Annotated in this window: 92 protein-coding genes (2 of these 92 only partly in view); 46 read left to right on the forward strand and 46 right to left on the reverse strand. The window is 60.6% G+C overall.

Annotated elements, in window-relative coordinates; all coding sequences use genetic code 11:
* The 4 genes from DES53_RS00690 to DES53_RS00705 all read left to right on the forward strand — a co-directional run.
* Window positions 1-679: the 3' portion of a radical SAM protein gene (locus tag DES53_RS00690; RefSeq protein ID WP_113956286.1), read on the forward strand. The gene continues 527 nt to the left of window position 1, outside the view; 679 of the gene's 1,206 nt are visible here — the last part of the coding sequence; its start codon lies beyond the left edge, outside the window; it ends in the stop codon at window positions 677-679.
* A 70-nt stretch (window positions 680-749) separates the two neighbouring features.
* The gene (locus tag DES53_RS00695; RefSeq protein ID WP_113956287.1) at window positions 750-1,094 is read left to right on the forward strand and encodes a hypothetical protein; all 345 of its coding nucleotides are present in this window, start codon (window positions 750-752) and stop codon (window positions 1,092-1,094) included.
* A gap of 33 nt (window positions 1,095-1,127) precedes the next feature.
* A complete protein-coding gene (locus DES53_RS00700) occupies window positions 1,128-1,823 on the forward strand; it encodes a Uma2 family endonuclease (protein WP_113956288.1) in 696 nt (231 codons plus the stop codon).
* Window positions 1,820-2,674 (forward strand): 4Fe-4S dicluster domain-containing protein, encoded by an 855-nt coding sequence (locus DES53_RS00705; protein WP_113956289.1) that lies wholly within the window; start codon window positions 1,820-1,822, stop codon window positions 2,672-2,674. The genes DES53_RS00700 and DES53_RS00705 overlap by 4 nt, the downstream gene beginning before the upstream one ends.
* A 603-nt stretch (window positions 2,675-3,277) precedes the next feature.
* Here DES53_RS00705 and DES53_RS00715 read toward each other — a convergent pair.
* The 3 genes from DES53_RS00715 to DES53_RS00725 form a co-directional block, all read right to left on the reverse strand.
* Window positions 3,278-6,538 carry a WD40 repeat domain-containing serine/threonine protein kinase gene (locus tag DES53_RS00715; RefSeq protein ID WP_113956291.1) on the reverse strand — a complete coding sequence of 1,087 codons (3,261 nt, stop codon included), beginning with the start codon at window positions 6,536-6,538 and terminating at the stop codon, window positions 3,278-3,280.
* A 72-nt stretch (window positions 6,539-6,610) separates the two neighbouring features.
* Entirely contained in the window at window positions 6,611-6,976 is a 366-nt protein-coding gene (locus DES53_RS00720) for a hypothetical protein (RefSeq protein ID WP_113956292.1), read from the reverse strand.
* A 95-nt stretch (window positions 6,977-7,071) separates the two neighbouring features.
* Window positions 7,072-7,788 carry an RNA polymerase sigma factor gene (locus tag DES53_RS00725; protein WP_113956293.1) on the reverse strand — a complete coding sequence of 239 codons (717 nt, stop codon included), beginning with the start codon at window positions 7,786-7,788 and terminating at the stop codon, window positions 7,072-7,074.
* A 141-nt stretch (window positions 7,789-7,929) separates the two neighbouring features.
* On the opposite strand from DES53_RS00725, the gene DES53_RS00730 reads away from it, so the two are divergent.
* The 5 genes from DES53_RS00730 (at window position 7,930) to DES53_RS00750 (ending at window position 11,016) form a co-directional block, all read left to right on the forward strand.
* Complete coding sequence (locus tag DES53_RS00730; protein WP_113956294.1) at window positions 7,930-8,139, forward strand: TM2 domain-containing protein; 210 nt, start codon at window positions 7,930-7,932, stop codon at window positions 8,137-8,139.
* 75 nt (window positions 8,140-8,214) lie between these two features.
* Window positions 8,215-8,511, forward strand: a complete 297-nt coding sequence (locus tag DES53_RS00735) for a hypothetical protein (protein WP_113956295.1) — start codon at window positions 8,215-8,217, stop codon at window positions 8,509-8,511.
* A 55-nt stretch (window positions 8,512-8,566) separates the two neighbouring features.
* On the forward strand, window positions 8,567-8,875 hold the full coding sequence (locus DES53_RS00740) for a hypothetical protein (protein WP_113956296.1): 309 nt from the start codon (window positions 8,567-8,569) through the stop codon (window positions 8,873-8,875).
* A gap of 78 nt (window positions 8,876-8,953) precedes the next feature.
* A complete protein-coding gene (locus DES53_RS00745; protein WP_113956297.1) occupies window positions 8,954-9,334 on the forward strand; it encodes a Rid family detoxifying hydrolase in 381 nt (126 codons plus the stop codon).
* A gap of 92 nt (window positions 9,335-9,426) precedes the next feature.
* Window positions 9,427-11,016, forward strand: coding sequence for a PQQ-binding-like beta-propeller repeat protein (locus DES53_RS00750; protein ID WP_113956298.1), 1,590 nt, complete (start codon window positions 9,427-9,429; stop codon window positions 11,014-11,016).
* Window positions 11,017-11,100: 84 nt separating this feature from the next.
* Here the strand turns inward: DES53_RS00750 and DES53_RS00755 are convergent, their stop codons facing one another.
* From DES53_RS00755 to DES53_RS00780, 6 genes are all read right to left on the reverse strand, one after another.
* On the reverse strand, window positions 11,101-12,267 hold the full coding sequence (locus DES53_RS00755; protein ID WP_113956299.1) for a PepSY-associated TM helix domain-containing protein: 1,167 nt from the start codon (window positions 12,265-12,267) through the stop codon (window positions 11,101-11,103).
* A gap of 89 nt (window positions 12,268-12,356) precedes the next feature.
* On the reverse strand, window positions 12,357-14,966 hold the full coding sequence (locus DES53_RS00760; protein WP_113956300.1) for a glycoside hydrolase: 2,610 nt from the start codon (window positions 14,964-14,966) through the stop codon (window positions 12,357-12,359).
* Between the two features lie 61 nt (window positions 14,967-15,027).
* A complete protein-coding gene (locus tag DES53_RS00765; protein WP_113956301.1) occupies window positions 15,028-15,753 on the reverse strand; it encodes a hypothetical protein in 726 nt (241 codons plus the stop codon).
* Window positions 15,754-15,816: 63 nt separating this feature from the next.
* Window positions 15,817-17,268, reverse strand: a complete 1,452-nt coding sequence (locus tag DES53_RS00770) for a DUF1501 domain-containing protein (RefSeq protein ID WP_113956302.1) — start codon at window positions 17,266-17,268, stop codon at window positions 15,817-15,819.
* Window positions 17,269-17,272: 4 nt separating this feature from the next.
* Complete coding sequence (locus DES53_RS00775) at window positions 17,273-19,804, reverse strand: PSD1 and planctomycete cytochrome C domain-containing protein (protein ID WP_245958061.1); 2,532 nt, start codon at window positions 19,802-19,804, stop codon at window positions 17,273-17,275.
* 59 nt (window positions 19,805-19,863) lie between these two features.
* Window positions 19,864-20,394: a ferritin gene (locus tag DES53_RS00780; protein WP_113956304.1), complete on the reverse strand. Its 531-nt coding sequence runs from the start codon at window positions 20,392-20,394 to the stop codon at window positions 19,864-19,866.
* A gap of 53 nt (window positions 20,395-20,447) precedes the next feature.
* Between DES53_RS00780 and DES53_RS00785 the strand changes: the two genes are divergently transcribed.
* A complete protein-coding gene (locus DES53_RS00785; protein WP_113956305.1) occupies window positions 20,448-21,332 on the forward strand; it encodes a hypothetical protein in 885 nt (294 codons plus the stop codon).
* Between the two features lie 47 nt (window positions 21,333-21,379).
* Here DES53_RS00785 and DES53_RS00790 read toward each other — a convergent pair whose 3' ends face one another.
* From DES53_RS00790 to DES53_RS00840, 11 genes are all read right to left on the reverse strand, one after another.
* Window positions 21,380-22,735 carry a DUF2244 domain-containing protein gene (locus DES53_RS00790; RefSeq protein WP_113956306.1) on the reverse strand — a complete coding sequence of 452 codons (1,356 nt, stop codon included), beginning with the start codon at window positions 22,733-22,735 and terminating at the stop codon, window positions 21,380-21,382.
* A 76-nt stretch (window positions 22,736-22,811) separates the two neighbouring features.
* Window positions 22,812-24,173 carry a hypothetical protein gene (locus DES53_RS00795; protein WP_113956307.1) on the reverse strand — a complete coding sequence of 454 codons (1,362 nt, stop codon included), beginning with the start codon at window positions 24,171-24,173 and terminating at the stop codon, window positions 22,812-22,814.
* 75 nt (window positions 24,174-24,248) lie between these two features.
* A complete protein-coding gene (locus DES53_RS00800; RefSeq protein WP_113956308.1) occupies window positions 24,249-24,584 on the reverse strand; it encodes a tetratricopeptide repeat protein in 336 nt (111 codons plus the stop codon).
* Between the two features lie 74 nt (window positions 24,585-24,658).
* The gene (locus tag DES53_RS00805) at window positions 24,659-26,233 is read right to left on the reverse strand and encodes a peptidyl-prolyl cis-trans isomerase (RefSeq protein WP_113956309.1); all 1,575 of its coding nucleotides are present in this window, start codon (window positions 26,231-26,233) and stop codon (window positions 24,659-24,661) included.
* A gap of 88 nt (window positions 26,234-26,321) precedes the next feature.
* Window positions 26,322-28,418, reverse strand: coding sequence for a tetratricopeptide repeat protein (locus DES53_RS00810; RefSeq protein WP_113956310.1), 2,097 nt, complete (start codon window positions 28,416-28,418; stop codon window positions 26,322-26,324).
* 258 nt (window positions 28,419-28,676) lie between these two features.
* Entirely contained in the window at window positions 28,677-29,720 is a 1,044-nt protein-coding gene (locus tag DES53_RS00815) for a M23 family metallopeptidase (protein WP_147263116.1), read from the reverse strand.
* A gap of 115 nt (window positions 29,721-29,835) precedes the next feature.
* Complete coding sequence (locus DES53_RS00820) at window positions 29,836-31,539, reverse strand: FAD-dependent oxidoreductase (RefSeq protein ID WP_113956312.1); 1,704 nt, start codon at window positions 31,537-31,539, stop codon at window positions 29,836-29,838.
* A gap of 111 nt (window positions 31,540-31,650) precedes the next feature.
* Window positions 31,651-32,868, reverse strand: coding sequence for a PQQ-like beta-propeller repeat protein (locus DES53_RS00825; protein WP_170156760.1), 1,218 nt, complete (start codon window positions 32,866-32,868; stop codon window positions 31,651-31,653).
* Window positions 32,869-32,970: 102 nt separating this feature from the next.
* A complete protein-coding gene (locus tag DES53_RS00830; protein ID WP_281270101.1) occupies window positions 32,971-34,233 on the reverse strand; it encodes an MFS transporter in 1,263 nt (420 codons plus the stop codon).
* A gap of 92 nt (window positions 34,234-34,325) precedes the next feature.
* A complete protein-coding gene (locus DES53_RS00835) occupies window positions 34,326-34,979 on the reverse strand; it encodes an NAD(P)H-dependent oxidoreductase (RefSeq protein ID WP_113956315.1) in 654 nt (217 codons plus the stop codon).
* A gap of 86 nt (window positions 34,980-35,065) precedes the next feature.
* Window positions 35,066-36,190, reverse strand: coding sequence for a citrate synthase (locus DES53_RS00840; RefSeq protein ID WP_113956316.1), 1,125 nt, complete (start codon window positions 36,188-36,190; stop codon window positions 35,066-35,068).
* A gap of 193 nt (window positions 36,191-36,383) precedes the next feature.
* Between DES53_RS00840 and DES53_RS00845 the strand changes: the two genes are divergently transcribed.
* From DES53_RS00845 to DES53_RS00870, 6 genes are all read left to right on the forward strand, one after another.
* Window positions 36,384-38,045 carry a DUF1549 domain-containing protein gene (locus DES53_RS00845; RefSeq protein ID WP_113956317.1) on the forward strand — a complete coding sequence of 554 codons (1,662 nt, stop codon included), beginning with the start codon at window positions 36,384-36,386 and terminating at the stop codon, window positions 38,043-38,045.
* A 114-nt stretch (window positions 38,046-38,159) separates the two neighbouring features.
* Window positions 38,160-38,648, forward strand: coding sequence for a hypothetical protein (locus DES53_RS00850; RefSeq protein WP_147263118.1), 489 nt, complete (start codon window positions 38,160-38,162; stop codon window positions 38,646-38,648).
* A gap of 18 nt (window positions 38,649-38,666) precedes the next feature.
* On the forward strand, window positions 38,667-39,938 hold the full coding sequence (locus DES53_RS00855; RefSeq protein WP_113956319.1) for a DUF1501 domain-containing protein: 1,272 nt from the start codon (window positions 38,667-38,669) through the stop codon (window positions 39,936-39,938).
* The gene (locus tag DES53_RS00860; protein WP_113956320.1) at window positions 39,935-41,005 is read left to right on the forward strand and encodes a WD40 repeat domain-containing protein; all 1,071 of its coding nucleotides are present in this window, start codon (window positions 39,935-39,937) and stop codon (window positions 41,003-41,005) included. Before DES53_RS00855 ends, DES53_RS00860 begins: the two co-directional genes overlap by 4 nt.
* A gap of 41 nt (window positions 41,006-41,046) precedes the next feature.
* Window positions 41,047-41,523: a hypothetical protein gene (locus tag DES53_RS00865; protein WP_113956321.1), complete on the forward strand. Its 477-nt coding sequence runs from the start codon at window positions 41,047-41,049 to the stop codon at window positions 41,521-41,523.
* A gap of 18 nt (window positions 41,524-41,541) precedes the next feature.
* A complete protein-coding gene (locus tag DES53_RS00870) occupies window positions 41,542-42,039 on the forward strand; it encodes a hypothetical protein (protein WP_113956322.1) in 498 nt (165 codons plus the stop codon).
* 5 nt (window positions 42,040-42,044) lie between these two features.
* On the opposite strand, the gene DES53_RS00875 is transcribed toward DES53_RS00870, so the two are convergent.
* Entirely contained in the window at window positions 42,045-42,494 is a 450-nt protein-coding gene (locus DES53_RS00875; protein ID WP_211325402.1) for a hypothetical protein, read from the reverse strand.
* Window positions 42,495-42,544: 50 nt separating this feature from the next.
* Here DES53_RS00875 and DES53_RS00880 point away from each other — a divergent pair, with 50 nt between their 5' ends.
* The 4 genes from DES53_RS00880 (at window position 42,545) to DES53_RS00895 (ending at window position 45,779) form a co-directional block, all read left to right on the forward strand.
* A complete protein-coding gene (locus DES53_RS00880) occupies window positions 42,545-43,801 on the forward strand; it encodes a hypothetical protein (protein WP_113956324.1) in 1,257 nt (418 codons plus the stop codon).
* A gap of 92 nt (window positions 43,802-43,893) precedes the next feature.
* Window positions 43,894-44,331, forward strand: coding sequence for a VOC family protein (locus DES53_RS00885; RefSeq protein ID WP_113956325.1), 438 nt, complete (start codon window positions 43,894-43,896; stop codon window positions 44,329-44,331).
* A gap of 59 nt (window positions 44,332-44,390) precedes the next feature.
* Window positions 44,391-45,170, forward strand: coding sequence for a creatininase family protein (locus DES53_RS00890; protein WP_113956326.1), 780 nt, complete (start codon window positions 44,391-44,393; stop codon window positions 45,168-45,170).
* 69 nt (window positions 45,171-45,239) lie between these two features.
* Window positions 45,240-45,779, forward strand: a complete 540-nt coding sequence (locus tag DES53_RS00895; protein WP_113956327.1) for a hypothetical protein — start codon at window positions 45,240-45,242, stop codon at window positions 45,777-45,779.
* Window positions 45,780-45,886: 107 nt separating this feature from the next.
* Here the strand turns inward: DES53_RS00895 and DES53_RS00900 are convergent, their stop codons facing one another.
* The 4 genes from DES53_RS00900 to DES53_RS00915 all read right to left on the reverse strand — a co-directional run bounded on the left by DES53_RS00900 (window position 45,887) and on the right by DES53_RS00915 (window position 50,802).
* Window positions 45,887-46,519, reverse strand: a complete 633-nt coding sequence (locus DES53_RS00900; RefSeq protein WP_113956328.1) for a plastocyanin/azurin family copper-binding protein — start codon at window positions 46,517-46,519, stop codon at window positions 45,887-45,889.
* A gap of 105 nt (window positions 46,520-46,624) precedes the next feature.
* On the reverse strand, window positions 46,625-47,341 hold the full coding sequence (locus DES53_RS00905; protein WP_113956329.1) for a hypothetical protein: 717 nt from the start codon (window positions 47,339-47,341) through the stop codon (window positions 46,625-46,627).
* 12 nt (window positions 47,342-47,353) lie between these two features.
* Window positions 47,354-48,028, reverse strand: a complete 675-nt coding sequence (locus tag DES53_RS00910; protein WP_113956330.1) for a helix-turn-helix domain-containing protein — start codon at window positions 48,026-48,028, stop codon at window positions 47,354-47,356.
* A gap of 176 nt (window positions 48,029-48,204) precedes the next feature.
* Complete coding sequence (locus DES53_RS00915) at window positions 48,205-50,802, reverse strand: DNA translocase FtsK (RefSeq protein ID WP_113956331.1); 2,598 nt, start codon at window positions 50,800-50,802, stop codon at window positions 48,205-48,207.
* Between the two features lie 247 nt (window positions 50,803-51,049).
* Between DES53_RS00915 and DES53_RS00920 the strand changes: the two genes are divergently transcribed.
* The 5 genes from DES53_RS00920 to DES53_RS00940 all read left to right on the forward strand — a co-directional run bounded on the left by DES53_RS00920 (window position 51,050) and on the right by DES53_RS00940 (window position 56,947).
* A complete protein-coding gene (locus tag DES53_RS00920; RefSeq protein WP_113956332.1) occupies window positions 51,050-51,496 on the forward strand; it encodes a c-type cytochrome domain-containing protein in 447 nt (148 codons plus the stop codon).
* A 188-nt stretch (window positions 51,497-51,684) separates the two neighbouring features.
* Window positions 51,685-51,843, forward strand: coding sequence for a small basic protein (locus DES53_RS00925; RefSeq protein WP_113956333.1), 159 nt, complete (start codon window positions 51,685-51,687; stop codon window positions 51,841-51,843).
* 107 nt (window positions 51,844-51,950) lie between these two features.
* Complete coding sequence (locus DES53_RS00930; RefSeq protein ID WP_113956334.1) at window positions 51,951-52,841, forward strand: pseudouridine synthase; 891 nt, start codon at window positions 51,951-51,953, stop codon at window positions 52,839-52,841.
* 191 nt (window positions 52,842-53,032) lie between these two features.
* Window positions 53,033-54,403: a Gfo/Idh/MocA family protein gene (locus DES53_RS00935; protein WP_170156761.1), complete on the forward strand. Its 1,371-nt coding sequence runs from the start codon at window positions 53,033-53,035 to the stop codon at window positions 54,401-54,403.
* 228 nt (window positions 54,404-54,631) lie between these two features.
* On the forward strand, window positions 54,632-56,947 hold the full coding sequence (locus DES53_RS00940) for a hybrid sensor histidine kinase/response regulator (protein ID WP_113956336.1): 2,316 nt from the start codon (window positions 54,632-54,634) through the stop codon (window positions 56,945-56,947).
* A gap of 198 nt (window positions 56,948-57,145) precedes the next feature.
* Here the strand turns inward: DES53_RS00940 and DES53_RS00945 are convergent, their stop codons facing one another.
* The gene (locus DES53_RS00945) at window positions 57,146-58,579 is read right to left on the reverse strand and encodes an acetylxylan esterase (RefSeq protein WP_245958062.1); all 1,434 of its coding nucleotides are present in this window, start codon (window positions 58,577-58,579) and stop codon (window positions 57,146-57,148) included.
* Window positions 58,580-58,638: 59 nt separating this feature from the next.
* Between DES53_RS00945 and DES53_RS00950 the strand changes: the two genes are divergently transcribed.
* A complete protein-coding gene (locus DES53_RS00950) occupies window positions 58,639-59,643 on the forward strand; it encodes an enolase C-terminal domain-like protein (RefSeq protein ID WP_113956338.1) in 1,005 nt (334 codons plus the stop codon).
* A 24-nt stretch (window positions 59,644-59,667) separates the two neighbouring features.
* On the opposite strand, the gene DES53_RS00955 is transcribed toward DES53_RS00950, so the two are convergent.
* The 11 genes from DES53_RS00955 to DES53_RS01005 form a co-directional block, all read right to left on the reverse strand.
* On the reverse strand, window positions 59,668-60,435 hold the full coding sequence (locus tag DES53_RS00955; protein WP_113956339.1) for a potassium channel family protein: 768 nt from the start codon (window positions 60,433-60,435) through the stop codon (window positions 59,668-59,670).
* Window positions 60,436-60,612: 177 nt separating this feature from the next.
* Window positions 60,613-62,184 (reverse strand): class I tRNA ligase family protein, encoded by a 1,572-nt coding sequence (locus DES53_RS00960; RefSeq protein ID WP_113957144.1) that lies wholly within the window; start codon window positions 62,182-62,184, stop codon window positions 60,613-60,615.
* Window positions 62,185-62,261: 77 nt separating this feature from the next.
* Window positions 62,262-63,644, reverse strand: a complete 1,383-nt coding sequence (locus DES53_RS00965) for a sulfatase family protein (protein ID WP_113956340.1) — start codon at window positions 63,642-63,644, stop codon at window positions 62,262-62,264.
* Between the two features lie 2 nt (window positions 63,645-63,646).
* Complete coding sequence (locus tag DES53_RS00970; protein ID WP_113956341.1) at window positions 63,647-64,492, reverse strand: 3-keto-disaccharide hydrolase; 846 nt, start codon at window positions 64,490-64,492, stop codon at window positions 63,647-63,649.
* Between the two features lie 36 nt (window positions 64,493-64,528).
* Window positions 64,529-65,653: a WD40/YVTN/BNR-like repeat-containing protein gene (locus tag DES53_RS00975; RefSeq protein WP_113956342.1), complete on the reverse strand. Its 1,125-nt coding sequence runs from the start codon at window positions 65,651-65,653 to the stop codon at window positions 64,529-64,531.
* An 18-nt stretch (window positions 65,654-65,671) separates the two neighbouring features.
* Window positions 65,672-65,941 carry a MoaD/ThiS family protein gene (locus tag DES53_RS00980; protein ID WP_113956343.1) on the reverse strand — a complete coding sequence of 90 codons (270 nt, stop codon included), beginning with the start codon at window positions 65,939-65,941 and terminating at the stop codon, window positions 65,672-65,674.
* A 72-nt stretch (window positions 65,942-66,013) separates the two neighbouring features.
* Window positions 66,014-66,790 (reverse strand): 4'-phosphopantetheinyl transferase family protein, encoded by a 777-nt coding sequence (locus DES53_RS00985; RefSeq protein ID WP_113956344.1) that lies wholly within the window; start codon window positions 66,788-66,790, stop codon window positions 66,014-66,016.
* A complete protein-coding gene (locus DES53_RS00990) occupies window positions 66,787-67,497 on the reverse strand; it encodes a hypothetical protein (RefSeq protein WP_147263120.1) in 711 nt (236 codons plus the stop codon). Before DES53_RS00990 ends, DES53_RS00985 begins: the two co-directional genes overlap by 4 nt.
* 93 nt (window positions 67,498-67,590) lie before the next feature.
* A complete protein-coding gene (locus DES53_RS00995; protein WP_113956346.1) occupies window positions 67,591-68,328 on the reverse strand; it encodes an amino acid ABC transporter ATP-binding protein in 738 nt (245 codons plus the stop codon).
* Window positions 68,329-68,489: 161 nt separating this feature from the next.
* A complete protein-coding gene (locus DES53_RS01000) occupies window positions 68,490-69,254 on the reverse strand; it encodes an amino acid ABC transporter permease (protein WP_113956347.1) in 765 nt (254 codons plus the stop codon).
* Window positions 69,255-69,289: 35 nt separating this feature from the next.
* Entirely contained in the window at window positions 69,290-70,123 is an 834-nt protein-coding gene (locus tag DES53_RS01005; RefSeq protein WP_113956348.1) for an N-acetylmuramoyl-L-alanine amidase family protein, read from the reverse strand.
* Window positions 70,124-70,212: 89 nt separating this feature from the next.
* Between DES53_RS01005 and DES53_RS01010 the strand changes: the two genes are divergently transcribed.
* Complete coding sequence (locus tag DES53_RS01010) at window positions 70,213-71,439, forward strand: muramidase family protein (protein ID WP_113956349.1); 1,227 nt, start codon at window positions 70,213-70,215, stop codon at window positions 71,437-71,439.
* A 78-nt stretch (window positions 71,440-71,517) separates the two neighbouring features.
* On the opposite strand, the gene DES53_RS01015 is transcribed toward DES53_RS01010, so the two are convergent.
* Complete coding sequence (locus DES53_RS01015) at window positions 71,518-72,681, reverse strand: transglutaminase domain-containing protein (RefSeq protein WP_211325404.1); 1,164 nt, start codon at window positions 72,679-72,681, stop codon at window positions 71,518-71,520.
* 235 nt (window positions 72,682-72,916) lie between these two features.
* On the opposite strand from DES53_RS01015, the gene DES53_RS01020 reads away from it, so the two are divergent.
* The gene (locus tag DES53_RS01020) at window positions 72,917-73,207 is read left to right on the forward strand and encodes a hypothetical protein (RefSeq protein ID WP_113956350.1); all 291 of its coding nucleotides are present in this window, start codon (window positions 72,917-72,919) and stop codon (window positions 73,205-73,207) included.
* A gap of 21 nt (window positions 73,208-73,228) precedes the next feature.
* Here the strand turns inward: DES53_RS01020 and DES53_RS01025 are convergent, their stop codons facing one another.
* Window positions 73,229-74,773, reverse strand: a complete 1,545-nt coding sequence (locus tag DES53_RS01025) for a DUF4139 domain-containing protein (protein ID WP_113956351.1) — start codon at window positions 74,771-74,773, stop codon at window positions 73,229-73,231.
* A gap of 87 nt (window positions 74,774-74,860) precedes the next feature.
* Here DES53_RS01025 and DES53_RS01030 point away from each other — a divergent pair, with 87 nt between their 5' ends.
* Entirely contained in the window at window positions 74,861-75,298 is a 438-nt protein-coding gene (locus DES53_RS01030) for a GNAT family N-acetyltransferase (RefSeq protein ID WP_170156762.1), read from the forward strand.
* A gap of 11 nt (window positions 75,299-75,309) precedes the next feature.
* Here the strand turns inward: DES53_RS01030 and DES53_RS01035 are convergent, their stop codons facing one another.
* Window positions 75,310-76,053, reverse strand: coding sequence for a metallophosphoesterase (locus DES53_RS01035; protein ID WP_211325405.1), 744 nt, complete (start codon window positions 76,051-76,053; stop codon window positions 75,310-75,312).
* A 23-nt stretch (window positions 76,054-76,076) separates the two neighbouring features.
* On the opposite strand from DES53_RS01035, the gene lysS reads away from it, so the two are divergent.
* Window positions 76,077-77,540: a lysine--tRNA ligase gene (gene lysS, locus DES53_RS01040; protein ID WP_113956353.1), complete on the forward strand. Its 1,464-nt coding sequence runs from the start codon at window positions 76,077-76,079 to the stop codon at window positions 77,538-77,540.
* 397 nt (window positions 77,541-77,937) lie between these two features.
* On the opposite strand, the gene DES53_RS01045 is transcribed toward lysS, so the two are convergent.
* Window positions 77,938-78,246: a hypothetical protein gene (locus DES53_RS01045; RefSeq protein WP_113956354.1), complete on the reverse strand. Its 309-nt coding sequence runs from the start codon at window positions 78,244-78,246 to the stop codon at window positions 77,938-77,940.
* Between DES53_RS01045 and DES53_RS01050 the strand changes: the two genes are divergently transcribed.
* The 7 genes from DES53_RS01050 (at window position 78,215) to waaF (ending at window position 97,622) form a co-directional block, all read left to right on the forward strand.
* Entirely contained in the window at window positions 78,215-81,679 is a 3,465-nt protein-coding gene (locus DES53_RS01050) for a hypothetical protein (protein ID WP_113956355.1), read from the forward strand. The genes DES53_RS01045 and DES53_RS01050 overlap by 32 nt on opposite strands.
* Window positions 81,680-81,701: 22 nt before the next feature.
* On the forward strand, window positions 81,702-86,441 hold the full coding sequence (locus DES53_RS01055) for a hypothetical protein (RefSeq protein ID WP_113956356.1): 4,740 nt from the start codon (window positions 81,702-81,704) through the stop codon (window positions 86,439-86,441).
* On the forward strand, window positions 86,438-90,598 hold the full coding sequence (locus tag DES53_RS01060; protein WP_147263121.1) for a hypothetical protein: 4,161 nt from the start codon (window positions 86,438-86,440) through the stop codon (window positions 90,596-90,598). Before DES53_RS01055 ends, DES53_RS01060 begins: the two co-directional genes overlap by 4 nt.
* A gap of 155 nt (window positions 90,599-90,753) precedes the next feature.
* Window positions 90,754-92,073 carry a cytochrome P450 gene (locus DES53_RS01065; protein ID WP_113956358.1) on the forward strand — a complete coding sequence of 440 codons (1,320 nt, stop codon included), beginning with the start codon at window positions 90,754-90,756 and terminating at the stop codon, window positions 92,071-92,073.
* Window positions 92,067-93,896 (forward strand): fatty acyl-AMP ligase, encoded by a 1,830-nt coding sequence (locus DES53_RS01070; RefSeq protein WP_113957147.1) that lies wholly within the window; start codon window positions 92,067-92,069, stop codon window positions 93,894-93,896. Before DES53_RS01065 ends, DES53_RS01070 begins: the two co-directional genes overlap by 7 nt.
* A complete protein-coding gene (locus DES53_RS01075; protein ID WP_170156764.1) occupies window positions 93,878-95,527 on the forward strand; it encodes a condensation domain-containing protein in 1,650 nt (549 codons plus the stop codon). Before DES53_RS01070 ends, DES53_RS01075 begins: the two co-directional genes overlap by 19 nt.
* Window positions 95,528-95,615: 88 nt before the next feature.
* Window positions 95,616-97,622 carry a lipopolysaccharide heptosyltransferase II gene (gene waaF / locus DES53_RS01080; RefSeq protein WP_113956360.1) on the forward strand — a complete coding sequence of 669 codons (2,007 nt, stop codon included), beginning with the start codon at window positions 95,616-95,618 and terminating at the stop codon, window positions 97,620-97,622.
* Here waaF and DES53_RS01085 read toward each other — a convergent pair.
* Window positions 97,615-98,109 (reverse strand): hypothetical protein, encoded by a 495-nt coding sequence (locus DES53_RS01085; protein WP_113956361.1) that lies wholly within the window; start codon window positions 98,107-98,109, stop codon window positions 97,615-97,617. The two genes, waaF and DES53_RS01085, sit on opposite strands and share 8 nt — an antisense overlap.
* Before the next feature lie 35 nt (window positions 98,110-98,144).
* On the reverse strand, window positions 98,145-99,176 hold the full coding sequence (ruvB, locus tag DES53_RS01090; protein ID WP_113957148.1) for a Holliday junction branch migration DNA helicase RuvB: 1,032 nt from the start codon (window positions 99,174-99,176) through the stop codon (window positions 98,145-98,147).
* Window positions 99,177-99,433: 257 nt separating this feature from the next.
* Here ruvB and bamA point away from each other — a divergent pair, with 257 nt between their 5' ends.
* The 3 genes from bamA to lpxD all read left to right on the forward strand — a co-directional run bounded on the left by bamA (window position 99,434) and on the right by lpxD (window position 103,594).
* On the forward strand, window positions 99,434-101,728 hold the full coding sequence (gene bamA / locus DES53_RS01095; RefSeq protein WP_170156765.1) for an outer membrane protein assembly factor BamA: 2,295 nt from the start codon (window positions 99,434-99,436) through the stop codon (window positions 101,726-101,728).
* Window positions 101,729-101,781: 53 nt separating this feature from the next.
* The gene (locus DES53_RS01100; protein WP_113956363.1) at window positions 101,782-102,417 is read left to right on the forward strand and encodes an OmpH/Skp family outer membrane protein; all 636 of its coding nucleotides are present in this window, start codon (window positions 101,782-101,784) and stop codon (window positions 102,415-102,417) included.
* 91 nt (window positions 102,418-102,508) lie between these two features.
* Window positions 102,509-103,594: a UDP-3-O-(3-hydroxymyristoyl)glucosamine N-acyltransferase gene (gene lpxD / locus DES53_RS01105; RefSeq protein WP_113956364.1), complete on the forward strand. Its 1,086-nt coding sequence runs from the start codon at window positions 102,509-102,511 to the stop codon at window positions 103,592-103,594.
* A gap of 29 nt (window positions 103,595-103,623) precedes the next feature.
* On the opposite strand, the gene DES53_RS01110 is transcribed toward lpxD, so the two are convergent.
* Together DES53_RS01110 and DES53_RS01115 are read right to left on the reverse strand one after the other, a co-directional pair.
* A complete protein-coding gene (locus DES53_RS01110) occupies window positions 103,624-104,415 on the reverse strand; it encodes a cysteine peptidase family C39 domain-containing protein (protein ID WP_113956365.1) in 792 nt (263 codons plus the stop codon).
* Between the two features lie 19 nt (window positions 104,416-104,434).
* Entirely contained in the window at window positions 104,435-105,685 is a 1,251-nt protein-coding gene (locus DES53_RS01115; RefSeq protein ID WP_113956366.1) for an acyltransferase family protein, read from the reverse strand.
* A gap of 181 nt (window positions 105,686-105,866) precedes the next feature.
* On the opposite strand from DES53_RS01115, the gene DES53_RS01120 reads away from it, so the two are divergent.
* From DES53_RS01120 to DES53_RS01135, 4 genes are read left to right on the forward strand one after another with little or no spacing between them, the layout of a single operon-like run.
* Window positions 105,867-106,460, forward strand: coding sequence for a sigma-70 family RNA polymerase sigma factor (locus DES53_RS01120; RefSeq protein ID WP_113956367.1), 594 nt, complete (start codon window positions 105,867-105,869; stop codon window positions 106,458-106,460).
* A complete protein-coding gene (locus DES53_RS01125) occupies window positions 106,457-107,302 on the forward strand; it encodes an anti-sigma factor domain-containing protein (protein WP_113956368.1) in 846 nt (281 codons plus the stop codon). Before DES53_RS01120 ends, DES53_RS01125 begins: the two co-directional genes overlap by 4 nt.
* Before the next feature lie 42 nt (window positions 107,303-107,344).
* Window positions 107,345-108,499: an alpha/beta hydrolase gene (locus DES53_RS01130; protein ID WP_113956369.1), complete on the forward strand. Its 1,155-nt coding sequence runs from the start codon at window positions 107,345-107,347 to the stop codon at window positions 108,497-108,499.
* A 36-nt stretch (window positions 108,500-108,535) separates the two neighbouring features.
* The gene (locus tag DES53_RS01135; RefSeq protein ID WP_147263123.1) at window positions 108,536-109,960 is read left to right on the forward strand and encodes a hypothetical protein; all 1,425 of its coding nucleotides are present in this window, start codon (window positions 108,536-108,538) and stop codon (window positions 109,958-109,960) included.
* 7 nt (window positions 109,961-109,967) lie between these two features.
* Here DES53_RS01135 and DES53_RS01140 read toward each other — a convergent pair whose 3' ends face one another.
* On the reverse strand, window positions 109,968-110,342 hold the full coding sequence (locus DES53_RS01140) for a VOC family protein (RefSeq protein WP_113956371.1): 375 nt from the start codon (window positions 110,340-110,342) through the stop codon (window positions 109,968-109,970).
* Window positions 110,343-110,472: 130 nt separating this feature from the next.
* On the opposite strand from DES53_RS01140, the gene DES53_RS01145 reads away from it, so the two are divergent.
* Both DES53_RS01145 and DES53_RS01150 read left to right on the forward strand, forming a co-directional pair.
* Window positions 110,473-111,312 (forward strand): carbon-nitrogen hydrolase family protein, encoded by an 840-nt coding sequence (locus tag DES53_RS01145; RefSeq protein WP_113956372.1) that lies wholly within the window; start codon window positions 110,473-110,475, stop codon window positions 111,310-111,312.
* 236 nt (window positions 111,313-111,548) lie between these two features.
* Window positions 111,549-115,343, forward strand: the 5' portion of a protein-coding gene (locus DES53_RS01150) for a PVC-type heme-binding CxxCH protein (RefSeq protein WP_113956373.1). The gene runs 891 nt beyond the window's last position; the window shows 3,795 of its 4,686 coding nt (coding positions 1-3,795); its start codon is at window positions 111,549-111,551; the stop codon falls past the right edge of the window.

Genomic DNA, 115,343 nt, shown 5'->3' on the forward strand with positions numbered 1-115,343 from the left:
CTGCCTGGAGCAGAAACTCCTCACCGGCGTGGCCACCAGCCTCTGCCAGACGAATCTCGATGACCTCCTGAGCGAGGCCTGGCTGGACAAGCTCATCGACATGGGCGTGCACTACACCTGGTACCACACCTACCGTCCCGTGGGTCCGAAGATCAATGAACAGCTCGCGCTGAATCCTGAGCAGATCAATCGCGCGCGCCGCTTCATTGTGAACATGCGTGCGCGCAAGCCCATCGCCATCGTGGATGCCTACTACGATCACGCTGGCCAGGCCTTGTGCCCGATGGCCACGGGTATCAGCCACCATGTGAGTCCGAAGGGCAGCATCGAGCCGTGCCCCATCATTCAATTCGCCACAGAGGACATCACCGACAAGCGCGGCCTTTTCGAGACCTTCACGAACAGCGCCTTCCTCGCTGACTTCCGCAAGACTTCTGCCGAGCATACCCGCGGTTGCGTCGTCCTGGAGCGTCCCGACGTGGTGAAGCAACTCGTGCTCAAGCACGGCGCCAAAGACACCACCGTGCGCCAGACCGCCATTGCGGAATTGGACCGCATGAGCCCGCGCCCGAGCCAGTGGGTGAAGGAGGAGAACATCCCCGAGAAACACTGGATGTACTGGGTGGCGAAGCGGTTCTTCTACACGGACTTTGGCGTGTACAAGGATCTGAAGGCGTAACCTCCTGGCGTCCTGCCTGTGAATGTTCCTTGTACGGGGCTGGCAGGCATAGCAATATTTGATTGTGACCATGTCCGAGCCCTCTTCCCAAGCCCCCAAACTCCTCTACTGCCGCTGCGCCTATGCCCAGGTGGTGCCCCAGGGCGTGAAGAATGGCGTGCTGGAGAAGCTGTGCGAATCCGGCGCGAGCTTTGAATCCGTGTCCGATCTCTGCGAAATGGCCGCCCATCGTGACCCCCGGCTCAAGGCCTTCGCGGAAAGCACCCCTCTTCGCATCGCCGCCTGCTATCCTCGCGTGGTGCGCGGCCTTTTCCGTCAGTGTGGCTCCCCGCTGCCCGAAGAGGGTGCCGAAGTGCTGAACATGCGCGCCCAGAGCGCGGATGAAGTGGCGGCGGGCATGCTGAAAGGGGAGTGATCTTTTTTGTTTTTCCCGCGTATACTCTGGGTCATGTCCACTCCCGCCAGACAGCCTGCGCCCCAGGCTCCGAAACAGGTGACGCGCATCGGTCCGATGACCATGCAGGAGTACCTGCGCCGGGAGCGCGAGTCTGAGTTCAAGCACGAGTACCGGGATGGATACATGATCCCGGTGGGGGAAATGCTGGCGATGTCCGGCGGGACGATTCCGCACAGCAAGATCAAGGTCAACCTTGTTACCCTCCTCTCGACCAAGCTTCGTGGGAAAAAGTGCCAGCCATACGACTCTGATCTGATGGTGTTGCTGGCACACGCGAACAAGGGGACTTATCCAGACGCCAGCGTATTCTGCGAACCGTTGGAAGTCACCGAAGAGGAGAAAAACGCTCCCACCAATCCCTCAGCCATCTTCGAAGTCCTCTCCAGTACCACCGAGGCCTATGATCGTGGCGAGAAGTTTGAGGCTTATCAGCAGGTGTCCTCAATGAGGCTCTATGTGTTGATCTCGCAAAGCCACCCCCTTGTTGAAGTCTACGAACGTCCAGAAGGCGGCGGCCCTCAATGGCTCTACACCGCGTATGCCCGTGTGGAGGCCATCGCAAAGCTCCCCGCTCTGGGCATTGAAATCCCTCTCGCCGATCTCTACGAAAACGTCGAGTTTCCTCCCGAAGACCCTCTTTACACAGCCATGCTGCGCGAGCAGGAGGCTGCCTACGCCATCCCATGATCACCCACACCGCCCGTCCCCTCCGCGTTGTCCTTTACGAAGGCAATGGCGCCATCCCGCTGTCCGCTGAGGCCCGGACCCAGGTGATGATCGCATTGCTGGACAAGGGCTATGTGGTCACGCGTGCCACGGCTCAAGGCGGTGGGGCCATGCCGCATGACGATCGCAGCCTGCTGGTGCTCGGTTTGTTCCCAGAAAAGCAGGCGCCGAATCTCGAAGACGTCACGGGTCAGGTCAGCATCCAATCGCGCGATATCACGGGGCTCGATGCCGAGTCCGTGCTCGAGCTCGTGGAAAAGGTCCGCGGCGCTGAGCCGATGAACCAACCTGGCACGTGGAAGCCCTGGTTCCCGGTGATTGATTACAGCCGCTGCACAAACTGCATGCAGTGCCTGAGCTTCTGCCTCTTCGATGTGTATAGCGTCAGCAACGCCGGGAAGATCCAGGTGGAGAACAATGACAATTGCAAGACGAACTGCCCTGCTTGCTCCCGCGTCTGTCCAGAGGTGGCCATCATGTTCCCGAAGTACTCCGCGGGCCCCATCAATGGTGATGTGGTGAACGATGATGACCTTCGCCGTGAAAAGATGAAGGTGGACATCACCAGTCTCCTCGGCGGCGATATTTACTCGCGCCTGCGCGACCGCAGCGAGGCTGCCAAGAGCCGCTTCAGCAAGGAGCGCAGTGCGGACAAGGCACTGGATGAACGCAAGAAGTGCCTCACGAAAATGGCGCAGGATGGATTCATTCCCGCTGAGGTGCTTGCTGCGCTGCCGTCTCCAGATGAGATCATGCGCAAGGCCACGGAGGCGCAGGCCAAGGCCGCAGCGGCGCTGGCGCCCAATGCATGAGAGCCCGAGGAGTGATCAGGGGCGGGGATCCTTGAAAAGCTCCTCGAGGAAATGGTTCGGAATGTAGGGTGGTGTTCCATGCGTGACGAGCATCACATTTATCAGGGTCAGCACTGGAATTGTTCCCGCTGCCATCACCACATTGGCTCCGGTCTGAGCACCGAAGACTACAGGCTCCAGAGCGGTTGTGGCGAAATCTTGTTTGAAAGGATCTTTCTTTGGAGCGTGCGTTTGCTTTGGCAAAGCGCCTTTATCTGTCGCGGAGCAGGAAGCCAGGAGAGTCGCAGCAGTCATCACATGAATGAAGCGCCAAGGATGGAACCTTCCGGTTGTTTGTTTCATAAGGTGGCGGTGTGGGAATGACGCGGAGGGTCCGGGATCGATCGTGCTTCAAGCGCTGCCACGGCGGTTTTTTGCCGATGAATTCGCGTTGCGCGAGGTTGAACTTTTCACGGCCAGTAGCGCTTCGAAAAATCGATATTTCTGCAGCGCCTATCGATTTCATCAATGACCCGCCCTGGAGCGAGATGGTGGTCGCTCTGCCCTCGCCGGATGAAATCATCCACAAGGCTCGGGAAGTGCCGTGAGGATTACCTTACCCGGTCATCTCGGGATGGAGGATTCTGGCAGGATGACTTCGTCAACCAACGGCGGGGGATGATGCACGAGAGGAGGGAACTTCCAGTCCAGCTTAAGTCGTGCAACCTCCTGGCGTATCCATGCCATGTCCCACTGGAAGAGGAACCCCTGTGGATTCGCAGAGAGGAATTGCGAGCCATCCGGGCCAAAGCAGAGTGGCGCATGCGGCCCACAATCTGGTTCGCCCACGTCTTCCAGCGTTTCGGCATTCACCATCTTCACCTTGTTCCTCGCGTAGGGAATGGCAGCTACCGTGCCGCGCGGACTCATCGCAATCAGGTCACCAATCTGGTCATGCTTGGGATGAACGGCCCCCGGTTTCCATGTGGTGGTGTCCCAGCATCGGAATTCCTCTGAGCTGCCGGTGATGAGCCATTTCCCATTCACGGCGAAGGCAACTGCCGCACTTCCCGGGATGGGCAGCTTTCGCACGACTTCTCCGGTTTGCGCATTCCACACCCAGACATCATTGCCCAAAGCGTAGGTTCCTGTGGCCAGGAGATTCCCATCCGGGCTCATGGAAATGGTGTGAGCGCGAGCATGGCCGGCCAGCACGAGAGGTGTAGAACCGGCGTCGACCAGGTTGAATACGCGCACCCCATCGTCAAACACGACGGCCAGTCTCTGCTCGTCCGCTGAGAGTGCTGCATAAGCGTGGGAGGGCTCACGCGTGAGTGCCACCGGCTCGCCCAGCACCACTTGCAGTTTCTTCCCAGCGGATTCGGTTCGCATGGGCCAGCGCCATACGCCACCACCTCCGGTGACGATGAGGGACTCTTTGCAGAAGAACAGACTGCGCGGCGACTGGAATTGCAAGGAGCCGAGTTCATAACCCTCCGCATTCCAGAAACGTACTTTCTCAGTCGTCGCGCCGATCAGGGAGCCGTCATGATTCCATGATGCACGATAGACCGTGCCGTCCGAAGGACTACGCAGTCGCCTGCATGCACCCAGTGACGTCACTTCAAAGAGCCGCACCCGAGTACCGTCCTGACCCACGCCCAGGCGTGACCCATCTGCGGAGAATTGCAGATGCTCTGTGGTCGACTCCTGGGAGACATACATTTCCCCCGTGGTCGCATCCCAAAGCTTCAGGCTGCCGTCCCTCGAACCTGTGGCGATAAGTTCTCCACCAGGGTTCCAGACCGACTCATACACATTGTCCAGTGGGCCAGCGATCGTCTGGCGAACTGCGGCAGTGTCAGCATCCCAGATGCGAATGGTGCGTTCCCGGGGTGATGGCACGGCGAGCCAGTTCTTTCGCGGATGCCAGGAGAATCGCCCCACGGATGCGGCGTTGTCCAGCCACGTGATTTTGGCTTCGGCAGGACGCAGATCGAGGAGCATCATGCGGCCTTCTGGCATCGATGACTTTCCTGACGTTGGGTCCGTGCCACGGGCGAAGCTGGTCGCCATGTATTCGCCACTGGGCGACACTGCGACCATCGTGGGCTCTGCGGGGATGGCGATCGGTGCGCGATCCAGGACTCCATCCTTGAGGCGGTAGATGTGAAGTTCCCTTTCCTTGCAGACGCAGGCACGAGAACCATCCGACCAGAATCCCAAGACGCCCTCGTGAACACCATGCCACTGATGAGCGATGGTAGAGCTCTGCCAGTCCCATACTTTCACATCCATCTTCCGATCTGCCGGCCTCAGGTATCCCACGGCCAGCCAGCGGGCATCTGGGCTGAAACGGATAAGATGTGATGCCGCCAGTCCTTCTCCAGGCAGCGTGGCGAGTTGTCTGGACGAAGCACGCTCGGTGATCACCACCGTGCCATCCTTCAAAGCGTGAGCGGCGAGCGTGAAGTCAGGGTTCAGCGCTACAACGGGCTGACGATCAGGATTGCCTTCCCACACCTCAGCGGGACGCAGGTCTGAGATCGCAAGCGCCGCCACCGCTTCATTTTGCAATTCCATCGAGGGGCGGATCGCGGCGGCCCGTTGCAGGGATTCGATGGCGAGATACCGCGCACCTGGTTGGTGGCTCCAGCGCCGTGCCCTCGCTTCCGAGAGAAGCGAGGTCCACAGGGTCTTGCTCTGCTCTTTCTTGGCATGGACGGCCTCGCTCCAGCCGATGAACACGCCCACGAGTCCGATGAGCGCCGTGAAGAACAGTGCCACGCTCAGGCTTGCCACACCGGGCCGGCGTCGGGCCCACTTGATGGCGCGCGAGGTGACAGTGCTCGCTCTCGCACGGATGGGCATGTCCTTCAGCCAGCGCTCCAGATCTTCCGCCAGGGCCAGCGCGGACTCATAACGACGCTCGCTCTTTTTCTCCAGGCATTTGAGGCAGATGATTTCCAAATCACGATCCATGGAGCCGCAGGCAACCCGCAGCGGTTGTGGTTCCCTTTCCACCACCTGGCGTATGGTCTCTGCCACCGTCCTGCCACGGAAAAGCGGTCTGCCACTCAGGGCTTCATAGAGCACGGCACCGAGGCTGTACACATCCGAGGCGGTCGTGAGGTCTTCGCCCGCAGCCTGCTCGGGAGACATGTATGCGGGTGTGCCGAAGACCAGATCTGAACGCGTCAGGGAAAAGGCAGCGTCATCGAGCCTGGCCAGCCCGAAGTCCACCAGCAGTGGATTCCCGCTATCATCGAGCAGGATGTTGCTCGGCTTGATGTCGCGATGGAGGATGCCATGCTGGTGAGAGAAATGCACCGCACGTGCCACGGTGGCCAGCAATTGAGCGGAGCGACGCAACGGGATGGCTCCCCTGGCGATTTCGTCCGCAAGACTTCGCGCATTCTCCACCAGTTGCATGGCCATGAAGGGGCAGCTCTCATGATGGCCCCACTCATGCACAGTGACGATGTTCGGATGCTGGAGTCGTGCCGCGGCCTCCGCTTCCCGTCGGAACCTCTCCAACTGCTCCGGTGATGCAAAGTCCGCCCATGGCAGGATTTTGATTGCCACCTTCCGGTTGAGTCCCGTGTGCCGGGCTTCGTAGACCTTGCCCATGCCGCCGCGTCCGATCTCGCGGAGGATTTCATACGCTCCCACGCGAGACCCTGCCGTGAATGACGTGGAGGTCATGCGCTGTGGCTCCTCTGCCGGAGGCCCCACGCCTGCGAATGGGCCGTCACCGTCTTGGCCGCTCTGTGTTGCCAGCTTCAGCAGGCACGCGGGGCAGAGTGCCTCCGGAGCCTGCTCGGGTACGGGACTCCCGCACACCGGGCAGACAGTGGTGGCATTGGCGGGTGCGGGAGTGGCCATGTCTGAGGGACAGGTGTCAGATGTGAAGAGTCGGCAACTCCCAGTGATGTAGCTGGAGCCGCGAGGAGTCTCTCACGGAAGCGGCTCCGTGAGCACTGCCTCGATCATCGCCAGCGACGCATCGGGTCTGCCTGCAATGAATCCGCCCCCGATGGCAAAGGGAACGAGTGCCGTCCTTCCTGTGATGGCCAGTCCCCTCGCCACAGGATGCAGCGCTGTTTCGGCGAAGGTCGGAGGAGGCTCGGGAATCAGCGGGGTATGAGGTCCCGGTGGATCGACGTGCTTCACATTGGGTGTTGCCTGATAGAGCACTGCTGCCGTGGGAGGCGGCGTGGAGTAGCGGGGCTTGTCCGTCGCGCAAGCTACCAGCGAGGTTGCCGCGAGTGTGATGCAGATGGGACGCAGGATGGCGCCGGTCGCAATGTTGACCTGATTCATGGCACAGTGGTCCGGTGGTTGGATCCGGACCTCCTTTCACAGGGTGCATCTTGAATCAGGGGCGAAGGGTTACACGGAATGCGCGGATTGTTTCACTAAGCGGTGGAAATCACTCTGAGAAGGTGCCGCAGCTCATCATCAATCTGGTCCTCGGCGTCCACGGTTTGCGCCACCTCTTCGCGAAGGAAGGTGCCAAAACGATGCCTCAGCCGGTGGAGGGCCACTTTCACCGTGCCCTCCTCCATGCCCTGTTGTACGGCCGTGGCGTGCACGGCGCCGGGAGGTGTGTTCAGCAGCAGGGGCAGCAGGGCTTCCAAGGTGCGCTGTCGCACGGGATTTTGCTGTTCCTCACGCAGACGCGAAAACACACGTTCGATCAAGGTGAACGCCCATTGACGATCGAAGAGTGCATTGTCATCAGGCCCATCTTGGGGCGGTGCTTGCGGAGCATCATGATCCTCCAGGCTCACACGTGTGAGATGGCCGCCCCGCTTCTTCGCCCGGGCGTGCGTCCACGCGTCGCACAGGAAGCGCTTGAGCAGCATCAGCACCCACGCACGCAGTTTTCCGCGCACGGCATCCGCATCATCCAGCAATTTTTCGCGGATGAGCATGCAAAAAAACTCCTGCGCCAGATCATCCGCATCGTTCCTGCCATCCAGGTGCCTTCTGATGTAGGCGTGGACGGGTTTCCAGTAGGCGCGGCATACATCGTCCCACGCGCGGAGTGATTCTTCCGTGTGCGGCTCCCGCAGTCGTGCGATCAGGGTCCATCGCGTGCCTGGGAAAATGCTTTCGGTCTCACTCTTCATGGACCTGTAAAGGAAATCTTAGCAAGGCCGGGCTATTTCACAAGAGCGGCTTTTTGCCATACGCACAAAAAACGTGACAGTTCTCGGGACTTTGGCAGACTCCGTGCGTCAGTCTGTTCGGCAATCAACACACCTAAATCCATGAGCGACAAGAAATTCCTTCCCACGCTGCTGCTGGCCATCTTCCTTGGCGGACTTGGAGTACACCGCTTCTATGTGGGCAAAGTGGGTACCGGCGTGCTGCAGCTTCTTACCTGCGGCGGCATTGGCGTCTGGGCGCTGATCGACATCATCATGATCGCCATGGGGAATTTCCGGGACAAGAACGGCCTGCCGCTGGCGAAGGACTAACTGGCACGGTCGGGGTGCCTGTGTCCGGAAAGGGAATGCCTTGCGGCAGTCCTTTGGCCCTGCCATGAGTCCCTCATGACCGCTGCCGAACTCGCCCAATCTGCCAAGTCCGACGCCGCACCCCCTGCCGGGTTGTCACCGGAAGCGGAAGCCCTGTGGCACGCGAAGAAGGGGAACTGGGAAGAGGCGCATGACATTGCCCAGGACATCCACACCGCTATGGGATCGTGGATCCATGCCCTGCTGCATCTGATTGAGGGGGACATCGGCAATGCCGGCTACTGGTACGCCAAGGCCCGCAAGCCCGCGCGAGGCAGGGGAGAGATTGATGCCGAGTGGCAGTCGATTGCCACGGAAGTGATGGGTTCGTGATATGACTCTCGAGGCCTTGCCTGCTACGCCGCCCCCGATACCAGCGCCCGTGTCCATGGCGCCGCGCTGGCTCTTCTGGGTATTTTCCACGGTGGCTCTGCCGGTGGTTCCGTGGCTGACACCCATCGTGGAAAAGGATGACGCGACGCTCTTCATGGTCACGACCGGGTTGGCCGTTGTGTGTCAGCTTGTGGCTTCGATCATCCTCGGGATTGGCATCGCGCGGAAGCGGGCCTTTCGTTTGGGCGGCACCATCGGGATGTCTGTGCTGTTTACAGTCATTAGTTGGGCAGTAGCGACCGGGGTCTATCTGCTGGGCATGATGATTTTCATCATGATGCTGTATGAGAAGAAGGGGGTGTGAAGTTCGCGGAGCTTTGGGGGCTGGAAATTGTCCGTTCCCCGTTGACTCCCGCCCCGCGCCCGCTCAGTTGCGCTCCCCATGCAAATCATCTCCGCACCCAACGCCCCCGCCGCTGTCGGTCCGTATTCCCAGGCCGTGCGCACGGGGAATCTCCTCTTCTGCTCCGGTCAGATCCCGATTGATCCGACCACCGGCAAAATCGAAGCCACCGATGTGGAAGGCCAGGCCAAGCAGGTCATCGCGAACATCAAGGCCGTGCTCGCCGGCGCCGGTCTCACCATCCAGAACGTGGTGAAGTCCACGATGTTCCTCCAGGACATGGCCGACTTCCCCAAGGTGAACCCCATCTATGAAGCGGGCTACGAAGGCCACAAGCCAGCTCGTTCCACCATCCAGGTGGCGAAGCTTCCCCTCGGCTCGCTGGTCGAGATCGAAGTGATCGCTGAGTTCGCCAGCTAGGCCGGCTCGCTCGCTCTTTTTGCAATTTGGGAGAATGCATCATTCTGCGGTGCATTCTCCCGTGCAAGACGGGACAATGGCGATCCGTTGGCATGGAACTACCCGGTCCCACCATGCTGCGTCGTCTTGCCCCCATTGCTTTGCTTTCGTGTTTTTCTGCTGCCACACTCCACGCGGAGTGGAATCAATGGCGCGGCTCGCAGCGCAACGGCATCAGCGATGACTCCACGCCGATTGCCGGTTCGCTGCCTCAGGGAAGCCTGACCCCCATCTGGGAAAGCGGCACCATTCCCAGCGACCATGACGGTGGACACAGCAGTCCCGTGGTCAGTGGCGGACGCGTGTATTTGAGTGTCGTGTGGCACACGCGTGTGCCCTCGGAGACGCGTCTCATTGATGAAGAAGTGATCAGCGCCGTGGGGCATCGCGGTACCAACGTGCTCGGCGCGGAACTCACGAAGAAGATGGAGGACGCGCGCAAGAGCCGCCCTGGCAGCATGCGTGGCACGGCCCTTGATGAGGCCGCGAAGAAGTGGGTGGAGGAGAACTTCAGCGAAGAGCAGAAGCTTGTGCTGGGTACTTGGGCCGAGCAGCGCTTCAAGCAGGGGAAGAACGCCATCGATGTCGAGCTGCTGGATAAAGTGGCAAAACGACAGAACAAACCATTCGCCACTGCGGCGGAGTTGCTCACGTGGGCAGAGACTGAATTCCCAGACACGACTGTGCGCGAGCGTATCCTCAAGGCGATCCCCGACACCTTGAAGGTCGGCCGCGACACCATCGTGTGCCTCGACGGGCAGACCGGAAAGGAACTGTGGAAGTTTGAGCACGAGGGCCAGCCCACGGGGCGCCGCACCTCCGGAACCCCCGCCGTCGTGGATGGCAAGGTGTATGCCGTGGGCAGCACCAACCTCTACGCAGTGGATGCGGAAAAAGGCACACTTGTCTGGAAGACTGAGCTCAAGCCCGCCGGTGCTGGCAGCTCGCCACTCGTGAACGATGACAAGGTCTACGTCATGGCGGGCGGCCTCATGTGCGTGGAGACCGCCACTGGCAAGACCCTCTGGACCAGCAAGGAAGTGAAGGGAGACACCGCCAGCCCTGTCCTCTGGAAGACAAGCGACGGCAAGACCACCCTGGTGTGTAATGCCAACAAAGGACTCATCGGCCTCGATCCCGCCACAGGTGAGAAACGTTGGGAGGTGGAAGGCGGTGGCCAGTCATCGCCGGTGATTGAAGGCGATCACCTTGTCATCTTCAGCGGTGCCCAGGATGTGGGCCTGCGCTGCTACCTCGCGCAGAAAGATGCCGCACCCAAGACCCTGTGGTCCCACTGGTGGATGTCCCGTCGCTACACCGGCTCCCCCATCATCCATGAAGGTCACGTCTATCTCATGTGCGGCGGCAAGCACCAGTGCGTGAGCCTCGCCGATGGCAAAGTGAAGTGGCAGGAGGAAGTGGAGAGCACCATCACTTCACCCCTGCTGGTGGATGGCAAGATTCTCAGCATCGAGCAGAACGGCATCTTCCTGCGCCTCATCAAAGCCGACCCCGCCAGCTACCAACTCCTTGGTCGCGCCAAGGTGGAGGCCATGTGGTGTCCTACACCCGCTCCCTACGACGGCCGTCTCATTGTCCGTCGCAAGGACAAGGTGGTGTGCTTTGACTTGCGGCAGAAATAAGTGGCTAAGGAGCGCGGACCTTCCGGGCCACAAGTCCGGCGAAGTGTCGCACCTCACAAAGGAGCGAACGTCGCCGCCAGTGACTCACATGCCCTGCACCCGGCGCGCTGCCAGCTCCGCGACTTCCTCCTCAAGGGTGGCTGACTTCTCCGGGGCATTGCCGGAAGCCTTCTTCTTCCGCGGGGGATTGCGGCGTTTCCACCACATGAAGAAGCCGGTCACTGCGAGGGTGCCTGGCGTGAGGCCACCGATGCACCACAGGATTTTCACCGGGATGCCGCCGAAGTTGCCGAAGTGCAGCGGGCGGAAGGTGTCTTCAATCTTTGCCCAAGCACCAGCTTGACGCAGGTCTTTGACTTCCTTCACTTCTCCAGTCTGCTGGTCGAACATCACCGTGCTGCCATACGGACTGGTCAGCAGTCCTTCACCCGCCTGGCCATAGAGCGTGATGCCGAGCCCGGGGGCGGAGGGGAGTGAGATGAAGCCGGTGCTGAAGCCGGGAATTTTCTCCTGCGCCTTCTTCACCAGGGCGTCCATGGTGATCGTGCTCGAGTAGTAAGTCTGGGTGATCTTTTGGGCTTCCTCCTCCCCGGCATGTTCTTCCTCCAGAAGGTGACCGATGAGGTGACCAAGGTTCCACCAGGCTCCGGTGAAGCCCAGGATGAGATTGAAGGCCACGGAAGTGATGCCCACCATCTTGTGAAAGTCGGAGAAGAAGATGCGTGCACTCCGACCCCAGCGCAGGGTGAAAAGTGTCTTCCAGAACCCACGGTAGAGCCATACACCGGTGATGCCGAGGAGGCACAACAATGCCGCGCAGAGCCCGGCGATCAGCTCCCCAGTGTGGTCTGCGAGGAAGCTGTAGTGAAACGAAAGCAGCCACCCCGTGATGGTGTCTTCACGATCCATTGGCTTGGCCAGCACCTCCCCCGTGTAGGGGTTGACCGTGATTCCCTGCCACGTGTCCGTACCGTGCTTCACGACGTAGGCCAGATCGGCACGGTCGGGCGCGCTTGCCTTGTCCCAGCCCATGACCTCGTAGCCTGGCACGGCCTTTCTCGCGGAGGACAGCAGGGCGTCGAAGGACTGTCGCTCACGTCCTGCCGGGTCCACCTTCAGCATCTGGGGGAAGAGCACACCATCCAGCTCGTCCTTGAATACCAGCACGCTGCCGGTTAGGCCAATAATGATCAAGCCGAAACCGGCAACCAGACCGAGCCAGGAGTGGAGGAAGAAAAGACGGCGCTTCATGCAGGGGGGCGTCCTTCATAACCTCTCTGCAATTCAGTCTCAATAGCAAGTTCGGGCTAGTGGTACTGGTTCCTGCTGGTTTTGACGGACTACCTGCCAATCACCATCCGATGCGTCTGCATCTCGTACCCGTGCGCGGTCGCCGTCATCCTGCCCTCCTTGAGGATGGGAGCGGTGAGCGTGGCGTCGTCCGTTTCGATGTGGGTGATGCGACGTGCTTCGCCCATGGGACGCAGGGTGGAGAGGGTATAGCTCTGTGGACGTGTGGCCAGATTCCACGCGCGTGCCACGAGCCCCTTGCCAATGCCATCGTCATGGACCTTGAGAGCCCAGAGGAGTACGTTGGGATTGTCCACTTGGAGAAGTGAAGCGCGATCCTCAGGATACACCTTGCCTCCGGTTACGGCCCCCACGACAAGGGGATTCTGGTGTTCCTGGGCGAACTTCATCGCACTCACGGGGGAGTAGGCGGTGTGCGCACGGAGGGCGTAGCGCTGCAGGAAACGCGTCTCATGCCCCTGGCTATCGAGCCCGGTAAACTTGCCCCCCAGGAGTGGGTGGAAGGAAGGCGTCACCGTATCGAGGCTGTGCGACGTGCTGTTCCCCAGGCGGAAGAAAAGACCGTCTGCGTTGGAAAGCGTCAGCCCAGCGGCTGTGCTGCCGATCTTTCCCGTCATCGTGACGAAGGAATTCATGGTCAGCAGATCGTATCTCGCGGCTACAGGTGAGTAATGGCCCGCATCCGAGGTGAGCTTTGCGAGGAGGATGGCGCCCACTTCTTCGTGATGCGTATCCGGGCTCTCGGCAAAGGCGGTGTGGTATGCCCAGTAGTGCGGCGTGTTGCCGAAGTTCTCCGTGACCGTGTTCTCGATCTCCACTCTGGGAATGCCGCGATACAGCGTGACCTTCACGGTATGCGCAGGAATCTCACGACGCACCGCCCGCAGCGTGACGGATACTGGCCCCACACCGCCCTCCAAACTCACGGTGCCACCATCGGGTGCCGTTTTACTGTCCGGATTCGTGGTGAGATCGTTGAACTTTAGAGGGCTTGCCGCCTTCACAAACTCAAGACCACCGCCCGAGGCCGGCTGCATGCTGGTGATGGCGCCACGCCCTGAAAGCGCGATGCGGTAGAACTCATTCGCAATCGTGGTGTCCTCGTGCGTGAGCGTGGTTGTGGGGTCCTTCCCCTTTCCTGGGCGAACCTCGTACACCTTGTAGCCTGCACTGGGTACGTCGCCTGCCAGGATGCGCAGCGCGGTGGGCTTCACCGAAGTTGGTACGAATTGCGAAGGTATTTCTTCACCCGTGGTGAGATCCACCACATGCACCGGCTCGTTGTCCGTCCATGGAATGTTCGCCACATCCGTGCGTTCCCAGCCCAGCGGATTGAAGATGAAGAAGCGTGTGCCGTTGCCGGACTTTTTGATGAGCGAGCCGAGCGCTGAAGTCGCATCCACATAGAGCGCCTGCACATAGCGGTCGATTTCTTCCACCAGCCGCTTCTGCCAGTCGAGTCGTTCCTGCGCGAAACCGGTGACTGTGAGGTCGTGCTCGAAGTACAGCCCCAGGTTTAGAAAGGCGAGCTCACGCGCGCGCTTCGTGGTTGCATCCTCTTTGAATTTCGGATTCTCCAGCGCCACGAACGCTGCCATGGCTTCGGCGGCACGAAGTTTGATCAGGGAGCGCTTCACCCGGGCGGAGACCTCTGCAAGCGACGCCGGTTGGATGTCCCAATCATTGCCGAATGCCGCGCTGAAATCCTGAAGCAGCGGCGCCTGTTGTGTTTCAAATTGCTCAAAGAAATCGATCGTGTTGGACACGCGCACCTCGTGCTCATCCGGCTCGCGCCTCCACACATAGTCACGGATGTCGCTATTCAGTGTCAGCTTGTCATCCCATCCCTGGCCAAAGGCGCCCAGCACCTGATAGCCCTGGTAGCGAGGTTCGTTGAGAAGCAGTTCGGTGGCCTTGTCCGGCTTGCGCGCTTCGGCATAACCACCAATGCTTTCATTCGTGAAGTAGGTGTACCACTTCATGAGCATGGAGCTGCCATCCTGCCCGCGCCAGCGGTAGACCTCGCGTTCGCGATTCCGCAGCTCATCTTCCTTCACCACCGTCGCGCAGGCACACACACCGTGCCACGCGTACTTCGCGCCGGATCCGCTCCACAAGGATCCCAGGCCGAAGGGGATGGTCTGATTTTCCAATGCCTGCGCAAAACGGAAGCGCATGTCGTACTGCCTCTCCAGTCTCCCGGGGAAATACATGGAACGCAGTACCGCTTCCGCTGGCGCTCCGCCCCAGGAGCAGACCAACGGGGTGAGTGGTGTGGTGAGGTTGCCCTCCTTGTGCCGCTGCATGAGTTCAGCAAAGCGGTCGCCCTTCCCTGCGAGGTCGAAGTCGGGCTTCAGGCTGCCATCACGAAACACCTTGAGCCATAGCGAGCCGTCCGTGGTGAACTTGCTCTGGCGTCCCGCCGGTTCCTTCGCGGTGATTTTGATTTGGTCCAGATGATAGCTGAGCATCTTCTGGAAATAGCCGTAGTAGTCCGCTTCGGAGGCGCTCCAGATGAAGTCGGTGTGGTCATCCGGTGCGAGGTAGATCTTTTTTCCAGTCTGCGCCTGAGAAGCGAGGTCTCCTGCCAGCCAGCAGACCGTAGCGAGCAGGAGTGAGAACGTGCAGTGACGACGCATGAGGGGACCTGGCTCGGAGCTTACCGTGGCGCCTCACAGGCGGCGAGCACGATTTGCGTGCTCAGGACGTGCGGCGCCTCTGGCGCAGCGCCATCACCACGGAAGCGACCGCTGCGGCCACTGCCAGGGCCAGAAGGATGCCGGGAGGCAGGGCCTTGCCTTTCTCCATCGCGATGGAATCAGCAACGACTTGCCCGGATGGCGCGGTGTCATCCCCTGCACTGCCATCGCTCAATTTTGTCCCGAAGCCGGTTTCGATTTTCAGGTCCTGGGAGGGGGACAGCGACACATGCTGGACCTTCCCATTCGCCTGCGTGACGCCGAAAAGATAAGTGACGTGCCATGGATGACCTCCGGTGACGGAGAACTCCCGCAGCATGTTCTGCCGCAGAGTCACCTCTGCAGGTTTCAGGTCACCATACACGTAGCGGAGCTGGAAGCGGTATTTGGTCTGGCTGGGGGTGCTGAAGGCGGCGGGAGGTGTGTGCTGCAGGACGCGGCCGGTGAGCCGCTCCCCGCCTGCCATGACCTCAAGGTGCCTGGTGACGTAGTCCCCATGACGTTCCACTGCTGCGGTGATCGCGTCGGCATCGAGCCCGCCCTGGGCCTCGTCTCGCAGCCCATGCACCAGCAGAATCTCCCGCAGAGCCACCTCGGTATTCACCAGCATGGCGTCTTCTGTGAAGGTAATCCTCGCCGTGTTCAGGATGCCCGAGTGCGCGGACAACACCGGTGCCATGAGGATGCAGGCGGCGGTCACTACGGCAATGGAGAGATGTCTCAGCACGACAAAGAAACGCTCACCGCAGTGGGCAGTGGATGCAACGCTCTTTTGTGCGATTCAGCTCCGTCAGGCCAGCACCTGCTTCACCACATGCCCGTGCACATCCGTGAGCCGGAACTGCCGCCCTTGGAAGCGGAAGGTGAAGCGCTCGTGGTCGATGCCCAGCAGATGCATCACCGTCGCCTGGAAATCGTGCACGTGAACCTTGTCCGTGACGGCATTGAAGCCGAATTCGTCCGTGGCGCCATGGCTCATCCCGGGCTTCACACCGCCGCCCGCCATCCAGAGCGTGAAACCATAGGGGTGGTGGTCGCGACCCCATTGAGCCGTCTCGGAAATCTTGCCCTGCAGGAAGGGCGTACGCCCAAATTCTCCACCCCAGATCACCAGCGTATCATCCAGCAGTCCCCGCTGCTTCAGGTCTTTCACCAGAGCCGCACTCGGGGCATCGGTATCCTGGCACTGGATTTTGAGCTGGGTGTTTAGATTGCGATGTTGGTCCCAACCCGCATGCATGAGCTGGGTGAAGCGCACTCCACGTTCCGCAAGACGCCGCGCCATGAGGCAGTTGTACGCATAGCTGCCCTGCTTCATCACATCAGGCCCATACATGTCCAGGATGTGCTTTGGCTCCTTGGAGAAGTCTGTGAGCTCCGGCACGCTCGCCTGCATGCGGTAGGCCATCTCATATTGCGAAATGCGAGTGGCGATTTCCGGATCGCCGGATTGCGCAAGCTTCATCTCATTGAGTTGCGCCAGGTCATCCAGCAGCCCCCGCCGCATCGAGCGGCTCATCCCTTCGGGGTTGCTCAGGTACAGTACCGGATCCCCGCTGCCTCGGAACTTCACCCCTTGGTACTTGGAAGGCAGGAAGCCGCTGCCCCAGTAGAAGTCATAGAAAATCTGCCCGCAAGACGCCTCCTTGTCGCGTGAAGTCATCACCACGAAGGAAGGCAGGTCACTGGAGTCACTGCCGAGTCCGTAGCTCAACCACGAGCCCATGCTGGGGCGTCCTGCCTGCTCGCCCCCGGTGAGGAAGAAGGTGATGGCGGGTGCGTGGTTTACCGCCTCCGTGTGCATCGACTTGATGAAGCACAGGTCATCCGCAATCGCCGCCGTGTGGGGCATGAAGTCGCTCACCCACGCGCCGCTTTGCCCGTGCTGCGCGAAGTTCGTGATGTTGCCCAGTACCGGACGCTCCGTCTGGCTTCCGGTCATGGTGCTGAACCGTCTCCCACCCACCACTTCATCCGGGATTTGCCTGCCGTGCCATTCCTTGAGCTTCGGCTTGTAGTCGAAGAGCTCCACATGAGCTGGCGCGCCATTCTGCAGGAGGTAGATCACCCGTTTCGCCTTTGGTGCGAAATGGGGCAGCACTGGCGCGAGCTTGTCTGGCAGAGTCGCAAACCCATCCCGAGTGAGCAGCGCACCCAAGGCTGCTGCCCCGAGTCCCTGCGCCGCCCTGCCGAAGAGCGCACGGCGGGTCAGGATCTGTCGATGTGAAGCAAAAGGGTCCATGGCTCTATTCTTTCGTCAGCGCCTCATCCAAGTTCAGCACCAACAGGCACACCGAAGTCCACGCCGCGTGTGTGCTTGCCTCCAGTGAGACGTCACGAGGAGACTCACCCACCTTCAAAAGCTTGTCCGCCTCGGCTTTGTTCTCGCCGAACTGTGTCTTCAGATAGTTCACACGCTGGAGGAGAATGCCCCGCTCATCCGGGCTCGCAGCACGCGAGAGCACCAAACGGAAGGCGAGATCCAGACGCTGGGTATCCTCCTTTTCTGCAAGCAACACCCGCTGGGCCAGGGTACGCGCCGCTTCCACATACGTGATGTCATTCATCGTGATGAGTGCATGCAGCGGTGTGTTCGTGCGGCTCACATTCACGGAGCAGTACTGTCGTGCGGGATTGTCGAACAACATCGTGGGCCCCACGATGCGACGCCAGAAGGTGTAGAGCGTGCGGCGATGCAGGGCGTCGCCGGTATCCGGCTTGTAGGTGATCTTTCCAAAGGTGGCTTCCTCCCAGATGCCTTCGGGTTGATAGGTCTTCACTGGCGGGCCGCCGAGAGTTTCCTTGAGCAGGCCGGAGGAGAAGAGTGCGGCATCGCGAATCATCCACGAGGGAAGGCGATAGCGTGGAGCGCGTGCGAGCAGGCGGTTCTCGGGATCCTTCTCGAGCAGGGCAGGGGAGACGTTTGAAGCCTGGCGGTAGGTGGTGCTCATCACCATGAGCTTGTGCAGTGCTTTCACGTCCCAACCGCTTTCCATGAAAGTTACCGAGAGCCAGTCCAGCAGCGGCTGGTGCACCGGCTTCTCACCCTGCACTCCGAAGTCTTCTGCGGTCTTCACCAGGCCAATGCCGAAGAGCGCCTGCCAGAAGCGGTTCACGGTCACACGAGCGGTGAGCGGATTATTCCGGTCCACCAGCCATTGCGCGAGACCGAGGCGGTTGCGTGGCGCGTCTGCTGGCAGTGGCGGTAGGGTTGCAGGAGTGTTCGCGGTGACTTTCTCTGGAGTGGGCTTGTCGTAGAGTCCTTTGGAGAGAATGAAGGTCTCGCGTGGCTTCGCGATGGTATCCATCACCATCACACGCACGATCTTGTTGTTGATTTCATCACGCCGCTTCACCGCGCCACGCAGTGGCTTCAAGACCGCCACGTATTCCGTTTCATCCTTCAGTTCCGTCGTGATGCGATCGATGAGGCCGATGGCCCTCCGTGCCGGGGCTTCCGCGATCGAACTCGTCACATTGCTGGAGAGCGACTTTGCCGCCGGCGATTCTGAGGCCGGTCTGCCCTTGGCGCGAGGAAAGCGAGTCTCCTCATACTTCTCCACGGCAGCGGCTGCTTCCTTCACCAGCTTCTCCCGTTTCGCGAGTTCATCCAGCTCGTCGGCCCCGGCCACATCGAGCACCGGCGGCACACCGCCCGTGCGGCCACCTCCTCCACGACCTTCTTCCGTGGTCTGGTTGAAGATGTCGTAGAGGCCGTAGTAGTCTTTCTGAGTCAGCTGGTCGAACTTGTGATCATGGCACTTGGTGCATGCCATGGTAAGACCCAGCCACACCGTGCCGGTCGTCTCCACGCGGTCGAAGACATTCTCCACCCGTGTCTCTTCTGCGATGCGCCCTCCCTCGCCGTTGAACATGTGGTTGCGATTGAAACCCGTTGCCAGGCGTTGCTCCATCGTGGCATTGGGCAGCAAGTCACCTGCAATCTGCCAGACCGTGAACTGGTCATAAGGCATGTTGTTGTTGATGACCTTCACCACCCAATCGCGCCACGGCCACATGGTCCGCGTAGGGTCGCCTTGGTAGCCGTTCGTGTCGGCATACCGGGCTGCATCCAGCCAGTCCCAGCTCCAGCGCTCGCCGTAGCGTGGTGACTGCAGCAGGCGATCCACCACCTTTTCATAAGCCTGCGGTGAGCCGTCCTTGAGAAAGGCATCCACTTCCTCCGGAGTGGGCGGCACGCCGGTGAGATCCAGCGTTACTCGTCGAATGAGTGTCTGCTTCGAGGCCTCTACGCCCGGCTGCAGCTTCTCCTGCGCCAGCTTCGCATGGATGAAGGCATCGATCGGATTCACGGATTTGAGATTTGAAATCTCAAATCTCAAATCCTGTGACGAAGGCACAGCGGGCTTCTCCACCCGCTCAAAGGCCCAGTGCCTGCCCCACACGGCACCTTCATCAATCCAGCGCTGGAGCGTTTCCTTCTGCGCGGCGGTGAGCTTGCGATTGCTCTTCGGAGTCGGCATGACCTCATCCGGATCATGGCTGAGGATGCGCTTGATGATTTCGCTGTCCGCGCTCTTTCCGGCGAGGATGGCGGTCACGCCGTCCTTGGTTTCCTTGGCGGCCTTTTCCTCGTCCAGCCGCAGTCCCCCTTTGCGCTCCGCCTTGTCAGGCCCGTGGCAGTGGTAGCAGTTCTCGCTGAGGATGGGCTGGATGTCGCGGTTGAAGTCCAGCTTCCCTGCCGCAGGCGCAACACAAACCAAGCCCACGAGGGTGAACCCCGTGAGCGTGAGGCGCTTTGCCAGCATCGAATGCATTCCCCATCATACGCAGCCGCGAAGGGCTTCTACATGGGGAATGCTCTCAAGCGGATGGATCATTTGCCGCCACCTGAAGCAGGAGCAGGAGCCTCAGCCACACGGCGACCGGCTTCATCGTCGAGGCGCAGGAGTCCGGCGGGGTCATTGCCCACCAGTTCCAGGCGCTCGATCATGAGCAGCACCGTGCTTTCTTCCTCCACCTGCTCCTGAAGGAACCAGGCGAGGAACTGTAGTGTGGCGAAGTCCTTTTCCTTCTGGGCCAGCTCATAAAGGTCATTGATTTGGGCCGTGACGAGCTGCTCGTTGGCGAAGGAGGTCCTGAAGGCATCCAGCGGGTGCGCGTCGTAGGTGGTCTTGGGCGCGTCGAGTGTGGTGAGTTCCACCCGGCCATTGCGGTCGGAGAGGAAGTCGTACAGTTTCATCGCGTGGCCGTATTCCTCGGTGGCCTGGAGGCGCATCCACTTGGCAAAGCCTCGGTACGGCGTGGAGTCAAAGTGGACAGCCATGCCGAGGTAGTTGTAGTGTGCCTGCAGCTCATTCTTGATCTGGGCATTGATGGCAGTTTGGACGGAATTGGGAATGGGCATAGTAGTTTGGAATTAGAGTTAGAATGATTCTAAACTAGAACGTCTCATGCAGAATGCCAGCGGAAATCACAGAAACTCTAGCCTCGCTTTGCATTTCGTGGCCTGCCGCGGAGTGGCAGCGATGTGAGGCTGCCCACCGCGCTCGCGTGGCGGAGCAGGCGGAGGGGTTCGTACGCCGCCGTGCTTCGGGTGAAAAGCACCCGGTCTGGGACTTCCTCTTCACGTACTACAGCTTCTCCCCGGGCAAGCTGATGACGTGGTGTCCCGCCATGGAGGAGAGTCAACACAGCGTACAGCGAGATGCGGATCCGTCCTTTGAGACGACCACCTGGGAGTGGCCCGCACTTTCCGAACGCATCCGTCGCGAAGCAGCATGGATTGCCCAGCTCTGTGGAAACATCGTGGGCCGGCCCCCGCGCTTCGCCTGCCATGGCCTCCATGAGTGGGCCATGGTGTACAAGCAATCCGCCGAACAGGTGCGTCATGGCGGCTATGAGCTGCGCATGTCCCCGGACGAACTCGCCACCTTCGTGGAGAGCCAGAACATCTGCTGTACGCACTATGATGCCTTCCGCTTCTACACACCTGAGGCGCGGCCGATGAATACCTTCAACCCGCGTTTCGAGACCCGTCTGGACATGGAACAAGGCGGCTGCCTCCATGCGAACATGGATCTCTACAAATGGGCCTACAAACTCTGGCCTTGGATCGGCAGCGATCTGGTGGCAGATGCCTTTGAGGTCGCTCTCTTCGGCCGTGCCATGGACATGCGTGCGAGCCCCTATGATTTGGAAGCGCTTGGATTCCCTCCCATTCGCATTGAGGCGGAGGAGGGAAGGGCGGAGTACCGGAGCTGTCAGCAAGAACTGGCAGCCAAAGCGGAACCTGTGCGGCGCAAGTTGCAGACGGCAGCAGCTTGGCTCGCTGCGTGCAAATGAACGAGCGAGGGCGCGCATGCCATGCGCTTGTCCGCCAGTGACGGCGTTTACTGCCGGACTGCCTCCTGCCGGCCCATGGTTTCAGCCAGCAGACGGATTGCCTGTCGCAGCATCGGGTGGTCTGAGCCAGCACCAAAGGTGACCGCACGCTCCCTCAGGACAATCACTCCATGATACACCGGCACGCCATTCACCTTGGCCCCGGCTTCCACGGCCATCCGGGCCACGTCTGCCACGTTCCAGACATGCTTGATGACGCGGCGGTCGCAGGTGGAAATCAATGTCAGGGAGGTGCGGTCTGCGTGCAGCATCTTGGTCGTGCGCCTGAGACGCCAGCCAAAGGTCAGCGTCGCCAGCCCGATCAGGAGGAACGTCGATACCCCGGTACACCAGAAGAGGATAAAGCCATTGAAGAGCAAAAAGAAAACCAGGGCACCCTCTTCCCATGGCATCCACATGCTGCCTCCTCCCCACAGCATGATGCTGGAGATACAGACGAACGCAGTACCAACGCCCAGCAATGTGTTGCTCAGGGCACGGGACTGCGCCTGCACCACGGCGTGCCCCGGACCGTGCTCCATCACCAGCTTGCCTCCGCCAGTTTCATCCGCGTCACGGGAAGGAACTGCCAGGGTATCTGCCAGTGGCTGCTTCAGTCCTAACACACGTCGCAGATCCTGGCAGAGCCAGGCCTTCTCCTTCGGGGTGAGCAGGCTGCCGAACCGTATTTTCCGGCGGCCCGCCACGATTTCGATGCCATGAATCGGTTTGTAGTTCTGCTCGTAGAAGACCACGAGCTTCACCGTCTGGATGGAGTCACGGACCAGGGACTTGCGCTTCGCGTGCCCCAGGAAGTGCCGCGTGTGGACCAGCTCCGATGGGGTCACCTCAATCACGTGATAAGCCCTGGACGCCATCAATCCGAAGTACAGCATGCCAAGTCCCGCTGCACCAAACGCACAGCCAAAAAAGATCGCGTTTCCCGGTTCAGATTGCGACACGAAGCCGAAGCACATGAAAACCAGGAAGGCCAGCCACACGAGTGAGAATCCGATGAGGACATTCCACCCACCCTTGGCCGGAATTTGCCAGCGCCTTCCGGACCCGGTGTCCTCCGCGCGGATCTGAGTGCCGGGCGGTTGCGGCACCACTTCTTCCAGCTCCGCGAACTGCTCCTCCTCGCTCTTGGGCAGCGGGCTGAGGAACGACGGGAGCGACGCGACGTGACCACACTGCGGGCACTCCACCACCGCTTCCCACAGCAGATCCGGATGCAACTGGATGGTCGGCGCTGCCGCACGGCATACGGGGCAGTGGGTCCGCGCTGAGGCCCTGCGGACCTGCCTATTGATGAACCAGGCGAATAACCGGCGTTGCCAGCGCGGTATCAGTTCTACGGACATGCGGGGAAAACTTCCGCCATGGAAGCGAGTTTCCCATCCGTTGGCAACTTCCACCTCACACGTCCTGCCGATTGTGCTAGCCCGCCCTGTGGTCGTTGGGCAAGGCGGCGTGCTCCTGACCCATCGCTGCACTCAACAGAGAAACTGCGCGCTGCAACTCTGCCCTCGGTGCGCCAAGTCCAAACGTGACCACACGGTCAGGCAGCGTCACCACGGCTTGATACACCTGGGTGCCATTCATCCGCATGAAGATGACCACGGACATGCGTCCCACATCCTCCACATTCCAGGTGTGCTGGACCATCCGGCCGCCGCTGGTGGCGATCATGGAGAGTGAGCGTTCATCCGCCTGCAACATCTTGATGGTACGCCGTGATATCCAGCCAAACGTCAGCAGCCAGAAGCCCACCAGAATGGCGGCTACCATGCCAAACCACTTCAAGACAAGGAGGCCATTGAAGAGGAAGTAAAAAAAGAAATCCAAATCCCAAGGCGCCCACTCGAGTTTTGCACCGAGCAACAGGTAGAGACCCACGCTCACAAAGAAAAGTCCACCAGCCAGCACGAACGTCCCCGCCGAGCGCGAGTGCGAGCGCACGAGTCCGTGATCCGGGCCCCGTTCCATTTCCAGACTGCCACCGCGCCAATTGCTGAGTGACTTCGATGAAGGCGGAGCCTCAGAACCGAGAGCAAATCCCAACGCCTCGCGCACTTGCTGGCACAGCCAGGCCTTTTCCTGGGGGGCCAGCGTACTGCCAAACCGGATCCTACCAGCCGGAGATTTCACCTCAAGGCCGTACACTGGCTCGCCATCCTGGGCGTAGATACAGGCCAACTGGACGCTCTCGATGGACTCGCGCCTCACGGTCCTCCGTTTGGTCATGCCCAGGAAGCGGCGGGTGTACACCAGATGCACGGGATCCACCTCCAGAGTGTGGCGTGCGAGCGACATCCGCAGGCCTATGTACAGGAATCCCAACCCCAGCACAGGGAACACCAGAGGAGCGAGAGTCGAGAGCCAGTTGTTGGCCTTCAGGAACGTGCCGCCAAACACCACCGTAGTGAAGACGAGCCACACCAGGGCAAAGGTCAGCATGAAGTTCCATCCGCCCTTCGCAGGCACCTCCCAGCGGCGGCCACTCCCTGTGTTCTCCTCAACGATCCGTGTGCTGTCTGGCCTTTCGACAAACTCCTCGGTGTCCGCAAACTTCATCTCCTCCGTCTCCTCGGTCCGCATGAAGCGGGAGGTGAGGGGCGCGCGGTCTCCGCACGCTGGGCATGGCACGGCTTCCTCCCAGAGCAGGTCCGCACCCACGCGGGAGGGAAGGGTGGCCTGGCATGCCGGACAGTGGAACTCCGTTTTGAATTTGCGCAGTTGCCGGTTGGCGAACCAGGCAAAAACGCGTCGCCACCACTGTGGGATGAGTTCTACGGACATGCGGAAGAAACTTCCTCCCATGGAAGCGGCATTTCCGCCACATGGCAACAAACGCGATTGTCGCCCAGCTCTGAGCTACCCCACCCGGCCGCCCAGGGAGAGAATGCGGGCCTTGCCCTTGGCATCTTCCGCTTCTGCGATCTGGCCGTTCTTCACGTACATCTGCGAGAGCGCGGTCCACGCCAGCAGGTCATTGGGATTGATGGTTGTGGCCATCAGTCCGGCGCCGATGGCCTCCTTGATGCTGCCGGACTTCATCAGCGCCATGCCGAGCGCATGCCAGCCATCGAAAAAGCCCGGGTCGATTTCCACAGTCTGGCGGTAGAGCTTCACCGCCTCCTCGAGTTCGCCGATGGCCACCAGACCACTGGCTTCATCGTAGAGAGCATCGCGCTGTACCGAGTCACTCATACGGCAAGGTGGAGAGAACTGGAGCAGCCGTTGCGAGACGGAGAGGTTTCGCAACGGCCAGGTGGCAACGTGTGTTACCGTTCGTTGCTCAGGGCCACGTTCAGCAGTATGCTGGCGTTCACCTTGGCATTCTTGTACTGTTCTTCAAACCAGGCGCGGAAGATGTCCTGCTGCGCCATGCGGTCGAGCGAAGTGGAGATCATGTTCTTCGAGGCGGCGCTTTCGGGGCTCTTGCGCAGTTCCTTGGAAAGGACAAAGAGCAGCAGCACGCCGTTTTCGGAGTTCAGGATTTCCTTCGCAAAGCTGCCTGGCGCGGTGGATTGCGCTTCCTGGGCGATGCGATAGCCGATGCTCAGATTCATGGGCGGATTGGCAGTGGAGAATTCAGCCAGCACTTGCGGCGTGAGTCCGGCTTCTTTCGCTGCATCGGCAAAGGACTTGCCACCCTTGATGGCGGCTTCCAGCTTGGTGCGCGCTTCGTTGGCCGCCTTGGTCATCGCCTCAGTGGCCTTCTGGCTCACCAGTGCCTCACGAATCTTTTCCTTCACATCCTTTAGCTCCTGGGTTTTGGGTGCTTCCACCGCAGTCACCTGGAAGAAGGCATAACCCTTCGCTACCTTCACCGGGTCGCTGATGGGAGCGAGCTTCTGATCGTTCGTGAAGATGGCATTCACCAGCGCGAGTTCATTCTTGAGTTCCTCGGGCGGGGCAGTGTCAGCGAAGGCGGCGATCTGGCGCACCTCAGCCTTGGCTTCGGTGGCTTCGGCAGCCAGGTTGATCTTCGAATCGAGCACCTTCTCGGCGAACTTCTGCACCTTCTCCTCGTACTCGCGCTGTGCCTTCACCGTGTTCTCGGCGTTCAGGGTGGCGGTATCAGGCTTCGGCAGCACCACCAGGGTCACCGCGCGTTTCTCTTCCGTCTTGTAGCCTTCCTTGTTCTCCTCGAAGTACTTGCTGATCTCCTCGTCCTTCACCTCGACCTTCTTTTTGAAGTCGTCCAGGGGGAAGGGGATGGTGGCTGCCTTGATGGTGCTGAAGCTGGCGGCGTAGAAACGATCCGTGATGCCAGGTGCGGAGACCATATTGCCAGCCACGATCTGCTGCAGGCGCTGGAGGCCGAGGGAGTCGCGAATCGTGTCGTACATCTGCTCTTGCGAGACACCTCTCTCCCGGATCCACTGCTCAAAACCACGGGCGAGTTCAGGATTGTACTGGCCGTTCGTGAAGAAGGTCGGAAGCTTGCGATACGCATCCTGCACTTCCTTGTCCGAGGCGCGAATGCCGAAGCGCTTCAGCGCGTCTCTCAGCACCAGCACGTTGATGCCGTAGTCGAAGGGAGCGCTTTCATAGACGAGGGGGCGGCCGGTCTTCTGGCTGGCGTGCTGGAAGTGGATGCCCACCATGTCCGAGGCATACGAGGGGCCCACGCCGGGGAGGCCAGCCTGCTGGGCGAAGACGAAGGCATGCTGGAGGCGGCCTACTTCAAGGAAGGAATAATCCCGGCCATTCACGGAGAGGGAGGTGGCTTCAGCGCTGTACCCGCCCCTCCCCGGCTGCGTCATTCCGCTCCAGAAGGTGAAGGCGATGATGATGATCGCGGCGACCGCGATCATGATGGGCTTGGACTGGCGGCGGAGAAATTCGAGCATGGTCGTGGAAAGGAGGAAACGAGGGCGGCGAAGAAATGCCGCCCGACGCCGGGGGTCAATCGTTTTTTGCAGGTTCCTCGGGGCCGGACTATTGGGCCGAGGCTGTGGCGCTCTTGGTCTGGACGTTGGGGCTGCCGGGAGCGTTCAGGAGGCGCTCCAGGGCCGTATCCGGCTTGATGCCGCGATCCAGCGCATTTTGGTAGTGCTGGCGGGCCTTTTCATAGTTGGGGGGATTGCTGGTCACATAGAGCACCGCGAGATTGAAGTGGGCGTCCCCGTAGTTCGGGTCGATGGCCAGGGCGCTCTTGAACTCGGCTTCCGCACGGCTGCGGTTGCTCATGTTGCTGGCGATGATGCCCAGGTAGTGGTGCGCCTTCGAATTGTTCCGGTCATTGGTCACGGCCTTTTCGAAGGAGTTGAGCGCATCGCTGAGCTTGTTCTGGCGGAAGTAGCAGACGCCCAGGCTGTAGTGGGCCACGCCGTTCTCAGGGGAGTACACCAGACACTTCTGGAAGAGTACCTCTGCCTCTTCATACTTCTTTTGACGCAGCTTGATTCCGGCGAGGCTGGTCAGGGCGAAGGAGTTCTTCGGATTGATGCGCAGCGCGTCCTGAAGACTCTGCTCAGCGGCCACATAGTCACTGCGCAAAATCGCGGAGTCGGCGGCGGCCATCAGGGTTTCTTCGGAGGAGCCATTGTCATTGGTGCTGGCGCTGGCGCTGGCCGGAGCGGGTGGCGACATGGGCTTGGCGCTTTCGCTGCTTGCCTCAGGTGTCGGGGCTCCGGGAGGAGTGGCCATGCCAGAGCGGGCTTCGAGGGTCGCGGTCACGCCGCTGGCGGCGAGGATTTCCTTGAGCTCAGGCTCAGTGAAGAGCGACTCTTCAGCCACGGAGATGTAGATCTTGCCCGAAGTGAGGTCCTCCAGATTCTCCATGAGTGTCTGGGAGGTGTTTTCCAGCTTCTTCATGTCGGCGATCACCAGTTCCTTGGCCTGGCGGGCGCGCTCCTGCTGGCGGAGTTGACGCATGATGATGGCTCGCAGGGCCTTGTTTTCTTCCGCAGCCTTGGTGTCTTCCGGGGTGGCGTTCTTCCCGGGCTTGCTGGCACTGGCGAGCTCCTTGCTCATCTCCTTGTACTTCATCGTCAGCTCAGCCACCTGGGTCTGGTAGGCGGTGTTTTCCTGACGGAGCTTGGCCAGCTCGGACTGGATGCCGGTGATCTGGGTCTTGAGGGCCCCAATTTCCTGATCTTTCTTCTCACCCTCGGACCTCAGCTTTTCCACCTGGGCCTTGGCGGTCTCCAGCTCCTTCTTGATCCGGGTATTCTCCGCAATGAGCTTGGTCATCTCCTCGGGCTTGGCATTGTCCTTCTTCGCCTTTTCGATTTCCTCGGTGAGCTTCTTCTGGTTTTCGACCAGGGTATCCTTCTCCTTCTTGAGGGATTCGAACTCCTGATTCTTCGTCGAAAGCAGGTCATTCACGATCTTCGCCTCGCTGCGCAGGCGCTGAAGTTCCTGCTGGGTGGCCACGTCGTTGTTGGTGGCGGCCTTGTTCATGCCTTCCATGCGCTTTTCCAGGTCAGCCAGCCGGATCTTGAGTTGGTCGCGTTCGCCGGAAGCGCCCATGTAACCGCGCGAATAGGCGTCCAGATCCTGCAGGAGTTTGGCATTGCCTCGCTCCAGTTCCTGAATGCGCAGTTGTTGTTGCTGGAATTGCGTATTCAGCACGTCCACCGGGGTGGCGCCGGGACCGTACGCGGTGGCGGGCGCAGGAACCTGCGGCGCAACTGCATAGGCTCCGGGCTGGACCGCGGGAGGCACGGGAAGGGGGGGCGCGGTAGCCTGCATGGGAGGCATTTGCTGCACCGGAGCCGGAGCTGTCGCCGTCAGGCCAGCGACGTTGTATCCCAGGCGCTGCAGGCCGGCGACCACAATGCGGAGGCGGTATCCCACCACGTCCGGCTGCCATTCGGGATAGTTCTGCGAGACCGAGCTGATGATGCGATAGGCATCCAGGTAGGCGCGGATCGCCGAATCCTTCTTGCCTTCCTGCTCGAGCTTTTCGCCCTGCTTCCAGAGCTGGTAGCCATCAAAGAAGACATCACCGCCGACACTGCCGGACTGGGCCGGAGCCAGTGCGAGGCTGCAAAGGAGCCAGCCGAGGACGAGAAGAGGGAGTCTGGGCATAGAGTTCAGGTAAATAAAAGCACATAAAGTAACCTCTGCGGAGGCACTTGTCCATGCCCACGAGTGGCCCCGGGACCCTTGGAACGCAGAGGGCCAGGAGCGTGGGTCGGAGCAAAAGGTACCACTGCACCCTGTAAAAGGCGCGTAGAGAGTCAATTAGGGGTGAAAAACCGCGAGGAGTGCGGCAGTACACCAGAGCTGGCCCCTTGCGAAATGCCCTGCTCCACATTCCGCAACACGCCCCCTTCGAAAAAGACATCACCCCCTCTTGAGGTCGTAGGCCACCATGAAATAGGTCACCGGACTCGCGCTGCTGCGAAGCACAATGCCCAAGGCGTGATGCGGTGTCGCGAAGCGATAGGTGATCACATCGTTGGAATATTCTTGAATCGTTGGCTCGCCATAACGCGCCACGAAATCCTCGAACCGGCTTCCCACTCCGAGACCTTCCGTGGTCCGGACGGTTCCCGAGCTCACTTCCAGCTGCGCAAATGCGCCGGTGTACGGATTGAAACGGATGACGGCGCCCGGTACCCCAGGGACGGGGACGGCCAGACTCTCCTTCTTGCGCGGCGGTTTCATGAACTCACCAAAGGTGCGCAGTGCAGTATTCCTCAGGTTTGCATCAGGAAAGGAAAGGGCCTCAATGACCTTTGCTCCGTCTTCCTTGAATTTGATGCCAGCAAACGTTGCTGCGCGTGTGTCGAGTACCGGACCGGCGGATGAATGCAACTGCTGAAGGAGCACCAGGCTGGGATCGAAATTCGCACCTGTGACATCGGGCCTCTCGAAGGCAAAGGCGGCCAGCTCTTCTCCTTTGCGGGCTTGGACTTGAAGATGAGTGGCATCAGCGCCCCCGGTCCTGCCCAAAATGGTCCCTACGTCGACCCGATTTCCCTGCTGGAGTGAGCATCCGAGGAGATGGCGAACAATGAAAAACTCATCGGTGGCGCCTTCAATCTTGATGGTCAGTCGACCCACTTGATTGCCGGAGCGGTCCATGGATGCCACGGTTCCCGCGACGGGAGAATAAACGGGCGTCTCTGCAGAAACCTTGTAGGCGATACCGGGGTGATAACCCGGTCGGCTGTCACCTTCGCGAGAATTGGCCTGTCCATCAGTCCCCTGGGTCTGTGCCGGAGGATGGTAAGAAGCCCGGTATCCGAGATGGATGCCCAAGTATTTGTCCTTGAGCAGGGCCCGGCCCAGATCTTCATCCGACGCTCCTTGAATATTGGCCGACAGAAGGAAGGCGGCTGCAGTCGCGAGTACAGGTGACAGGATATGGATGGACTTCTTCATGACCGAAAAGCGGCGGGTGGCGGGAAACAGTCCTTTGTTTTTCCATGTGAGTGTAGTGAAACGCGCCTGCAAAGCAAGCCGCACTTTGGGCTATACTGTTTTCTTCCCAGCCGTTTCAGGCATACGTCCGGAGCACGTCGTGCACTCCTTCCACTGCCATGCCGCCTTCTCCCACGGCGGCAGCGCAACGCTTTACGGAACCGGAACGCACATCTCCTGCGGCGAAGATGCCGGGGATGCTCGTCTCGAGAGCACCGGGTGAGCGCCCGGCATCCTTCCATGCAGGCGCATTGGCCACCGCAGGACCGGTCTTGATGAAGCCGCGCTCGTCGCGCTCGATTTCGGGAGGCAGCCAGTCCGTGCAGGGTTTGGCGCCAATCATGGAGAAGACCGCGCGTGCCGGGATGGTACGGCGCTCGCTGCTGGTGGTATTCTCCACCTCCACGGCTTCGAGCACCTTGCCTCCTGTCATCTTCCGAATCACGGTATGGCGCAGCATTTCGATGTTCTCCTTGGCCTCCACACGTCGGGAGAGGTAGCTCGACATGCTGCTGGAGAGTCCTGCTCCGCGAATCACGAGCACCACCTTTTCCACACAGCCGGAGAGAAACATGGCGGCCTGCCCGGCGGAATTCCCGGCACCAGCAACCACGACGGTGGCTCCCTGGCAGAGGCGAGCCTCGCGAGCAGTGGCGGCGTAGAAGACACCATTGCCTTCGAAATCCTCCCGCCCCTCGGCATCGAGCCGATGGTAGTCCGCGCCGGTGGCGATGATGACGCACTTGGCTCGAAGGATGGCGTGGCAGCCATCCGATTGCAGGCTGGCGCGATATTCTCCTTCATGAAACGCCATAGTCAGCGCGCGGGATGGCATGGAAAAACTGGCGCCAAACCGGTGGGCCTGGAGCTGCGCACTGTAGGTCAGCTCACCGCCGCCGATACCCGTGGGAAAGCCGAAGAAATTCTCAATCAAGGAGGAGGACCCTGCCTGTCCACCAGGCGCGTAGCTCTCCAGCACCACCGTCTTCAGTCCCTCAGAGGCGGCATACACGGCCGCGCCCAAGCCCGCAGGTCCAGCACCCACGATGACCAGGTCGCAGAAGACTTCCGTTTCATCTTCGCCTACCGGAGCGCGGAGCAATCCGGCCACACGAGCGACTTCTCGCAACGAGGGGCGGCGCAGCGGCATGCCTGCGGCCGTGATGAGTGCGGGCAGGTCGTGGGTCGCCAGGTGAAGCTTGGCGCACAGTTGTTTCCCCTGCTCGGACTCAAACGTGATCATCCGGTGGGGGATGTGGTTCTTGTCCAGGAAGTCATCCAGCTGCCGCCCTTCCCGAGAGCTTTCGTGCGAGAGAATGCGCAGCCCGGCGAATTCCTTGTCCCGCTCAAGCCGCCGCCGGCGCATGATGAACGCGCGCACGATCATCTCACTCACGCCGGGCAGTTCGGCCAGCGCCTGCCGCAGGGCGGTGGCGGGGACTTGCAGCACCTCGGCTTCTTCAGACTTGCCGCGAATGCTGGCAAGCGAGGCCGTGCCGGTGAGCATGCCTACCTCGCCCATGAATTCGCGGGCCTCTGCCACACCGAGGACGAGTTCTTCGCCATCGCGTGGTTCAAACGCTTCTACTTCGCCTTTGAGCACGATGGTCAGGGGCACGTCCCTTTGACCCGCTTTCACCAGCATCTCACCGCGCTTCACTTTCCGGCGTGTGCCCAGCGGTTCCAGCATCGCGAGGTGATGATCCTGCAGCATCGGGTGGGCCACGCTTTCCGTGTCCCGGTAGAACTGCTCATCACTTTCGTCGTCGCTACTACTCATAGGGTGCAGAACTGGATCCTGCATCTCTTCTCCGACTCACCATGCACCGTGTCAAGGCTGCTCACGGCAAGTGATACCAAAGGAGGATGGAGAGCACCCAGTTCGTCTGCCTTACTTGTTCCCGATGCAGTAGAGGAATTTGTTCGACCGCACGAGGAGACGGTTGTTGTGGATGGCGGGACTCGCGTTGAAAACACCGCGGCCGCCTTCCAGCTTTGCGCTGCCGAGCACTTCGAACTTCGGCCCCGCTGCGATGATCACGGCCTGACCGCCTCGCCCAAGGTAGTACACCTTTCCTCCCGCCAGCACAGGAGACGCGTAGATCTGACCGGGGTTGGGCGTGAGCGGTTCGGAGTACACGAACTCGCCCGTCTTCATGTCCACACAGCAGGCTGTGCCGTTGTTCTCATGCGCAAAGTGCAGATGCCCCTGGTGCATGACGGGGGAGGGGACATTGGTGCCCTTGTCCAGAGTCCAGATCTTGTGCGTATCCGTCACATTGCCACTGCCTCCGGTGCGCACGGCCACGCCGCCGACACCACTGCGGCCCCCGACGGCATAGAGCACTGCTTCGTGAAGAAGGGGCTGGGGGCACATGTACCAGAGGATGCCGGTGCTACATTGCCAGAGTGGCTTGCCGGAGTCTGCGTCAAAGGAATGGATCTCACGTGCCTGCGCGGTAACCACCTCGGTGCTTCCGCCTGAGCTTGCGGGTGCGAGGACCGGAGCATGCCAGCATTCCTTGATGCCTCGCGCTTCCCATACCTTCGCTCCGGTGGCTTGATCCAGGGCGACCAGCGATTCGCTTTCCACACTCGCATTCACCAGCACGAGATTCTTGTAGAGCGTCGGGGACGCGGCCGAACCCCAGTTGTTCAGGCGGGATCCTACCTTCGTATTCCACATCTGCTTTCCGGCGTGGTCGAAGCAGAACACTCCGGACTTCCCAAAGAAGACGAACACATGTGTGCCATTCGCCACCGGGGTGGCGGAGGTGTAGCCATGATTCTCGCGGATGGTCGGCTGCTCCGGCAGTTCGGACTCCACCGTCTTGTCCCACAAGACTTTCCCAGTGGTCGCGTCCAGGCACATCACGTGCCGCACCAAATCCGACGCCGTCCCAACGCCGGCGGTGAGGAAGATCTTGTTCCCCACCACAATGGGACTGGAGGCGCCTTCGCCGGGCAGCGGTGTCTTCCACACGATGTTTTCCGTGTCACTCCAACTCAGGGGTAGGTCAGCCTCTGCGGCACCTTTTCCCTCAGGTCCATGAAACTGGGGCCAGTCCGCCGCAGGGGCGGGGAAGCTCCAGCCAAGTACAGCAAGCACCACCAACGAGCAGGCATGCGAATGCATAATGGCGATACCATAACAAAACCTGCGGCTTGCTGGCAAGGCTTTGCAGAGGACCCGAGCCAGCCCTTGTGTTTGCTAGGCTTCGCTACCCACCGCAACGGCCACCGGCTGCTTCATGCACAGCCTGCGGTGGCTGTAGAGGAGCAAGCCGGCGCTGAGCCCAAATAGAAGGCTGCCCCCGGCCATGGCTACGCGCAGACCGACAAGGTCGGCAATCTCCGATACCGCCAGCCCGGAAAAGGGCAGCACACCAAAGAAGCTGAGTCCCAGGATGGCGGACACCCTCCCCCGGATGGCATCCGGGGCGCGCTCTTGCACAATCGTATTGGCCAGGCCGAACATGGTGGAAGTGCCGAGCGTCAGGATGCTCATCGCGGTGATTGCCTGCCACAGGTGTTGTGCAAGGGCGAGGCTCAGCATGCACACGCAGACGACGGCTGCTCCCAAGCGCAGGTACATGGCACGGCGGTCCGATTTGATCGTCATCAGCCAGAGCGAACCGAGGAAGGCGCCGATGCCAGAAGAGGCCATGAGGAAGCCGTGCGACTGCGCATCAATCTGCAGCACGTGCCGCGAGTAAAGCGGCATGGTGATCATGAAGAAGGGGGAGATGCACGTGGTGAGCGTGGCCAGCAGCCAGATCATGGCCAGCGTGGGCTTGTCCCTCCGCACATAGTGGAAGCCCTCCTTCATTCCCGTCTTGCGCATGGCTTCCTCTTCATCCGTCCCGCGCGGGCGCGGGTGCAGCGAAATCATGGCCACGATGAGTGCCACGAAGCTCAGTGCATTTGCATAAAACGCGGAGGCTGTGCCCAGCTGTGCAATCAGCCAGCCGCCAAGGGCTGGTCCCGCGAGACGCGTGGCGTGGAAAGTGGAGCGATCCACCGCGATGGCCGCCTTGAGCTGGGAACGCTCCACGAGTTCCGGCACGAGCGCCGCCGCTGCGGGCATCTCAAAAGCAGTGCTGATGCCGAGCAGCACACCGGCGACCACCACATGCCAGACGGCGATCTGACCGCTGCCGACCAACCAGCCAATCGAAATGGCCAGCACGATCTGGACGACCTGCGTGATGATGAGGATGCGACGCTTGTCATACCGGTCCGCTGCAAGGCCACCGTGCATGGTCAGCAGCAGCATGGGGATGCCGGAGCAGAAATGTATCAAGCCCAGCGTGAACGCGCTCGACGTCAGCCCAGCCACTACCCACCCTTGGGCCGTCTGCTGCATCCATGTGCCCAGCATGGAGATCGTCTCGCCGGTCATGTACCGGCGGAAGGGGGCATGGCGCAGGACGTGCCAAGCCGGACCGGATGGGGAAGGGGAGTGCTCGCTCACAGAAGGGGTCGGCAATCTTGCGCAGAGTTCGCCGGATCAGGGATACGGCGTCCGAGCTGGGGCAGGCTGGACGAAGTCCAGGTTCACCACGTCTATTCGTGACGATGAATCATGTGCTCTGCGGCGAAGCGCACCTTGGGCAGGGTGGCGTAGCGGTCGCTTTCAGAGCGGTAGCCCGCGGGACACAGCACGGCGGCGGTGTATCCCTCCGCGGCGAGCCCGAGTTCTTCGTCATACTTGTGAGGCATGAAGCCCTCCATGGGGCAGGAGTCCACTCCCAGCACCGCACACGAGGCGATGAACTGGCCAAGCGCGATGTAGGCCTGGCGGATGGCCCACTCCGTCACCATTTGGCTCCGTGATCCCGTCACAATGTCCCCGAGAATCCCTTTGCGCATTTTCGCCAGGGAATCCGCCGTGCCACCGCGAAGCTGGATGATGCGCTCAAGAAATCGATCCACATGGGCCTCATCCATGGTCTTCTTCACACACATCACGACCAGATGGGAGGCGTCCGCCACCTGACGTTGCCGGTAGGTGAAGGGGACCAATCTCTCCCGCAGTTCCGGGTCCGTCACGACTACAAATTTCCACGGCTGCAACCCATACGACGAAGGCGTGAGGATCAGGGATGCCTCCAACGCCGCCCAGGTTTCCGCAGGGATCTTCTTCGTAGGATCAAAGACCTGCGTGGCATAGCGCCACTCAAGCGCCTCGACGAGCTGGTTGGGCGGGATGGGAGTCATGGAAAAGCAGAAGCCGGTTTGCCTTGTGCTGGTTTGCAATGCCTGAGCACGGGATTGACCATGCTCACGCACCCGGCCATCCGCTGTTAGCGCTCATCCACCGGCACCACCTTCTGGCCATACGCCTTTCCGACGTATTCGGAAAGCGGGCGGAAGAGGCGGTTGTCGCTCCACTGCTCCAGCACGTGGGCGGTCCAGCCGCTCATGCGGGAGATGGCGAAGATCGGGGTGAAGAGATCCGTCGGGATGTTGAGGCTGTGGTAAACCGTGGCGCTGTAGAAGTCCACGTTCGCGTTCAGGCCCTTCTGCTCGCGCATGATGGTGGCAATGCGCTCGGACATCTGGATCCACTTGGGCTCGCCCAGCTGCTCGGTGAGCTTGATGGCCATCTTTTGGAGGTGCGGCGCGCGGGGGTCGAGCACCTTGTACACGCGGTGGCCGATGCCCATGATCTTCTTCTTCTGCGCGAGCGCGTCCGCGACCCAGGAGTCCACCTTGTCGGGGCTGCCGATTTCCTCAAGCATGTGGATGACGCCTTCGTTGGCGCCACCGTGCAGCGGTCCTTTGAGTGCGCCGATGGCGGCGCTGATGGAGGAATACATGTCGCTCAGGGTGCTGGCGACCACGCGGGCGGTGAAGGTGCTCGCATTGAAGCCGTGCTCGGCATGCAGCACGTAGGCCACGTCCAGTGTCTGTTCAGCCTCTTTGCTCGGGACCTCTCCGCTCATGAGGTAGAGGAAGTGGGCGGCTTCGCTCAGGTCCTTGCGGATGGGCGGCAGGCTGAGACCCTGGCGGGCGCGATGGAAATAAGCGGCAATGATACCGATCTGCGAGACGAGCTTGATGGCCGTGGCCCGGTGCTCACCCATGTTCAGGTCATGACGCAGGGTGTCGTAACAGCCGAGCATCGACACCGCCGTACGCATGACGTCGATGGGTTTGGCGCTCTTTGGGGCGCTGGTGAGGAAGTCAATCACACCCTGCGGCAGTTCGCGCTCGGCACGCAAGGCGGTGGTCAGGGCGTCCAGTTCGGCGCGATTCGGCAGATGCTGGTGGAAAAGCAGGTAGACCACTTCCTCATAGCTCACATGGCCAGCCAGTTCGTTGATGTCATAGCCGCAGTAGAACAGGATGCCCTCCGCGCCTTTCACTTCACCGAGGCGCGTTTCCGCTGCCACCACGCCTTCGAGACCTTTGCTGACCAGTGCCATGTCGAGATTAGGTAATTAATTGAAAAAAGAAGTACACGACGTCGCGCCCGAGCCGCTCGCGCAGTCCCATCTGCCGCCGCTTGCTGGGCTTGTTAACGTCTAGGTCTGACGGGCTCAAGCGAAATTGCAGACTTCGCGCCAAGTGGAGTTGCTGAAATGAAACTACGATTTTTGCGTAATCGGAAAATAGGTCATGCCTGCCCGCCCGGCTTCCTCGACCCGCCGCCTCTGGACGGTGCTGGCAGGATTCGCCCTTGCCACAGGCGTTGGAGCGGAGGAACTCCCGCTGCACCAGCGCATTGACGCCTTGGTCGCGGCGACATGGGGCGAGGCGAGGCCCTCTCCACAGGCGGACGATGCCGAACTCCTCCGCCGCCTCTGGCTGGATTTCGATGGTGGCATTCCTTCGGCAGAGCAGACCCGGGCATTCCTGGCAGATACTTCCCCCGGCAAGCGCGCCGCCTTGGTGGAGAAGCTCCTGTCATCTCCACGCTTTGCCACGCGCATGGCAGATGCCTTTGACGTGATGCTCATGGAGCGGCGCGGGGAGAATGCCGCCTGGCGTGAGTGGTTGACCGCCAGCTTCCAGGCGAACAAGCCGTGGGACGCGATGGTCCGCGAGATCCTGGCCCCGGACTTCCAAGACGAGAAACTTCGCGGGGCAGGGTGGTTCATCACCCGCCGCTTGGAGAAGGTGGGCCAGCAGGACACGGACTACCCCGGACTCACGCGGGATGTGGGGCGCATGTTCATGGGTGTGGATCTCCAGTGCTGCCAGTGCCACCGCCATCTGACCGTGGATGATTACAAGCAGGCGGACTTCAATGGCCTCTTCACCGTCTACCAGAACCTGAAGCTCCAGCCTGCGGATGCGAAAATCAAAGTGCCTTGGGTGAGCGAGGGTGTCGTGGCCGCGCGCTATGAGTTCGCCTCGGTGCTGACCGGTGCCAAAGGGCAGACCGGACCCCGCGTGCCCTTTACCACGGAGGTTGCCATCCCGGCTTACACGGGGGACGAGGCCTGGCTGGTGAAACCGGACCGGAAGACCAAGGAGCTGGGGAAGCCAAAGTTCAGTCCGCTGCAGGAAATCGCCCAGCGTCTGCCCGCTCCGGAGAATGCCTTCTTTGCCCGCAATGCCGTGAACCGGGTGTGGTTTCTCATGATGGGAAGCGGACTGGTGGAGCCGCTCGACTTCATCCACAGCGAGAATCCCGCCAGCCATCCGGAGTTGCTTGACCTGCTCGCGAAAGAGTTTGCCGCCCACCGTTTTGACCTTCGCTGGCTCATCCGGGAGCTGGCCCTCACGGAGGTGTATGCCCGCTCCAGTGCCCTCCCGAGGGAGGCTGCGCCCAAGGCCGGTGCCGAGCGCACTTACACCACGGCACGAGAGCGGCATCTCACAGCTGCACAGATGACGCGCACCTTTTTGCTGGCTACAGGGGAGCTGGAGCGTGTCAGCACCGTTACCAAAGCCGAGCCGGAGAAGGATGAGAAGAAGTACACGCTGGCAGATTTTGAGAAAGCCTTTGTAGCCGCCCTCGCCAATGCTCCCAAGGAACCCGAGCTGCAGGTGAATCCCACCCTGCGCTCCTCGCTTTTCCTGCGGAATGGCGATCACGTGCTGTGGGCGGTGAAGCCGCGTGCAGGCAACCTCGTGGACCGCGTGCTGAAGCTGCCCACGCCCGAGGCCATGGCAGAGGAGCTTTACCTCAGCATCCTCACACGCATGCCGGATACGGACGAGAAGGCCCTCTTCGCCGAATGGATGGAGAGGCCTGGCGTGGAAAAGTCACTCGCAGTGGGAGACTTCGTCTGGGCTTTGTTGAGTTCCACCGAATGGTTTGTAAACCACTGAGCGATGAATGCTTCCCTCACACTTCTGGTTCTGTGGTTGATGATAAGTCCACTCGCGCGGGGCAGTGAGGCTTTGGTGGTCGGTGGGCTGTCACCTGACCAAACAATGAAGGTGATGATCCGTGCCACCGGCGATTTGCCGGCTGGCGAAATTCGGGCAGCGGACAAAAAGGAGCCTCTCTTCGAATTCGATGCCGGTGGGTACGCTTCTTTTGAGGCTGCCAAGGACAAAGCGTCCACGGCCGCACTGTGGCGTCCTGACAGCCGCGCCGTCGCCGTGATGACCAGGACGACGAAGCGCTCGACGGACGTGAAATTGTTCACCATCGCCGGATCGAAAGTCACCAAAGTTCAGATGCCGGATTTCTTTGCGGGCATCCTCAAGGACTTCGGTGTTACCGAGGTGTGGCGCTGTGCTTTTGAGCGCCCGCTGCGCTGGCTGGAGAATGGCGATCTGGTACTGCATGTTTCCGGTGACTGTGTCATCAACTCAGGACCGCAGGAGGAGAGGACAAAGTGGTTCGAATACGAAATCACCGTCTCCCCGGCTTCCGGAAAGATTGTCGATTCGAAGCAAACATTGGTTCGCTTGAAAAACGGATAAGAAGCCCGCTCCACCATCATGTCCTCACACCCACTTTGCACACCTCGTGACCACGCGTTCTCGCGGCGCGCCTTCCTGGGCACGGCGATGGGAGCGCTGGGTGGCCTGGCTTCACCCATCTTTGCTGCGGCCATGCGGCAGAAGGAGAAGCAGGTGCTTTTTGTGTGGCTGGATGGCGGCATCAGTCAGTTGGAGAGCTGGGACCCGAAGCCCTGTACAGAGTTCGGCGGTCCCTTCCGCACGATTCCCACTTCCGTGCCGGGCATTCACTTCAGCGAGCTCATGCCCCGCACCGCGAAACAGATGCACCGCCTGTGTGTGGTGCGCAGCATGTGCACGAAGGACAATGCCCACTCCTCCGGCGTGGAGCGCATCCAACGCGGCGACCCGGCGAATCGCGGCGTGGCCTATCCCTACTTTGGCAGTGGTGTGGCGAAGCTCATGGGACCCACGTCTACGAAGCTGCCTCCCTACGTGTGGATCAAGCCGGGGAGTGGTGGCTTCAAGCCAGAAGACGCCGGCTTCCTCGGCCCGAAGTATGGGGCGCTCGCCTTCGGCGATGGCAAGCCTCCCGAGAATCTCCTGCGTCATGCGGCCATCTCGGAAGATCAGGACATCGCTCGCAACGAACTGCGTAACCAGCTGGATCGGAAATACGCCGCGCGACGTGCGCCCCGCAGTGTGGAGGCGAATGCCAGCGTCTTTGACATGGCGACGGAGCTCATGAAGCGCGCGGATATCTTCGATACCTCCAAGCTGCCTGCGCGTGATGTGGAGCGGTATGGCAGGCACGACTTTGGCCAGCACATGCTCGTTGCTCGCCGCATGTTGGAGTCGGGTGTTCGCTTTGTGAAGGTCACCAGCTACGGTTGGGATACGCACGGAGACAACTTCAATGCCCATGCTGGCATGGTGCCGAAGTTTGACCAGGCCTTCGGTGCCATGCTGGAGGACCTCGCTGCCACAGGCTTGTTGGATCACGTGCTGGTGATTTGCCTGAGCGAGTTTGGCCGCACTCCGCGCATCAATGGGCATGTGGGGCGCGATCACTGGCCTGAGGCGTGGAGCCTCGCCATGAGTGGCTGTGGCATCCAGAAAGGAGCTGTGATTGGCGAAACCAATGACAAAGGCACCTTCGTGAAGTCGCAGGGACAGGACATCGGCGCGCTTGTGCACACCTGGTATCGTGCGCTGGGCATCGACTCGCAACGGGTGGAGTTCGACAACGCCGGCCAGCCTCTGCCCATCGCGCATGGCGAAATGGTCGCCATCAAGGAGGCTCTGCTATGAGTGACGCGACGGACAAACCCAAAGCTGCGGGCATCGAGCCGAAGCAGATCGCCGAGGTGAGAACCACGCGCCAGATCACCGCGTCGCGCTTCAGCGCGGATGGCACCGTGCTCGCTGCGGTGGGCTTTGACTCCGCCGTCTGGCGCTGGCGGATGAACGGCAGCGAACTGGCTCCCATGCCCTCACTCACCGGCCATCAAGGCTGGGCCACCGCGCTGGCATTTCATCCCACGCAGCCACAACTCTTCACCGTGGATTCATGGGGCAGCCTGCAGGCGCATGACTCGCACGAAGATACGCCCAAGCTCCTGTGGAAGAATGACAAGGGGCATGATGGATGGGTCCGGCAGATCGCCATTTCACCGGATGGCACCCGCCTCGCGACTTGTGGACGCGATTGCTTTGCTCGTGTGTGGGAGGCGGCGACTGGCAAGCTCGTCGCGGAGTACAAGGCACCCGGGGACCTCTTCGCCGTGGCATTCCAGCCGGATGGCACGGCGATTGTGTTCGGTGACATGCGCGGGCGATTTGAAATGTGGGACTTTGCCGCAAAGAAGACCGTGCGCACCTTCGAGGCTCCGGTGCTTTATCGGCTTGATCGCATCCAGGACATTCCCGGCCTGCGCAATCTGATGTTCCTCGATGGTGGCAAGACCCTCGTTGCCAGTGGCACCAAACCGCAAAATGGTGCGACGCCCCAGAGTTTCCCTCTCGTGCTCTTCTTCGATTACGAAAGCGGAGAGCTGAAGCAGACCTTCATCCATGGCACGAACAAGGAAGGCTATGTCCATGACCTCGTGCCTCATCCGCAAGGATATCTCATGGCGGTCACCTCCGGTTCACCCGGCAGCGGCATGCTTTTTCTCTTCCGCGCCGGGGAGAAGGAACCCTTCCATGTGAACACCAAGATGCCCAACTGCCATTCCCTGGCCCTGCATCCGGACGGCAAACGCTTCATTGTGACGTCGACGAATCGCGACAGCAATGGCAACGGTCGCAAGCTTGGCAAAGATGGCGAATACGCCACAAACACCTCGCCCCTGCATTTGTTCGAACTGCCGGGCTGATCTTTGCTTGCAAGGAGAAAAACTTGCCTGCATGAGTGAGCATGCTCGCATGGAATAAATTCGCCATTGGCATGGTCTGCTTTCTGGCTGCCTTTTCACTGCTGACCACCTCCGCAGGAGCGCAGCAACAGGTGACGGTGACCCTCCAGGCATACGAAGTCGCGCGGGACGATGCGGCGGCATTGCTAATCGCGCAGCCCGAGAAGCTCGATCCGGCGACCATGGTGCAAACCCTCTCCGCCATGAGTGCGAAGCAGGCCTCCAAGATTCTCAAACTGGGCTCTGTCTCTGGCCCATCTGGAGGTCGCTCGAAAGGCTCGGGGCCGGATGGCAGCTTCGAGGCATCCGCCACGTTGTCAGCAGACGGTCAGATCTTGGAACTTATCGTATCAGCTACCGCTGTTGATTTGAAGCTTGCGGCCGCCCTGATGATGCCCGGCAAGGGGTTTGCTTTTATGGGAGCCCTTGATCAGGGTGATTCTGGAAAAGTAGTCATGTTCTTTGTCCGCTCCTCATAGATTTCCGTTTTTCATCTCATGAAATCATGTCCTTTGCTCTTGTGGACTGGGCTCACCCTGGTTGCCCTTCTGCCCACGGTCTCGCTGAGTCAGCAGCCGGCCGTGCGGCCTCGCGCCTCGCTAACCCTCACGCTGCTGATGTACAAAATGGACAAGCAGACGGCAGACCAAGTGCTGGGCGGCCAGCAATCAGGCAGTGACGTATCCGAGTCGCATGGCAAGATGAGGGCTCTTGTTTCCTCAAAGAAGGCGACCCTCACTTCCATGACGTCTGTGTCAACGCGCAGCGGTAACCGCGCGTCGGGCAGGTCAGCCCAGGTCACCTTGTCGGTGGATCCCGTGATAGGCCCGGATGGCGTGCGGGTGAGCATGGCTGGCACCGTCACGGCTGGCACTCAAAAGCTGACCTTGCCGCTCACCATTCTCTCCATGGGCGACACGGCGATGGTAGGTCGCCTGGATGACCCTGCCACCGGAGTTTCGGAGGTCGCGTTTCTTCGCCTGCAATCCCAGTAGCGGCATCACCCCGCCCAAGGCTGCGGCTCCCAATCTTTCTTGCCAGCGCCGGCACCCACCAGTTCACCAGCCTCTTCCTCCTCCTCGATTTCCTCGAGCGGAGCAAAACGTTCCGAGCGGAAGCCCAGCTCCTGCTTCACGCTGGAGTGGGGATCGTCGGGATTGATGAGTTCCTTGAGCAGGAGCATCAAATCAAACTCGGCGCCGGTCAGCTTGATTTCCGCATCCTCATTCACCTCAAACTTCGGGTTGGAACGTCCCACGCCCACGGCGCGCACGGTATAGATCTTGCCCTTCTTCGGGAGTGCCCGGTACAGGTCATAGACCCACGGAGCGAAGTCGTCGTTGATGCACACCACCTTCTGGCCGGTCTGGAACATGGGAGATTCGTAGAGAAAAGGAAATTGGGGCGGTCCCTTTAGCACATCCGGGGCAAACGGGAAGTCTTGTTTCATTTTACATGCTCTTTACGACGCGCGCGCGTGCATTCCGGTAGACTGGCCCTATGAAAGCGAAGCTCTGGTCGATGATTCTAGGCGCTCTTGCCGCTTCCGCGGGTGCCCTGTGCGCGGAGGACCCCAAGCTCGAAGTGCACGAGTGGGGCACCTTCACCGTGTTGAGCGGCTCTGACGGCACCGCCCTGCAATGGTACCAGCCAGGCCAGGACCTGGATGTGCTTCCGGAGTTTGTCGGTGGCGGAATTGGTCCGTTTTCGAAAGGTGCGCACATCACATCCTTCGTGCGCATGGAGACTCCGGTTCTCTATTTCTATCCGGAAAAGAAGATGTCGGTCACCGCGGAAGTCTCCTTCGCCGGCGGCAGGATCACGGATTGGTTCCCTGCTCCCAATGTGCCCACAGGAGCCTCACACGTGTGGAAGGGCGAGCTCTTTCCGCCCGACGATGCGAACGCTCTCAAGCGCATCCCGGAAGTAAAAAGCCGTGGAGAACACTACCGCCATGCGCGCGAAGTGCCCGCTGCCTGGATCTTCAAGGGGCGTGCCTCTATGTACGAGAATCTCCCGGACGTGGATATGGACAAGGATTCCGACAAGTTCATCTTCTATCGCGGTACAGGCGATGCCCTGCCGCCCTACTCGGTGCGTGTGGATGACAAGGGCGTGTTTGAAATGAGACACACGACGGATGGAGATGCCATCGAGGTCGCCTTTGCGTTGTCCGTGGAGGGCAACCAGGCACGCTGGGCCCGCCTTCCCAAGCTGCCAGCCACGAACCGCGAAGACATGACCTCCTTTTCCGCGTTAAGTTACGTAGCTTTGGAAAAACCTGCGGTGGCACTGGACAAAGCCGAGGCCGAACTCCGCACCGCCATGGTGGAGGAAATGGATCGTGCCGGACTTACCCCTGAGGAGGCAAAGGCCATGGTGGCCACCTGGCAGGGGCATTGGTTCCAGGAACCGGGCGCGCGCGTGCTGGCCATCCTTCCGCGGAAGTATGTGGACGGGGTGCTGCCCCTGAAGATCACCCCCAAACCTCAAAAATTGGAGAGAGTCTTCGTGGCACGTTTTGAAACCCTGGCTCCCGCGAAAGAGGAAGCACTGCTGACGTTACTGAACCGGGATCTCACCGTGAAGCCTGATGCCAAGGAAGTCTCGACCTTCGCCAAACTGCAATTGGGCCGCTTCGGCAATGGTGCTCTCACACGAGTGCAAACTTTGGAGAGTTCCCGCCTCATGAGCCGGTACTGGGAGTTGAAGCGTTCCGCACTCGCCACCGAAGGCAGTGCCACGGCATCGCGATAGTCATGCGTGGGTGCGTGCCGCCACGCGGATGATGGCTCGCGTATTGGATGTTGCTGGAGTACATCGCTCCAGCACCTCCAACCGCACGAACCATGAGCACCGACTCCGCCAGACATCCCGCGCCGCCCAGCGCCATCCTGGAAACCTGTCTCAGTGTCTCGGATCTCACGCAATCCCGTGCGTTCTTCGAGGATGTCTTTGGCTATGCTGCCATGGTGGCCGATGAGCGCCTTTGTGCCTTCAATGTCGGTGGCGCCCAGGTGCTGATTCTTTTCAGCAGGGAAGAGGTGACCCAGCCGGTGCATCTCCCCTTTGGCACCATCCCTTCCCATGGGTCCCAAGGTGAATCGCACATCGGCTTCCGCATTCCCGCTGAAAGCCTTGATGAGTGGCGCGCGAGGCTGGAAGAAAGGGGCATCCCCATCGAAAGCACCGTTACCTGGCCCCTCGGTGGCACCAGCATCTACTTCCGCGATCCGGATGGTCATCTGCTGGAACTGCTGACACCGGGCGTGTGGCCAATCTATTGAGTGAGAACTTGGATGCGATTGCATTGAGATCCGGTCCGGCTGCATCGTACACTCCGGTCATGTCCTCCTCGCCACGTCCCTGGGTCATCGCTGAAACGAACTGGAAGCAGGTGAAAGCCACCCGGTATGAGGTGGCGGTGCTGCCCATGGGTGCAACGGAGGCGCATAACTGGCACCTTCCGTATGGCACGGATAGTTATCAAAATGATGCCATGTGCGCGGAGGCCGGGCGTATCGCGTGGGAGCAGGGAGCGAAGGTGGGCATCCTGCCAAACATCCCTTTCGGCGTGCAGACGGGTCAGCTCGACATCCCGTTTTGCATCAACATGAATCCCAGCACGCAACTGATGGTCATCAATGACGTCATTGCGTCACTGGTGGGCGTGGGCATTCCGAAGCTGGTGGTGCTCAACGGCCATGGAGGCAATGACTTCAAGCAGATGCTCCGCGAGTTGCAGGCGAAGTGGCCGCAGATTTTCCTGAGCACCGTCTTCTGGCCGAATGTGCATGATGGCACGGGCATCATCGACATCCTTGGCGATCATGCGGATGAGCGGGAGACGGCACTCATGATGCACCTGCATCCCGACCTGGTGTTGCCGAAGTCGGAGTGGGGGAGTGGCGAAGCCAACCCATGGAAACTGAAGGCCATGCGTGAGAAGTGGGCCTGGGCACAGCGTGCGTGGACGCAGGCTACGAATGACACCGGCAGTGGCGATCCCCAGCATGCTACGGCGGAGAAGGGGAAGGCGTATTTCGAAGCCATCACCACCAAGCTCGCCACCTACTTCGTGGAACTCGCTGCGGCGGATGTCAGCGCCCTCTATCAACGGGGGTAGTTGCCGTTGTTGTCCCGGCTATATTTTCACTTGTGGCGGGACGTTTGCTGACGGACACCCGTCTTCCCCATGGTGGATTCCTTCCAGTGCCGCCCTTGTCGAAAAACGTACTCTGCCTCTGAAGTGCAGGGGCGACGCTCATGTCCTGTATGCAAGGGACCCCTCATCAGCCAGCAGCAACTCGAGAACTATCGTGCCGCCACCCAGGCCAGTCTCGATCGTTTGAAGAACCAGTCCGCGCTGACGCTCGCTGGCGGCGCCCTTCTGGCCATGGCAGTTCAGATCGGGATCGATTTGTATGAGCACGATTCGGACTTCCGGGCGCTGACTTGGCTGGTCTTCGCTGGAAGCATTGCCAGCCTGGTGGCGGCAGGTCTGTGGTGGAAGACGGGAAAGCGGCCGATGATGCTCGCAGCGTCCGCAGTTTTCCAGGCTTCTGCCATGGTCTACGCCTTTTCCGTGTTCGCGTCCATGGGCCCCTTGCTTGAGCAATTGGGTGACTCTCGAAGGATCACCACGGGATTTCTCATACTGGCGTTTTCTCCTCTCGGATTGTCGCTGCTGGCCTGGCATCAGTACCGCAGCTACCTCAAGGTTTTGAAGGCTTGATGGTCGCTGCCGCTGCCGCTGCCGGATTCCTTTCTCCAAGCAACAAAAAAAGCCGCCACATGCCGTGGCGGCTTCCTTGAAAAAGCTGGATTTGAAATTGGAGAGCCTTACTCCGCCTTCAGCGTGCCCTGCATGATGAGGGCATGGCCGGGGAAGGTACAGATGTAAGGATACTCACCTGCTTCCGCGGGAAGAGTGAACTCGATGGTCTCAGACTGGCCGGGGTTCAGCAGCTTGGTATGCGCAAGCACATCAGTCGACTCGGGGATGAATCCAGCCGCCATCCACTTTGCCATGTCGCTCATCATGCCGTTGGAAGCGTCGATGAGGCGCTGCTTGGAGCCGATCTTGCCGAGGATGAAATTGTGCTGCAGCGGGGCGGTGGCATGTTGATTTTCGAAGGTCAGCTTCACTTTCTGCCCGGCCTTGGCGGTGATCGTAGTGGTTTCCCAGCTCATGGGATTGAGCGAGCCGGGGCGCAGGGTGACCACGAGAACGTCACCGGATGTGGCAACTGCGGGAGCGGCAGACGCAGGCGCTGCTGCCGGTGCGGGCGCAGCTGAGGATGCCGCAGCGGCCTCAGGATCCGCCTTGCCCTTCCAGCCTTGACCCAGTCCGCCGAAGAAAAGCGCACCGCCTGCGAGCAAGGCGCAAAAGGCAAAACCGCCGCCGATGAAGATGTTCGCGCAGCCCCAGAAGCCGCTGCTTTCGTGCTGGTGTTTGTCGTGTGGAGTAGCCATGAGATGATGAGGGCGCGCAAAGAAGCACACCCCACCCGCAGGTCAATCAGGAATGCCCCCTGGTGGTCCGCACACTCCGTGAGCGGTCAGTCGACAGCACACAGGTCAGCCGGGCTGCACTTTTGCCGCCAGGGCTTCTGCCTCTGCGTGCCACAGCCGGGCCAGATCCTCGTGGGCGGGAAGGTGTTTACGAAGCCAGTCCGCCTGTTCGCGGGCTGTGGCTGAAAGAAGGGCTGTCTGATTGGCAAACCGCGCGGCGGTTGCCGCCAGCAGCTCACGTGCTTGCACGGTGTCCAGATTGGAGGCCAGCACACGCACCCGTAGAGCGGAGGTGGCCACGTCGTCCGGCAAGTCTTGCTGGGCCTGAAACTCCCGGCGAGCCTCCACGGCCATGCCGAGTTCCAGATATCCCTCCACCATGGAGCGTTCAGCCAGGGCCTCATCCAGCGGCTCGGGCTTATCCTTGAGCACTGTGCCCTGGAGGCGTTGGGTGATGGCTTTGGGCAAGGGCGTGCCGCCTTTTTCCTCTGGATCCGGCACCATCATGTAGACCCAGCCATCGCCTTCCTTGTCCAGACGGTGCTTGTTGATGGCCAGAACGATGAACAAAGCCAGTAGCGCTACCGTGGACTCCAGCAGGAAGGGCGTGGTGACGATGCCAAACAAGCTCCGCATCGTGGTGAAGGCGACCTCACGGGCGGCTTCGCTGAAAACGAGGACCGCTGCCAGCGCACCGACTCCTATGCCAGCCGCAATCACCCAGAGATGCTGGTGGGAAGCCTTGGGCGCGGATGGTTCGGAGAGAGCTGTCTCGGGGGGCATATCAAACACAGCTTACTCTACAAGCTGTGCTTTGGGTACCTCGGAAACTTTGCGGCGTGAGGAAGTGACTTCGTCCGTGACGGGCAGGGCCTTCGGGGGAGTCACACTGGAGGGGCTGGCGGCGCGAACTTCTTCTGCGGCTTCCACTTCCAGATTCGCTCCGTACAGGGAGAACTCAGGCTCTTCCTTGCCAGTCGGTTCTTCGATTACGGTGGGATTGGTCACGATGGCTCCGGCAGCCGGGGTCGGCTGGGGCTCCTGCTGTGCGAGGAAGGCGTTTCCCAGCAGGACTCCGCCCACGAGCAGCACACAAAAGGCGCTGACGGTGGCGGTGATCATGGGGGATTTGTTGGACGCTACCGTAGTGCGGTCCTGCACCGGGTGCTCAGACTGACTCACGGCCTTCAGAGAGCCATAACTCTCCACCAGATAGCGGTAGTTCCTCACGCCACCGAGAGGGGGTGTCTTCAATTGCTCCAGCACCTCATCCGCCTCTACGCCAAGCAGATCCGCATAAGCCTTGAGGTGGCCTTTTGCGTAGGTGACGCTGCCGAGGGCGTTGTAGTTGTCCTCCTCCAGTTCGCGCAGCCGCTGCACCGGGATGCGTGTCCGGTGGGCTACGTCCGGAAGGGAGAGACCTCGCTGTTCACGCATCTGCTGGAGGCGTTGGCCGAGGGAGGGAGACATGGTGGGTTGAGGGGTTGGCGTTGACGATAACTTTCTGGAAGGAGCGTCGCAAGTTGGTATCGAATGCGGGGACCCTTAAGGCGGTAGGGGGTATACGATTAAGCTTCCGAACGGGACTCGAAATCCCGCCTTGGGCGCACCCTACACCCAAGTCCAAGTGTTCAAAAGCTCAAATATTACAACTCAACCAAAATTTCCCGCGGTTTGGCTCCGTCCGCCGGGCCGATGATGCCGCGCTGCTCAAGGATATCCATCATGCGGGCCGCGCGGGTGTACCCCAAACGCAGTCGTCGCTGGATATGACTGGTACTGGCCTTCTTCTCCGAGCGCAGCACCTCGAGCACCTTCTCCAAAATTGCTTCATCTTCGGGCGTGATGGCTTCGCTTTCGCCTTCATCACCCATTTCATCCGGGTCAGCCAGAACCGCTTCGAAGGACGGTGTGCCTTGATTGCAGGCATGGTCCACGAGGTTCTGCAGTTCGTCGTCCGTCACCATGGTGCCCTGGGCTCGCATGAGCTGGCTGGTACCCGGTGGGAGATAGAGCATGTCACCCTTGCCCACGAGCTTATCCGCGCCCTTGCGGTCGAGGATCACGCGGCTGTCGAGGGCACTGTTCACCTGGAAGGCGATGCGGCAGGGCACGTTCGCCTTGATGATACCGGTCACGACTTCGGCGCGTGGCGTCTGCGTGGCCAGAATGAGGTGGATGCCAGCGGCACGGGCCTTCTGGGCGATGCGGGCGATGGCGGATTCGATATCCGCCGGGGCTGTCTGCATGAGGTCCGCCAGCTCGTCTACGATCACAACGATGTAGGGGAGAGAATCCGGGATCTCCAGCTCGGGTTCCTTGTGGGGAGGCGGCTCGCTGTTGCCATCCCAGAGCGAACCCTTCGGCACGTAGTAGCCGTCTTCCTCGTCGAGCGCGTCCAGGCCATCCTTGTCCTCGATGGAATCCGGGTGAGGGTCACGCAGACTCTTCTTGGGCGAAGGTGCAGAGCGCGGGGCAGAGGGGGCACTGGCCTGCAGGGCCTCTTCCATGGTGGCGCCACCACCCACGCGCGAGGTGACCTTGCCAAAGCTCTTGCCGGGTCCGCGGCCGTTGAAACCGTCGAAGTTACGCACGCCCACCTTGGCGAAGATCTGGTAGCGCTTCTCCATCTCATTCACCACCCAGCGGAGGGCCAGGATGGATTGTTTGGGATCCGTCACGACCGGCAGGGCGAGGTGGGGCAGGTCCTTGTAGCCCTGCATTTCCACCACCTTCGGGTCGATCATGATGAAGCGCAGCTCGTCCGGCGCGAAGCGGCAGAGCAGGCTGGTGATGATGCTGTTGATGCAGACAGATTTCCCTGAGCCCGTGGTGCCGGCCACCAGCAGGTGCGGCATGGTGGCCAGGTCAGCGATGACCGCCTTCCCATACACGTCCTTGCCGAGGGCGAGGGGCAGCTTGGCCTTGCCGTTCTGGAAAGTGTCGTCCTCCAGCAGCTCGCGAATGGGCACCACGATCTTGTCGCGGTTCGGCAGCTCGATGCCTACGGTATCGCGGCCGGGGATGGGAGCGAGAATGTTGATGCGCTCTGCCTTGGTCGCGCGGGCAATGTCAGGCTCCAGGTTGGCAATGCGATTCACACGCAGACCTTTGCTGGGATATACCTCGTAGCGCGTGATGGCAGGTCCCTTCGTGATGTCTCCGGCAGTCACCTGGATGTCGAAGGTGGCCAGTGTCTCGATGATGATCTCCTGCATGTCGCGCAGGGGGGCTTCATCCGTGGGCATGCGGCTGGCTGCATCCGGGTAGTGGAGCAGGTCCATGGGGGGCACGGTGTAGTCCTTGTACCGCGCGGTGAGGCTTGTGGGCTTGGCAAAGGCAATGCGCTCTTCCTTCTGCTCCTGACGCTTCTTCCACACTTCGGCCAGTTGTGGCTTGGGTTTGGGGGGCTTCGGCGCGGAGGCATCGATGATCTTTGGCAGATTCTGAACGGAAGGCAGCTCAAGCTGGGTGTTCGCGTTGATCTCATCCGAGACCTCAGGCAGGGGCGACTTCTTTTTCCTGGAGGGCTTGCCAGCATCCGGTGGCGGTACAGTGAAGGGCAGCGTGGCCCGCTCTTCGGCAAGGCGGCGGCGCTCGGCGCGGCCTTCCCACCAATTGACCGCGGACTGCACCATCATGTCCTTGCCCTGGATGATGACCTGGATGGGATGCATCCCCGTGGCGAAGATCATGCCCACGAGGTAGGTGGTGCCCAGCAGCAGCAGCGAGCCGACCTCGCCAAAGATGTCCAGCATCAGCATGCCGCCCACCACATAGCCCAGGCCGCCGCCCGCTCCGTAGGGGGTCACATTCTTGTCATCCCACTGCCAGAAGGCCTGCAGATAGAAGATGGCCGAGGCGCTGATGACCATCAGGGCAAAGCCAATCCACGAGCGCAGGGTGATGGCTGCTGGTGAGGCAAACTTGCACACGCCGAACCAGGTGAGGCACACCGGGATGACATAGTTCGCTGCGCCGAACATCCAGAAGGTATAGCCCGCGAGCACCGCACCGAGCTGGCCGATGAGGTTATGCGTGGTGGCGGGAGCCGTGTCCGAAATGGCGAGGTGGGTCCAGGCAGGAAGATCCGCCGGCTCATGGGAAATCAGTGCCAGCAGGTAGAAGAGTGCGCCTCCCAAGAAGGCCAATCCCAAGGCGGCGTGCATGGCACGATTGTCCGCCACCGGCTCCGTGGTCCGGGGGTGCTGCTTGCGCGTGAGCGCGGCTGAGCGGGAGGACATGGGAGTCTTTCGGCTGCTCTTTTCCGGGGTTGAGGGAATAGTTGAGACTGGCAAACGTTCGACTTTACCTGATTTTTTTGAAAAACTCAACAATCTGTCGATTCGACGCCTTCATCGGGTGCGGCAATGCGCTTGGATGTGAGGAGGTCGCGGTGCGAGATTCACTAGCCTCACATTGCTTTCGCTTGACCCCGGTTGCGATTTTCGCCACGTTCTGATCCTCACTGAAAATTCAACCCGAACGCCCATGAAAAAGCCATTCATGCTCACGATGGCCGCCGCTTCGCTCGGCGGGTTCGCCCTTTTTTCCCCGACCTCTGCGTCCGCTGACGACAAGGTGGACTTTGCCAAGCAGATCCTGCCCATTTTCGAGGCCAAATGCATGAAGTGCCACGAAACGGAACACACCGACGATACGGGCCGCATCAAGAAGCCCAAGAGCGGGCTGGTGATGGACACCGCCGAAGGCCTCAAGAAGGGTGGCAAGGAGCACAAGGAAAAGACCCTTGTGGCTGGCAAGGCGGCAGACAGCGCCCTCTACACCATGACCACTCTGCCTATCACGGACGAAATGGTGATGCCTCCCGAAGGCAAAGCCGACCCGCTTACCGACGCGGAAAAGGAACTGCTGAAGAAGTGGATCGATCAGGGTGCTGACTTTGGCACCTGGACGAAATGGGAAAAGAAGAAGTAGTCCCGAATTCAGCAGACAGCTTTTCACCCACCCGGAACGCCCTTCCCACCGACATGGAAGGAGGGGCTTCCGGGTTTCTTTTTGCCTTCAGCCGAAACATGAGGACACCACGGTGAAAAAGACCTTGCGAATTATTCCCGCTCCGCTACTCTCTGCGCCCCTATCTCCAACCCTCCGAAGGTCATACCATGTCCCAGCATCGCAGTCTCAAGTCCAAAGGCGGTTCCGTCGGAACCAAGCGCAGCGTCCTCAAGCGTGGTGAGCGCGTGAAGCTTATGAAGGCTCGCGGTCAGTGGAAGGAAGGTCGCAGCCCCTACAACCTGCCCAAGACCAAGCCTGAGGCCTGATGGTGCCGGGCCTTGCCGCCCAACCTCATCACCACTTCTGATTTCAGCAGCCGCGGTGTTTCCCATCGCGGCTTTTTCTTCACCATCACCCTGACCTGACCACGCTCATGCGCCTGAACAAATTCCTCAGCAGTTGCGGCTTGGGATCGCGGCGAGGTGTGGAGGCCCTCATCCTCGAAGGCCGCGTCCGCATCAACGGCCAGGTCTGCACCGAACTCGGCACCCAGGTGGAATCCACCGATGAGGTGGTGGTGGACACCAAGAAGGTGCGACCGAACAAACCGGTCGTCATCGCCCTGCACAAGCCCAAGGGCTACGTGTGCACTCGCGATGACGAGCACGCACGTCACACGATCTATGACCTGCTTCCCGGCAAGCTGCGTTCCCTGGCGCACGTGGGTCGCCTGGACATGGATAGTGAGGGGCTCCTCCTCCTGACAAACCAGGGTGATCTGTCCCACCAACTTGCGCATCCTACGCACGGCCTCGAAAAGGAATACGAGGTGCAGTTGGAGAAGCCCTTCGATCCGGCGCTGCTGGAGAAGCTGACCCACGGGTTGCATATCGAAGAAGGTTTCGCCAAGGCAGAGCGCGCATGGATCATCGGTCACTACAAGCTGGGCCTCGTGCTGAAGCAGGGCCTCAAGCGCCAGATCCGCCACATGCTCTACCGTGTGGGCTATGAAGTGAAACGTCTCGTGCGCGTGCGTATCGGCAATCTTCCCCTTACCGGCATTCCAGAAGGCGGCTTTCGCGAGCTCAAGCCGGACGAGGTGGATCGCCTGCTGGTGCATCCCAAGGCCAAGGAACGTCCCACGCTCAGCAAGTCGCGCACGGCCTCTGCACGCAAGGCGATGACCGAGCGTGTGGAAAAAGAAAAGGAGATCGAGCGCAAAACCAAGGCGGCCGAAGCTGCCGGAAAGGCTGCTCCAGCCCGCGGCCGTAACCGCCCCGCCCGCAAGACCTCGCGTCGCGGGGGTGCACGTGGTGGGTATTGAGCCTGTGCATGGCGGGTAGGAAAACCCGCCGGGCGCTGTCCGGTCTGGAGACCCAACTTCCTCCCTGAGGCAAACCCCTTGTGCCTTTTGCGTCTTTTTGCGGCGAACTCTTCCTCCTTTGAGCGCTCCATCCAAGGCAGCGCCACTTTCCAGAAAGCCCCTCCACCCCTTTGGCGTTCATGCACTCCATCATGAACCGCCGTCGCTTTCTCCAGCAGTCCGCAGCTGCCACTGCCTCTGCATCCGCTCTCGGATTTCCTGCCATCCTGCGCAGTGCCTCACCGAACTCGATGCTGCAGGTGGCCTGCATCGGGGTGGCCCGCATGGGTGGAAACACCATGCGCAGTGTGGCCACGCATCCGAAGGTGAAGATTGTTTCCATCTGCGACGTCGATGCGAACCATCTTAAGGAAGCTGCCACGGGCAAAGGCTCGGCACGCGCCGGCGGGGTGGGTTTCCCCGATGCCTCGCAGCACACGGACTGGCGGCAGATGCTGCGTGATCACAGCGATAAGTTTGATGCCGTCACGGTGGGTACTCCAGACCACATGCATGCTCCCATGGCGGTGCAGTCCATGCGCCTGAAGAAGCATGTGTATCTTCAGAAGCCCATGGCGCCGACCATTCACGAGTGCCGCGTCATCCAGCAGGAGGCGGTGAAAGCGGGCGTGGTCACCCAGCTCGGCAATCAGGGCCGTAGTGGCATCGAGGCGCGCATGACGGTGGACCTGCTTCGCAATGGTGCCATCGGCAAGATTAAGGAGGCATGGTTCTGGGAAGGCAAGCCGCTGAGCTGGTGGCCGAAGAATGAAGAACTCCGCACGCAAGGCGACAACGTTCCCGCGGAACTCGATTGGGATGCGTGGATCGGCGTGCGCGAGCCGCGGCCCTATCTTCTGGACACCTACCATCCACAAACCTGGCGCGCATGGCGTGACTTCGGCGTGGGTGAACTGGGCGATATGGGGGTGCACTTCTTCGACGGTGTCTTTGATGCGCTGAAGCTGCGCGCGCCCAAGCGTGTGAAGCAGACTGAGACGGGCGCGATTGGCACCGGGTTGTGGGCGAAGAGCCGTACGGTGGAGTTTGAGTTTCCTGGAAACGAACTCATCGCGGGAGACACCTTCAAACTCACGTGGTGCGACGGAGACTCCGCCCGTCCCAGCCGCGAAATCCCGATGCCTGCCGCGCTCAAGAACTTCCCCAAGAGCGGTCATCTCTGGGTGGGTGAGACCGGCATGATCTTCAAACCCTACGGCCAGCGTCCTTGGGTGCTGCCGGAAGATTCGTTCCCGGCAGAGAAGTATCCTCGCGACTATGGCAAGCAGGACCACTACCACGATTGGGTGGATGCCATCCTGAACGGCAAGAAGAGCTGCGCGGATTTTTCACATGGCGGACCTCTCACGGAAACCGTTTTGATGGGCACACTGGCGGAGAACTATCCGAACCAGTGGCTCGAGTGGGATCGTGATGCCATGCGCATCACCAATATCGCCGAGGCCAACAAGCTGCTGAAGCGCGAGTATCGCGACGGCTGGAAGGTCGAGGGATTGGGCTGAGTGGTCCCTCCATTCAAAGAAGCCACCGGAACCGCGATCACCGCTGTTCCGGTGGGGATGATATCGCGTCGATCCTGCTGATCACAGCCGAGATTCTGGCTGCTGAAGTGGAGCCCAGGCGTGCATTTGGGTACCTAAGCACACTCATTATTATAGTTTAGCTGTGCATTTACTTTCTGCTTGCCAACCGCCTCAATTTCCAGCGATAGTCAGAAGTACTGGAATTTCATGGCTGACCTCGACCGCATACGAGTGCTAATCGTTGAGAATGAAGGTCTCGTTGGGTGCGATCTAGCCGCCACTCTCGAGAGGCTCGGCTACATGGTCGCTGGTCTCTGCCGCACGGGTGAAGAGGTTCTGAACACCGTGGAAGACCTTCGCCCTGATGTGGTGCTCATGGATGTGCAGCTCGGCGGGAAGATTGACGGCATCGAAACAGCCCGGGTTCTGAACAAGCGTTTCCCTGTTGCGGTGATTTATTTAACCGCGTGTGCCGATGCTGAGACGGTGGCGCGTGCGAGGGAGACGCATCCCTCCGGGTATCTGCTCAAGCCCTACAACGAGACCGAGCTCAGTGCCTCGTTGGAAATGGCAGCGGCTCGCAATCGCGAGGAGCAGCGGCGCAAGCGCTACGAGGAAAGCTTTTTCCATGCGTTCCAAAGTCTCGCCGATGGTGTCATTGGCGCCGATGTGGCGGGACGCATCCTCTTTGTGAATCCTGCCGCGGAACGCGTGCTCGGGTGGAAGGCCACAGAGGCCTCCGGTCGCATGCTGGCGGAGGTATATGCCATTCACAATGTCGAAGGCGAGATGATGCTCGTCCTTCCCGCCGACGACAAGGAGGACACTACGCCGCGCCAGCTTCTGCTCACCACGAAGGCAGGCGAGCGCGTACTCATCGAGGATCGGGTGACGTCCGTGCATGATGAACACGGCAGCGTGGTTGGGCTCGTGATTCTTTTCCGTCCGCTCTCTCCCGTGGAGAAGCAGCCTGCTGCCACACCACCTCCACCGCCGCAGGCGAATGGCTCCAACACGGCGCCCCTGGTGGATATCGTGGAGAGCATCTCCGATCCGCTCGTGGCGCTCGATGGTCAGTGGCGATTCACGTATGCGAATGCGAGCGCGACCAAACTGTTCCGGCGCGACAAGCGTGCGCTTCTTGGCCAGTCCCTGTGGGATGTGCTGCCGCCGAGCGTTCGTTTGAGCCACTATGAAGCGCTCGCCCGCGCCCTGCTGCATCGCGAACCGGTGACACGCGAGATCTATCTGGAGGAAGCGGCCGCGTGGCACGAGGCCCGCACCTATCCCTTCGCGAATGGGTTGCTCCTTCTCATCAAGGACATCACCACGCGGAAGCTGGAGGCGGAGCGCAACAATCGTCTGGATCGTCTGGAGTCACTCGGTCTGCTCGCACGTGGATTCGCCCACGATTTCAACAACCTGCTCACCGTGCTGCTGGGCAATCTCGCTCTCGCCGAGATGCGCTATGCCAATGCTGCCGACAAGCCGCCCGAACTCACCACGGCCAAGCAGGCCACGCTGCAGGCGCAGAATCTCGTGCAGCAGCTCCTGACATTTGCGCGCGGTGGTGCTCCCATCAAACGGCAGATTTCGCTCTCGGAACTGGTGAAGACCTTCTTCGAGCATCACGCCCGTGTGCCGCATGTGCACTACTTTGTGGAGGTGCAGGAAGATCTCCCTGAAGTGGCGGTGGACCCGAATCAGATCCGCCGCCTGCTGGGCAACCTGATCCGCAATGCGGAACAGGCCACCGTGCGCGGGGGCGACATCCATGTGCGCTGCGAAGTGGCGACGGAGGAGGAGATGTTCCCCCATGAGACACTTTCCGAGTCACCTGGCGAGTTTGCCGGAGTGACCTTGGAAGTGCGCGACGGCGGCGAAGGCATCGTTCCGGAGCATCTCTCCCGGATCTTCGAACCCTACTTCTCCACGCGTAAAGCGGAGAACGCGACCGGCCTCGGCCTCACGGTGTGTGAGTCGATTGCGAAGTCGCACGGAGGTACCATTTCGGTCAATTCCCACAAGGGCCAGGGCACCCGGGTGCGCTTCTTCATCCCCGTGGATGGAGATGCGGAGGAGGCGGATGCACTGGCACTGGGCGCCACCTTCACCTCACCCTCCATGAACTCCCGCATCCTCGTGCTGGAAGATGATCATCTCGTGCGCGCGCTCATCGTGCGCGGTCTGCAGACGCAGAGCTACGAGGTGGTGGAGACGGTGGATGGCAATGACACGGTGCGCCTCTACCAGCAGGCCATGCAGGATGGACGTCCCTTTGACCTCGTGGTGCTGGACCTCAGCATTCCGAATGGCATGGGCGGTCTGCGGACCATGGAAAAACTTCGTGCACTGGATCCGAACGTCCTCGCGATCGTGAGCAGCGGCTACTCCGATGATCCGGTGATGGCCCAGCCCGCCGCGTATGGCTTCACTGCGGTGCTGCCCAAGCCGTATGAGCCGGTGGAATTGATCCGCCTGGTGAAGAGCGTGCTGGTCTCGCGGATGCGGCCGGAGGTGTGAGTTGGAGAATGAATGTAGAAGGCTTCTCCAGAAGCCTTTCATTCAGACGCGCAACTCCTGCTTTCCCACCTTGGTGATTCTTGGATGTTCCTACTGCCGCGCCGTCTGTTGCTCTGTGGATGAAAAATGGATTGTGGGCACCGGCGGGCGTGAAAGGCTTCTGGAGAAGCCTTCTACATTCAGAGCTGCCGCTCTGTTCTACTTATTCTCCTTCACATGCTTTCTTACCGCCTCCACCATGGCAGCTGAGGCTTGCGGTGAGTTGGCATGCCCGCTGGGGATGTCGTCGTAGATCGCCTTCGAGATGGGCAAGGCATTGTAGGCGGCGTACACGCCCGTGGGAGGGCAGGTGGTATCGATGAATCCCACGGTGAGGTAGGCGCCTTTCGCCTTGGTCTTCGCGGCGAAGTTCACGTTGTCGAAGTAGCGCGAGGCTTCGAGCACCTTGGGATCGGGTTTGCCGTCGGGAAGATTCGGCACGATCTTGGGCCAGCCGTTCACGCGATTCACGATCACGCCGGTGTGGTCGCAGCCTGCGGGCACGCCGGCGGCGAGGAAGGTCACGCGCGGATCGATTGCCGAGATGGCAAAGCCCTGGAAGCCACCCTGGCTGCTGCCATACACCACGACGGTCTTGCCATCCCATTCGGGTTGTGAGCAGAGGAAGTCGAGGGCACGCACTTCGCGCAGGAACATGCCGAGGAAGTAGCAGGTCTCACGCGAGTCGCGGCCCACATTGCGGTAGTCCTTCAGTTCTGACTGCGCGAGTCCCGTGTAGTACTCCGGAGCTTTGCCATTGGGAATGCCGTGTGCATTCATGTTGAAGGCGAGCATGCCGTTCTCCGCCCATGATGCTGCGGCGGCGAGGCTGGAGGAAGAAACGCCCGCGCCATGCACCATGAGCACGATGGGCAGGCTCTTCGGCTTTGCATTGAGCGGACGGGCGAGATAACCGGACACGGGAGCGCCGAGAGCATCCACCTTCACATCGAAGGTCTCTGCTTTCTTGATGGTGGCGGGGGGCGGCACCGGCGTCATGGTGGCCTTCACCGGAACTGCGGCGAGTTTCTTCTTCTGGGCGTCCCAGAAGGCATCGAAGTCATCCGGCACGGGCAGGCTGGGTTTGATGAGTAGTGGATCCACGGCCGCGCCACCGAGTGAGCTGTGAACCTTGCCATCCTGATTCCAACTAACGCGGCAGAGCAAGAAGCCGGGTTCGTTCAGAGATGCCGTCGCCACGGCCTTGCCATCCACGAGCTTCCCCTTGCCATTGATGATTGGGGGCACGCCATCTTTGGAAATGCTCCAGGTGATCTCGGCCTCGCGCGGAGCGGGGGAGTCCTTCGCGAGCGCGATGGTGAAGTTCACTGGTTCGCCCGTCTTGTAGGTGGCGTTCTCCTTGTCTGCGCGCACTACGAAGGGGTTGAGAGGTTTCGCGGGCGCTACCGCAGCAGGGGTGACGGCTGCCGGCTTCGGCGCGGGTGTGGCTGGTGCTGCCGATGGCGCTGCTGCGTGAGCTGCAAGGGAGGTCAGGGCCAGGCTGGCTGCGAGGAGGGGAAGTCGATGGGACATGGTGCTGATGCCGGAGAAGTGGGAGTCGAAGGGAACGCATGCATGGCGTGTCTTCTTCACGAAGCCAAAGAAAATGATGCTGGGCTTTGGGGATGACGCAGGTGCGATTACCTTGATGCATGACGAGTGACCAGCCCCTGCGCGTGGAATTGAAGACTCTGCACCTTACGGAGCCCTTCCGCATCGCACACGGAGTCTCCACGGAGCGGCAGGTGTTGCGTTTGCATTGGGGGGATGCGGTGGGCGAGGCCCCTTTTGTTCCCTACTATGGGGAGAATCCGCAGGAGACGCTACGCTGGGTGCAAGGACTGGCATGGAGTGGAAGTCCCGTGCCGGAAGCGGGGCCGCGTGCCGGGCGACTTGCGCTGGATGTGCTGTGGCATGATGCGGTAGGGAAGCAACGGGGGCTTCCCCTCTGGAAGCTGTGGGAGTTGGATGCGACGAAGCTGCCGCCCGCGTGTCGCTCCTTCAGTATTCCCACGGACTTGGAAGCGTTTGCCGAGAAGGTGCGGGAGACACATCGTCAATTTCGTGTTCTCAAGCTGAAGCTTGGCAGTGGGAATGCGGAGTTCGATGAAGCCATTGCTGCCAAGGCGCGCGAAGCGGCGCCACAGGCGACCATCTTTGCGGATGCGAATGGAGGCTGGAGTGTGGAGGTGGCGGCTGCGATCATTCCGAAGCTGGCGCGGTATGGGCTTGCCTTTGTGGAGCAGCCGTTGCATCACTCCGGCGGTGTGGCGGCGTGGCGTGAGCTGCGACAGGTGATGCCACACTCACCATTGCCTATCTATGCGGATGAGAGCGCGCAGAGCTCGAATGACGCGCACGCGCTCTCCGGTTTGGTCGATGGCGTGAATGTGAAACTGCTGAAGAGCGGCAGCCTCAAAGAAGCGAGAGAGATGATCCACACGGCACGCGTGCTGAAGATGCGTGTGCTGCTGGGCTGCATGATCGAGAGCAGCATCGGTGTCACTGCCGCGGCGCATCTCGCTCCTTTGGCGGACCTGGTGGATCTCGATGGCCATCTCTATGTGGCCGATGATGACTACTGCGGTGTGAAATTCGGCAGTGCCGGAGAGGTGGTCCTGCCGGAAGGGCCGGGGCTTGGAGTTGCGGAGTCTTGAAGGCTCTTTTTGATGCGACAGGGATCACTGCTTCCTCTGATCCTGCAGCAGCTTCTCAAGGCGCTCCACGGACTTTTGCAGGGCTTCGAGCCTGTTTTCCACGGAGTGCAGTTTGTAGGCTTCGTACCTGGTGGATGGTCCCGTGAACATGCTGGCGACGTAGCCTGCCATCGTGCCAAACATTCCCACACCAAGCGTCATGAGCGCCACGGCAGTGACTCGCCCTTCGGTGGTGACGGGGTAGTAGTCTCCATAGCCCACCGTGGTGACAGTGCAGAACGCCCACCAGATGGCATCGGAAGGGTGACTGATTCTGGAAGAGGAATCCCGCTCAAACTCCATCACAATGATGGCGGCGAGAACGGTGCCGACGAACGTGGTGGTCGCGACGACCGCAAAGGCATTCTGTGCCCGGCGGCGATACAGTATCCGGGCGATGTTGCGCGATGATCGGACGACACGCAGAAGGCGCAGCACACGAATGAGGCGGTAGAGGCGGCCTGCACGGAAGGCTTCGATGACGGGAATGCAGGCCAGCAGATCCAGCCAGCCCCACTTCATGAACTCCAGCTTCGAGGATGCACGGATGAAGCGGCGGCTGAAGTCGAGGAAGAACACGCCGCACACGATCCAGTCTGCGTAGGCGAGGATGGTACGGGTGTCCTCAGAGAGTTTCAGGAGGTACTCCGCCAGCAGGGCGATCATCACATACACCGACAGCCAGAAGGTGACGATGTCCAGAAAGGTGAGTGCCTCCTGAGGTGTGTCAGATTTGGCTGTGGGCGGGGACATGGAGCGGCGGGGCAGCCCGTCGTCCTTTTAGTGGAACGCGTGGAAGAACACAAGGGAGAAGGAAGGAGAGCGCGGTGGCAAATGAAAGGCGGGTTGGGAAACCCGCCATCCACGGTCCGACCGGGAGGTCCGACTTCCTTGTTGGCCGCTTGGGGCTCGAAGCTGGGGAGGGAGGAGCTACTTCTTTTCAGCACCCAGTTCCACGCGAGGGAACACGGGTACTGGAGGATTGAGCTGGTGACCCACCGGCAGCAGGCCCCATTTCAAGTCACCCACGGTGAAGCCCTCAGGCAGGTGCCATCCGAGTTGCTCGCGAATCTTGGCGCACGCTTCAGGCATCACCGGGCTGAGAAGCACACTCACATGAACGAGCGACTCGGCCAGATGATGGAGCACGCTGTCTCGACGTTCCGCCAGCGCAGGGTCCTTCATCTTGAAGGGCTGCGTATGGTCGATGAAGAAGTTGGCGTGGTCGACGATCTTCCACGCCTCAGCAATGCCTTCGTGGATCGCCCAAGCGTTCATCTTTTCAGCGTAGCGGGCAGGAGCATCAGCCACCACCCTGCGGAAGGTCTGGTTCACCTCATCGTCATACGAGCTGGCGGTGATCACTCCTTTGGAGGCGTTCTGAAGCATCTTGAGCGTGCGATTGAGCAGATTGCCCAGGCCGCCTGCGAGCTCCTTGTTGTACGCGATCTCCATGCGCTCCTCGCTCAGGTCGGCATCATAGCCAGTAGCCATGTCCTTCATGAGGTAGTAGCGCAACCCATCCACGGAGAAGATGCCGGCCAGCGCGGCGGGATCCACCACATTGCCGAGGCTCTTGCTCATCTTCTCGCCCTTGATGTTCCACCAGCCGTGCACAATCAGGCGGGGGATCTGTTCATCGCTGAAGCCGAGGGCGTGAAGCATGATGGGCCAGTAGATGGCATGAGCGGGCACCAGGATGTCCTTGCCGATCACATGCGCGTCGGCGGGCCAGAGCTTGGCGAAGTCGGGCATGCCTTCGTTGCCCACCTCATCCGCGAGGTAGCCGGCGAAGCTGATGTAGTTCGTGAGGGCGTCGAACCAGACGTAGTTCACGAAACGCTCATCGAAGGGCAGGGGGATGCCCCAACTCAGACGCTCAATGGGGCGCGAGATGCAGAGGTCCTGGCCGCTTTCAAGGGCGTTCAGCACATCATTGGCGCGGAACGCAGGAAAGATGAAATCGGGATGACTCTTGATGTAGCTGCTAAGCCACTCGACGTGCTCGCTGAGTCGGAAGTACCAGTTCTCCTCCTCGGTTTCCACCACTTCACCCCACCACTCAGTGCCAAAATTGCCATCGGGACCGCGGTCCTTGTCCGTAAGGAACTGTTCTTGGCGCACGCTGTAGAAGCCCTTGTAACTCTGCTTGTAGAGCTGGCCGCAGTCATGCAGCTTCTGAAGCATCGCTTGCACGACCTTCTTGTGCTTCGGATCGATCGTCTGGGCGTAGTGGTCGTAGCGAACGTTCAACTTGTCCCACAACGCGATGAATTTCGCCGTGATGTCATCCACGAACTGAGCCGGGCTCACGCCGGCCTTTTCCGCGCTCTTCTGCACCTTCTGACCGTGCTGGTCGGCACCGGTGAGGAAGTAGGCCTCACGTCCCGCCAGGCGCTGGAAGCGCACCATCACATCCGCCAGGATCTTCTCGTAGGCATGGCCGATATGCGGGGGCGCATTCGTGTAATCAATGGCGGTGGTGAGGTAGTACGGTTTCACGGGGGGAGCAGGGTTGCCGGAGACCGCGCTGCGGTCAACTGGCAATCGCTCCTCAGTCGCGCCCGTGGGGCAAGGATTTACGGCTTCTCCTTCGGCTTCCGCGCTTCCTCCGTATCCCCGCCCTTGTCACCCTGTTCTTCCATCCACTGGTCCAGCTCGGCGCGGAGTTCGAGGAGGGCATCTTTGGCCTTGGGATCCTTGGCGAGATTGTTCAGCTCATCTGGATCTTCCACCAGATCGTAGAGCTCCTCCATGGGGCGGGTGTGGTAACGTTTCACCGTGGCGGCTGCCTTGGGTTCCTGTTTGGCGGCGGCTGCCCATGAGTCCCAGTAGCTGCGGCCGTCGCCTCCCTGGGCCTTGTCCACATGCGAGTGAAACTCGGCGTTCGGATTGAGATTGCGAATGTACTTCCAGAAACGCGTGCGCACGGAGCGCATGGGGTACTCATTCATCTTCCCATCGCCACTGTGGGTGGTGAAAATGTGCTCGCGCAGCCGGACATGATTTCCCTGGAGGATGGGCACGATGGACTGCCCGCTGAAGGTGCCGTCGGGGGGCAAGGTGGCTCCCGCGGCATCCAGGCAGGTGGGCAGAATGTCCACCCAACTCACCATGGCGTCCGACTTGGAGCCTGGCGCCACTTTTCCCGGCCAGACGGCGACGAAGGGCGTGCGGATGCCGGCGTCATAGCAGTTCCATTTGCCGAAGGGAAATTGGGAACCGTGATCCGCGGTGAAGATGAAGAGGGTATTTTCCCCCAGCAGCTTACGCGCAGCGTCATACACCAGGCCGAGATCACGATCGGCATTGCTCACGGCTTCCGCGTATCTCGCACGGGCCTGGCGGGTCTCGGGAGTGTCGACTTGCGATGCGGGAAGGGCCGCTTCTCCCGGCTGATAGCTGGTCTTCTCGGGCCAGGGCACGTGCGGCCAGTTCGTGCCGACTATGAGACACAGCGGTTTTTCAGAGGTGCTCTTTTCCTTCTGCCGATTCTCCAGCCAGGAGACGGCAGCCGTGATGCAGTTGTCTTCGTGGTACTTGAAGTGGCTGGCGTGGTCAAAGCCGTACTCCTTCACCTGCGCATAGTGTGCGGTTTTTCCGATGGCGGCAGTTTCGTAACCGGCTTCCTTGAACCATACGGGCCACTTCTTGTGCTCCGGGTCGGGACGCTGGTGATTGAACATGGAGCCATTCCGCGCCGGATACAGACCTGTGAGCAGCGCGGCACGGCTCGGTGCGCAAGAAGGAGACGCGACAAACGCGAGGTCGAAGGTCATGCCATCCTTCGCGAGTCGCTCCATGTTTGACGTGCGGATGCCGCTCTTCGCATTGTAGATGGAGCAGTCACCCCAGCTCAGGTCATCTGCGAGGAAGACGACGATGTTGGGCTTCGCTGCTCCAGCGGTGGTGAAGCTGGAGACCAGACACAGCAGGACAAGCAGAAAGCGGCGCGTCATCATGCTCAGGATTTTGGCTCCTCATTCCTCAGTGGCAAGACCCAGATGTTCCGATAGCGCACGGGGTTCAGGTGGTCCTGCAGGCTGATTTGTCCTTCCATGGTGCGGGTGTCGAGCTCCACCTTGTCATGCACGACCACGCCATTGTGCTTCACCGTGATGCGGGCTTTGCGCACGACCTTGCCATTTTCTACCTTGGCGCGCTCGGCGATGATGTCATAGCTCTGCCACTCGCCGGGTTTCCTGGAGGCATTCACGGTGGGAGGATAGTGACCGTACAGAGAAGCCGCCTGACCGTCCGCGTACGTTTCGTTTTGATAGGAATCCAGCACCTGAACTTCCGGGTAGCCACCGAGGTACACGCCGCTGTTCCCACGGCCCTGCCCGTTGCCGACCACTTCCGCTGGGGTGGCCCACTCGATGTGCAAGTGAACGTCTCCCTTGATGGTGTCCTTCGATTTCAGTGAACCGGAGCGTCCCACGATTTCCATGTAGCCATCCTGAAGCTTCCACTTGGGTTCCGCGCTTTGGTCCGGAGAATCTTTTCGCGGCGAACTGCTCCATTTGGAAAGGTCCTTGCCGCCAAAAAGCACCAGGGCCCCTGCGGGTGCAGGCACCGGTTGACCGTCGTACTTGGGCTCTACCACTGGCGGCTTTGGCCGCGTCATGCTGTGCACCTCCCACTTGCCATCCGGGGTCATGCGCTTTTCTTTTTTCTCCTGCGGCTTCTTCTCCTCCTTCGTGGCCGGGGTGGGAGACTGTGCGAAAGCGTTTCCCAGCAGAAGTCCTGAGCACGCGATGCCCATGATGCTGGCCTGAAAGTGAAATGCCGAAGCTGCGAACCTGTTCATAGCGGCTCATTCAACGCCGCGGCACTCGCGAAAAAATCACGGACCTGCCTTCTCGAACCGTACGGAGAAGACTGGAGGCAGTTCCGCGCTGAGGCGCGTCCAGGACTCGCCGCCGTCCTCGCTGAGCCATACCGAACCAGTGGTGGAGCCCATGGCGAGTGTGCGTCCATCCGGAGTCACATCAAGGCAATGGCGGTAGATGAGGTGATAGGCATGCTCCTGTGGCAGTCCCTTGCGCAGCGGTTCGAAGGTCTTGCCATCATCTTGCGTGCGCATCACGCACAGGGCGCCATTTACGGGCACACGCATGTCATCCTTCACACCGGGAACGAACCATGCCGTCTCCGGCTTCTGCGGATGCACAGCCACGGCGAAGCCGAAGACAGCGGGGTTCCCATTTTCAAAACGCTGCCAGGTGCGTCCACCATCCTTGGAGCGGAAGATGCCGCAGTGATGCTGCATCCACACGGTGTCCGGATCAGACACGCAGGCATCGATGCGGTGAGGATCCTGCCCATCCAGATCCTCCTCCTCGCCCGGAGGCATGAAGTCCGCGAAGAGACCCTTGCCATAGCGGTCCCAGGTTTCGCCACCATCGAGCGTCTCCCACACGCCGCCGCAGGAGATGGCGAGCACCACTCGCTTGCTGTTGCGTGGGTCCACGCAGATGGAATGAATGCCCGGCCAGTCGTAGCCACCGCCAAACCACTTCGCGCGCTCGGGCCGGTTCCACAAGCTCTCCACGAGATTCCAGGTGGCGCCACCGTCGGTGGACTTGAAGAGGCCGCCGGGAATGGTCCCACACCATAATACACCCGGTTCATCCGCGCCGCCCGCTTCCAGCGACCAGATCTTTTCCAGATTCCACGGGATGGGCGTCTGGCGCATGGGACAGAGAATGTCCGGTGTTCCTTCAGGCTTGGATGGATAGGCGGGGCAGGCGCGTTCTTCCCACGTGGCGCCGCCATCGGAGGACACATGCATTTTGGTGCCGAAGTGGCCGTGCTCCACCGCGGCGTACAGCTTATTGTCACGGGCATCCGGCAGCAGCATGGGAACTTGCACGCCGAGGAAGGAACTGCGGGCCACGCGCCAGCCACTCCCATTCTTCTCGATGGCGAAGTGTCCTTTGCGTGTGCCGAGGTGAAGCGTTGTGCTCATGATATTGGCTGGGGGAATTCAACCGCCCGAGAGAGCTTGCATGATGAAAATTTCCGAGTCTGCCCTCACGGCATCGGAGAGTGTCCGGCGATCCTTCACGGCCGTGCCATCCACGAATACCACCACGTGATGCCGTACGGCGCCTTGATCATCCAGCACATAACTGCGCAACCCCGGTTGCTTTGCGAAAACGGCTTGCAGAGATTCTCCCACGGTAGAGCCCTCCACCCGGCATGCTTCCGCCGAGGTCTGACGTGCGAGATTCGGAGTGAACTCCACGAGGGGCATTGGACGTGAGCGTATCGAATGTCTTCGCGCGGCACAAGGCCGCAGGTGGGAACATTTCGACAAGGGGGATGTCTAGGCCCTTGCTATCATCTGCAGAGGTGGTTCCGCATTGCGATCGCCTGCGAGTGGCACGAACCATCGTGGCGTGACAGAGGCTGGTGTGCCGCCACTTTTGCGTGTGACCAGCGCCACATGATGCTCTGGCTGCGCTTGCATGAGATGAAATTCCCAATCGCGTGGCTTGTCTTCCACCTCCGCAGGGCATCCGAAGTGAATCGAGGAGCCATTGACGAAGAAATTCAGCTTTTCCACGGGCAAGTTGAGCCCCAGTCCACGTGCTTTGGTGAATGCCTCCTTCAGCGTCCAGAGCGAGAGGAATTGCTTCCGTTGCATTGCCGATGATGTCGATTGAAAGCGTGCCAGCTCCGCTGGGGACATGATGCGTGGCGCCAGGATGGCCGTGTCGAGCTTTCGACTTTCTGCCTCCGTATCGACCCCAATGTCTGCGGATGACGTGATGGCGCAGACCGCGAGCCCGTGTGTGTGGGAAAGGCTGAAGCGCAGATCGTGGATGCCATTTTCCGGCACCACTTCGGGACGTCCATAGGCATTGGATCTGAAGACCCATGCTACGGGAGGGACCTCTGCAGATGTGAAATCAGACAGAGCTGTCCGCACCAGGGCGTGTGAGATCAGAAACAGCCGGGCGTCCCGCTCGAACCTGAAGCGCGCGTGGCGGGTTTTCTCTTCGTCATCCAGCAGGTCATGACAGCGCGCCAGATGATCGGCATCGGTGACCCAATGGGGACGGCACAGGTACAGGTGAATGCGATCGCCGCTCTCGCTCATCGGCGGCTCTCGGCCTGCACTTTTTCGAATTCCCTGCGGGCAAAGGACTTGAGTTGATCCTCGGACACATTCGGATTCTGCTCGCGGTACTGGCGTACCGTGTCGCGGAACTTATCCCGCGCGCCGTCAGGGAGTGAGTAGTACTTCTCGCGGCCGTCATCGCCCAACAGGGAGGACGTGCGGAAGCGGGGATCAAAACCTCCGGGAGGAGGCCCGCCTGGTCCTCCGGGACCGACTCCTTGTGGGGGGCCGGGTTTCTTCGCGCCGGGCGTGAGTTGAGCCTCGCCGTAGCGCACGGTCACGATCTCGGCGCCGGCCATGATCTTCACCTCAGCGCGTTGCAGATTCTTGCTGGCGTTGGTTTCTGCAAGCTTCCAGCCTTGGGCGTTGGGCTCCTCAGAGACGACGAAGCTCTGCTTGGTCTCGCGATTCAAGATAGTGGCCACGGGCTTGCCTTCCACATAAGCCATGCCAGTGAGAGCGAGCGAGTCCGAAAGATTCAGCGCGCGGGTGAATGGCGGATTCGTCACGAGGGACTGAACTTCCTGCGCGTCCAGGGGTTGGGGCAGATCCGGGTCTGCTTTTGCGACAGTGGGCGTGGCAGTTGTGGGAGCGGGAGCGGGAGCCGCAGGTGTTTCGCCCAAGACAGAGAAGGGGGCACCCAGAGAGAATATCAGGGCTGCAATGGTGTGTCGCGGATCAGGCATTCCGGAACCTCCAGAGGAAATTGAGAACGGAACCATCATGAGGCTTTGCACCAGTGCTGTAAAGCACAATGGCAGCACAGGGAGCACCCGCATTTACCGGTAGCGCGTGAGCGCCTCCAGGAACTCCTTCGCTGTGGCATGGGCGGGCGAGGCGAAGAAGCCGCCGGCAGGCGCGGATTCCACGACCTTTCCCTGCTCCAGGAACAGCACCCAGTCCGCCACCTGTTTCGCGAAGGAAATCTCGTGGGTCGAGAGCACAATGCGCTGTCCACCCTCGGCGAGTTCGCGGATGAGATCCAACACGTCCTGCGTCATCACCGGATCGAGCGCGGAAGTGGGCTCATCCAGCAGCAGAAGTTTCGGGCCGGGGGCGATGGCGCGTGCCAGGGCCACGCGCTGCTGCTGGCCGCCGCTGAGTTCGGCAGGACGCTTGTCCACGTGCGTGGCGAGCCCGAAGCGTTTCAGCACTTCGAGGGCGGTCGCACGGGCGGCATCGGGTGACTTGTCATGCACTTCACGCAATGGGAGCGCGACATTTTCCAGCGCGGTGAGGTGCGGGAAAAGGTTGTACCCCTGGAATACGAATCCGTTCGTGCGACGCTGGCGAAGTGTGGCTTGCTCCGTCCATTCCAGTGCGCGATCCTGCACCAGCACCTGTCCAGAGTCTGGAGTCAACAGTGAGCCCAGCACGCGCAGCAGGGTGCTCTTTCCACTGCCGGAGGCGCCGATCATCACCAGACATCGTGTGTCGGCCGGCACCGTGAAGCTCGCGCCATCCAGCGCCGAGTGCACGCCGTAGCGTTTCACGAGGGAGCGGGCTTCGAGTTTCATGGGTGGGAAAAGAGCAATCGGTGTTCAGTAACCAGTGGTCAGCAGGTAGTAGTCCGTAAATGGTAAGTGGTGATGGGGCTCTGGCACGAATGGGATGTGCTGGTGTCTACTGACTCATTACTTACTGACCACTGGTTACTGAATACTGGGCACTTTTGCCCTCAAGTCTCATACTTGTACCGTTCCTCCAATCTCCGTGCCCACCAGGAAATGGGCAGTGTGAGGACAAGATAGAGGAGGGCGAGCGGCACATAACCTTCCAGTGCGGTGTAGGCCTGGGCATTGGCGGAGCGGACCGCCTGCGTGAGTTCCTGCACGCCGATGACAGAAAGCAGGGATGAATCCTTCACCAGTGACACGAGCTGACCCGCGGTGCCCGGCAGCGCACGGCGCAGTGCCTGCGGGAAGATGACGAAGCGCCAGGTCTGGTAACGATCAAATCCCACAGCACGCGCTGCCTCGATCTGGGAGGCGCCGATGGATTCCCAGGCCCCACGGAAGATCTCCGCGAGGTACGCGCCCTGAAACAGGGCCAGCAGCACCACGGCCACGGGAAGCGCCTGATGAATGCGGAAGGCGTTGGCCACACCGTAGTAGCCCAGCAGCAGGAGCACCAGAAGAGGCATGCCGCGTATCAGTTCCACCACAGCACGGGAGAATTGCCTCACGGGGATGAACGGACTGCGCTGTCCCAGCATCAATGCCATGCCAATGAGAATGCTGGCCACCATCCCAATGATCGAGATGAGCACGGTCGTGCCCCAACCCTTCAAGATGAGGACACGCCTCAGCCAGATGGCATCCCACTGCCAGCGGTACTGGATGATGGCAAATACACCATACACCACCAAGATGCAGGCCGCGCTCAGCATCAGCGCCCACGCCACCTCGCGCAGGAGCGGGCGATTGGCGGTGGCTGGATTCATGCGTGGTGTATTGCCCGACCGCGTGCTGAGGTCAATCAGGGATTGCCATCCTCCAGCGCGGGTCCGGGCATGGCAACGGCCAGGGCGTTGCGCTCGATGCCGCGCCGTGGATTCATGCGCGAGGCCAGCAGGAATCTGCGCAGGCCGTCGGTGATCGCGGCGGCTATCTTTTCCTGATACGCCTCATCCTCCAGGCGGCGGGCTTCGGCGGTGTTCGTGAGGTAACCGCACTCAATGAGCACCGCAGGGCACTCGGTATTCATGACCACGAGGTAGTTGCTGTCACGCGTGCCGCGGTTTTCCGCACCGGTGGTCGCTTGGATTCCCTTGTGCAAGATGTCCGCCAGCCATTCGCTACGCCGGTCGCGAATGGCTTCATCCTTGGGCAGGTCCAGCCGTTCACGCAGGCGCATCATGTCGCCCAGACGCTTGCGGGAGCAGTAGTAGGTCTCCAGTCCCGAAGTGTTTCCGGTGGTGGCGTCCGCGTTCAAGTGGATGCTCACAAAGGCATCCGGCTGGTGGCGGTTCGAAAAATCCGCCCGCTTCTCCAGCGCCACGTAGGTGTCATCCCGGCGGGTCATCAGCGTGCGTATGCCCGCGGCGGCGAGATGCTTTTCCACGCGGCGGGTGATGGCGAGGGAGAGGTTCTTCTCCAGGATGCCTTCCCCCTGGGTGCCTCCATCGATTCCGCCGTGGCCTGCGTCCAACACTACGGTGAATTCCTGCATCACCAGCGTCACATCGGAAGGCTGGTAGGCAAGTGAGGCGGCTTGCTTTGCCCAGATGCCCGGCACTTGGGTCAGGCACAGCAGCGCGCCTGCACTGGCGGCATAGGAGACTGCATAGCGGATGGCCGTGACGGGGCTCATGTCTCTACTCTGTGAGGAGAAACCAAGCAATGCTCAGGCATTGTGAAATTTCCAGTAGATTTAATGATAAATATTTGTAAATTGCGGGCATGCGCACGCTTTTCGAGAAGAGCGGGGGCGGCATTGCCCTCATGAGAGTCCTGCTGGGTGGTTTGTTGCTTGCGGCGTGCAGCGCCACGCCCTTGTTCGCTGCGGCTGCGACTCCCACCTCGAAGGGGAAACCCCAGAAGCCGTCGCCTGCCTACGTCGAGCACAAGGTCACCCGTGGCGAGACGCTCTGGCGAGTCGCGCAGAAGCACAAGACCAGCGTGGGTGCCATCATGGACTACAACCGCATGTCTGACCAGACGGTGCGCGAGGGCATGACGCTGCGCATTCCCACGCCCCAGCCCCAGGATGCCAAAGCGGCACCCCGCCAGAATATCCACATGGTGAAGAGCGGCGAAACGTTCTGGAGCATCGCGGAAGACTTTGGCATTTCTCCCAGGTCACTTGCCCAGGCGAATCCCAACGTGAATCCCAACAAGATTCACGAAGACATGGAGCTGGTGATTCCTGCCGAAGAGCGTCCTGAAGTACCTGCTGCCAGTGCAGGCAGCGGTGCTTCCAGCACTCCTGCCGCACCCACGCAACCGGGCATGCTGGCGCACAAGGTAGAAGACAACCAGACCTACTACTCCATCGCCAAGCAGTATGGCGTGACCATGGAGGCGATGGTGGCGGCCAATCCCCAGGTGAAGCCCGAGCGCTTGCGCCCCGGCATGACGGTGCAGGTGCCCATGAAGACCACGCGCCCATCTCCTCCGCAGGAAAGTCCCAAGCCGGCAGCGCCCAGTGGCGCCACCGTGGCTGGTGGCACCGGGCGCACGTACAAAATTCGACCTGGGGATACGATGGAAGCCATCGCGAAGAAGCACGGGGTGTCTCAGGAGGCCCTGCTCAAGGAGAACAAACTCTCCGCGAGTGATCCATTCTACGTCGACGATGTCCTGAAGATCCCCGCGGGTGGCCAGAACACAACTCCGCGCTCAACCTCCGGGAGCAAGTCCGTGGTGCAGCCTGGTGAAAAACCCGGCAGCACTCCCACGCCTCCGCGCCAGCAGCCATCACAGCAACAGGAGTCTGAGCCTCCCTCAGGCAGCAGGGCAAACAAGGGCTCCGTTCCCGGCTACATTGTCAGTGCCGGAGAGGACATTGGCACCATCTGCGATGCGTTCGGCATCACGCGGCAGCAGCTTTTGGAATACAATCGACTGCCGTCGAATGCTCGCCTGAAGACGGGGGATCACATCATGATTCCGAAGATGGGAGAGTGATCGTGGTGCATGAGGAGCAGGGTCCGAGGCAGGGCCTCACCTCGGGAGGCAGTTGACAGCGCCGCCTCGTCACACCGCTCACTGCCGCGCTGCTCCCGGTACCACGCGTAGCCAGGTCTTGTCGGTCCAGAAGTCGCCATTCCACAAAGCCAGTGGCTGGATTCGCGTGTAGAAGGCGTCCCGGTCAAAGAGGATCTCTGGCACGTACCGGGAACCGACTTCGGAGAGCAGGGGGGCCTTTCTAGCGCCGGTGGTGCCTTCGGTGGATTCCAGGAGATACTCCTCGCCTTCCAGTCGCACGATCACCCAGGCGTGGCCGCCGCGCTCGGCGTAGCGCCCCAATGCCACACGAGCCTCGAAGCCACGGGCCAGCAGCCAATCCGCCAGCAGGATGGCGGAGTCCTCACAGTCACCGCGGCCCAGCGCCTGGGTTTCGCGGGCGGTTTGCCAGGCATCGTTGTCGTCCGTGCCTGTGTCCTGGGTGTACTGACAGCCTGCCGAGACCGCACGCCAGATGGTCATGAGTTCCGCCAGGCGCGGCTGATTTTCCGGGTACATCGCGGGAGGTTCGTAGCCTTCGAGGAACTCATTCACGTAGCGGTATTGCCCGTTTGAGCCGGAGGCCACCATCGCGTACATCCGCCGGCATCCACCACACTCCAGGGAGAGACTGCGGGTGTGGCGGGGGATTTGGCAGGCTTGCTTCCTGCCGCAGAGGGTGCACTCGCTGTAGAAGAGGGACTGCCTGGAAGCATTCAGTGCTTCCGGGGTGAAAGCTGGAAGCCGCTGGCCGACCACCAGGCAGCCGTGCCATCCCAAGCCTCCCCACGAGGGGCGGACTGTCAGTGCGAGGTGGCTGTAGCTCTCCCCGCCGATCTCGGGCCACGTCTGCAGATTCGTGGCGAGTTCCTTCTCGGTGGCGCGCCAGGTCTGAAGTGCGGCCATTTGCTGATACTCGGGGAAAACATTCTGCGCGTCGTGGATGAGCGCATTCATGTCCTGGGTTTCATGTTCCATCCGCTGCCCGAGCCATTGTTGGAGCCTGGCGTCAGGCTGAATGTCGCCCACCCGCATCTGCTGCCGTGTCTGCTGAAGGCGTGTGACGAGGTCCTGCTCCAGCTCCGCAGTTTTCCGGGCGTCTGCGCCCCGCTGCTGCCACCAGGTGCCTACGCTGCCCGCCAGATTTGCGCGCCACCCCAGTCCCAGCAAGGCGAGAAGAAGGACGAGGATCAGGAGCCGCATTATTATGGAAATTAACGACAGGCGATGCAGCTCCGCAACTCCAGGGATGGACTCGGAATTGGCTCCCAGCGAGGAACCTGCATCCCGTTGCCAAAAAAAGCGCTGCCCTAAATATTTTTTTGCAACGCGCTCAATCCCTTGGTGTTCAAACCAAGCGTCCGTCGCCGCTTCAACCGCTGGCCGTGAAGCGTGCGTTCCTCCTCAGGGCCCGCTCAACCTCAAGCATTTGCACGCCATGCCGCAGGTTGCTTCGCCATTGTTGTCCGTCCTTCTCGAGGCCAGAGAACTCCTGGCCCGCCCAGGAAATGAATTTGCCTGGTCCAAGTGGAAATCGATGGAGGAAGCCTTGGGTGAGATGGATCGACACATCGCCATTGTGGATCAGGGGCAGCCACTGGAAAAATTCCGGCTGAACCTCCTTTTTGCCCCCACGGGCAGCATTCAGGAGGTGAGCATGAGCAGCGGGTGGAGCCGGCAGTTCATGGACCTGGCCACCCGCTTTGATGATGTGATGGGGCGCGGCTGAGTCTGCCCTGTCCACGCTGCTCTACCAAGTGTAGTGCACCGTGTAGGTGAGGGTCTTTTCCTCGTCCGGCTTCAAGGGGACGCGGTACTCGATGGTCTGGGCGTCCTTCTTGGTGAAGGGAATCGAGGGCTGGCGGATTTCCCAATTCACCCAGCGGAAGAGGTGCTCCACTACGCGGATCTCCACAGGCTCCTTCTTGTGGTTACGCACCTTGATCTCAAAGGTTTCGTCCAGCCAGTGGTTCGAACTGTCGACCTTGAAGTCGGTGCGGCGGCGCTCTCCCACGAGGTCGAAGGCATTGCCTGTGTTCACGCGGATGAATTCATCCTTGGGTGTGTGGTCGATGAGGTCTTCACCGACAAACTGGAGACGACCATTGTCATCGTCGCGACGGTAGAAGCGCACCCTGCCACGGGGGAGGGCCATGCCCAGCTTGTTTTGCTCGGAGTTCTTGAACTCGCGCATCACCCAGACCTTGGTGTTGCTCTCGTTGCCGAAGTCCTCTCGCGTGCGCAGGTAGGTCAGGCTCTGGCCGCGCCATTGGTTGGGATCGATGTACAGGCCGTCGTACACATAGATGCGCTTGGACTTCACCTCGGAGGCGCGGACGAACTCCACCTGCTTCGTTTCGCGATCATGGAGCGTGGTGGCGAGGGGGAGTGTATAGAGGTGATATTCGTCGAAGGACTTTTCCGTGACCTGAGGAGGCATGGGTGCGTTGGCCTTCATGGCACCCAGCATGGATTTGTTCGCAACATGCATATTTCCATCCATCCTGGGGTCGACGATCTTCGCCACGTCTCCTGCGACTAGCTGGATCTTTGCGTCGCGAAACTCCTTGCCGCTCTGATTGTCCATGGTGACCCAGCCGGTGAGATCCAGTTCATCGCTTTTTTCCGGGGAGATCACGTTGTAGCTCGCATCCCAGCTCATGCCGCCAGTCACGTAGGAGAGTTCGGCATCGAGTTTGCCTGCCTGGTCTGAATGCAAGCGCCAGTCGAGTGTGGGTTTCAAAATGGTATCATCGGCCAGGGCAGGGAAGCGGGGCAGTCCGGGCAGGCTGAACTGAAGCTGGCCGTCCACTTCGATGATGGGCTGGTTGGCGCCGCCACCGCCATAGGCCATGGCCATCTGGTTTTGATAGTAGATCTGCCCGTAGCGTTGCATGGCCTGCGCATTGTGCGGCACGTAGCCACTGCGGATGATCTTCCCCTTCACGATGCGATCCGGCTTGTTCTGCTCACGCACGAAGAACTCGATTTCCTTGCCCTCATGGAGGGACAGCAACCGGGCTTCGCTGATGGGGTCGGCGCGGTAATTTTGCTCCAGGATGGTAAGCTTGGTCTTTCCACTGGGGTCACGCAGAATCACGGAGTCAGGTTCTGCGTGCGCGGTGGTGTCCGTGAAGCGCAGACGATTCTCGCCTTGCTGAAGGTCGAGCGGAACGGTGTCGCGCACGACACCGAAGTTCTGGTTGTAGATGGTGAGCGAGGTGTCGGCGAAGATGGAGACGGCGGAGAAATGGAGCAGCGCCGCGTACCGGAGGGAGCGTGAGAGCGGGTTCATGAAGCAAGCATAGGGGACGCTGCGCCATGAGATTGTAAATTGAGTGCAAAGAAGCATCTTATCTCAGGGGCTCAGCCTTGCCCGTCCATGAACATCACCTTTCGTCTCGCCACCCCTGATGATGGTTCGTTGCTTGCCGGGATGAACCACCAACTCATCCAGGACGAAGGGCACCGGAATTCGATGACCCTGCTCGAGCTCGAAGAGAGAATGAAAGGCTGGCTTTCGGGGGAGTATCGGGCAGTAATTTTTGAAGAGGGAAATGAGCTGGTGGCCTACGTACTTTTCCGTGAGCAATCGGAGAGCATCTATCTGAGGCAGCTCTTCGTCGCTCGCGACCAGCGCCGGCGGGGCATTGGGCGACATGCCGTGGAGATATTGCGTTCGCAGGTGTGGTCGGAAACCAAGCGGCTCACCGTTGAAGTGCTCGTGGCGAATGCACCAGCAGTCGCCTTTTGGAGGTCGGTCGGCTACACGGACTACAGTCTCACGCTCGAGATCCTGCCGGGTAAATCCAGCCCATGAAGGATGGTTTGCTAGTCGCTGCGTACCGGCGCGTCCGTCACCCGCATGATGCGCGTGCGATGCACCGCGTAGAGCTGTGTGCCGTCATTCGTCTTGGGAATGCGCGCACCGCTGGCCCAGGGAGAGAAGGCGGGGAGTACCCAGCATTCCGGTGAGGTCTCAGCCCCATCACCGGGGAAATCAAAGCGTGCCTGCATGAAGGCGGGCATCTTCAGGCGCAGGCCGGCGCCGTCTGAGAAAATATGGGCGGGATGCAGATGTCCCGTGATGTGGATGCAGTGCCGCTCTTCCGGGGCCAGCCAGCCGTACATCTCGGCCATACGGTGGCCGTGGTGGAAGTAGAACCCCTCCTCCATGTGGCTCTCCACGAAGCCGGACTTCCGGCGCAGGACGGGGGCGTCATGGTTGCCCATGATGCAGATGAGTTCGCACATCTGGGAGAGGCGCTCCACAAGGGTGAGCGTCTCGTCCACAGAGCCGCTGCCGTCCATGACGTCCCCTACTAAAATGACCCGGGCGGGCTGGTAGTGGGTGATGAGCTCGCGCATGCGGTGCTCCACGGTATCCATGCCCCAGAGGGGGTAGAGGCCGCCGTGACGGTTGCGGTTCAGCTCGTAGCCAAAATGCAGGTCGGAGACGGCCAGCCACCGCTGGGACTCGTGCCAGAGGGCGAGCCGACTGTCGAGCCAGACCTCCGAAGCCACCTTTACAGTGGCAAATGAGGTAGTACTGGCTACAGATGCGATCCCGCTCACGCGGGCATATTTGAATAATACCCATGCAAGGACAAGAACAATCCGAAAGCGAACTGCTCCAAAACCGCCGCGAAAAGCTCGAAGCTCTTCGCGCCAAGGGCATTGATCCCTTTGGCGCCCGGTTTGAAACGACCCACCAGCCCGGAGCGCTTCGAAAAGAGTTCGTGCCGGACCTTCCCGTGCAGATTGCAGGCCGCATCACGGCCCGCCGTACCATGGGCAAGGCGGTGTTCTTTGACCTTTCCGACTTCACGGGACGCATCCAGTGCTACATCAACAAGAAGGAAGTGGGCGACGATGTCTTCGTGCTCATCACCGAGCTGCTCGACATTGGCGACTGGCTGGGCGTGACGGGCAAGACCTTCGTGACGAAGACGGGAGAGCCCAGTGTGCAGGTGGAAACCATGAGCGTGCAGGGCAAGTCACTGCGCCCGCTGCCGGACAAGTACCACGGTGTGCAAGATCGTGAGATCAAGTACCGCCAGCGCTACCTCGATCTCATTTCAAATCCCCGCAGCCGTGACACGTTTGTGACCCGCAGCCTCATCATTGCGGAAATGCGCCGCTGGATGCAGGATCGTGGTTTCCTGGAAGTGGAGACGCCCATGATGCAGGACGTGCCGGGCGGCGCGGCTGCGAAGCCGTTTGAGACCTTCTTCCATGCGCTGAACCAGCCCATGTATCTGCGTATTGCACCGGAACTCTTCCTGAAGCGCCTGCTCGTGGGCGGCTTTACAAAGATTTTCGAAATGAACCGGAACTTCCGCAATGAAGGTCTGAGCCGCCGGCACAACCCGGAGTTCACCATGCTGGAGGCCTACTGGGCATTCTCCGACTTCGAGCAGATGGCGGACCTCGTGGAGAGCCTCGTATGCCACCTTGCGGAGAAGTTCTGCGGCACGCTTCTCATCGAGCACAAGGATGATGAGGGCAATGTGACCCGCACCATCAATCTCGCCCGTCCGTGGAAGCGCACGCCTTTCCGCGATTTGATCCGCGGTGTGGCAGGTGACAACTGGTTCGACCTCACCACGGATGAGAAGAAGGCCCGCTGTGCCGAACTCGGTGTGGAAGTGAGCCCGCACATGGAGGACTACGAGGTCAGCCAGCAGGTGTTTGAAAAGCTGATTGAAGAGAAGAGCTTCGATCCGCTCTTCGTCACGCATGTGCCGAAGGAACTCGTGCCTCTCGCGAAGCAGAACACCTCCGACGACAGCGTGGTGGATGTGTATGAACTCGTGATCAACGGTGTGGAAATCTCACCCGGCTATAGCGAGCTGAATGATCCCATCGTGCAGCGCGATCGCTTGGAGCATCAGGCTGGTGAAGAAACACAGAAGCTGGATGAAGAGTTCCTCCTCGCCTTGGAATACGGCATGCCCTCCGCTGGCGGCATCGGGATTGGTATTGACCGTCTCGTGATGATGCTCACCGGAGCGGAGAGCATTCGTGACGTGGTGTTGTTCCCGCAATTGAAGAGGAAGTAATCGACGCGAAACTTTTTCGACAAATAAAGGGCGGTCTTCGGAAGGAGATCGCCCTTTCGTATGTTAGGCACATGTGAGCCCTGGCCTCTGGCCGGCGTGTGTTGTGCAGCGAAGCAGCCGGCCAGGGGCCGGCGCTCCCAGGACCGAAAGGGCGCGGTTGCGTGTCGTCATCATTTCGTCACGCAGAAATCATCCAAGAAGGATCATATGTCCCCGTAGTGCCCATGAGCGCGGTTTTCCAGTACTTGCCAAAAACCGCGTGATCCTGATAGCCTTCCCAGAATTTACGGTCGGTTTACACAACGGGCCGGGTGTTTCCGCTACGCTTCCCCCACGCTATGATTCGCCGTCGCCTTTTCGTCATTGTAGCATCCCTGTTGAGTTTTGCTCTTGCGGTTCAATCGCAGACTGCTGCTCCCGCCACGCCGGCACCGGTGCCTGTCCCAGCCGTGCCAGCCTCCCCTCCGGTACCGACGGTAGTCGCTCCAGATGCGCCGCCTCCTTCCGTGCCGCCGGTGACGGTGCCTGAACGTCCTCGTATCAGTCCTCCTCCCGTGGACACGCCACCGGTACCAGTTCCGGTGCCTGTGAGGCCATCCAGTTCCCCTCCGGGGCGTCGGCTGAATACCGCGCCACCTTTGTCAACACCGCCCGCAAGTGCTCCCACCTCTCCCATGCCCGTGGTGCGTGAACGCGAGCGTACCATCTATGTGCCCTATGAGGAGCTGGAAAAGGTTTTCACCGATGACGGCAAGGGGGTTTTCCTTCCCTATAAAGAGTTCCTGGAACTCTGGCAGGAACTGAATCTCAAACGTGCCAAGGATGAGACCAAGCCGCCTCAAGAAGGTGTGGTGTCCCGTGCCGAATATACCGGTATCGTGGAAGGTGAGGTGCTTACCATTGATGCGAAGATCACGGTGGAGTCCTTTAAGGAAGGATGGCTTACCATCCCGCTGTCTCGAGGTGGAATTCTCCCGGGCGTGACGGATGTCGATGCAGGAAATGCTACGCTGTCGAATAAACCTGATGGCTACGATTTGATTGTCCCTGACAAGGGCGTGTATGAACTCAAGATGAAGCTGCACGCGAGCATTGGCCGCAGTGGAGGCAAGTCGCGGCTGAACCTCACGCTGCCTTCTGCGGCGGTGTCACGATTCACGGCGACCGTGCCGGGCAGTGGATGGGAGTTCGAAGTCAATCCTTCCGCCGCATTCACGTCGCGTCCCGCGGGGGAGAAGACGGAGTTGTCCTTCTTCTTCGGCAGCGGATCCCGCTTTGAGATCGCCTGGAGCAAGCCGGAGGCCGCTGTGGCCTTGAAGCCGCTGATCCTCGCTTCCAACAAGGTGACCAGTGAAGTGCGTGGTGGGTCCCTCGCGACAACCGCTGCCATCGACCTGCGCATCCTGCGTGCGCCGGTGAGTGAGTTTGTCATCAGCGTGCCCGCAGGGCAGTCCGTACTCTCCGTGACGGGGGATGATGTGAAGGAGTGGAAGCTCGATGGTGCGGACACACCTGCTGGCGGTGCGGCACAGAAGCTGACGATTGTGCTCAATGAAGCTGCCAAGGAGAAGTGGTCAGGAACGGTGTCCCTGGAGGTCCCGCTGCCCAAGCTTCCAGCAGATGCTCCCGTGCCGCTCATTCAAATCACCGGTGCCGCGCAGGATCGCGGCGATCTCACCGTGGTGGCTGAGCCGCAACTCGATGTGATTCCGAAGGCGGGCGAGGGGCTCATCCAGCAGACGGCTGCAGGAGATGCTGCGGCAGGTCTGGTGAATGTGTCTGCCTACCGTTACCTGAAGCATCCCGCGCAGCTCTCGCTGAACGTGAGCGAAGCCAAGGCGCAGGTGGACGTGGAGAGCCTCACCACCTTCACCGTGGAGCGCGACCGCAGCCGGTTGGAGACAAACTTCCAATACCAGGTGCGCCGCGTGGGCATCTTTGATGCGAGAATCCAGCTTCCCGCGGGATGGACCGGTTGGGAAGTGGTGGGAATAAATGCAGATGCCTGGGCCGTGGAGAAGAACGGAAACGTCGAGGTGCTGGCGATGAAGTTCCCCAAGCAGACACTCGGCGCGGCGAGCCTCACCTTGCGTGGACAGCAACTCCGCGCGAATCCCACCGACGACGTGACGGTACCGGTCTTCACTCCGCAGAACGTGGCGCGCCATGATGCGAAAATTGGCGTCTCCGTGCACTCCAGCCTGGAAGTGAACACCAAGGATCGTGGCTCACTCAGCCTGGAAGATGTGAATGCGTTGAGGGCGGTGATTGTCCCGAATGCGCCGCCTGATCCGTTTCGACCTGGCCAGCAAATCTCTCAACAGCAGACTCTGGTCGCACCCATCGAAGTGATGCTGGCCTTCCGCCATCGCGATGCGGTGCACACGCCCGCGACGCTTTCCTTCAAGCCCCGCCCGCCCCAGGTGAATGTGCAGGTCCTGACCCTGACACAGGTGAAGGAGCAGTCCACGCTGCACCAGTGGGAGTTGGTCTTCGATGTGGGCTATGCAGCCATCGACAAGTTCATCCTTGCCGTGCCGAAGGCCGTCGCAGGAGACATCCGCCTGGTGGATCCCCAGGTGAAGGAGATCCGCAAGGACTACCAGCCGCCCGCGAATCCCGCCCAACCCCCGTTGCCGAATGCGGAAAATTATGCGCTGTGGGAAGTGGTGTTGCGCAATGAACACATGGGACAGTTTGCCCTGTCCCTCAGTCACGAGCAGCCGGGCACGGGGGCTCAGACAGCCACGGTGGAACTCTTGCAGGTGCATGTGCCGGGAGCCTTTCAGGAGACAGGACAGGTCGCCGTGCTCAAGGATGACAATCTTGAAATCGTGAAGGCCACCGCAGACAGCATGGAGGAGATCGATCCTCGTGAATTGAGCGGGAGCTTGCAGCGTTCGGGAGTGTTCCTCGCCTACAAGTACAAGGCGCAACCGCTGGGCTTGAAGCTGGAAATTGCACGCAATGCCTACATCAGTGTGCCACAAGCGGTCATCACGCATGCAGTGCTCACCTCCGCCGTAGCCACGGATCGTGCGCAGACTACGGAGGCGATCTACTGGGTGAAGAACAATGCCCAGCAGTTCCTTACCGTGAAGCTGCCGAAGACCGCGCGCTTGGTGAGTGATGTCTTCGTGAATGGCCAGACGCAGCAGCCCATGAAGCGTGAAGGTGCGGATGATCTGCTGATTCGTCTGCCCTCGGATGCCGCTTCACGGCGTGCGGCCTTCCCCGTGCGTTTCGTTTATGAAGTGCCCAGCGAGGAGGCCGGGAAAAAGATGGGCTGGTGGGGCGGTATTCACATCGAGCCTCCGACCCTGTTGGACGTGACGAAAGTGCTGGAGGCTCATCACGCCCTCTATCTGCCGGAGAGTCATGACTACACGGCGTTCAAGGGAGCGATGACCTTGAGCGTGCGCGATCGCGGCTGGGCGCGCTTCCGCGGCATGGTGAATGCGCTGGTCCCTGCGTTCGGTCCCACCTTCACGCAGAGTCAGGGAGATTGGAATACGGTGCCCTCCATACCTGCGGATCAAAAGGCAGCCTTCGACTTCCAGGTGCCTGCGCAAGGACGCAACGTGGTGCTGCATCGTCTGGGCGAGCCAGCGGCCATTGACGTCTCGTTCCGTTCACGTGGCTTCTCCTATTTCCTGGAGGGTGTGGTGTTCTTTGTGGTGCTTGCCCTCGGTGTCGCCAGATGGAAGGCGCCGCTGCGCACGAAGTTCCGTTACCTGCTCATCTTTGGTCTCGGCGGCATTTTGCTCACAGGCATCCTCAGTCCGGCGAATGGCCAGGTGGTCAAGGGATCCGTATTCGCCGCCGGCATCATGGCGCTGGCATGGACGGTTTGTGGATTCTTCCGTGGAGTAAAGAACTGGATGCAGCGTCCCAAGCATCGTCCTCCGCCTTACGGCGGCAGTGGCGGAGCGCCGCGTTCCGGTCCGCCACCGCAGCCTGAACGGCCTGACCTTGCTCAAGCAAAGGTCCCGGTGCCCCCTGCGCCAGATGCCACCGCTGTGCCCGGCCCGTCACAGCCACCGTCCGAGGCACCGCCTGCTTCCGCTTCCGGCATCGAATTCCCCAACGTGGAGACACCTGATGCCCCGAAAGGTGGCAGTGGCTACGAGGTGAAGTGAGTTGAAACCCACCAGGCCTGCCATGGGACGACACTTCACCTTCACCGGAGGCACGCTCGCGCGTGCTACGCTCGCATGCAGCGTGCTCCTTGCCGCGCCCTTGTGCGCTGAGGATACTGCGAACCAGACTCCACCAGCGCCTGCACCCACACGCCACGAGGTCTGGGTTCCCACCAAGCACCTCAAGGAGGTGCTGAAGAAGCACCCGAATGCCGTGGTGCTGGATCGCATGCAGTATGAGGCGCTTATTCGTGATGCCGGGAGGGTGGGGCCTCTCAAGGATCAAGAGGCACCCATCAGTGCGGTCATCGAAGAGGTGAAGGTCACGGCCCGGGTGCCTGCAGGGATGACGATGGCCACGATCACCTACGAGTTCCGCATTCGGAATTTGAGGGAGGGATGGAGCGCCATCACCGTGCCATTCGCCCTTGGCGGGATTGCGGGCGGCACGGCTTTGCCGTCGTCGCCAGCGTCATCCACGTTGCGCGATGTCATGCTTACCGACATGTCGGCGGAAAAACCAATCATGGTAACCGCGGATGAGAATGCGTGGAAGACCACGGTGCTCTCCCAGGGAAGTGGCAGGCACGTGCTGCGTTTGGTGTTTGCCGCTCCTGTATCAGCGAAGGACGGAACGCTCGGCATCTATGGCCCCGGGTTGACTGAAGTGATCTGGAAAGAGGGAACGAAGGGCAAACAACCCGCCGGCCCTGTGCCATCAGTCCCAGTGCGTCTGGAGTTGCCTGAAGGATGGAGACCCTCGTCCACGAATCCTGCCACTCAACTGGACGATGGTGCCTGGCTTGTTTCATCCGGCACACAGTTTTGGAGCGCGCCTGCCAGGAATGCCGCACAACCGTTTCCCATGGTGAAAGTTGAGTGGGAAGCGGTGGCCGGTGTTGCCAAGGGTGATGATTCCGTCATCCAATCACAGGGCTCCACGCTCTACAGCGTCTCAGGTGATCGTGTGGCCGTCATTGCCATGCTGGGATGGTCGGGAACACAGCCGCGCGCGACCGAGACGCTTCGGGTTGCCCTGCCGAAGAATGCACAGGTCCTGCGAGCCAGCACGCTCGGCCCTGCGATGGATGCCACGGCGTGGAAACCCGTGGATGGAGGTGTGGAATTCCAATCACCTGTAGTGGCGAAGAGCAGCGGAAAGGTGTTGGTTGAATTTGAGGCGCCATGGGGTGTTGCCTCCGGTGCCGTGCAGCCGCTGGAGTTGCCAGTAGCGCGCGTGGAAGGCGCGGTGACCACCCGGTGGGACCTCGCCATTCTGGCGGAGCCGGATATCGGAGTGCGTCTCGCGAAGCTCCTGCCGACTGCGAGGCCCGTGACGGAGCTCGACAAACAGACGCTTCGCTCGCTGGCCCAGGGAGCGACGAAGGGCGTCGGCGTAGGTGCCCAGCTTCAGGCTGAGTCGCAGCGGGATCTTTTTGCTCACCCACGTTTCCTTGGCGCGTTCAGTTTCGATACGCCACCCGACCAGGCCGTGGTGGAGGTGCAGGCCGTGCCGGATCGCTTCAGCGTGGACGCAGATGCACTCGTGGAGGTGACCTCGCATGAAGTCGGGGTATTGCGTACCCTGGTGTTTCACGGGGAGGCAGGCAGCACCTCGCGCGCGGTGATCACACTGCCGGACACGGAAGTGTTTCTCGAAGTGCCCGTGACCTCCGGTGAGCAGGTGCTGTGGAAGCAGGTGGGCCGAGATATCGAAGTGACGTGGCCCAAGGGCCTGGCCAAAGGAGGGCAGACCTCCATGACAGTGCGCACGCGGCGTGACATTCCACCGCAGGCCGCAGATGGAACTGCTGCGGAAAAGATGGTCATCGCCAGCATTCCTGTTTCAGGCGCCAGTCGTGTGTCTGGCTACGCCGCGTTGAAGTTTGACGAGTCGTGGAAGGTCAATGTCACGGATGTCACCGGTCTTGAGACTCGTGACGCGAGGGCCACTCCCGTGCGCGGTCGCATGGCGTGGTTTGGGTTGAAGGAATGGAAGCTCGGCTTTGATTTGAGCCGCCGGGCTCCGGTGCATGATGCCACCGTCACTGCGTATGCCCTGCCTCGTGCGAAGCAGGTGGAGATTGAGGGGCAGATTGCGCTCAGTGTTTCCGGTGCGCCACTACGCAAGTTCCAGGTGAAGCTGCCAGTGGCCATCGCTCCGCTGCTGCGAGTGACCTCTCCACTCGTGGGCGAGCAGTCACTGGATACTGCCGCGGGAGTCTGGACGCTTTCCTTGGGGCGTGAACTTATCGGCACGGCCAACGTTCGGTTCCGCATGAGCTTGCCTGCGGACAGTGCTGCGGAAGGTTCGCGCGAAGGCACCCTCACTGCAGCGCTGCCAGATATTACCCTCCCTGGAGCGCGACGCACGGCGGGACGTTGGGTGGTGGAGGCGAATACGGACACGGAGCTGGCCTTCACCACGCGTGGGGTGCAGCCGCTGGATTCACGGCGTCCGCCTGTGGTGGAGGGCTATGCGCCGCAGCATCGCATCATCGCCGCGTACAGCCATGGGGGAGGGGAGCATGAGATTCGCCTCACCGCCACACGGCATGACGCGGCATCCCTCGCGGGCATGGTATTGATTCACCTGCGCATGACCAGTGTGCTCGGGCAGGATGGCTCCGCTCGTCACGAGGCCATCTTTACACTCCGCCACAACGGGCGGCAATTCGCCACCATCCGCCTTCCGGACGGTGTGGATCTGCTCAGTACCATGGTGGATGGCAAGGTCGTGAAGCCCGTGAAAGCAGGCGCGAATGAGGTGCGACTGCCGCTGAGTTCTCGCATCGGCGACTCCGCACCCATCGAGGTGAAAGTGATTTATGATACACCTTCCGGTGCGTGGGGAGGCAGTGGCAAGGTGGCGCTCACTCCGCCGACCCTCGGCGATGAAGTGCCGGTGATGGAAACCCAGTGGAAGGTCTATAGTCCCGATGGGTTCACCCTGGCGCATGATGGCAGTGGACTGGAAGAGGACGAAAAGGTCGACTCAGCGAGGCCCCGTGGGCTCTGGAAGAGCCTGTTTGGTGGTTTCTCCTTCGCCAATGAAAGGGAATGGAAATCGCAGATGGACTTTCTTCCCGGCGGAGTACCGGCGGCGGCGACTGTCCAGCAACAAGAAGACATCCGTTCCATCGTTGAGCGGTTGAACCGGATCGTCCTGCGGGAGGTTAAATTTCAGGGGGCAGGCTTGGAAGACGCTCTGGAGTACTTGCGCATCAAGGCAGGACAAGCGGGCGCGTCAGGAGGCGTGAACATGATCGTCAAACCCGGGACGTCACCCACATCTGCGACCATCTCCTTGGACCTCAAGGATGTTCCGTTTCTTGAAGCCCTGCGTTACGTCACGGAACTGTCTGGCACGAAGTATCAAATCAATCCCTCCCCTGGTCCGGGTATGCCTGGGGCCATTGTTATTGTGCCCATGGCGGATGCAACGACTGACCTGCATGTCCAGCAGTTCAAGCTTCCGCTGGCCCAGATGCTGGCACTGAAAGAACGAACGCCCAGTGGGGGTGCGGTGCCGGGCACTGCGGACCCTTTTGCCACCGGGCGCGAAGTCACGGCGTCTGACATGGACATTCTGAAAGCTCAGGGCATCGCATTCCCTCAGGGCTCCATGGTCCGCTATGATCGCGATTCGCAAACGTTGGTCATCAGTAATACCAAGCCCAATCTCGACCTTGTCGATCGCCTGGTGTCGAGTCTGAAGCCTGAGGACGATTTCGCGGATCCCATGGTAAACCTCAATGAGCCCGCCGTAGGGTTCGGCAAGGTCCATGGGGGGATGGACTACAATTTGGAGAAGATGTCCAAGCTGATCTTCCCGAAGGTGCAGTTTAACAACACATCGATCGAGGAGGCCATTGAGTTTCTTCGCATCAAGAGCAGAGACGTCGACCATATGGAGCGCGATCCTTCCAAGAAGGGCGTCAATCTCATTATCAAACCCGGTGCTGCACCATCCACTGCGACAATCTCCCTGGATCTCACGGACGTTCCGATGTCGGAGGCGCTGCGCTATGTGACGGAACTTGGCGGCATGAAGTACAAGGTGGAGCCCTTTGCAGTCGTGGTGGTGCCCATCACGGATGTGGCTACTGAGATGTATACGCGGACTTTCAGGGCACCGCCGTCCCTCTGGAGTAGTGCCGAAGGTTCCGGACTTTCATCCCGGGCGACGGCCAAGGAGCAACTGGCATCCATGGGCATTCCTTTCCCGGAAGGCTCATCTGCGGTGTTCCTCCCTGCGACGAGTCAGTTGATTGTGCGCAACACCCAGCCCTCTCTTGATCTGATTGAATCTTATACGGACGGATTGATGGTGGTCGCCGCCACTGAACGGAGGAATGCGTCGCTGGCACGCGCGAAGTCTGGCCAGGTGCCTCTGGAGTTGGAGCTGCCCATGGCCGGTCAGGTTCTGTCCCTGGCTGGTCAGCAACGGCCGAAGGAACTCACGTTGCGCTATCTTTCATGGGAGAGGCAGATGGCACGTACGAGCCTGCTGGTGTTGCTGGGCATCGCAGTGTTCTGGACACTGGGAAGAGACCGGGTTTGGCTGACCACATTTGTGGCGGTGCTCCTGCTCACTTGTGTCCCGGTGCTTCTCCTGCCGTCGTGGAGTCTCACTTGCCATGCGCTCCTGACCGGCTGGTTACTGGCGCTGGGGGTGTGGCTGCTGTGGAAAGTGGCGTGTTGGTGGAAGCGAAGAACGGAAGTGACTGCAAATGCAAATGGCGGGGAGGTGGTGGCATGAGAACGTTCCTTGTAACAATGCTGAAGATGCTGCCGGCAGCCATGGCCGCGTGGTGCATGACGGGTGTCGCACAAGCTCAGACGCCACAGGTGCCCCCGCCAGATACCGCAGCGCACACGGTGATTGTTCCGTTTGATGCCTCGAAGCCGCTGAAGGATCAGCCGCCTGAAAAGTTCTATCTCGATTACGCCGTGTTCCAGGATCTGTGGTCGAAGGCCAAGGAACACCGTCGGCCGGAAGAGCCGGAGAAGGACACGGGCACAGGTGTCGCCGTGAATCTCGCCATGCATGACGTGGCAGTGGAAGATGCTGCGCTCACGGTGAAGAGCCGCTTTCAGATGGGATCCCGTGGCGAGTGGCAGAGCGTCAGTCTCCCGCTGGCCATTGCGGGAAATACAACGGTGGACTGGACGCTGAACGGTCGTGTTGCGTCGCGCAAGGATGGCAAGGTGCTTTTGGAAAACCCCGGAACGCATGAACTGGACGCCATGGTGACGGTGGGGCTTTCTCGTGGCTGGCAGGAGGCTGCGCTGACAATCCCCGCGGCTGCGGCGAGCTTGTTACGTGTTTCCGTTCCCCTCACGGATGGGCTGCCGGATTTTACACCCCAAAGGCAAACCACCCTGGTATCCGAAGAGGTGCGAGATGGCCGGCGTGTCTTCACCTTCGTGCTCAACACGAGCCAGGGTGGGGACCTGACGTTGAAGCGGCAGGCGATGCGTCGCTCCGTGGATCAAGCGGTTGCTGCGGTGTGTGATGTCAGGACGGACCTCACCGTGCGCCAGAAGGTGGAGCAGGTGCATGCACGCCTGGATTTCACCTTCCCCGGCGCTGAGCGTTCTATGTTTGTGGTGTCGATGGATGAAGATGTGCGCCCGGTAGGCTGGAACGTCAGCGGCATGAAGGAAGTAGTCTTGCGGCGTGAGCATGGCCGGTTGCTGGCAGAGGTGCGCCTGCTCAAGCCTGTGCGGGATGCCTTCACGGTCTCCATGGTGGCGCTCCGGACCCGTGAGACGGTCGAAGGCGAGCGCAAGGCGCCCTACGTGGGAGCTCAAGCTTCGCGGGTGGAGCGTGTCATCCAGGTGTTCGCGCCACCTGCGCTGAAGATTCATGTGACCTCAGCGGGTCCGGAGCGCATCGCAGCGGCCACCCCTCTGGAAAGTGGGGAGCCCGTCGTTGGAGCATGGAGATTGCGTGGAGACAACACCGTTGCCTACACTGTGAGCGTGGCGGAAGATACGGCGAGTGCCGAGATGGAGGCACTGGCACAGGTCGGGGTGAGCAAGCTGGAGATCATGATTGCGGCGAAGCTTCAGGCAGGGCGTCTGCCGCTTCGTGAAACCTATCTGAGATTGCCCCAGGGATATGAAGTGCAGAGTGTGCAGGGCGCTGGTCTCCGTGATTGGCAGCGGGATGAGAGCGGCGTGTTCGTGCAGTTCGATGCGAGCGTCAGTCGCGAGGCGCGCTTTGTGTTGAACGCCGCCATGACGCGCGCTCCGGGGGAAGCGGCACCCAGTCTGCCGGTGGTATTTTTTGAGGGAATGGCAAAACAAAAGGCCCGCATGTCGGTGGCGGTGAATGCGGCCATGGATGTGCGCTTGCAGTTTGATCGTGCCTGGCGCGAAACCGATCCCGCCTCCTTTCAATCAGTCTTCACGGTCTCTCCGCCTTGGGTGACGAAACGAGCGCTGCTCTGGGAGCCTGATGCTGCATCTGCCAAGCAGCCCCCCGCCGCGCCCACGGTGACGTTGCTTGCTCAAGCTCCCAAGTTCAGCACGGACACCGTGCTCCTGGTGCGCTCGGCGGATGAGGCATTGGCCTTCTCCCAGCAGGTGGGCATTGCAGTCGAGCAGGGGGCCGTGGCAGGTTTGAAGGTGCGACTGCCTGCGAGCGCGCCGGAGGCGCGTGTAAGTGGACCGGATGTGCGTGATGTACAGGTCACTACCCGGGGAGAAGCGCGGGAATACAACGTGACTTTTCAGGGGGAGATTCTTGGCACGGCGTCTGTCACGCTGGATTGGGAGCAGCCTCCGGCCGCGGAAGCAGCGCTGCCTTTGGTGGTGGTGGACGGTGCTTCACGCTCACGGCGTTTCTTCATTCTGGAGAACAACTCTTCGCGTGAGGTGAAGGCTGCCCTCACCCAGGTGGAGAAGACCGTGGCCTCTGCCGTACCATGGCTGCCCGAGGGTCTGGCCTCAACGGACTTGTATCAGGCTCGCAGTGCCGATGCGGAGATGAAGCTCACCTTCTCCAATACCCAGGCCACGGCTGCGAATGCAGCGATCATCACGCTTGCGGAAATCACCACGGCTCTGCGGCCCAATGGTGAGCGGTGGGAGACGGTGGTGTACTCACTGGCGAACCGTTCGCTCCAGTTCCTGCCGGTTCGCCTGCCCAAAGGTGCTGAACTGGTGACCGTGATGGTCGGTGATGAAATGGTGCGCGCGGACTGGGGCACTCCTGCTACGACTGCTGGAGCCAAGGTCGAGCCCTGCCACCTCGTGCCCCTCATCCAGATGCGTGCGGGCCAGCTCTCACAGCAGGTGCGGCTCACCTATTTTGTGCCTGCGAAGAAGGACGGCCTCATGAACGCGGAGTCGATGGATGACCCGGAGCTCGTCGGCCTCTCCGCGGAGCGCACCCTGTGGAACGTGTGGGTGCCCGAGGGCTATGAACTCGATGAGTTCGACGGGAACATGGAAGAGGTGGTCGAGGATGTCATCGAGGACGAAAAGGTGCAGCAGAAGCTCAGTGACGTGCTCCGCCTGAATCGCATTGTCTCGATGAGCAGCACCAGTGTGTACGATGCGAAGGAAGCGCTCGGCAACGCCACCAAGGCGTTGGAAGAAGTGACCAAGTACCAGGAGAGCAAGAAGGCAAAAAGCTATCGAAGCACAAGCGACAGCAAACCCACCACCAAGGGCAAGGCCGTGGGAAAGGAAGTGGATGAAGAAATGCGCTTCAAGAGCAATGCTCAAGTCGAACAGCAATTGCGGCAGCAGAAGGAACTGCTCGACTCGAACACCGGCAAGCTGAGCAAGACGGGCGCTGGCACCTTGCAGCTCCAGGTGGGACAGGACCGGTACCAGATGGATAGGCCCGTCGGCAACAATTGGAACTTCAACAAGGATGCCGCCGCAGGAAAGAGCAAGGAAGGAAAGATCATGCTCCAGGGTGCCAACACCGTGATCAATGACAACGTCGCGGTGAGCAACGACTTCCTGGTGGCCAAGGATGCGCCACCGAGTCCTTCGAAACCCGCGGCCCCGGATGCCAAGAAGCCTGTGCAGGGGATGAAGGCCGCCGAGGCCATGTCAGCGCTCTCGTCCAACAGTACGCTGAATAACGCACGCGGTGCTGCAAACTTCCTGCAGGCTGATGGCAGCTCCATGGTGCCGGCTGACGAGCGCTCAGCTGGGGGAACGCCGGGCCAGCCGGGAGTTTCCCGGGGCACGATTGTGACAAGGAGCGGCCAGATGGCGGTGATACCCGAGGCGCCTGCAATGCCCGCCGGTCCAGCAGCGGCCCCAGCTGATCCTTTCGCACCTGCTGCAGCCGATCCCTTCGCGCCCGCACGAGCTGGGGGAACGTCGCCGGTTCCACCGCCTGTCAACCGGCCCGCGGAACCTGGCCGGTACGAGATGGCGGTGACTCCGAGAAAAGCAGAGGATGTTCGCAGCGTGGAGAAGAATCTGCAGATGGGTTGGAGCAACTACAACCTCGGCAACTTTGATGCCGCGAACCAATCCTTCCAGGAAGTGCTGCGTGTGGACCCCTACAACCGCGCAGCGCGTCGTGGAATGGAAGCTGCAGAACGGCAGCGCGCAGAATACTTTGACACGGCAAGGGATCACACCCGTCTCCGCATGCTCAATGAAGTGAATCGTGGATGGGAAGACCCAGTGCCGGTGGTGATGACGACCCCGCAGTTGAAGCCCCAAGGCCGTGTCTCTCTGCCCGTGGAGGTGCCGCTGACCGGTACCGTGTACCACTTCCGCAAGCTGAAGGACCACGCCACGCTGGAGCTGGACATCGACAAGCCTCTGGAGCCCGGGCGCAAGACAGCCCTGTGGCTCCTCACCGTAGGAGCGCTGGTGTTGGGGGGCATCGCTTGGGTTGGGAGAAAGCAACATCCGGGCACCCGTCCCACCGCGTGAGGTAGCTTCTTGTCTCGCGAGGGTGGTCTCGTGCGCCGGAAAGGTTTTGCGACCCATCCGCCACTAAATGTTTGCTGCCCTCTAGTTGCCCCCGCATACTTTGCGGGCCGGAATTCCCGGCTTTGCTTCCGCTCCCGCTTTTATGTAGGCAACGCATGCTGGCTCCCTCTTCCCAGACCAAACCATCGCTGGATGCGGAGCCGGATCCTCTGGGACACTTGCTGAAGATGATCCGTGAGCAGGGCGACATTGTCCGGTACCGCAGCGGCTATGGCCCGGTGCACCTTTTCAATCACCCGGACCATGTGCAATCCATCGTGCAAAATACCAACTTCGAGAGGACGGCCTTGCTGAAGATGGTGACCGGCGATGGACTGCTCGCGAGCGACGGTCGTCGCTGGCAGTCGCAGCGCCGTCTGTTGCAGCCGCCCTTCCATGAAAAGTGCCTGCACGGGTTTCTGCCCATGATCGCGGATGCGACGATGGGAATGCTCCGGCGGTGGGAGGCACTGCCCGGTGCGACACGAAGCGTCGACATCGGGAGGGAGACCAAAAGACTGACCCTGGAGATCATTCTCAGGGTGTTGTTCGAGAAGGTGAGCCAGGATGAAGTGACTCGGATGGCGGATGCGGCGAATGTCGTGATGCAGCATTTGGGAGAGCTCTCGGATGTGGTGCTGAATGTACCGCTCGTGATGGATCCCGGACGCGAGACACGGTTCCGCGCCGCCCTTGGAACCATTGATGCCCTGGTGGCCGGGCTCACCGCCAGAGTGAGCACCGGGGCAGGGCGGACTGGGGGAGTCGTGCCCACACTTCTGGAAGCGCGGGGGAAGGGGCTCGTCACCGATCAGGAAGTGCGGGATGAGATTGTCACAATGATCATCGCCGGGCATGAGACCACGGCCATCGCGCTGGCCTGGACGTTGTATCTCCTTTCGCGACACCCCGGGACGCAAACCCAGCTGGCGGATGAAGTAGATCAAGAGCTGAACCCGCAAGTCCCAACTACTGAAGTTCTTTCCCGGTTGGGATACATGCGCATGGTGTTTGATGAAGCCATGCGGTTGTATCCGCCGGTGAGCATGGTCGTGCGGCAATCTCAAAAGGACGACACGGTTGGCGGGGTGTCGATTCCTGCCGGCGCCCTGGTTGTCCTAAGCGCGTACACCACCCATCGTCATCCTGATTTCTGGAGCGATCCGGAACGCTTTGATCCCGGTCGATTTCATCCTGACCGCAGTCACGGGCGTCATCGTTATGCCTACTTTCCTTTCTTGGGTGGACGGCACCAGTGTCTGGGCCAGGGCCTGGTGATGCTGGAGGCTCCGGTGATTCTGGCCCTGCTCACCCGCTACGTGCGGGTGACGATCCCGGAGGGCAGTGTGGGAAGACCCCTTCCCGGCATGGCGTTGCGCGTGCGGAGCGGGTTTCCTGCCACGGTGGACTTCAGAAGTGCTCTGCCACCATGCTAGCCGCATCACACAGTGCCGGGCCCCGCTTCACGCCGGATTCTGATCGTCTGAGGGGAATCCCCACGGGTGCGTACACGCTGGTAGATCTGGTGCAGAGTCATTCCGCAGCACATGGGGAGGAGCGTGCCCTCACCTTCCTGTTGAATGGTGTGGATGAAGCCGGCTCTCTTACGTATGCAGAGCTGGACCGCGAGGCGCGATCCATCGCGGCATGGCTTCAGTCACAAGCGCTGGAAGGTGAGCGTGCGCTGTTGTTGTTCCCCTCAGGTCTGGAGTTCGTGACTGCGTTTCTTGGCTGCTTGTATGCAAGAGTCATTCCCGTGCCGGTCAATCCGCCGCGATTGAACCGCAAGGCGCATCGTCTTCGCTCCATTGTGGAAGATGCTGGCGTAGCGGTGGCGCTTACCACGATGCGCATGCAGGAGCGCATGACGCCGGTCCTGGCGGAGGCGGGAATGAACACGCTGCGGATTGTGTCCATGGATGCTCGCCCTGCGGACATGGGCAGATGCTGGCAACCTCCGCATCTCCATGGTGACTCACTTGCGTTCCTGCAATACACTTCGGGGTCTACTTCGCACCCGAAGGGCGTGATGGTCAGCCATGGGAATCTCCTCGCGAATCATCGCATGATGCAGGAGGCCTTCGGTCAGACGGGGGAGACGCGAATCGTTACCTGGCTGCCGCTGTTTCATGACATGGGTTTGATTGGCAATGTGCTCCAGGCCCTCTATCTCGGCACGGAGTGCACGATCATGCCGCCGGAGGTGTTTCTCATGAAACCCGTGTGCTGGCTGCAGGCGATGTCGCAGCGTCGCGCCACGTTCAGCGGTGCTCCCAACTTTGCCTACGAACTGTGTGCACAAAAGGTCACGGAGGAGCAGCGTCGCGGCCTTGACCTCAGTGGCTGGGAGACGGCGTTTTGCGGCGCGGAACCAGTACACCACACCACCATGGAGCGGTTTGCGACGGCATTCGCCTCGTGTGGTTTCGGGCGGCAGGCGTTGTATCCCTGCTATGGGCTTGCGGAGGCGACGTTGTTTGTTTCTGGGGCCGGCAAGTTCGCGGGGGCGCGGAGTGCGCGCTTCAGCAAATCCGAATTGGAAAATCGCCGTGTTGTGGAGGTGACAGGTTCGGACTCTCTTGTTCCTTCGCGCATGCTTGTCAGTTGCGGGCATACATGGGAACAGCAGGAGGTGGTGATCGTGGATCCAGACTCTGGTGTCCGCTGCGCTCAGGGGGAGGTTGGGGAAATCTGGATATCGGGGCCGCATGTGGCGCAGGGATATTGGAGCGGAGGAGGAAGGACGACGCATGCCTTTGATGCCTTGTTGCCAGACATGGAAGGGACGCGCTTCCTGCGTACTGGCGATCTGGGCTTCATCCACCATGGTGGCCTGTACATCTCCGGCCGGATCAAGGATCTGATCATCATTGCCGGTCGCAATCATGACCCTGCTGATATCGAGCACACGGTCGGTTCCTCCCATGTGTCGATCCGCTCCTCAGGTTGCGCGGCATTCCAGACGGAGGTGGAAGAAGAGACCAAACTGGTCATCGCGGTGGAACTGGAACGGACCATTGAAGGTTCGCCGGGAAACAGCGTTGCTGCTGCGCAGGATGGTGACATCGCTTCTGCCCTGCATGATATCGTGAAAAACATTCGCGAAGCGGTTTCGGCGCTCCATGATTTGTCCGTTCATGAAGTGGTCTTACTGCGGCCGGCAGCGCTGCCGAAAACATCGAGTGGCAAAATTCAACGGCATGCTGCAAAGGCGGCATGGATGGAGCGAACTTTGAAGCTATGGCAACCAAGGAAGTGACTCAGAGCGACATCCGGGACTGGCTCATCGAGAAAGTTGCTGAGACGCTGAAGTGTTCCCCAGAAGACATCGGGTTGGAAGAGCCTTTCACCAGCCTGGGATTGGATTCCCTTTCGATGCTGATGCTCACGGGCGACCTTGCAGCCTGGTTGGGGCGTGATTTGCAGGCCACCCTGCTGCTCAAGCATCCGACGATCGAAGAAGTGGCCGAGTTGATGGCAAGGTCGGAGCCGGGAGATCTTGAATTGCAGATGCCTAGTCCATCCCGTGAACGTCCGCTGCCTGCCACATTGGCCCAAGAACGTCTCCTGAGGCATGCCAATCTGCCGCCCGGCCTCGATGCCAATCTGGTGAATCCCCGGTTCGTCATCAGGGGAGCGCTTGATCTGAATGCGCTTCGGGGTGCACTCGCGGAAATGGTCCGGCGGCATGAGATGCTCCGCACCACGTTTGGGGTGCACGCAGGCAGCTATGTGCAGATTGTGCATCCCACCGGTTCCGTGGTTGTGGAGGAAGTGGACTGGACGACGGACGTGGCATTACAGTCCGAGGACCAGATGCTCACGCGAGCCCGCCAGATGGTGATGAAGCCGATGGACGTGGGCGTCCTCCCCCTGTTTCATACTTCGATCATCAAGGTGGCGGAGCAGGACTACCGGGTGATGCTGGTCTTTCATCATCTGCTTTGCGATGCGGATGCCTTGCGTGTGTTTTTTGCAGAATTGACCCGGCTGTATTCCGCCCTTTGCAAGGGGTATCCGCCCGCCCTGGAACCGTTGGAATGGCAGCTCGCGGACTTTGCCGTGTGGGAGCGTGACTGGCTGCGGCGTGATGCCGCTCCGTATCAGGAGCGGCTCGCATGGTGGCGGGAGTACTGGCATGCGCCGCCTCCCATTCCCCGCTTTCCGTTTGTTTTGAAGGAACCGCTTTCCGCCGTTGCCTCCTCTGCCTCCACCAGGCACGCGTTCGTTGCGTTGGACATCGCCCGGCAGTCAGAGCTTCTCGCCCGGCAATCGAAGTGCACACTGTACACTTTGTTTTTTGCCGCGTTCAGCTCCTATCTTCTTGGGCACATCCCGGAGCGTGAGGTTGCCATCGGCACCTACGTGTCGGATCGCAAGCGCATGGCTGCTGGAGGGTTGCTGGGGATGTTTGTCAGCATGGTGCCGGTGCGGGTGAAGAGTCCGCCGGACAGCACCTTCCGTGAGTTCGTGCAGCGAGTGCGGCTGGAATTGGACCAAGTTTCGTTGCGCCGGGAGCTTCCGTTCGAGGAGGTCACCGAGCATCTCAGGGGAGCGGGGAAAGAGGTTCCGGAAGTGCTGGTGTTGTTTCAGCACATGCATCTCCCCGGGGATGCCCTTTCCCTGGAGGGAACGCAGACGACCCGCTGGCTTGAGCACGGACAAAGGCTGGAGACCTCAGGATTGAGCTTTTCCACGGTGAGCGCTCGTGATGAGCTGGCGGTGTGGGTGAGCTTTGATGGAAGTCTCTACGACGCTGCCGAAGTGGAGGGCTTTTTGAATGGCTTCGTTGCGTACCTCGGGGCCCTGATGAGCGAGCCCGATCAAAAACTGACGCGGGAGAAGCCCGTAGAAGTGTCTGGCTGGGATAGCCTCTTCGGCCCGGGTTGACCTGACCGGGCAGGCTGCACGCCAACAGGCGGATCGCGGTGGTCCGGTCTTGCATGGACCCCTACTCTGCGGCATAGCCTTCCCTCTCATGGCACGCACGGGTTTCGGCAAGAACATCTCGCGTGCGGGGCAGTATCTGGTCTACCTGCTGTTCCGCGCGGTGGAGGGTGTGCTTGGACTCATGCCACTGATGGCGTGTGCTTTTGTGGGCCGGGTATTTGGGCTGGTCGCGCATGCGTTCTTCCCCAGCTATCGCAAGCTGGCCCAGGCGAATTTGCGCATCGCGTTTGGCCGGGAGAAGGATGAGGCGTGGATCCGTGCTACCGCTCGCGAGCACTTCGCCTCCTTGGGGCAGAATTTCCTCTGTGGCCTGAAGCTGCCGCTGATGTCCCAGAAGGATGTCGAGTCTCGGGTCACGGTGGAGGGCATGCATCATGCGGATGCGGTGGCCGCGGCGGGGAAACCACTGCTCTATGCCGTTTGCCATTTGAGTTGTTGGGAGCTCTTCACTCAAGTGCCTTCCCTGTTCACCAGTGGCCTTGTGAAGCCCGCCAGTGTTTTCCAGCCCCTGGGCAATGCCTTTCTGAACGAGCACGTGAAGCGCCGCCGGGAGAAACTGGGCTATACGCTCTTCGATCGCAGCCAGGGATTCAGCGGCCCCATCCAGCACATGCGTGCCTACAAGGGAGCTATGGGCGTGCTGGTGGATCAGCATGCCGGGGACAAGGGCGTTTGGTGTCCGTTCTTTGATAGGCTGGCCAGCACCTCCAGCCTGGCCGCGCTCATGTCCTTGCGGGTGGAGACGCCGCTGGTACCCATCGCAATGTACAATGACGGCCTGGCGCGCTGGCGCATGGTCTGCTATCCGCCCGTCAACAGCGGGGAAAAGAAGACAACCGCGGAAGGCCTCACGGCGATGCTCAACATCGCGATCGAGATCGTCATCCGTCGTGCCCCGGAAAACTGGTTCTGGGTGCACAACCGCTGGAAGACGCCGCAGCCGGACTTCCTGCTCGCCAAGTACCGCCGAGGTGTCGTGCTGCCAGTCGGGTATGACATCAACCGGCTTCAAAAATTCAACCTGCTGGTACGCTCGCCGAACTGGCTGGGGGATGCCTGCATGACACTGCCGGCCATCCGCGCACTGAAGCGAGGTCGCCCGGACCTGCGCCTCACCATTCTCGCACCATCGAAACTCGCCGAACTCTGGAAGGCCATCCCGGAAGTTGATGACATCATCGGCAAGGAGAAGGGGGATGGCATCCGTGATGTGGCCCGGAAGGTGCGTGAGCGTGGCGGCTACGATGCCGCCATCCTGTTCACGAACAGCACGCGCTCCACGCTGGAATTGTGGCATGCGGACATCCCACGCCTGGTGGGTTATCGTGGTTCCCTTCGTTCCCGTTTGCTGCATCAGATCGTGCCCGAACCCAAGCAGGTGGGCCCGCCCGAGCACCATGCGGAGCGCTATCTGCGCCTCGCCGCGAACTGCGGCGCGAAGACGGAGGACTCATCTCTCTTCGATGTGCCTGGTGGGGTGGATGCCGGAGCGACAAAGACGATTGGCATCTGTGCCGGCGCCGAGTACGGACCCGCGAAACGGTGGCCGCTGGAACGCTTTGCCGAGGTGGCACGGCGGCTCTCGGCCACATGGCCAGACGTGGAGTGGATCTTCTTTGGTGCGCCCAATGAAAAGGCGATGGGCGAGGAACTCAGCCGCCTGCTGACCGGGGTGAAGCACACCAACCTCGTCGGCAAGACGAGCCTGTCGGAGCTGATCGCTCAACTTCGTGCCTGCAGCCTCCTGCTTACCAACGACACTGGCACCATGCACCTGGCGGCTTCTCTCGGAGTGCCGACCGTAAGCATCTTTGGCAGCACGGAGCCGGTGCTGACGGGCCCATTGGGAGCGCAACATCGCGTGGTGCGCTACCACGTGCCGTGCAGTCCCTGCTTTCGCCGCGAGTGTCCCTTTGGTCACTATGATTGCATGACCAAGGTCACTCCGGAACGGGTGGAGCGTGTCATGCGAGAGGCGCTGCCGGAGTTTTCCCAAGCCCCTCAAATCCCGCCGCAGCCGCAGACGGTCATGTGACCTTGGCTCGCGGTACGCTCTTCTTGATGTTGCGGTGGAAGACTTCCGCCTCCTTCATGTGCAGCCAGAGGGAAAAGGTGAAGGCCATCGCGCAGCCGGCCATAAGGAGGATGTTCAGCCAGGTGCCGAGTTTCCCGCCGCTGACCAGCGCGAGTACCGCCAGTCCGGCAGTGGTGTAGTAAACCCACATGGTGTCCTGGCGCAGTTTCGTCTGTTCCTTGATGAAAGGAGCCTGGGTGATCTCGCACCCTTGTAGAATGCGGGGCATCGCCTTTTGGCGGAGTTCAGCTCCGTACACGGCGCTGCCGCAGGCCAGGAGGATGACCGCCAGTGCCACGATGCGGCATTTATCCTCGCGAAGGTACAGGCCGACCGCGAAGAACAGCAGGCCGAACAGCAGCCCGTAGACCGGGAGCTGTTCCAACAGCAGGTGCGCGTACTCGGCGTCACGCAGCCTTTGGAAAAGGATGTTCAGGTTGGTCAGCATGCACGAAACGGAATGAGATCCCTCAACACGGGAGTTCAGCCAAAGAGCTCGCCTTGCGGATCGCGAGACGTGATGGGGACGGGGAGGCCGAGTTTCTTGTAGGCTGCCGGCATGGCTACGCGGCCACGCGGGGTGCGTTTCACATAGCCCTGCATCACAAGGTAAGGCTCATGCACGTCCTCCAGCGTACTGGCGTCTTCATGCACAGCCACCGCCACGGAGTTCAGACCCACGGGGCCACCGTTGAATTTGTTGATGATGGCGTCGAGAATGCGCTTGTCCATCTCGTCGAGGCCGTCCTCGTCGATGTCCAGCATGGTCAGTGCGGCAGCGCCCACCTCGCCGGTGATGATGTTCTGGGCGCGTACTTGAGCGTAGTCCCGCACCCAGCGGAGGAGATGGTTTGCCACACGAGGGGTGCCACGGGAACGCCGGGCCACCTCTGCTGCACCCTCGGGGCGCATATCCACCTGCATGAGCCCGGCGGAGCGCATGAGGATGCCCTTCAGCTCGTCCACCGTGTAGTAGTCGAGCCGGTTCGGGATGCCGAAGCGTCCGCGCATGGGTGCCGTGAGCATGCCGGCACGGGTGGTGGCGCCCACCAGAGTGAAAGGCGGTAGGTCCAGCCGGATGGTGCGGGCCTTGGGTCCCTGGTCAATGATGATGTCCAGCCGGAAATCCTCCATGGCCGGGTAGAGGTATTCCTCAATGCTGGGATGCAGGCGGTGGATCTCATCAATGAAGAGGATGTCCCGCTCTTGAAGGTTCGTCAGGATGCCTGCGAGGTCCCCGGCGCGCTCAATCTGGGGGCCGCTGGCGCTGTGGAGCTTAGACCCCATGGCCGTGGCCAGGATATGGGCGAGGGTGGTCTTGCCCAAGCCAGGAGGTCCGCAGAGCAGCACGTGGGTGAGAGTCTCACCCCGCTGCCGGGCGGCCTCCACCATGAGCATGAGCCGCTCCTTAACCCGCTCTTGCCCGGCAAACTCGGAGAAGTCTGGCGGGCGCAGGGCCACATCGAACGGGGAGTCCGGTGTGGCAGCGGTCTGGTCGTAGAAATTCGAGCTCAAGGCGGTGAACTTGGATGCATCACTCCCGTGTCGCAAGCGGCACAAGAGCAGGCATGAAGGATGCTGCGATCGGGCCGCGATCAACCGTTCTGTACCCATCATAACTCGTTCCACGGTCCATGTAATAACAATTTTAGTAATGTTAACTATTTGCTTTGCCAGTGCTGGTGAAATCCTGTATTTCAAGCTTGACGATTCATGGCCACAGACGCCATATGCCAGCCTCCCTACTCCCACCTGAAAACACACGGTTTGCCATGACATTTTCCAGACTCATTCACTTCACATTAGCGGTACTGATCGCCGGTACGTTTTCAGCCAGAAGTTTCGGGCAGGCTGAGGCTGCGCTTCCGGCAAAGAAAGTCGTCCGCAGCGTGCAGGTGATCTCCGCAGGCGGTGCTCAGATCGATGAGAACCGCATCAAGGCAAACATGGGCACGCGCGCAGGTGCACCCTTCGAAGAGGAAGTGGTAGAGCGGGACATCAAGAACCTCTATGCCACCGGGTTGGTGGAAAGCGTGGACATCACCACCCAGGATGCAGCGGGTGGCGTGAACGTGATTGTGAAGGTGACCGGTCGCGGTGCCATCGGGGAGGTGGCTTTCACCGGCAATACCGTTTATGACGCTGACCGTCTCCGCAAGGAAGTGGAAGTGAAAATCAATGAGCCCGTGGAAGAGAGCAAGCTCTTCACCGGCGCGAACAAGATCCGCGAGTTGTACAACAAGAAGGGCTTCGCAGACGTGGGCGTGGAGTACAAGCTCGAGTCGCTTCCCACCGCCGGATTCGTCCGCGTGGTGTATCACATCAATGAAGGTTCCCGCGGCATCATCCATGACATCCGCTTCGAAGGCCTGACCGCCGTGAAGGAAAGCGCGCTGCGCTCCAAGCTGAAGCTCAAGGAAAAGCGCATCTGGCACCTCTGGGGCAAGGCTGGCAAGCTCAACAACGATGACCTTCAGGAAGACATCCGCACCGTGGAGCGCGCCGTTCAGGACCGCGGCTATGTGTATGCCAAGGTGGTGCAGGTCCGTCGCGAGCCCGTTGGCGGCGACAAGATCGACCTCGTGTACGTGGTGGATGAAGGCAAGCAGTACAGCGTTTCCGACGTGGCCATCGAAGGCAACACGGTCTTCACCTCGGATGAGCTCAATCCCGCTCTCATCATGGAAGGCGGCGCGGCCTACTCCGCGACGGACATCTCCGCTGACGAGAAGATGCTCAGCGAGTACTACGGCTCCCGTGGCTATGCTGATGCCCGCATCGACACCAGCGTGATTCCCGCCGGCGCGGATTCCGTGAAGATCCTCTACCGCATCACGGAAGGCGAGAAGTCCTACATCCGGAAGATCAATATTGAAGGCAACACCAAGACGCAGGACCGCGTCATCCGTCGTGAGCTTGCCTTCGCCCCTGGTGAAGAGTTCAACACGGTCCGCATCGAGCGCAGCCGCAGCCGCCTTACCAACATGGGTTACTTCAGCGCGGTCGACTTCCGCAACAACCCGACCGGCACTCCTGGCTACAAGGACATCGACATCACCGTGACTGAGCAGTCCACCGGTTCCATCAACGTGGGCGCCGGCTTCAGCTCCATCGACAGCTTGGTGGGCTTCTTCTCCCTGACCCAGACGAACTTCGACATCACCAACTGGCCGAACTTCACCGGCGGTGGTGAGCGTTTCAACATCGACATCCGTGCCGGTGACAAGCGCCGCGACTTCAGCATCAGCTGGGTGCAGCCCTGGCTCTTTGGTCACCGTCTTTCCTTCGGTGTGGACCTCTTCTATCGCGACCTCTACTACCTGAGCGACGTGTACGACCAGCGTGAATACGGTGCCTCGTTCAATCTGCGCAAGCCCATTGGCGAGCACGCCTATGTGGAAGGTGTCTTTACCTCCCGCCAGGTCGAGATCATGGATGTGGATGACGATGCCTCCCAAATCATCAAGGATGAAGAGGGTGAGTATTTCCAGAACAAGATCGATTTCAGCCTCGTTCATGACACCCGTGACTCCGTCTACCTGACCACCAAGGGTCACAAGGTGCAGCTCGGTGCCATGGTTTCCGCTGGCGGTGACGTGGATGCCTACGGCTTCAGCCTCGAAGGCGCGCAGTACTTCAGCCTGCCTTACAACATGATCTTCAGCCTCGAAGGTGCTCTCCGTGCGGTGGATGGCGACGATGTGCCCATCTTTGAGCGCCTCTTCCTCGGTGGCGCCAACAACCTGCGTGGCTTCGACTATCGTGATGTGGGTCCGAAGGATGAAAACGGCGAGCCAATCGGTGGCCTCACCTCCGCCTACATGTCTGCCGAACTTACCTTCCCCATCATCGAGAAGGTGCGTGGCGCTGTCTTCTATGACGTCGGCATGGTCAGTGGCGACAGCTACGACTGGGGTGGCGATGTGAACTCCGACGTGGGTATCGGCCTTCGTCTCTACTTCCTGCCGACCGGCCCCATCCGTCTTGACTTCGGTATCCCGGTTCAGGCTGACGAAGACAACGACTCCAGCGGCCAGTTCAACTTCAATCTTGGCTATCGTTTCTAATCTTCTGGAGACACTGGCCCATACCCCCAAGCTCCGTTCTCGTTCCATTCCTCATGAAATATCTCTCCGCGATTCTCGCCGCATTGTCCCTTACGGCTGCCACCCACGCTGCTGATCTCAAGATCGGCGTCGTGGACATGGGCCGCGTCCTTGATGAGTACCACGAAACCGCAGCCGCCAAGAACTTGCTGGGCCAGAACAAGGCCCGCATGGACAGCGAAATGCAGGAGATGCTTGAGAAGCTGAAGAAGCTGGACGGCGAAGCCAAGCAGCTCATGAAGGAAGCCCGCGACCCGGTGCTGAGTGAGCAAATCCGCGCCAAGAAGGCCTCGGAATTTGAAGCCAAAGCCAACGAACTGCGTTCCCTCTCCGAGCAACTCGAAAAGGAGCGTCGCCGTCGTGAACAGCAGCTTCAGACCGAAGCTGGCCAGCAGCGCCAGAAAATCTATGGCAAGGTGGTCGGAGCGGTCGCCGAGAAGGCCAAGGCTGATGGCTATGACATGGTCTTCGACAAGTCCTCCGTGGGCGTGACTGGTTTCCCCGTGCTGCTTCATGCCAAGGAAGGCGTGATGCAGGACTTCACTTCCGAAGTGATTGTGCAGCTCAACAAGGACGCTCCTGCTGGCGCAGCCACGGCACCGGCTCCCGCTCCTGCTGAACCTGTGAAGGAAAAGAAGGGCAAGAAATAAGCAGTTCTCCTTCGGTAACTCCGATCGTTCTGAAATCCCTGCCTTGATGTTGCATTCAAGGCAGGGATTTGCATTTTCTCCCGGCCAACCCATGAACACCTCACTCAACAAGATTGCCCTGCTCCTGGAAGGCGAAATCGCCGCCGGTGATCCGGATCTCGTCGTTACTGGTTTCAATTCCATCCAGGAGGCTGAGCCTGGTGAAATCACGTTCTTGGGGAATCCCCGCTATGCCGCCGCGCTGAAAAAGAGCAATGCCAGTGCGGTGATTGTCGACCGCCAGTTCACCGATGTGCCTCCTGCGATGGCGGTCATACGGGTGGACAATCCGACGCTGAAGTTCTCCACCATCATCCAGCGTTTCGGGCCGCCCAAGCAGACATTCGACCCTGGCGTGCATCCCACGGCGATCGTCAGCCCGAACGCGCAGTTGAACATGGACATGACCTATGTGGGGCCTCATGTGGTGATCGAGGAGGGTGCCATCATTGGCGATGGTTCCTTCATTCATGCCGGGGCGTACATCGGACGGAACACGCGTCTGGGCGCCAAATGCGTGATCCATGCGCACGCAGTGGTCAAGGAACGCTGCAAACTGGGCAATCGCGTGATCATTCATAGCGGTGCCATCATCGGCACGGATGGATTTGGCTACGAGTTCAGCGAAGGCAAACATCTCAAGATCGATCAGGTGGGCATTGTCCAGCTCGACGATGATGTAGAGGTCGGTTCCTGCACCACGATTGATCGCGCGCGATTCGGGCGCACCTGGATCGGTGAAGGTACCAAAATCGATAACTTGGTGCAGATTGCGCACAACTGCGTCATCGGAAAGCACTGCGTCATTGTCGCGCAGGTGGGCATCTCAGGCAGCACACGCCTTGGCAATTTCGTGACCATGGCCGGACAGGTGGGCGTGGCAGGCCACCTGACCATTGGCAATCAGGTGACTTTCCTCGCGAAGTCCGGTGTGACCAAAGACTATCCCACTCCCGGTGCCTACACCGGGTATCCTGCGAAGCCCCTCATTGAGGGCCGCCGCATGCTTACCTATCCCGCTCGTGTACCAGAACTTCTGGATCGTGTGAAGGAACTCGAAGAGCGACTCGCGGCGCTCGATGGAAAGAAGCCGTCGAAGCGGAAAAAGAGCAAAGCAGACGCGAGTGCCGAGCAATGATGCTCGGGTGTCCGGGGGGCACGTGTTGCTCAGGGGTTCTTCTTCAACAGCATGAAGAACCCTGTGAACTCATAACCACTGCGGTCCAGGCGATCCTTCCGTAGCAGACGGCGACCTGACAGCGGTTCGCCGACGATGTAGTGCTCCGGCGTTTCCCCGATGATGGCGATGAAGTGCCCGGCGCGTGCGCCCAGACGCACACCGGCAATGGCCGGGTAGAGCAGGTCAGAGGATCCCGGAGCACGCAAAACATAGGAACAATCAATGCCGCGGCGCTGGAGGGCGTGGTTCAGATACCAGTTCTCCGTGCCGCTGCTCGTGGTGAAGGCTTCGGTGGCGAGTTCCTTTTCCGTCACTTCGATACCCATCGACTTCAGGAGCGTGGCAGCGCTGGCCGGCCCACATGTGGAAGTAGTGCTCTGCATGCACACACCATCCTTCCATTTCTCATGAAGCTGGTCCTTCCGAAGCGGGCTGATGAGCTGCTTGAGGTAAGGAACAGACAGCCAGAGCAAGAAGAAACAGGAAACGAAACCGAGCGACCCTGCGAAGCGCCTGGGCAGATGCCAGTGGAACCATCCCACGAGCAGCCCGCCCAAGGCAGCCAGCAGTTCCGCGCCGGGAACTGCACGCAACTGGTAGAGCCAGATCGGTTCGTCCCAAAGACGTGCATAATACAGCCCGTAAACCGCGCACGGAATGGCCAGCACCATGAGCGGTGCCGCCATCCACCATTGCCCGGGAAACTTTCGCGCCAGCCACGATCCACACCAGCAGCAGGCCGCGCCCAGGATGTACACACCGAATTGCAGGACGTTCATGAGTCAGTCACTCCATCACTCAGATCCGCAGGTACAATTTCCGGCGGTGCATCCAAAGGAGAATCAACCACAGGATCAGGAGCACGGCGCCGCCTTCCAGCACGGGCGCAATGCCTTCCCCAAGTACCTTGAAGACCCCGGTGCCGAGGTGGGTATGCAGCGCCTCGCGGAAGAAGTCTGATGTCGTGTGCACCAGCACATACATGGCGATGGAGTTCATGCCGATCACCAGCAATGGGAAAGCCCAGCGCTTCCACTCCTGCACTTCGGTGATGAAATAGAATCCCGCGAGGATGAGGAAACACCAGCCTCCACTGAAGAGCGTCCATGCAGGGGTCCAGATCTTCTTCACCACCGGGCAGACGCCGGTGACATGCAGCGCCCATCCCAATGCGAGACAGATGATGCCCGCATAGATCAAGCGCAGCGTGGCTGCCATGGCCGGAGTATCCTCGGTCCCCTTTTCCGCGCTCACCTCCTTCGCTGGCTTCAGTCCCGAGTCATCAGACGCGCTCTTCAGCCAAGCTCCCGCAATCAGGCCCAGAATCATCGTGCCAAGCGTCGGGACGAAGCTCAGCGTGGCGTAGCCTCCACGATTTCCGGTGAAGAACACTTCGCGCGGGAACAGGTTGAGAAACCACACGTCAAAGGCCCAGGCGGCGTTGCTGTTGATGTTCCAGTGCGCGAGGAAGCCCTCGAAGTGATGTGGCCAGTCCGGCCTCACATTGGTGGCAGGATAGTTGAAGTCTGCCGGGGGCAGGGGGAAGAGCGCGAAGGCCAGCCAGTAGCCGACGAGCACGAAGGCCAGTGCTGCCCAACGAGCTTTGCTTCCTACGAAACCGAGGAGAAAAAGGAAGGGATACCCCAATCCGATTTGCGAGAGCGTATCCTCGAACGTCCAATAGGTGATGGGCGCATCGATGCTCCTCAGAAAGACGCCGAGCAGGACCAGCAGTAACGAGCGCCACAAAGCGTGCCACCACAGTTGCGCGGGGCGTTGACCTTTTGCGAGCCGGCCGGCAATAGAAAAGGGCAATGCCACACCCACGAGGAAGCTGAAGCCGGGTTGGATGAGGTCATGCAGCGAGCACCCAGTCCACTCCACGTGGCTGGTGTGGCGGCCAATGATTTGCCAGAAGCTGCTGTCCGGGAACTGCCGGGCCACGTGAGCCAGTTCCATGAGTTCCGCCGCCATCAGGAACATCACGAACCCGCGAAATACGTCGATGGCCGTGAGGCGGTTGGGACGAAGGTCTGTGGGTGGCAGCATGGCGCCATGACACCGAAAGCCAGGGGGGGAGTCAAGCGTGCCGGTGGGGCCCAGAGGACATTTGCTCTGAATCCACCCGCCGTCCCCAGACGCAAATAGTTGTGTGACCGCCTCTCCGCTGCTAAAGCTCTCGCACACTTCGGTTCAGCTTGCGGTGCTCGCACCCCAGACTGGGTCGCGCATGGTGCGCGCATCCCGAAGCTACTGCATGGAGGAGGAAACCGACGAAGCCATTCTGCAACGTGTCGCCACGGGGAACGAGGCTGCGTTTGCCGAGCTGTACGATCGCTTCTCCGGTCCACTCTACGCGCTCGCCCGCCGCATCTTGAATGACGATCAGGAGGCCCGCGACGCCCTGCAAGAAGGCTTTCTCTACCTTTGGGACCGCGCCCGCGACTACGATGCCTCCAAGAGCAAGGCGTTCACCTGGGCGGTCATCATCTTCCGTCACAAGGCCATCGATCGCCTGCGCTCAGCGCGCCGTCGTGCCAAGCTGGTGGAGGATGCCACCGTGGAACTGCTGCCCACTCTGGATGGTTCCAATGTGGAACGAGCGGACCGTGCGGCGGATCGTGCAGAACGCGCCGGCATTGTCCGACGTGCCCTGGAGTCTCTGCCGGAGGCTCAGCGCCGGTGCATTGAGTGGGCCTTCTTGAAAGGGTTGACCCATTACCAATTGTCCGAGAAATTTGATGAGCCTCTGGGAACGGTGAAGACCAATATCCGGCGTGGCCTGCTCAGGCTGCGCGATATTCTGAAAGGAGGTGACGCATGACGGATCGGCAGCAGGAACAAATCGCCTTGCACGCGCTCGATGCACTCACGCCTGAAGAGGTGCGGGTACTGGAGAGTGAGTGGCGCTATGAGGCGCGCCTGAGAGAGGAGTACGCGGAGTTGTCCGAGGTGGCAGCTGAGATTGCGCATCTCATGCCCGCTGAGACACCGCCCGCAGACGTGCGTGAGCAGCTTCTCGCCACGCTGAAGCGTCAGCGCCGGGCCAAGGTCACGCCGATCTCCATCGCGTGGAAAGTCGTGCGCAGTCCGTGGGTTGCCTGGGCTGCCGCCGCCGTGATTGCCGTTTCCGCGACGGGGCTCTGGACTGCCAATCGCGAACTCAACAACCGCGTCACCACCCTGGTGATGAGCGAGACTGCTGCACAGGGCGAAGTGGCTGACGCGCGGAAGGCGCAGGACTTGCTCAAGACGCAGGTCGCTGATGCAGATGCACGCTATGCGAAACTTCTGACCGAGGCTGAGCAGCTGCGTAAAGGCATCGCTGTGGCCAGCATGGAGGTGTCCATGCTGCGCGCCAGTGTGAAGCGGTATGAAGAGGGTGAAGTACTCGTGGTCTGGGATCAAACCAAGCAGGAGGGCCTTATCAAGCTGGCCCACATGCCCAGCGTGCAACCCGGCAAGGACTACCAGCTCTGGGTCATTTGCAAGCGACAGCAAACTCCGGTGAATGCCGGCGTGGTGAAGGTGAACGAAAAGGGCGAAGCCACGGTGGTCTTCCACCCGAGCAAGCATATCGCAGAAGTCTCCAAGTTCGCCGTGAGCCTGGAGAAGGAAGGCGGCGCGCCAGAGGTGGAAGGACCGGTCATCCTCGCGAGCAAATAGCGCGGGCGGGTTCTGCATGGTGCGCAAGTTGTCCCACCTCGCATGCTGACGATCTGGGTTCGCCTCCGCCTGATGATGGCGATCCTGTGCGCGCTTCTCGCGCTGCACGTCGTCGTGCTCATCGATACCCGGTTGAACTGGCAGCTTACCCTGCTGGCCACGGAGTATGGCCATCGCATTGCGGTCCTGGCCATCGTGCTCGCGTGCACTGGCATGTTCATTCGTCGCCGGGATGAACTGGCGGGCACGGCGCTGCTTCTGGGATCTGCATTCGTCTTGCTGACGCCGGTGTGGCAGATGGCGGGCATCTCGGGGCGATTGGCTGGAGAGATGCGAGCCGCCTTTGGTGAGAAGGCTGCGCGCCACCCGCACTCCGTGCCGTTCACCTCGCTGTGGCTTGGCTTGAAAAAGCCAGCGTGGAAGGGTGCGGAGGAGTTTGTCTATACTGACTCAACGGCGACCCAGCCTCTACGGGTCCACTTCTTCCGCGCCGAGCATCGTGCTCATGCCCCATGCATCATCGTCATCCACGGAGGCGGCTGGGAGAATGGCGCCGCCACCGAGTTTCCAGCGTGGAGTGCCTATTGGTCTGCCCGGGGCTATGCCGTCGCGTGTGTGGAGTATCGCCTGGCTCCCACGCACCAGTGGCCCGCACCGCTGGCGGACATGCAGCAGGCTATTGCCTGGCTGAAGGCGCACTCGGACGAACTCAACATCGATCCCGCCCGCTTCGTCCTCCTCGGTCGCAGCGCCGGCGGGCAGATTGCAAGTGCCTGCGCGGTCAGCCTGCGCGATCCGATGATCCGTGGTTGCATCGCCATCTATGCTCCGCACGACATGTTCTTCGCGCGACGCTTCGCCTTTGCAGAGGATGTGCTGGATTCCCGGCGGCTGCTTCGAAACTATCTTGGAGGTGATCCAGACGAGGCTGCCGAAAACTACCGCACGGCCTCGGCCTTCATGCTCGCCAGCAGCGACACCTGCCCCACGTTACTCCTCCACGGCACAAGGGATACATTCGTCTGGAACATGCAGAGCCGGCGTTATGCGCAGCGACTCGAGCAGCTCGGCGTGAAGCATCACGTGATCGAGATGCCCTGGGCGGTGCACGGGTTTGACTGGCCTTTTGATGGACCCGGTGGCCAGATCACCCGGGCAGCGGTCGACGGCTTCCTGAATGCCGTGGTGGGGGATTGATGGCGCAGAAATGCGTGCGTGCCTTCTGCGGTTTCCATGTCATCATGCGGAGACATGGATCATCACGAGCAACCGCCCCGGCGCGAGCCCCACGAGCGGTGGCTGGATGAGGAGGATGACCTCCCTCAACCGCCGCCGATGCGACGTGGCGGCCTCAATGAGCGGCGGTCCGAGACAGTGAGGCGCAGCACGCAGGTGATGACCTTCCTGCTGCTCGGCGTGCTGGTGCTGATGGTGCTGGCCTACACCTACCTGAAGGATGAACCCCGCCCGTGGGAGGATGACCTGAAACGATCTTCGATGACGGAGGAGAGCCAGGATCTCTCGGCTCCGAGTCGCATGAAGTACATGCTGATGGCGGGTTCCAAAATCCGGCTCATTGAATATCCCAATACGCCTCCATGGGAGTGGGATACACCATCACTCGCCCAAGCCCTCGATGACAATGGGATGGTGCTCGACAACCTCCGCGACCTGCTGGAGGAGAAGACGGAGGAATGGAGCCCGCGCAACCTGCTCTGGATGGTCGAGGACTTCGGGGCCGATTCCGCGTGGCATGCTGTCATGAAGCTGAAGCAGGCAGAGTCTGCCTACCTCAGCCGGAGCGGTCGGGAGGAGGCAGCCTTTCTCGCTGCGATGGACCTCGCCCGACTGGGCCATTTGCTGGAGCAACTTGATGCCTGGCCTTCCTTCATGGACCGCTCGCTGGATCTGCACCAAGCCAGTGCCCAGTCCCTGGCCATGCTGTTGCGCCGCACCCAGCTCGATGCGCAGACGCTCCGCCGCCTGCAGGAGGAGGTCTATCGTCCGTGGGCTCCTTCTGCCACCGCCTTGCGCGAGGCGATGAGTGGATTCTACGGGTTTGAGCGGAAGCTGCTGGTCGGGCCAGAGGATGGTGAGCCGCCCCTGCCTGAGGGATACATCCCGGTGCGTACAGACTGGCTTCTCTTCAAACCCAACGCCACGCTGCATCTCTTTGCAGACAGCTTTCGCGAACTAAAAAGCGAATCATCGGCAACGGTTATGGCACGGCAAAACCAAATTGGCTTCCGCATGCGCCAACGGGCCAAGGGGGGCATGCTCATTCCGGATGGAAATGCCACGGGCGAGGAATACTTTGCCACGCGCATCCAGCCCTACTTCGCCCTGCCGGACCGGCACGGCCTCGCACGTGCACAGCATGCCTCCATCATGACACTCTTTGCGGTGCGCCGGTTCCTGCTCGTGGAAGCGCGCGTGCCGAAGGACGCCGGTGAATTGACCGCAGCCTACCTTCCGGAAGACGTGGTGGATCCTTTCACCGGCGCACGACTGCGCATCAATCTTGCTTCCGGTCTGATCTACTCTGTTGGCACGGACATGCGGGATGATGGCGGACGCGTCTCGCCTCTGCCGCTGGACGACCCCACGGAGCCGACACTGGAAATCGGAGTCTCCGTGGCGAAGCCCGCATCGTCCTAGCTGGGGCTCAGGAGTCCGTCTGCGAGTGCAGAGCAATGCGATTGCCCTCGCTATCCAGCACGATGGCCCGGAATCCCCACGGTCCGATCGGTTCCACATCCGTTCGCATCTTGCCGCCGTTGGCCTTCACCGCTTCCACGGCGGCGCGCAGCCTGCCATCCACGTTGAAGTATTGCATGGTGCCCTGGTCGGTGGGGGAGGATTCATCCGACTTGTAGAGACAACCACCCAGGACATTTTCCTCACCCGGGAGCATTCCCATCACAAAGCCACCACCCATGTCCACCTTGTTCACCGGCTCACCGAGCACGGCGCTGTAGAAGGAGATGGCGCGATCCAGATCGTTCACGGGGATGTCAAACCAGACAATGAGCTTCTTCATGGCGCAAGTGTGATGGGGCGGGAAAATTCTGGCAACGGGCAAGTTCGTCACCCGATGATGGCTTCTGGGAGTATGGAAAGGTGTCGTTTTCGGATTGTAGAGACTTGGGATTGTGCGGCAGACTGACCCCATGCGCATTGCCCATTGCCAGTACGAATCGTGGGTTGGTGACTTCGAACACAATCTCAAGCGTGTGGAAGAGGGACTTGCCCGGGCGGACCGGGAGCAGGTGGAGATTGTCTCCTTCCCGGAGTGTTTTCTTTCAGGGTATCCGGATACGGAGGAAGAAGCACGACGTGGCGCCTTTGCGATGGATTCACCCCAGCTTGCCAAGGTGCTGGACCTGACGAGCCGGTTTGAACCCACCCTCATTGTTGGCTTCAATGAGAAACGTGGCTCAGACCTGTACAATTCGGTGGTGGTGGCCCATCGAGGACATGTGCTCGGTGTGTACAGCAAGTGCGCTGCGTACCAGAAGTTTCACAAGCAGGGGCGCGAGTTTCCCATCTTCGAGCGTGGAGGAGTGAAGTTCGGCGTCATCATTTGCGCGGATGGCGGCTACATCGAGCCTGCGCGTATTCTTGCCGCGAAGGGCGCTCGCATCATCTTTGCGCCGCACTTCAACTACATCCGCGACACCGGGCTCATCAGCCATTTCATGAAGGTGCGCGCGGACCACACGGCGCGCGCCATTGAGAACAGCGTGTATCTCGTACGTGGCAACAATGTGGTGCTGGACACCGCGAAAAGCGGCATCACCCGCACGTCAGGCGTGGGCTATGGAGACAGCTACGTCATCGACCCAGGAGGCGAGATCCTGGTGCGCAGCCGGAGACATGCGGAAGACTTCATCTCCATCGATCTGGAGGTGAGCAAGGGGCCGGACCAGTCCTTCGGCATGAGCAGGTCTGCGTGGAGCTTCCGAGAGTTTGGGGGGATTCTTGAAGAGGCGCTGAGAAGTTCAAAGTAGAAGGCTTCTCCAGAAGCCTTTCACCATGGCCCTGCCCACGCCTGCATTTTTTCACTTGGTCTGAAGTCCCTTTGCATCATCCTGTGCCGACAGAAACTCCTCGACCTGTGGGAGCCGTGAAAGGCTTCTGGAGAAGCCTTCTACTTTGCAGCGCATGTCCGATTTCGCACAAACATTGTCCGCTAGAGCCCTGATGTCCTCCCGTAGCCTCACCCTCGCTCCAACGCATTCTCGCCATGCACTCCTCACGTCTCACCCTGCCGCTGATGATGGCGGCTCTGGCCAGCTTGGCCCCGGTCCCCACGGCCTCTGCTGAATCCTTGATCCGATGGGAAAAGCGCGTGCTGGAAACGCGTTTTTTCAGCGAAGGCGCCGCCTTCGGCGACCTGAACAACGACGGAAAAAACGACATTGTCTACGGGCCCTATTACTGGCTCGGTCCGGATTTCAAGACACCAGTGTCCTTCTACAAACAGGACGAATTCAACATCAATGGCTACTCCAACAACTTCTTCTCCTATGTCCACGATGTGGATGGAGATGGCTTCAAGGATGTGCTGGTACTTGGATTCCCCGGGAAGGATGCCCGCTGGTACCGCAATCCCGGCAAGACTCCCTCAGCAGAGTGGCAGGCCTTTCAGGTGGCGGACATCGTCGATAACGAATCGCCCGAGTTCACGGACGTCACCGGCGATGGCAAGCCAGAAGTCGTCTGCTCGCGCGAAGGCCGCTTTGGCTACTACTCCGCTGACGGGGGCGATGTAACCAAGACGTGGCAGTGGCATCCTCTCACGGAAGACGTGAAGGTGGGCAAATTCACCCACGGCATGGGCATTGGCGATGTGAATGGTGATGGACGCCTGGATTTCCTCGAGGCGAAGCGCTGGTGGGAGGCCCCTGCGTCCGGGAATGCATGGAAGCAGCACACCTTCAATCTCACCGGCGGTGGCGGTGCGCAGATGTTCGCCTACGACTTCAATGGTGACGGTCGCAATGACATCATCACCTCGTTGAACGCGCACCAGTATGGCGTGGCCTGGTTTGAGAACAAGGGGGGGCAGGACGGTGCGGCATGGGAGAAGCGTCTCATCGTGGGATCGCAGCCTTGGGAGAATGAATACGGCGTCCGCTTCAGCCAGCCGCACGCGCTTGCGTTGCAGGACGTTGATGGCGATGGACTGAAGGACCTGATCACCGGCAAACGCTACTGGGCGCACAATGGACATGATCCGAACGAGCGCGATCCTCGCGTGCTCTACTGGTTCCAGACGAAGCGTGGCAAGGATGGCAAGGTCGAGTTCATCCCCCATATGATCGATGGTGACACCGGCGTGGGTACGCAGCTCACCACGGGCGATATCGATGGCGATGGACTGCTCGATGTGGTTGTGGGCAACAAGTATGGTTGTCGTGTGCTTCTGCAGCGTCGTGAGCAGGTGAGCGCGGAGCGCTTTGCGCAGTTCCAGCCCCGCAAATTCTATGGACCGGAGTCCATGCCATCCTCGAAATATGCCGGCGGTCTGAGCCCGCAGGAAGCGGTGAAGGCGATGACGCTGCCTGCAGGTTTCAAGGCAGAGTTGGTGACGGCGGAGCCTGATCTCGTGCAACCGATTGCCATGTGCTGGGACGAGCGTGGCCGCCTCTGGGTGGTGGAAGGCAATACCTATCCCCAACGCGCTCCGGAAGGGGAGGGCAAGGACCGCATCCTCATCTTCGCGGATGAAGATGGCAACGGCAGCTTCGAGACCCGCAAGGTGTTCCTCGAAAACCTCAACCTCGTGTCCGGCATCGAGGTTGGCTTTGGTGGTGTCTGGGTCGGTGCGGCGCCGAACTTCCTCTTCATCCCAGACAAGGATCGCGATGACAAGCCGGATGGACCCGCGCAGGTGCTGCTGGATGGCTGGGGGTATCAGGACACGCACGAAACGCTCAACAGCTTCATCTGGGGACCTGATGGCTGGCTCTATGGTTGCCATGGTGTCTTCACCCACTCGCGTGTGGGCAAACCAGGCACTCCAGACGAGCAGCGCACTCCGCTGAATTGCGCTGTATGGCGCTACCATCCGGTGAAGCACGAGTTCGAAGTCTTCGCGCACGGTACCAGCAATCCTTGGGGATTGGACTACAATGACCAGGGCGAGTTCTTCGTGACCGCGTGCGTCATCCAGCATCTGTATCACATTGTGCCGGGTGGCCGCTATCACCGCCAGGCTGGCCAGCACTTCAATCCTCATACCTATGAGGACATCAAGACCATGGCGGACCATGTGCACTACGCGGGCAGCGTCGGTGAGAATGCGCACTGGGGGCCGCGTGCCGGTCAGGTGAATCTCCCCGTCAGCAATGACACCGATCACGCTGGTGGCGGTCATGCGCACTGTGGACTGGCGATTTACAACGGTGACAATTTCCCGGTCGAGTACAGAGGTGAACTGCTCTTCAGCAATCTTCATGGCCATCGCCTGGTGCAGGATCATGCGGACCCAATTGCCAGCTCGTATGTGGGCCAGCATCGCGCGGACTTCATGCGCAGCAACGACCACTCCTTCATCTCGGTCACGCAAAAGGTCGGTCCAGATGGCGCTTTGTACATCAGCGACTGGTCGGACAAGCAGACCTGCCATCATCGCGATGTGAAGGCGTGGGACCGCAGCAACGGGCGTATCTATCGCATCGTGTATGACACGCACAAGCCGTGGAAGGGAGACCTCGCGAAGCTGGGCGATGCCGAACTCGCGAAGATGGCCGTGGAGAGCACGAATGGATGGTTCGAGCGCATGGCACGCCGCGTCCTCATGGAGCGTGCGGCCTCTGGCAAGCTGGAAAAAGATGCCTCAGGCAATCCCGTCGCGCCGATGAAACTCATGGAGTGGTATGTGATGAACTCCGCTCCGAACAAGGAGAGTGTGCCCAATGGCAGATTGAAGTCCCAATGGGCGTTGCAAGTGATCGGGGCTGCGGAGCAGGATGTCGTGGGAACTCCACCCGCAGACACGGATGAGAGCGTGAACGTTTTCGCGATTCGTACTCTCCAGGGCAAGGGCTTGAGTGCTGAATCCATCGGTCACCTCAACACGGCGGCGAAAGCCACCAAGTCGCCGGTGGTGCGCCGCGAACTCGCGTCGCTTCTCCAGCGCCTTCCTATTGCCCAGCGTGAGGGTATTGCCATGGCCCTCATCTCCCGCAAGGAAGACGCGGCGGATCCCATGATTCCCTTGTTGGTATGGTATGGCATCGAACCCCTCGTCGCGGAAGATCCTGCCAAGGGTATTGCGCTCGCCAATGTCAGCCAGATGGACAAGGTCACGGGCTTCATCTATCGCCGTCTCTCGGGTGATCCTGCGGGCCGTGAGGCGTTGCTTTCCGCTGTCGTCAGCATGAAGGACGCGGCACAACAGAAGAAGACGTTGACCATGTTGGTCGATGCAGCGCGCACGGCTGGAAAGCTCTCGACACCTCAGAACTGGTCTACAACTTCCGCATCACTGCGCTCCGTGGACGCCACTGCCGTGGATGAGCTTTCCGCGCTCTTCGGCGATGCTGCTGCCATCAAGGCTTTCCGCGAAGAGCTTGCGAATGCCTCTGCGTCGCCGCAGAAGCGCGAAGCCGCTCTGCGTGTTCTTTTGCAGGTGCGTGACGTGGCTTCCGCCAAGCCCTGCCAAGAAATCATTGCAGGTGCTGCGTCGCCACTACGCCGCAAGGCCATTCAAGCGCTTGCCGGTCTGCCCGATGTAGGCAATGCCCCCGCGTTGGTGGTTGTGTACGCATCTCTCTCCAACGAGGAGAAGAGTGATGCCATCTCCGTGCTCGCATCCACGAAGGAAGGTGCAGTCGCCTTGCTCAAGGCTGTGGAGGGCAAGACGGTATCGAGGGATGCGCTCACGCCGTTCCTCATCCGCCAGCTCCAAACGCTCAAGGACAAGAACGTGGACGCGCTTGTCGCTCAGGTATGGGGGACAGTGAATCAGTCGAAAGCAGATCTGCCGCAGCGTGTGGCGAAGTTCAAAGCGATGCTCTCCGCGGATAAGCTC

Origin of the sequence: Roseimicrobium gellanilyticum, assembly GCF_003315205.1 — a bacterium.
Lineage (GTDB): Bacteria > Verrucomicrobiota > Verrucomicrobiia > Verrucomicrobiales > Verrucomicrobiaceae > Roseimicrobium > Roseimicrobium gellanilyticum.

What these genes read in the sequence shown, in the direction of transcription:
- DES53_RS00800 (WP_113956308.1), bottom strand. Translation starts at nt 24,584, where the DNA reads ATGAGTGACTCGGTACAGCGCGATGCTCTCTACGATGAAGCCAGTGGT.
- DES53_RS00910 (WP_113956330.1), bottom strand. Translation starts at nt 48,028, where the DNA reads ATGTCTCCCTCCCTCGGCCAACGCCTCCAGCAGATGCGTGAACAGCGA.
- DES53_RS00785 (WP_113956305.1), top strand. Translation starts at nt 20,448, where the DNA reads ATGCCAGCGGAAATCACAGAAACTCTAGCCTCGCTTTGCATTTCGTGG.
- DES53_RS00850 (WP_147263118.1), top strand. Translation starts at nt 38,160, where the DNA reads ATGATCCGTGCCACCGGCGATTTGCCGGCTGGCGAAATTCGGGCAGCG.
- DES53_RS01145 (WP_113956372.1), top strand. Translation starts at nt 110,473, where the DNA reads ATGCGCATTGCCCATTGCCAGTACGAATCGTGGGTTGGTGACTTCGAA.
- DES53_RS00915 (WP_113956331.1), bottom strand. Translation starts at nt 50,802, where the DNA reads ATGTCCTCCCGCTCAGCCGCGCTCACGCGCAAGCAGCACCCCCGGACC.
- DES53_RS00810 (WP_113956310.1), bottom strand. Translation starts at nt 28,418, where the DNA reads ATGCCCAGACTCCCTCTTCTCGTCCTCGGCTGGCTCCTTTGCAGCCTC.
- DES53_RS00885 (WP_113956325.1), top strand. Translation starts at nt 43,894, where the DNA reads ATGAGCACCGACTCCGCCAGACATCCCGCGCCGCCCAGCGCCATCCTG.
- DES53_RS01005 (WP_113956348.1), bottom strand. Translation starts at nt 70,123, where the DNA reads ATGAGCCCCGTCACGGCCATCCGCTATGCAGTCTCCTATGCCGCCAGT.
- DES53_RS00955 (WP_113956339.1), bottom strand. Translation starts at nt 60,435, where the DNA reads ATGTCCCCGCCCACAGCCAAATCTGACACACCTCAGGAGGCACTCACC.
- DES53_RS00980 (WP_113956343.1), bottom strand. Translation starts at nt 65,941, where the DNA reads ATGCCCCTCGTGGAGTTCACTCCGAATCTCGCACGTCAGACCTCGGCG.
- DES53_RS01055 (WP_113956356.1), top strand. Translation starts at nt 81,702, where the DNA reads ATGGGACGACACTTCACCTTCACCGGAGGCACGCTCGCGCGTGCTACG.
- DES53_RS00950 (WP_113956338.1), top strand. Translation starts at nt 58,639, where the DNA reads ATGACGAGTGACCAGCCCCTGCGCGTGGAATTGAAGACTCTGCACCTT.
- DES53_RS00920 (WP_113956332.1), top strand. Translation starts at nt 51,050, where the DNA reads ATGAAAAAGCCATTCATGCTCACGATGGCCGCCGCTTCGCTCGGCGGG.
- DES53_RS00925 (WP_113956333.1), top strand. Translation starts at nt 51,685, where the DNA reads ATGTCCCAGCATCGCAGTCTCAAGTCCAAAGGCGGTTCCGTCGGAACC.
- DES53_RS01110 (WP_113956365.1), bottom strand. Translation starts at nt 104,415, where the DNA reads ATGAACGTCCTGCAATTCGGTGTGTACATCCTGGGCGCGGCCTGCTGC.
- DES53_RS01085 (WP_113956361.1), bottom strand. Translation starts at nt 98,109, where the DNA reads ATGCTGACCAACCTGAACATCCTTTTCCAAAGGCTGCGTGACGCCGAG.
- DES53_RS01060 (WP_147263121.1), top strand. Translation starts at nt 86,438, where the DNA reads ATGAGAACGTTCCTTGTAACAATGCTGAAGATGCTGCCGGCAGCCATG.
- DES53_RS01000 (WP_113956347.1), bottom strand. Translation starts at nt 69,254, where the DNA reads ATGAATCCAGCCACCGCCAATCGCCCGCTCCTGCGCGAGGTGGCGTGG.
- DES53_RS01100 (WP_113956363.1), top strand. Translation starts at nt 101,782, where the DNA reads ATGAAATATCTCTCCGCGATTCTCGCCGCATTGTCCCTTACGGCTGCC.
- DES53_RS00865 (WP_113956321.1), top strand. Translation starts at nt 41,047, where the DNA reads ATGCTCGCATGGAATAAATTCGCCATTGGCATGGTCTGCTTTCTGGCT.
- waaF (WP_113956360.1), top strand. Translation starts at nt 95,616, where the DNA reads ATGGCACGCACGGGTTTCGGCAAGAACATCTCGCGTGCGGGGCAGTAT.
- DES53_RS00845 (WP_113956317.1), top strand. Translation starts at nt 36,384, where the DNA reads ATGCCTGCCCGCCCGGCTTCCTCGACCCGCCGCCTCTGGACGGTGCTG.
- DES53_RS00730 (WP_113956294.1), top strand. Translation starts at nt 7,930, where the DNA reads ATGAGCGACAAGAAATTCCTTCCCACGCTGCTGCTGGCCATCTTCCTT.
- DES53_RS01070 (WP_113957147.1), top strand. Translation starts at nt 92,067, where the DNA reads ATGCTAGCCGCATCACACAGTGCCGGGCCCCGCTTCACGCCGGATTCT.
- DES53_RS00855 (WP_113956319.1), top strand. Translation starts at nt 38,667, where the DNA reads ATGTCCTCACACCCACTTTGCACACCTCGTGACCACGCGTTCTCGCGG.
- DES53_RS00935 (WP_170156761.1), top strand. Translation starts at nt 53,033, where the DNA reads ATGAACCGCCGTCGCTTTCTCCAGCAGTCCGCAGCTGCCACTGCCTCT.
- DES53_RS00880 (WP_113956324.1), top strand. Translation starts at nt 42,545, where the DNA reads ATGAAAGCGAAGCTCTGGTCGATGATTCTAGGCGCTCTTGCCGCTTCC.
- DES53_RS01140 (WP_113956371.1), bottom strand. Translation starts at nt 110,342, where the DNA reads ATGAAGAAGCTCATTGTCTGGTTTGACATCCCCGTGAACGATCTGGAT.
- DES53_RS01130 (WP_113956369.1), top strand. Translation starts at nt 107,345, where the DNA reads ATGCTGACGATCTGGGTTCGCCTCCGCCTGATGATGGCGATCCTGTGC.
- DES53_RS00725 (WP_113956293.1), bottom strand. Translation starts at nt 7,788, where the DNA reads ATGAAGAGTGAGACCGAAAGCATTTTCCCAGGCACGCGATGGACCCTG.
- DES53_RS00820 (WP_113956312.1), bottom strand. Translation starts at nt 31,539, where the DNA reads ATGAGTAGTAGCGACGACGAAAGTGATGAGCAGTTCTACCGGGACACG.
- DES53_RS00700 (WP_113956288.1), top strand. Translation starts at nt 1,128, where the DNA reads ATGTCCACTCCCGCCAGACAGCCTGCGCCCCAGGCTCCGAAACAGGTG.
- DES53_RS00905 (WP_113956329.1), bottom strand. Translation starts at nt 47,341, where the DNA reads ATGCCCCCCGAGACAGCTCTCTCCGAACCATCCGCGCCCAAGGCTTCC.
- DES53_RS00900 (WP_113956328.1), bottom strand. Translation starts at nt 46,519, where the DNA reads ATGGCTACTCCACACGACAAACACCAGCACGAAAGCAGCGGCTTCTGG.
- DES53_RS01030 (WP_170156762.1), top strand. Translation starts at nt 74,861, where the DNA reads ATGAACATCACCTTTCGTCTCGCCACCCCTGATGATGGTTCGTTGCTT.
- DES53_RS01125 (WP_113956368.1), top strand. Translation starts at nt 106,457, where the DNA reads ATGACGGATCGGCAGCAGGAACAAATCGCCTTGCACGCGCTCGATGCA.
- DES53_RS01045 (WP_113956354.1), bottom strand. Translation starts at nt 78,246, where the DNA reads ATGGTACGCTCGCGTTCACGCACCACGGGCATGGGAGAGGTGGGAGCA.
- DES53_RS00985 (WP_113956344.1), bottom strand. Translation starts at nt 66,790, where the DNA reads ATGAGCGAGAGCGGCGATCGCATTCACCTGTACCTGTGCCGTCCCCAT.
- DES53_RS00890 (WP_113956326.1), top strand. Translation starts at nt 44,391, where the DNA reads ATGTCCTCCTCGCCACGTCCCTGGGTCATCGCTGAAACGAACTGGAAG.
- DES53_RS00720 (WP_113956292.1), bottom strand. Translation starts at nt 6,976, where the DNA reads ATGAATCAGGTCAACATTGCGACCGGCGCCATCCTGCGTCCCATCTGC.
- DES53_RS01025 (WP_113956351.1), bottom strand. Translation starts at nt 74,773, where the DNA reads ATGAACCCGCTCTCACGCTCCCTCCGGTACGCGGCGCTGCTCCATTTC.
- DES53_RS00705 (WP_113956289.1), top strand. Translation starts at nt 1,820, where the DNA reads ATGATCACCCACACCGCCCGTCCCCTCCGCGTTGTCCTTTACGAAGGC.
- DES53_RS00715 (WP_113956291.1), bottom strand. Translation starts at nt 6,538, where the DNA reads ATGGCCACTCCCGCACCCGCCAATGCCACCACTGTCTGCCCGGTGTGC.
- DES53_RS01065 (WP_113956358.1), top strand. Translation starts at nt 90,754, where the DNA reads ATGCTGGCTCCCTCTTCCCAGACCAAACCATCGCTGGATGCGGAGCCG.
- DES53_RS00875 (WP_211325402.1), bottom strand. Translation starts at nt 42,494, where the DNA reads ATGAAACAAGACTTCCCGTTTGCCCCGGATGTGCTAAAGGGACCGCCC.
- DES53_RS00760 (WP_113956300.1), bottom strand. Translation starts at nt 14,966, where the DNA reads ATGCGTCGTCACTGCACGTTCTCACTCCTGCTCGCTACGGTCTGCTGG.
- DES53_RS00940 (WP_113956336.1), top strand. Translation starts at nt 54,632, where the DNA reads ATGGCTGACCTCGACCGCATACGAGTGCTAATCGTTGAGAATGAAGGT.
- DES53_RS00775 (WP_245958061.1), bottom strand. Translation starts at nt 19,804, where the DNA reads ATGCATTCGATGCTGGCAAAGCGCCTCACGCTCACGGGGTTCACCCTC.
- DES53_RS01050 (WP_113956355.1), top strand. Translation starts at nt 78,215, where the DNA reads ATGCCCGTGGTGCGTGAACGCGAGCGTACCATCTATGTGCCCTATGAG.
- DES53_RS00965 (WP_113956340.1), bottom strand. Translation starts at nt 63,644, where the DNA reads ATGATGACGCGCCGCTTTCTGCTTGTCCTGCTGTGTCTGGTCTCCAGC.
- DES53_RS00895 (WP_113956327.1), top strand. Translation starts at nt 45,240, where the DNA reads ATGGTGGATTCCTTCCAGTGCCGCCCTTGTCGAAAAACGTACTCTGCC.
- DES53_RS00835 (WP_113956315.1), bottom strand. Translation starts at nt 34,979, where the DNA reads ATGACTCCCATCCCGCCCAACCAGCTCGTCGAGGCGCTTGAGTGGCGC.
- DES53_RS00790 (WP_113956306.1), bottom strand. Translation starts at nt 22,735, where the DNA reads ATGTCCGTAGAACTGATACCGCGCTGGCAACGCCGGTTATTCGCCTGG.
- DES53_RS00805 (WP_113956309.1), bottom strand. Translation starts at nt 26,233, where the DNA reads ATGCTCGAATTTCTCCGCCGCCAGTCCAAGCCCATCATGATCGCGGTC.
- DES53_RS01010 (WP_113956349.1), top strand. Translation starts at nt 70,213, where the DNA reads ATGCGCACGCTTTTCGAGAAGAGCGGGGGCGGCATTGCCCTCATGAGA.
- DES53_RS01135 (WP_147263123.1), top strand. Translation starts at nt 108,536, where the DNA reads ATGTCATCATGCGGAGACATGGATCATCACGAGCAACCGCCCCGGCGC.
- DES53_RS00750 (WP_113956298.1), top strand. Translation starts at nt 9,427, where the DNA reads ATGGAACTACCCGGTCCCACCATGCTGCGTCGTCTTGCCCCCATTGCT.
- DES53_RS00815 (WP_147263116.1), bottom strand. Translation starts at nt 29,720, where the DNA reads ATGAAGAAGTCCATCCATATCCTGTCACCTGTACTCGCGACTGCAGCC.
- DES53_RS01120 (WP_113956367.1), top strand. Translation starts at nt 105,867, where the DNA reads ATGGTGCGCGCATCCCGAAGCTACTGCATGGAGGAGGAAACCGACGAA.
- bamA (WP_170156765.1), top strand. Translation starts at nt 99,434, where the DNA reads ATGACATTTTCCAGACTCATTCACTTCACATTAGCGGTACTGATCGCC.
- lpxD (WP_113956364.1), top strand. Translation starts at nt 102,509, where the DNA reads ATGAACACCTCACTCAACAAGATTGCCCTGCTCCTGGAAGGCGAAATC.
- DES53_RS00930 (WP_113956334.1), top strand. Translation starts at nt 51,951, where the DNA reads ATGCGCCTGAACAAATTCCTCAGCAGTTGCGGCTTGGGATCGCGGCGA.
- DES53_RS00975 (WP_113956342.1), bottom strand. Translation starts at nt 65,653, where the DNA reads ATGAGCACAACGCTTCACCTCGGCACACGCAAAGGACACTTCGCCATC.
- DES53_RS00970 (WP_113956341.1), bottom strand. Translation starts at nt 64,492, where the DNA reads ATGAACAGGTTCGCAGCTTCGGCATTTCACTTTCAGGCCAGCATCATG.
- DES53_RS00995 (WP_113956346.1), bottom strand. Translation starts at nt 68,328, where the DNA reads ATGAAACTCGAAGCCCGCTCCCTCGTGAAACGCTACGGCGTGCACTCG.
- DES53_RS00740 (WP_113956296.1), top strand. Translation starts at nt 8,567, where the DNA reads ATGGCGCCGCGCTGGCTCTTCTGGGTATTTTCCACGGTGGCTCTGCCG.
- DES53_RS00870 (WP_113956322.1), top strand. Translation starts at nt 41,542, where the DNA reads ATGAAATCATGTCCTTTGCTCTTGTGGACTGGGCTCACCCTGGTTGCC.
- DES53_RS00990 (WP_147263120.1), bottom strand. Translation starts at nt 67,497, where the DNA reads ATGCCTGATCCGCGACACACCATTGCAGCCCTGATATTCTCTCTGGGT.
- DES53_RS00860 (WP_113956320.1), top strand. Translation starts at nt 39,935, where the DNA reads ATGAGTGACGCGACGGACAAACCCAAAGCTGCGGGCATCGAGCCGAAG.
- DES53_RS00695 (WP_113956287.1), top strand. Translation starts at nt 750, where the DNA reads ATGTCCGAGCCCTCTTCCCAAGCCCCCAAACTCCTCTACTGCCGCTGC.
- DES53_RS00745 (WP_113956297.1), top strand. Translation starts at nt 8,954, where the DNA reads ATGCAAATCATCTCCGCACCCAACGCCCCCGCCGCTGTCGGTCCGTAT.
- lysS (WP_113956353.1), top strand. Translation starts at nt 76,077, where the DNA reads ATGCAAGGACAAGAACAATCCGAAAGCGAACTGCTCCAAAACCGCCGC.
- DES53_RS00735 (WP_113956295.1), top strand. Translation starts at nt 8,215, where the DNA reads ATGACCGCTGCCGAACTCGCCCAATCTGCCAAGTCCGACGCCGCACCC.
- DES53_RS00795 (WP_113956307.1), bottom strand. Translation starts at nt 24,173, where the DNA reads ATGTCCGTAGAACTCATCCCACAGTGGTGGCGACGCGTTTTTGCCTGG.
- DES53_RS00770 (WP_113956302.1), bottom strand. Translation starts at nt 17,268, where the DNA reads ATGGACCCTTTTGCTTCACATCGACAGATCCTGACCCGCCGTGCGCTC.
- DES53_RS01020 (WP_113956350.1), top strand. Translation starts at nt 72,917, where the DNA reads ATGCCGCAGGTTGCTTCGCCATTGTTGTCCGTCCTTCTCGAGGCCAGA.
- DES53_RS01015 (WP_211325404.1), bottom strand. Translation starts at nt 72,681, where the DNA reads ATGCGGCTCCTGATCCTCGTCCTTCTTCTCGCCTTGCTGGGACTGGGG.
- DES53_RS00840 (WP_113956316.1), bottom strand. Translation starts at nt 36,190, where the DNA reads ATGGCACTGGTCAGCAAAGGTCTCGAAGGCGTGGTGGCAGCGGAAACG.
- DES53_RS00755 (WP_113956299.1), bottom strand. Translation starts at nt 12,267, where the DNA reads ATGAAGCGCCGTCTTTTCTTCCTCCACTCCTGGCTCGGTCTGGTTGCC.
- DES53_RS00780 (WP_113956304.1), bottom strand. Translation starts at nt 20,394, where the DNA reads ATGCCCATTCCCAATTCCGTCCAAACTGCCATCAATGCCCAGATCAAG.
- DES53_RS01115 (WP_113956366.1), bottom strand. Translation starts at nt 105,685, where the DNA reads ATGCTGCCACCCACAGACCTTCGTCCCAACCGCCTCACGGCCATCGAC.
- DES53_RS01075 (WP_170156764.1), top strand. Translation starts at nt 93,878, where the DNA reads ATGGCAACCAAGGAAGTGACTCAGAGCGACATCCGGGACTGGCTCATC.